The organism is Stappia stellulata (genome assembly GCF_020176715.1).
Lineage (GTDB): Bacteria > Pseudomonadota > Alphaproteobacteria > Rhizobiales > Stappiaceae > Stappia.
Genome location: NZ_JAIVMF010000007.1, coordinates 1 through 114782 on the forward strand (window position 1 = coordinate 1; position 114782 = coordinate 114782).

Here is a 114782-nt window from a genome sequence, read left to right on the forward strand (position 1 = left end):
ACTATAGACGGTAAGGCGGGCACCTTGGTGCGGGTTGTTCATCCTTCGGGATCCTCGGCTGGAGTTTGGCGATTGCAGCCTAACCCCGAACCGGGTGAACAACCTCCTGAGACTTCACATCTAGAGGCACGGGCGGGTGGTCTTGCGCTGGACGAGTTCACCGATGAATTTCACCTGCCGCGGGCGCGACGCACTCGCGTCGATGTTCTCGAGCAGAATGCGGACCGCTTCCGGAACCATGGCGTCGGGCGGCTGGGTGACCGTGGTCAGCGCATAGGACGGCCAGGCCGCCATGGGGGCGTCGTCATAGCCAACAACTGCGACATCCTGCGGCACGGACAGGCCAAGCTCGTGGCGTAGGACATCGAGCGCCGCGACGGCCATGTGGTCGTTTGCGCAAAAAAGCGCGTCGGGAAACGGTGGCGCGGCGAACAGGCGACGCGTCGCCGCACAGGCTTCCTCGCGGTTGTAGTGGCCGACATCGTCCCGGTAGAGCCCGCGGCCGTTTTCTGACAAAACCCGGGTAAACCCCAGCCGGCGGTCCCGGTCGGTGGAGCTGCCCGGCCAACCGGCGAGATAGGCGATGCGCTCGTGCCCGCACCGAAGCAGGAAGCGGGCGACTTTCTCGCCTCCGTCGACATTGTCGGAACTCACCGATGACAGCGTTTCGTCGTCGAGGGTCCGGTTGAACAGGATGATTGGAATGCCGCTCGCCGCGCAGCGCGCCGCAAGGTCCGACGACAGTCCGGCCGACACGATAATCAGCCCGTCGACCTGATACTCCAGCAACTCGCCAAGCACGATATCCATCTTGTCGGACGATTGATGGGTGAAGAACATCAGCGCGTGAAAGCCGTTCTCCTGCAGTTCCCGCGAGAGCTTTTCAAGGACATTTGGATAGTAGAGATTGTCGAGATAGGCGACGACGATCCCGACGATGCCCGAGCGCTGGGTGATCAGCGAGCGGGCGATCTTGTTCGGCCGGTAGCCGAGCGCATCCGCGGCTTCAAGCACCTTGGCCCGGGTTTCGGCCGAGACGCTGGCGCCGGGCGTGAAGGTGCGGCTGACCGCCGACTGGCTCACGCCGGCACGGCGGGCAACATCGAGAGAGGTCGTGCGCCGCATCGCCTAACCCGCAGTCCAGCCGCCGTCGATCATGACGGCGGACCCGGTGATCAGCGCGGCGGCGTCCGATGCCAGGAAGACAACCGCGCCGGTGATGTCGGTGACCTCCCCGATCCGGCCGAGATGGATCTTGGAACGGACCCGGTCCATGCGCTCCGGGTCCTGCATCGTGGCGGCCGTCAGCGCGGTGGCGACAAATGTCGGACAGACGGTGTTCACCCGAATGGCATGTTTGCCGAGCTCCATCGCCATCGCCTTGGTCAGGCCTTCCAGCGCGTGTTTCGAAGCGGCATAGATCGTGCGGTCGATCCCGCCGACATGGCCCATCTGGCTCGATGTCTGGATGATCGATCCGCCGCGCCCCTGTGCGATCATGCCGCGCGCGACAGCCTGCGCGATGAAATAGGCGGACCGCACATTCACCGTGAAAACGGCATCGAAATTCTCGGGCGTGGCGTCCAGAAACGGGCCGGGACGGTTGATGCCGGCGTTGTTGAACAGGATGTCGAAGGTGCCTGCCTGGTCGATCGCGGCAAGCGCCGCGGGAAGGTCGGCGACATCCAGCGGCAGGATTTCCGCCTTGCCACCCGCCTTGCGGATCGCCTCTGCGGCATCGGTCAGATCGTCGCGCGAGCGCGCGGCGAGCACCACATGCGCGCCCGCGTCGGCAAGTGCTGCCGCCGATGCCAGTCCGATCCCCCTGCTGGCGCCGGTGACAAGCGCCCGCTTGCCATCCAGGCGGAACGAGGGCGGATTTGGCAGGGAAACGCTCATGTCGTGGTGGTCCTTTCCATAAGGGGCGCGCAATCCCCGTGATTGAGGCAATGGCGGCGGACATCGACGCGGATGCCATTGAACCGGATACCGTCTATCCGGATCCCATTGGTCCGGGTGCCGGCGTGATTCCGGGCGCCGTCGCCGCCGTGCCGCTATCATCATACAAGTGCGATCAAACTACCCCCGGCACCGCCGATCGCCAAGCTCCCCGCGCCGGATCGGCGCGATTGCCGCTGACAATGCCGCGCGCGACCGCAATCGTCATTGACCGTATCCTCGGCGCGGCTTTAGGATCGCGCACAAATCCTGGTTGTCGATGCTTGAATGGATCCTTTGATGATTGAGTTCGCTTTACGCGCAGCGCGCCGGTTCGGCGCGGGCATCCCCATCGTTGCCGGCTTTGCCTTTGCGCTGGCGCTGGGAGCAGCAGAACCGGCGCTTGCACAAACGGCCGAGGGCGCGTCCTCCGGCGCACCGGCTCAAAACTGGGTGGTGCAATGCGGAGAGGAAACCCCGAAGCGGTGCCGCGTGGTTCAGAACATCGTGATGCAGAAGACCAACCAGCGCCTGCTGACGGTCGTGGTCGAGCCGCGCGAGGGCGCGCCGAACCACGCGCTCGTGCTGGCATTGCCGCATGGGGTGTTCCTGCCGGCAGGCGCGACCGTCAAGGTCGATGAGGGCAAGCCGGCGCCGATGGTGATCCAGACCAGCGATGCGAATGGCGCCTATGCGGGCATGGCGATCAGCGACGAATTGCTGGCGTCGCTCAAGAAGGGCACCCAGCTGACGGTCGCGTTCAAGACCGCGCAGCGCCAGGATATCGCCGTCCCGGTGACGCTGATCGGCTTTACCGCCGCCTACACCCGGCTTGGCAGCTGATCCGGCCGACCAAAGAGTGATCTCACAAAAAACGCCGCCCCATGACGGGCGGCGTTTTTGCGTTTGTGTCCAGTGATTTGTGACACCTTCCGGTCAATCGCCCTGTTCCAGACGCACCAGTTCGCCCCAGTTGCGCATCGACAGAAGGTGGCAATAGATCGCGATCAGCGCATCGGAGCGTCGCAGGTCGAGAAAGGCCTCGTCCGACAGCGCCGCGAACCGCTTTTCGTCCACAACAAGGAAGTCGTTGACCGTCAGGACCTCGCCGGACGCCAGGGTGAAGCGTCCCGAGTTGGGTACCAGCAGGTCATGCTCGACCAGTTTTGCCAGGATCGTTTCGCTCGCCAGCGCCTCGCGCTGGAAGGCACCGCAGAACTCCAGCGCCTTTTGCGTGATTTCCGCGGGCTTGCCGTCCTCGAACAGGGCTGTTCCCTCGCCCTGGCCGATCTTGTCGCTCGCGGCGTCGATGCACAGCACGAACTCGCTGTTGTCGTCGCTGCGCGCCAGCACGAACGGATAGCGCCGCACATAGGAGGGGATGTAGCAATTGGCTTGCCAGTTTCCCTTGTCGTCGACGAACAGGTTCTTGCCCGCGCGCAGGCCGAGCACCGCGACGGCTGCCGGCGGATTGGTGCCTGCCGCGAAGACGATGGGATAGTGGCGAGCGGCGGCGGCAAATTCCACCGCGTTCAATGGTGCGGCGTGGCTGCCGCTGGAAAAGGCGTAGTTCGGGGTGAGATCGACCCGGACGTCCGCGTGGCGTTCGGCCCGAATGGCTTCGGGGCGACCGTAGAACAGGGGCATGCCGGACGAGGCGCCGTCTGCCGCGCGTGGGAGGGGACTGTCGGCCTCGGTCTTTGTCATGCTGGGTCGTCCTTCGCCGGTTGGAGGAGTGAGATCATCTCGGGCAATTCGTTCGCTAATCCGATCGAGTTGCGTGTTTTGTACATTTCCTGTCGCAAGTTGCCTAGGCCCGGACCGCCGGTATATGCATACTGCCGGTTGCGAAGTCGGCGCCGGCTGTCGCGCTTTCGCGAAATCCGTCATCGCGGCGAAACCGGGAACACAGATGATGCCATCAGACGCCGGAGAAACCTGGGTCCGCGGGAGCCATCTTGGCGTGAGTTTCACGGGCGAGGACATCCTGCTCGACGGCGGCGTGTTCCGTGATTGTCGCTTCGAGGCCTGCCGCCTGCATTACGACGGCGGCGCGCTGCCCGTTTTGATGGGGTGCCACTTCGCCGATTGCGGATGGCTGTTCGGCGGGCCGGCTGCAAACACGCTGTCGATGCTGTCGGCGCTCAATCAGGGCGGTTTCGACCGGATCGTCGGGCACACACTGGAGGCCATTCGCAGCGGCGCGGTTGCGATGCCGGCTCCGACGGACACGGCAAGCGGCAGGCCGCGACGCAGGGTTATTGACCTCGGGTTCGGGAGGTTTCCGGTTCCGCGGGTGCTGCGACGGTCACCGGAGCGTCACGGGACGGCGCCGCAGAGTGGCGCACCAGAAACAGGGGAACGAAAATAATGAGCGGATCGATCGATCTTTCGACAGCCACCATGGCGGACTTCGAGGCGTTTCGGGACAAGCCGATCCGGCTCACAGTCAACGGCGAGAGCATGCCGCTCGCCATCACCGAGGTGACGCCGGTCAGCGGGCCGGACCGCGCGGGTGGCGCGTTCTCTGTCGTCTTCAGGGGTCCGGTGGAGCCGGTTGTCGAGCAGGCGACCCATCTGATCGAGATCGAAAGCGCCGGCGAGGCCGCACTTTTCATCGTGCCGCTCGGGCCCGACGGGGACGGCATGCTCTATGAGGCCGTTTTCAACTAGCCCGCTCCAGCCTGCCCGCTCCGGCCAGCTTGCCCGACCCGCGCGCCGGTTGGGTCCAGCGCGGCACATGCCGACCTGCGGTCGGCTCTGATCACACTGGCCCAGGCGGCTCCCACCGCAGGAGGTGATAGACGCCCTTGTCCTCGCGCTTTGCGAAGCCGAGGCGCCTGTAAAGGCTCATCGCCGGGTTGTTATGCTCGACGTGAATGCCCACCCCGAGGCCGTTTTCGGCCGCGAGCGCCTGCACATCCTCCAGTATCGCCCGGCCGAGGCCGTTTCCGCGCGTTTCCGGCATCAGGGCGATGTCGATGATGCGGATTTCCGACGGCCATGTCTCTAGGTAAAGCCGCCCGATGGCATTGCCGTCCTGTTCGACGATCAGCCAGTCGGCATCGGGGTAATGCTGCATGTAGTGGGCATGCTGCGCCTGGAACTGCATCTGGAGAAAGGCGGCCTTTTCGGCGGCGCTCCAGGGAAGCGGGGCGAGTTCCTCCTGGCGGGTCGAGGCATAGAGCGCCGCGAGGAAGGGCAGGTCGGTGTCCTCGATCCGTCGAAAGCAAAGCCCGCGCCGGGTGGCGCGGGCGAAATCCGGCAGGTTTCGGCCTGCCGCCTTCGGGATGGCGGCAGTCGGCTTGTCCGTCATGTCAATCCGTGCTGCCCGGCGGGGTGAGGTCGCGCACGACCTGGAAGGAGGCGATGCTGCTGCTGGCCAGCGAGGTCCACCCGGCACTCCACGAGGTGGAATCCGGCGTTGCCTGCGAGATAATGGCCAGCCCGTCCGATTTGCTGAGTCCCTGGAAACACGTCAAGCGGCCATCGGAATTGTAGTCCATAACGATCCTGCCGAAATCCGGGACGATCCCGATCTTCTGCCATCCGGACCATGTCTGATGCGGGGCGTCGATCTGGTAGTTGGCATGCAGGCCGCGGTTCTCGTCGATCGCGGCAAGCACGATGTGACCGTGACCGTCAAAGGCCGAGGCGACGTTGAACAAGACCTGGCCGGTCATGCCCGGCCGCACCCACTCGGCCCATGTCGCACTTCCCGGCGGGTCTTGCCGAAGCTGAACCACTTCCGAGGCGTCACCGATCATGAAGATGTTGACCGCTCCTTCCGGGTCCAGAACGGCCGACGGAGGGGTGGGCCCGAGCGACGTGCCGCTGGCCGGGGTGTCGATCCGTGTCCAGCCGCTCCATTGCGCCGGCGTCAGCGTGAGCGGATCCGTTTCCTGGTTGACATAGACGGCCGTGCTGGACGGATCCTGCCCGGTCCCGGCAACCAGAATGCGCCCGTCGGCGTTGTTGGTGACGGTGATACGCGCGATATGCGCCCCGCTCAGGGGGGACCAGGAACTCCAGGCCCGATCCGGCGGTTCGGCGACCCGGACATGAACGATGATCGGTTCCTTTTGTCCGGGAGGCACCACATGTTCGGTCTTGTCGACGATCTTGTCCGGGTTCTGGAAGATCCACCAGACCGTTCCGCTTTGTCCGTCGACGCCGAAGATCGCGATCCGCCCGTCCGCGTCGCGGGTCATGCCAAGCTGCGTGAGGTCTTCCACCTGGGGCGGAAGTCCCAGATCGACCGGCGGGTTCCAGTTCTGGATCGACCCGACATTGTCCGCCTGTTCGTCGATATAGTGCACGGCTTTCGGCGCGGTCCGCGTTTGCGCGGCAATGGCAACGCGTCCGTCGGTTGTCGAACCGGCGGCGAAAACGCCATAATCCGTGTCGCTCACCGGTGTCCAGTCGTCTCCCCAAGGGCCGTTCGGTTCGCTCTGTGCCTTCCACACGAGCTTGTCGCTGCTCATGTCGGCTGCAACGACCATCAGCCGCGACAATTCCGCGAAGGGTGTCATGCCCCGATCGGGTCCAGGGAGAAAGGCGCCTTCTTCAAGTTCGATTTCGGTTCTCGGTGCTTCGGTCATGGCCGCGCTCCTGTGAGAAAACATCTGAAATGACGTCGCAACCTCAGCTGCGCGACGGGTAAAGTCCCTGAAGTGCGATGATGAAATTCATCGTCAGGTAAGGCTGCATGTTGTTGTGCGCCTGCGAGCCGCCGGCCGATGGCAGCGCGGTCATGTTCACCAGGCTTGCCGATGAGTGATAGGCATTGGCGAAACGCGATCGTGCAAGGGATGTGGTGCTTGAGGGCGTCGATACCAGTGCCTGGTTCGGTGCTGCCATCGGTGTGTGCTTGTGGTTCGGCATCTGTGCCTCGGTAAGCGTCACCATCTCGACACCACCGCGCTGGCCAAGCCTCCGCGAGGTCAGCCCTGGGCCGCGACCCGGATGCATCGGCGCGCGTCCTTCCAGATTCGGCAAAGCGGTCGTGGACCGACCGTCGCCGCCATAGGTGGTCCCGATCAGCGAGAACAGTGCCGTGTTCTGCGAGACGGGAAGCAACTGGCCGTTGCAGAAGGCCCAACTGCGGGGTGCGAAGTTGCCGGCAAAAATCCGGATTTCGGCAATGAACGGTTCGGACATTGGGACGTCTCCTTCAGTGCCGGCTCGGGTAGATGCCGAAGAGCGCGATGATGAAATGCACGCACAAATAGGGCATCAGATTGGTGTGAGAACGGCTGCCACCGGTTCCGGTCACCGCACTTGATGACAGGTTCTCCGAAGGGAATGTTTCAAAATAAAGGTTGCCCACGGTCGACTGTGCGGGAATGTTCCCGGCCGGAGAGGCTTCCGTTCCGAAGTCGGTCGAGGCCTTCAGGGGATGCGTGTGGCTGGGCATCTGGTTGACGGTAAGCGTGACCTGTTCCGCGCCGCCTTTCGCGCCCAGGCGGCGTTCGGACAGTCCGGGCCCATGGCCGGCGTGGATCGGCAAGCGCCCCCGCATGTCGGGCAGACCGAAGGTCGTTCGACCGTCGCCGCCATAGATCGTGCCGAGCAAGGAAAACAGCGCGTCGTTCTGGCTGACCGCGAGCAACTGGCCGTCGCAGAAAGCCCATCCGCGCGGGGCAAAATTGCCCGCGAACATGCGGATCTCGCCGACAAAGGGTTCGGACATGCACTTGCCTCCCAAGGCGTTTCAAATGAACTCGGAGCGTGAGTGAAAAGCGCTAATTGCGAGATGGAAAGAGCCCTTGCAGGGCGATACAGAAGTTCACCGCGAGGTAGGGCTGCATGTTCTCATGCGCCTGGCTGCCACCGACATTCGTGATTGTTCCCGCCCGCAACTGGACTTCGTTCGCCCCCGGACTCCTGTAAAAATTGGCAGGGCTGTCCGCCAGGACATTGCCGACCGGTATGGGCGTATCACCTACTGCGGAGGAGCCTTCGAACTGGTGATCGTGTTGCGGCATTTCATTGGCGGAGAGCGTGTGCGTTTCTTCGCCGCTCTTTTGGCCTTCGGTATGAAACTGCCCGCCATTCGAGCGCCCGACATGGATCGGGGTGCGGCCGCGCAGGTCGGGAAGGGCGAAGCTCGTGCGACCGTCGCCTCCGTATGTGGTGCCGAGAAGCGAATACAGCGACTGGTTCTGGTTGATGGGAAGGATCTGTCCGTCACAAAAGCCCCAACCTCGCGGAGCAAAATTGAAGCCCATCATTCGAATTTCTGCAAGAAACGGCTCAGACATAAAGACCTCCCTTAAAACGGGTAAATTATCGGTCAATTGTAAAATTTGTCAACTGTAAGTGGTGACCTTTTCCCGGTTTGCTACCACACCTGATCCTTGGAAAGGCCGGGGTCCTGATTGAGTCCGGCAATTCTCCTCGGGCTGCAGGCACCGCCCGTCGTTGCGGTATCCGCGCGCCGCGGCGCAGTTGGCAACGGCGGCACGCCATCGGATGACGGCCGCCGTTTTTCTAAGGTCAGGGCAACGGGACGCTAGCGCCGCCCGTCAGGGTTCCCGTGATCGTGCTGCCGGAGAACACGAAGACATCCGCAGGTCCAGGATTGACGGTGTTGCCGGCGCCGCCGCCCGTGCTCAGGAATGTGGCGACGCTTGCCGTGTCATTGTCCGAGCCGCCATAGCCTTGAAGCTCGATCCGGGACGAGCCGAAGGAGAAGGCCTGGATACCCTTGGTGAACGCGCCGGCGGAGCCTGTGGCTGTAACGCCGGCTGCGAAATTCACGCGCATGATGCCGGCAGAACCCGCCCCTGTTCCCGCTTCGAATGACAGGCCGTAAAGCGGGAATGCGCCGGCGGGTGCCACGGTGAAGGTGTTTCCGCTCCCGAAGGTCGCGTTGATCACACCGGTATTGTCGTTCGAGATCAAGACGGCACTGTCCTGATTGATCGCCTGTACGGTGTTGTTGGTCAATCGCGTGGTATGGGTGCCGGCACCAAGCGCGGCGATACGCAATCCCACGCCCTGGTTCGAGCCGGACCCGGCAAGCGTATTGTTGCCGATCGTGTTATTTGTCAACTCGCCGCGCAAGTCGGTCGAAGCACTGGAGGCACCGCCGGTTATGATGTTGATCGCCGTGCTTTCGCCTGCGGCTGTGGCATCTGTGTTGACCTGGTTTCCGCTGATATTGTAGGTGACCGTCGCGTTTGACTGATGTGCGATATCGATCGGAACGAAGATATTGTCGTTGAACGTGTTGTTGGAAATCGTGATCGATCCGCCAGTCGTGCCGCTATTGCTGTAAAACGCCACGCCCCGGGACCGGTTGCGCAGGAAAGTGCTGTTTCGCACCGTCGCGTTGATCTGCGCCGAGGACGTCATATCGAACAAGAGCCCGATGTTGCCGCCGGCGCCGGCATTGGTATCGCGGATCTCCACGTTGTTCATGTCGATGGTCAGCGTCCCGCTGCTGTTCTCGACCGTGAAGATATTCTCGTAGGACGAGTGGAAGAGCGAATTGGTGACGGTCGATCCGGCGCCGGTCAGCTCGTCGAAATGGACATTGTGAATATCGGGAGCGGCGACGCCGGAATCCGTCGCATTGCTGAAGATCTCGCTATTGATGATCGTTATGTTGGCGACATTCGCGCCGTCGATACCGTGATTTCCGGAAAAACCGGTGATCCGGGAGTTGTCCAGCGTGAACCCGCTGGAGTTTGAGATATCAATTCCGTCATTGCCGCTGTTGACGGTGTTGGTGCTGTCCGTCAGCACCATGTTTCTCAGCGTGACATTGTTGGTGTTGGAGATAAGGACGGCAGCTCCGGTCGTGTTCTGGACGGTGCCGCCGGTGCCCTGGGCGGAGAAACTGCCGCCGCCCGCCTTGTTCGATGTGCGTCCGCGGGTGCCGACGTTCACCGTTGTATCGCTGCTGCCTTCGCCCGTAACCGCGAACCCGCCCGACCCTGCATTGCTTAGCACGATACCGTTGGTTGCGCCGTCGGCGGACACGCTCTCGAACGTCACCCCGGCGCCGCCGATCGTGGTGTTATGGATATCGACTGCCGTGCCGGTGGTGCTTGTCACATTTGCGGAGCCACCGATCACCACCGTTCCGCCGCCGCTGGCGAAAACGCCCTTTCCGGTCGTTGAGTTGATGGTGTTGGTGGTTGTCGAATTGAAATTGATGGTGCCACCGTTTGTCACGGTGACCGCATTGCCCGACGTTGTGTCGATATCCGTGTTCGCCCCCGAAAAAGTGACGGTCCCATTGGCGTTGTTCGTCAGGCTGATCGCCGTCAGGCCACCGGTGCTGATCGTCTTCGTGCCGCCGGAGAAGGTGAATGTCGCGCCGCTGGCGCTGTTTGAGACGGACAGGCCGGTTCCGGCCGATCCGGTGATCGTCATGTCGCCGGTCAGGTTGACCGTGCCGCCGACAGTGTTGAACACCATTCCGCTGCCGGTGCTGCTCGTCGAACGTGTGGCCGTCGCATTCAGGTTCACCGTGGTGTTGGTGATATCGAACACCGCACGATTGTCCGACGTAATGCTGCCGGCGGTTGTCGTGCCGATATTGAGCGTCCCGGTGTTGTTGGCAAGAATGCCGGAGGCGTTGTTCGCGGCAATCTTGGTTACCCCGGTGAAGCTGAAGGTGCCGGTGTTGCTCACCAGCCTGATGCCGCCGCCGCTTTCTCCCGCATCGTCATAATCGATATCGAGCGAGCCTATGGTGATCCCGCCGGCACCCGTCGTCGTGTTGGAGATATCGACCGCATAGACGTCGTTGCCAAGTGCGTTGTTGGTGCGAATGGTCCCGTTGCTGATTGTGAGAACGCCCGCGTCGTTCGCCACGATCGCCTGACCGGTTGGCGCCGAACTGCGCTGGTCGTCGTTGTAGACGAGATTGGCGAAATCGATTGTGGCCGTGCTGTTGCTTGTCAGCACAAAGCCGTCGCCGGCGGATGCGGTGGCGATCGTGTGGTTGCGAACCTCGATTTGCGCCTGGAAATCGGCGGCAAAGCCCGCACCCGAACTGGTGATCGAGACGCCGCTGGCGGTCGGGTTGTGAATGATCGAACCGCCGGTCAGCGTGAAGCTGCCCGTGTTGGCGTTCAACCGGATGCCGGTCGCGACATTGTCGGCCGTCGAATTCGATCCGATCGTCACCGCCGCGAAGGTGAAGGCTCCGGAGGAAGCCGAAATGTCGATGCCGTTCGTTGTGGCGCCGGCGATATTCATTGATCCGCCGGAGAAAGTGCCCGATCCGCCGACATTCGTCATGGTGACGGCGCTGCCGGAGATCTTTCCGGAAGACCCGAGACTGTCGAAACTGACACCGCTTGCGCCGATGGCAACCTGATTGAACGAGAGCAGGCCACCGGTGGCCGAGTTGATCGCCTGCGTGCCCGCGCTTGCGACATTCACGGTCAGCAGCGTGCCGGCGGTGCCATTGGCATCGAAACCGGTGCCGCTGTTGGTATCGATGTCGAGCGCCCCGGTGAAATTCACCGTGGCCGTATCTCCCGCGCCCAGGTCGAGATCGACGCCGCCACCCGTGGACCCGGCATTGTTGATGGTCGTGGCGCCAAAATTGAACGTGCCGGTCGAATTCGTGATCCGCACGCCTGCGCCGGTCGAGCCGGTCACGTTGAGCGTGCCGATGTTGAGTGCCTGGCTCGCCGCGCCGCCCGACGCGTCACCCGCATCGACGAGAACACCGGCGCCGGTCGCATTGGTCGAACTCACCGAGGAAAAGCTTAGCCCCATGGTCAGCGGATCAAGAAACAGCGCCGTGCCGCTCGTCGTGTCGATCGTGCCGGTGCCGCCACCCGTTAGCGCGAAGGTCGTTCCCGAGCCCTTGGTATTGACCTCAAGGCCGGTGCCGTTGGTGTTGTAGACGTTGAGCGTGACCAGTCCGAGTGAGCCGGTGGTGTCGATGAACGACACGCCGTCGCCCGAAACGCGGGAGCCTGTGCCCTGGCCAACGTTCAGCGTTCCGGCGGCAACCGTGCCGCCGCCATTGATGTTGAAGTCGACGCCGGTAAACAGGATGCCGCCGCCCGTGCCGTTGCCGATTACCGCGTTGTCGGAGAACGCGCGCACGTTGACGCTGCTCGTCGTGGAACTGACGTTTTGACCGGTGATCTCGACGCTGGGCACGCCGGCCGCGGCACTTTCGAAAGTCGTGTTTCTGATCGACAGCCGCAGATTGTCCGGCGTGCCCGCGCCGGTCTCGTCGGCGTCGAGCGCCTGACCGGTGGAGCGGATCGTGTTGGTTCCGTTCAGGGAGACCGTGAGTGCGCCGGTGCCGGATGAATCCACGTCGACGCCGATGCCGCCGACATCGCCGGTATCGCCGTTTCCGCTCGATCCCATGGTGATGTTTTCCAGGGCCAAGGAGCGGTCGCTTGCGTCGGAGTTCGCGATCTGGATACCGGCCCCGCCGATGGCGGAAGAGGCGCCAAAGGTGATGTTGCTGAAGGAGCCTGACGCGTTGGTGAGCTGCAGGCCGGCGCCGCTCGCCCCGTCGATGGTGTTGGTGCCGGTCATCGTGCCGCCGAGCGACCCGCCCGCCGATCCGTCGAGGCGAACACCGCTGGTCAGCGCCAGGTCGGAGAAGGCGTAGGTCGAGGCGCCGGAGGTCGTTGCCAGATCGATGGCGAAGCCGCCGGTGCCGCCGCCGATGCTGCTGGAGCGAACGGTCACGCTCTCGGCTGTCGAAAAACTCGCCGAAATGCCGTCGCCGGTGCCCGTGTTGGTGATGGCGACATTCTGGATGCCGGCGGACCCTGTCAGGTTGACCGTGTTCCCGCTGCTTGAGTTCAGCACCAGACGGTTGCTGTCGAGCGTGACCGTCGAGGTGATCGTCGAACTGCTGCCGAGGCCGGTCAGCAGCACGCTTGCGGGCGGGCCGCTCGCGGTGATGCCGAGCGTCGACACGTCGATGCTGGTGGTGCCGCTGTCGAGACCGATCAGGACCTGGCCGTTGTCCAGGGACAACGGGCCGGCCGTCGAAACCGTCTGCGTTCCGGTTCCGGTGTCGGTGTCGATCAGCACGATGACGTCGGCGGTCGCGGCGGCGGCCTCGGAAATCGAGCCCGGATCGCTGAAGGTACCGGCCCCGGAACTGTTGTTCTGGTCGACAACGAAGACGACGGGACCGGTCAGGTTCGAGACGTTGCTGGTTCCAAAGCCGATGTCTTCAAAGTCGTATTCGCCGGTCGCCGTGACGCCGGTCGTCACGATGGCGACATTGCCGGCAATGCCCGATGTATCGATAGAACTTGCGACCGGCGCCGAGCCGTCGCCGTACTGGAACCGCACGCCGTTGGCGATATTGGAGTTGGTGAGGTCAATACCGGTCTGAACGCCCTGGATGGTTCCCGACCCGGTGGTCACGACATCCTTGGTGTTGTCGTAGTCGGTAAGGTCGATGCCCTTGGAGCCGGTCTGGCTGGTGCCGGTGATATCGAGGGTGGCGAAGGTCACCTGTCCGTCGAAGGTGCCGCCGGACAGGTTGAGGCCCGTTCCCGTGCCGACATTGGTGATGTCGACATTGCCGAACGTCATGTTGCCGTTGGTTCCGGTCGCCCGGATGCCGTTGCCGCCGGTTCCCATGGCAATCGTCATGTCGCCGGTCGTCAGGGTGCCGGAGTTCCCGGCAAGCAGCAGGCCGTCGCCGCTGGTCAGCGTCAGGTTGACCGTGCCGAACTGCATGTTTGACGAGACGTTGGTTGCAGAGACGGCCGACCCGGTGGAACCGGAAATCGAGGTCGTTCCGCTGACGTTCAATGCGCCACTCGATACAGTGTTCAGGCCAACGCCTACCCCGCCGACGCCTGTTCCCGTGATTGACGAGAAGTTCACCCCGCCTGCACCGAAGGCGATGCTGCCGAAATTTATGATCTGGGCATTGTTGACCGCAAGTGAACCGGTTCCGACGGACAGCGTGCCACCGAGCTGCACGACCATGCCGAAACCGCCGTCTGTTTCGATGTCGATGTCGGCGAAGTTGACGGTGACGTTCTGCCCCGAGTTGTCAATGAAAACGCCGGACCCGCCAACTGCGGTGGTGGTGCCGACGTCCACGGTTCCGGTGAAGGAAATCGAATGCGCACCCGTCGATGTGACCGAGGTGATGCCGCTTGTCGATCCGCCGTTGGCGACCACCGAACCCGCATGGGTGAAGCTGCCGCCGCTGCGGTTCTGCATCAGGATCGACGCACCAGTGGTGGTGCTGATCGAGCTGTCCGCGTCGAAGGTGAAGACCGCGTCGCCGCCGTCGATCGAAAGCGTGTTGCCGCCCGCGATGTCGACATTCGTTGCCGTGACCGTGCCGGAGGCATTGTTGAACGCGATACCGTTCGCGGCGTTGCTGATGTCGATGTTCGAAAGCGTCGTGGTGCCGGTGGCGTTGGTGAGCGTGATCGCGGTTCCGGTGGCGCCGGTCGAGGTGATGTTCGTCAGCGTCGAGCCGGCGGCGTTCAGCAGGATGTCGCCGGCGTTTCCGGAGAAGTCGACATCGTTGATCGTTGTGTTGGTCGAGGGCGTGATCTCGATGCCGACAGTGGCGAAATTCGAGACGCTGGAGCGCTCGATCACCGTGCCGGTCGCGCCGCCGGCATCGTTGATCGCCCGGGCTGCGGTGCCGTTGCCCTCGAAGTCGATGCCGGACACGCGGATGCCGTCGCCGCCGAGCGTGACCACGTCGTTTCCGGTGAAGGTCGTCAGCGTCGCCGCGCCGCCTCCGGTCGGGTCCGCGATGGTCAGCCCTGCGGAAAACAACTGGATCGTCGGCGGGACGGTCAGGCTGACCTGGATCGCCTGACTGTTTCCAGCGCCGTCGCCAAAGGAGAGCAGCTGTTGGTTTGCGGCAAGGTTCAAAGTGTTGTTGGCGTTCGTGCCGACGGCGGTGATCGCCGATCCGTCGTCGATCAAGACAATAATGTCGCCGGCGCCGGCAGCGGCTTCAGCCGCGGCGAGTGTCATCGGGTTGGACGCGTCCGAACCGGATCCGTCGCCGCCCCCGGTCGCGTTTCCATCGGAATCGACGAAATAGATCGCACCGATGCCGAAACCCGCACCCGGACTACCCGCGAAATCCACGTCCTGGAAATTGTAGGTGCCGGCCACGGGCGCATTGGTGGCGTCGATGGCGGTTGTCGCGGAAATCGTCGAGCTCCGATCCGTCGCGCCCTCGCCATCGCCATAGACGAAGGTGGCGTTGCTTGTCGCATTGAGAAAGACGCCGGTCTCGACCCCGGCGATGGAGCTCGAGGCGCCGGCTGCTGCCGGATCGCCGAGCCGCACGGTCTGGCCGCCGGTCAGCCCGCGCAGGTCGACACCGATCGTGCCGCTCGCCGATGTGCTGGTCACGTCGAAATCATTCACCGTGACCGCACCGCCGAGCGTGGCGCCATTGAGGTCGAAGGCGACCGTGTTGGCGCCGGTCAACGCAATGTCGAGATCGGTGAAGCTGATCGTTCCGGTGTTCACGCCGCTGATGTCGACGCCGTTGCCGGTCGTCGAGGCGGTGACCGTGGTTGCGCCGAAGGCGACGTTGGCGGCGTTGCCCGATAGCGCGATGCCGGCGTTCGTGGCATTTGTCACCGTCGTTGTTCCGGTCACCGTGAAGGCGTCGCCCGTCACCCCGGTCAGCGCAACGCCCGAGGCGCCGCTTGCCGAGGAAGACAGGCTGTCGAATGTGATGCCACCGGTGGCAATGGTCACGCCGGCGAGGGACACCGCCTGGCCGGCGCTGGCCGCGACGCTTGTTGCGCCCGCATTGGCGATCCCGAGAGTTCCGCCGGTGCCGACCAGACCGGTTCCGCTGGTTGTCGTGATCGCCAGGCCGCCGTTGAAGCTGGCCGCTCCCGATCCGAGGGTGACACCCCTGCCGGTCGACCCCGTGCTGGTGGTGGTCACCTGGCCTGCAAATGTCACGGTCCCGCTGTTCGCGGCGGCAGTGCCGAGAAGGATATGATCGCCGTCGAAGCCGGAGTTGTTCTGAGTGGTGACCGCCCCGCCAAAGGCCACGCCGCCGTCTGAGCCTTGAACGGAGATATTCGCGGTCTGGGCGTTTTGCACCAGCGCGGGTCCGGTGATGCCCACGGTTCCGGCGTCGACAGTGTTCACCAGGAGGCCGGTCTGCGCCCGGTTCGTGGTCAGGGAGGCGAAATCGGCGGCGAAGCCGGTTGCCGCGCCGGTGACGTTGCCGATCACCACGCCGGCGGTCGTCACCGTGCCGGCGCCGATCTGGGTCGTGCCGAAGTCGATGTTGACGCCGGTGGCGGAGATTGTATCGATGACGATGCCGCTTGCGGCCGCCACCGACGCCGTCTGGTTGATCGTGGTTGTTCCGAAGGCGATCGTCTGTCCGGCATTCGAGAGCCCGGAAATCTCGATGCCGTTCACATCGTAGTTGTCGAGCGTCGTGGTGCCTGTGACGGTGATGCTCGACCCCGCGCCCAGATCGGTCAGGGAGATGCCGTCGTCGACGGTGCCGTCGCCGGAGCCGGTGATGCTGTCGAATGTGACGCCGCCCGCGCCGGTTCCGATGCCGGAGAACGACAGGGCCATGGCGCCCGCCGTGGTGATCGTTTCCGCCCCGCCGGTCGCGGCAACGGCGACGCTGCCGCCGCCTTGCGCGGAAAAGCCGGTCTGGCCCGTGGTCGCGATCTCAAGACCGCCGGTAAAGGCGATTGCCGACGCCTGGCCGTTGTTGTCGATGTCGACGCCCGCTCCGCCGCCAAGCGCGGTCGTGGTGCCGAGAGACACCTGGCCGCCGAAGGTGACATCGCTCGCCGCCGTTGCGCCGGCCACGGAAATGCCACCGGCCGCCGGGCCGTTCGAGGAGATGCCGCCGAAGTGGCTGAAACTGCCGCCGATCCGGTTGGTGATCGACACGGCCGTTCCGGAGGTGTTGGTCACCGAACTGGTGGCGTTGAAGGACACCGCCGCATCGCCGCCGGAAACGGAAAGCGCATTCGCGCCGGTAATGTCGACGTTGTTGCCGGTGACGGTGCCGCTCGCCCCGGTGAGCGACAGGCCTGTGCCGCTTGAATTGGTGATGTCGACATTGGTCAGCGTCACCGCGCCGGTCGTGTTGGTCAGCGCGATGCCGTTGACGGGCGTATCGGTGCCGGTGCCGATGGTCACGCCCTCGATGGTGAGGCCGGCGATGCCGGAGCCCGACAGGGCGGTCCCAAGCGTGCTGCCCAGCGTGATGTTGCGGATCGCATTGCCGTTCGCGATCGCGATGGTGCTGACCGCGCCGGACGAATTCGTCAATGTGGCCGCGCCGCTGCCCGGATCTGTGATCGTCACCGATCCTGTGGGCAGATTTGTGCCGGTGATGTTGGCGGCGATAATCAGCCCGGCGGAGGTGAAGGTCCGCCCGTCGCCGAAGGTGTCAATGGTCTGATTGTCGGCGAGTGCGAAGGTCGCGCCGGCGGTGTCGATGGCCGATCCGTCGTTGATCAGGATGAAATTGACGGTCCCCAAGCCCGCCGCTGCGCCGATCGCCGTGGCGATGGAGGCGCGGTTGGCTGTGGAGGAGCCATCGCCGGTGCCGGTGGCGCTGGCCGCGATGAAATAGTTCGGCGTGCCCGATGTCGTGAAATTGAAGGGGCCCGAGAAGCCCGTCGTGCCGAAGGCATAGGAGCCGTTTGCGGCGTTCACGCCGATGCCGTCGAGCGCGTAGGTGAGGCCGCCGATGTCGCCGCCGCCCCAGGTGAATACGGCATCGGGCGCGGCAAAGGCGCCGCCATTGGTGCCGAGCACCAGGCCGACATCCACATTGGTGATCGTGCCGCCATTGGTGATGGTGACCGTGCGACCGTTCTGCGTGCCCGACAGGTCGACACCCTTGCTGCCGGCCGTGCCCGCGCCCGTGATGTCGAGGCTCTGCATCGTCAGCGTCGCATCCGCGCCGGCCATGTTGAGGCCGGTGCCGCCGCCGAGCCCGGTCACATCCACGTCGCCGAAGGTCAGCGTGGCATTGTTGGTGTTGCTGAGGTCGATGCCGTCGCTGGTCGCGCCGGCGCCGAGGCCGCTCAGCGTCGTCGTGCCCGTGAAGCCGAATGTGCCGCCGCCGGTGACCGCGATGGCGTCGTCGCCGGTGTTCGTCGCGGTGAAACCGCTGACGTTGATGATGCCGGTATTGTTGGAGAACGACAGGGCATCTCCGGAGACGTTGCTGACGTTGATGTTCGAAAGCGTCGTCGTGCCGGTATTGTTCGCGATCGACAGGCCGTTGGTGCCGCCGTTGATCGTGATGTTGCTGATCGTCGCCGACTGGTTGTTCAAAAACAGCGACGTGCCGGTGATGCCGGAGAAGGAAATGTTGCTGACGTTGGCATTGACCGCGCCGGTGACGCTGATGCCGTCGGTGGCGTTCTGGATGTTGAGGTCCGTCAGCGTGAAGTTGGAGACCGCGTTGCCGCCGATCACCGTCGTTCCGCCCTGGATGGTCAGGTCGCGGATCGTCACGCCGCTGGCGAGCGTCACCGTCGTCACGCCGGGATCGCCGTCGATGGTGCCATTCGTGCCCGACAGCAGGAAGTTCGTCGTCGAGCCGTCGGCGAGCTGCACCTGGATGCTCTCGCCGCCGCCGATGAGCGTTTGCCCCGACTGGAGGGTGATGCCGGATGTCGTGATCGGTCCGCCACCGCCAAGGGCGATGACGATGCCGTCCGTTCCCGCGTTGGCGACAGCCGTGGCGAGCGAGGTCGGATCGGCGAAGCCGCCCGTGCCGCCGCCGGCCTGGTCGGCGTAATAGACACCGCCGAACGGATTCCCGGTGGCGGGATTGATGACGGGCACGCCGTTGACGGCCGTCGTGCTACTTTCCGTTCCGACGCGGATGCCCTTGTCGCGGCGCACGCCCTCGTCCATGCGCTGCTGGATCGCCGACAGCCGGCTTTCGCCGTTGGCATCGCGGCTCTGGGCGCCGGCGAACAGCGGAATGCGCAGCCGGGCGGAGGCGATGGCGTCGAACTCGTCGTCCTTGTCGTAGACGAGTTCCGCGCCAAGCGTGAAACGCGATCCGGCCAGGCTCAGAACGTCATTGATCTGGTATTCGAGCCCGAGCCGCCCGCCGGCCTGCGTGTCATAGCCGCCGCGGTCGTAGACATAGCCGCCCGCATAGGCGCGCAGACGCTGGTTGTCGGCGAAGGGCGAATCGAACATCGCGCCGATCTCGCCGGTCAGGCCGTAGAGCAGGCCTTCCTTGCGGTCCGTGCGGGTGCGGTTCTCGACCAGCTGGTTGTTGACGATGCTGACGCCGTCTCCCGTGACGATGGGGGAGAGCGTGGTGCCGCCGCCGATCGGGACATGCGCGTTGACGCGGAGGTCGAAGATCGAGGTGAAGGCCTCCAGACCGAGCGTCGCGCCGGCGAATGTATTGCCGTTTTCGGTGCGCACGGCGTCAACGAAGACATTCGCGCCCAGAATCAGGTCCGGGCCGACGATCTCGCGGATGCCGAGACCCAGCGACGTGGAGCCCCGGCTGTTCTCGCCATAGTCGAGGCGCATGTCCAGAAAGACGATACTGTCCGCATCCTGCCCGAGCGGCATGAAGCCTTCGAGAAAGGCGTTGGTTTCCGCCCCGGCCTGTGCGCCAAGCTCGCCCCAGGCACCCCATAGGCGTGGAGCGTCCTGCGCGGCCGCATGCCCGCCGGTTCCGGCAAGAAGCGCAGCAGCACAAGAGGAGGACAGCAACTCTCGGCCTTTGAGGCGAAAACGGCGCGCGGCGGGCGGATTGTAAGAAATGACACTCTCCCAAGTGTTCAAAAAATCGAAAATAAATAGGCTCCCAACTTCCGCAGGTTGCCCTTTGGAAGACATCGCAATTTCATCAACCATCCCGGGTATTTCAACCTATGTTTCGGCCTCCGGTCTTTTGCGGGTAACAATTTGGTAAGGGTGTTGCCGAGAAGATACAAATCGGCCCTGACGTCCGGCATGGCCGACGTCGCGACGGCAGTTTGCGCTTGCGTCCCCGTGGGAGGGAATCGCTGCGGTCTGCGACGGCAGCCGGCTCCCGCCCGCCCGCCCCGTTCCTGCGGCCGCACCGTTCTTAAGCCGCCCCGCCCCTATGGAGATTTCCGTGACGTTTCCCGCAAGCCTTCCGCCGCTCGTGCCCGTTCCGCTGACCGCGGAGGACTTTGCTCCCTTTGGCGACGTCATCGAGGCTGATCATGACCGCAGTCATCTGATCAACGAGGGGCGGACGCGGCGGTATCATGCGCTGGCGACAGCCGCGCCGGGCGAGGGCGGTGAGGCAATCCTCTCCATCTTCCGGGGAACGCCCTGGCCCGCTCCGGTCACGATCCGCATGCTGGAGCGGCATCCGCTCGGAACACAGGCCTTCGTTCCGATGGAGCGGCACCCGTGGCTGGTTGTGGTGGCGGAGGCTCCGCGCGCCGAGGCCTGCCGCTGTTTTCTCGCAAGGGGTGATCAGGGAATTCAGATCGCGCGCGGCGTCTGGCACCATCCATTGCTGGTGCTTCAGCCTTCCCAGGACTTCCTCGTGGTCGACCGCGCGGGCGCGGGCAACAACCTGGAAGAGGTCTGGTTTCCCGAAGGAGAGACCGTCACGCTCGCCCCGGTGTAATCGGCGGCAGCGTGACGGATAACGCGATTTGAAACCTGACTCTGGCGACTGTCGGCGAAGCTAGAAGACCAGCTTCGGCAGCAGCGTCGCGATCGAGGGCAACAGCCAGATCAGGGCGATACCGCCGATCTGCAGCGCGATGAAGGGCAGCACGCCCTGATAGATCTGTCCCGTCGTGATTTCCTTGGGGGCCGCGCCGCGCAGGTAGAACAGCGAGAACCCGAAAGGCGGCGTCAGGAAGGACGTCTGCAGGTTGATCGCGATCAGCACCGAGAGCCAGACCGGGTCGTGGCCCATGATGATCAGCACGGGCGCGACCAGCGGCAGCAGGATCACCGAGATCTCGACGAAGTCGAGGAAGAAGCCGAGCACGAAGATCAGCGCCATCACGAAGAACAGGGCGCCCTGCGGCCCGCCGGGCATGTTGGCGAGGAATTCCTCGACGCGCAGGTCGCCACCGAGGCCACGGAAGACCAGCGAGAACACGCTCGCTGTCAGGATGGTGGCGAAGATCATCGCGGTGACCGAGAGAGTCGAGGTCATCACCGGCTTGAGCACGCCGCCGCGGAAGGTGCGCACAAGCGCCTGAATGACCGCCGCTGCGGCGACAAGCACGAGAAGACTGGCCGCACCGCCGACGATCCAGTCGAACAGGGTCGCGTCCGTGCGCTGCAGGCGGACGGGATGAACCCCGGCAAGCACCGCAAGCAGGCCGAGGGCGACGGCGCCGCCGATTACCAGCTTGATCGATCCCGCACCAAGGCGCGCGCTGGCCATCAGCAGCGCGCCCATCGCGCCGACCGACGCGGCCTCGCCGGGTGTGGCGATGCCGCCGAGGATCGATCCGAGCACCGCGATGATCAGCAGCACCGGCGGCAGGATGGCGGTTGCGACCTCCATCCGGCTCGGCTTGGTCGCCAGCGACTTCATCGCCGGTGCGGCGTCGGGCGACAGCCAGGCCTTGATGAGCAGATAGACGATATAGATGCCGACAAGCGTCAGGCCGGGCAGCAGCGCTGCGGCGAAGACCTGTCCGACCGAAATCGTCTCGATGGTGAACTTGCCCTCGCGAAACTGCGCCTGCTGATAGGCGTTGGACATCACGTCGGAGAGGATGATCAGCAGCGTCGATGGCGGGATGATCTGTCCGAGCGTGCCGGAGGTGCAGACGATGCCGCTGGCGAGCTTCGGGTCGTAGCCGTTTCTCAGCATGGCGGGCAGGGCGATAAGGCCCATGGCCACCACGGTGGCGCCGACGATGCCGGTGGAGGCGGCGAGCAGCGCGCCGACCAGCACCACCGAGATGCCCAGTCCGCCGCGCAGGCTGCCGAACAGCCGGCCGGCCGTTTCCAAGAGGTCCTCGGCGATGCGGCTTTTTTCCAGAACCACGCCCATGAAGACGAAGAGCGGAATGGCGATCAGCACCTGGTTGGTCATCAGCCCGAACACGCGCTGCGCCAGCGCGCCGAGAAGGCCCATGTCGAACTGGCCGGTGAAATAGCCGAGGAAGGCGAACAGCGTGGCGATGCCGGCGAGCGTGAAGGACACCGGGTAGCCGATCAGGATCGCGCCGATCAGCGCGGCGAACATCAGGAGGTCGAGCGGCAGGCTCATGCGCGTGTCTCGTCTTCGTCGGCGGTGTCGGGAGCGGCCAGCCGCGCGAGGTCGCGCAACAGGCAGGCCAGCCCCTGCACGATCAGCAGGACGCAAAAGGCCGGAATGAGGGATTTCAGCAGGAAGGAGGCGGGAATGCCGCCGACCGAGATCGCGCCTTCCATCACTGACCAGGAATTGCGCACCGACGGCCAGGAGTACCAGGCGAGAACCGCCATGGAGGGCAGCAGCAGGATCAGCGCGCCCGCGGCATCGATCCCGGCGCGGCCGCGTCGCGTGGCCCTTGCATAGAAGATATCGACCCGCACATGGCCGTCGACCAGCAGGGTGAAGCCGGCGCCCAGCATGAACAGGAAGGCATGCAGGTAGAGGACCCCCTCGTTCAGCGACACGAAGCTGATGCCATAGACATAGCGCAGCACCACGATCGCGAATTGCAGAAGCACCATCGCAAGGGCAAACCATCGAACGCCAGACCCGACGAGGCGGTTGAGGCGGTCGAGCCGGTCGGCAAGACGTTCGAGCACGGGCTGATCCCTTTTCGGCAGGCGGACGGCGGGAGGGTGAATGGCGCTGCGGGCCATGGTCATGGCCCGCAGCAGGTCATTGGACGGTAGCGCGCGAAGGCGCAGTACCTCAGTACTTGTAGTCCATCGCGCGGGCGTTCATCTGCCCGTTGTCGGCATAGGGCATATAGCCCGCGATGCTCTTGCGATAGGTGAGGAAGCTCTCGGTGATGCGGCGAACGAGTTCGTCCTCGTCCTCGCGCAGGTCCGCGATCACTTCGCCGGCGGCATTGCCCATGGCGACGATCACGTCGTCGGGGAGCTTCTTGACCTGAACGCCCTGTTCCGCGACGAGCTTCTCGAGCGCCAGCGCGTGTTTGGTCGTGTACTCCGTCCACACCGGGTTGTAGAGCGACTCGCAGGCGAAGGCGACGGCCTGCTGCAGATCGGCCGGAAGGGCGTTATAGGCCTCCTGGTTCACCGCGCATTCCTCGGCGGAGGACGGCTCGCCGACACCCGGCCAGTAGTAGTTCTTGGCGACCTGGTAGAAGCCGAGCGCGCTGTCGGTCCACGGACCGATGAACTCGCCCGCGTCGAGCGCGCCGGACTGCAGCGCCTGGAACATGTCGCGCCCGCCCATGGCCTGCACGGCCATGCCGAGCTTGGCGCACATCTCCGAAGCGAGACCGGTCGTGCGGAAGCGCATGCCCTTGAGGTCTTCCGCCGAGGTGATCTCGTTGCGGAACCAGCCGGCCCACTGCGGACCGGAGTTGCCGCACAGGAACGGCTTCAGGCCGAAGCGGCCGTACATTTCGTCGTAGAGCGCCTGGCCGCCACCATGGGCGAGCCAGCCGAATTGCTCGTCCGCGCGCAGGCCGAAGGGCTGCGAGCCGAACAGCAGGATGCCCTTGGACTTGGACCCCCAATAGGCCGGAACCGCGTGATAGAGCTCGGCCGTGCCTTCGGACACGGCATCGAAGACGCCGCGGCCGGGAACGAGCTCGCCGGCGGCGAAGAGCTGGACTTCGAGCCGGCCGCCCGACAGCGCGGTGATGCGATCGGCAAGGTTCTGGGCGGCAACGCCGGGGCCAGGCAGGTTCTTCGGCCAGGCGGTGACCATCTTCCAGCGCAGCGTGCCCTGGGCGATGGCGGGAGCGGCGAGGGCGGTGCCGGCTGCTGTGGCCACGGCGCCGGTGGCGGCGGTTTTCAGGAAATCGCGTCTTTTCATGACAGGGTCTGTCCTCTGGTTGCGATGAAAACTCGTCTTCTTGTTATCGGGGCGGCACAGCCTCAGGCGATGCCGTCCCGCAACGGGTCTGCAACGGCTCTGGTCAGTTGCCCAGGATGCCGGGAAGCCGCAGACCGTTTTCTTTCGCGCAGTCCTGCGCGATCTCGTAGCCGGCATCGGCGTGACGCATCACGCCGGTGGCCGGGTCGTTCCACAAAACCCGCTCGATGCGACGGTCGGCATCCTCAGTGCCATCGCAGCAGATCACCATGCCGGAATGCTGCGAGAAGCCCATGCCGACGCCGCCGCCGTGATGCAGGCTGACCCAGGTCGCGCCGGAGGCGCAGTTCAGCAGCGCATTCAGGAGCGGCCAGTCGGACACCGCATCGGAGCCGTCCTTCATCGCCTCGGTCTCGCGGTTGGGCGAGGCGACCGAGCCGCTGTCGAGATGGTCGCGGCCGATGACGATCGGGGCCTTGAGCTCGCCCTTGCGGACCATTTCGTTGAAGGCGAGGCCGAGCCGGTGACGATCGCCGAGGCCGACCCAGCAGATGCGCGCCGGCAGGCCCTGGAAGGAAATCCGTTCGCGCGCCATGTCGAGCCAGCGGTGCAGGTGATGGTCGTCCGGCATCAGCTCGCGCACCTTCTCGTCGGTGCGGTAGATGTCTTCCGGATCGCCGGAGAGGGCCGCCCAGCGGAACGGGCCGACGCCGCGGCAAAACAGCGGACGGATATAGGCCGGCACGAAGCCCGGGAAGGCGAAGGCGTTTTCCAGGCCTTCCTCGAGCGCCACCTGACGGATGTTGTTGCCGTAGTCGAGGGTCGGCACACCGGCGTTCCAGAAGGCGACCATGGCTTCGACGTGGTCGCGCATCGAGGCGCGAGCGGCCTTTTCCACCGCCTTGGGATCGCTCTCGCGCTTGGCTTCCCATTCCGCCATCGTCCAGCCCTTCGGCAGGTAGCCGTTGATCGGATCGTGCGCCGAGGTCTGGTCGGTGACGATATCCGGATGGATCCCGCGCGCCACGAGTTCGGGGAAGATCTCGGCCGCGTTGCCCAGAAGGCCGACGGATTTGGCCTCGCCGGCCGCCGTCCAGCGGTTGATCATCTCCAGCGCCTCGTCGAGGGTCTCCGCCTTCTCGTCAAGATAACGGGTGCGCAGGCGGAAATCGATGGAGTCGGGGTTGCACTCCACTGCAAGACAGCAGGCGCCGGCCATCACGGCCGCCAGCGGCTGGGCGCCGCCCATGCCGCCCAGGCCACCGGTCAGGATCCATTTGCCCTTCAGGTTGCCGCCGAAGTGCTGGCGACCGGCCTCCACGAAGGTTTCGTAGGTGCCCTGAACGATGCCCTGCGAACCGATGTAGATCCAGGAGCCGGCCGTCATCTGGCCGTACATCATCAACCCGGCCTTATCGAGCTTGTTGAAGTGGTCCCAGTTGGCCCAATGCGGCACGATGTTGGAGTTGGCGATGAGAACGCGCGGCGCGTCCTTGTGGGTCTTGAACACGCCGACCGGCTTGCCCGACTGCACCATCAGCGTCTCGTCGGCTTCCAGGTCGCGCAGGGTGGCGACGATCTTGTCGAAATCGTCCCAGGTGCGCGCGGCGCGGCCGATGCCGCCATAGACGACGAGTTCGTTCGGCTTTTCGGCAACGTCCGGATCGAGGTTGTTCATCAGCATCCGCAAGGGCGCCTCGGTCAGCCAGGACTTGGCCGAAAGCTCGGTCCCCGTGGCCGCCCGGATGGTGCGGATGTTGTGGCGCGGATTGGTCATTGGGCATCTCCTTTGGGAAGTCGGCCATCGAGCGCCAGGCGCTCAAGACGGGTCAGAAGCGTTGCAAGATGCGGGCGCAGGCGCGCCGCCTTGGTCTCGTCATAGGCAAAGGGCGCGGTTTCCTGCGCCAGGTGGGTCGATTGCGCCAGTTCCATCTGGATGGCGTGGACGCCGGTCTCCGGCCGCCCGTAGTGGCGTGTCGTCCAGCCGCCCTTGAACCGGCCGTTCAGCACCGAGCTGTAGCCTTGTGCCGCGCTGCAGACCTCGACGGCCGTCGCCTCGATGGCGAGCGCGCAGGTGGTTCCGGAATTCGTGCCGATGTTGAAGTCCGGCAGCTTGCCTTCGAACAGGAACGGGATCAGCGAGCGGATGGAATGGCAGTCGTAGAGGATGGCGATGCCGTGGAGCGCCTTCACGCGCGCGATCTGTGCGGCTAGCGCCTCGTGATAGGGCGTATGAAAGTGCGCGCGCCGGTCGGCGATTTCCGCCGCGTCGGGTTCCTCGCCCTCGCGCCAGATCGGCGTTCCGTCGAAATCCGTCGTCGGAACCAGTCCGGTGGTGTTCTGCCCCGGATAGAGGCTTGCGTCGTCCGGGCCGCGGTTGGCGTCGATCACATAGCGGTGGAAGGTCGCGCGCACCGTGGTCGCATCGGCCAGAAGCCCGTCGTAGAGCGTGTGGATGTGCCAGTCGGTATCCGCCAGTTCCTGTCCGCGGACGTTGAGCCGGGCGTGGATCTCGGCCGGAACATGGGTGCCGGTGTGCGGCAGCCCGAGAATGACCGGTGAGGTGCCTTCGTGGATTTCAACGGGTGTCATATGGGGTGTTGTCTCCAGATGGATCTCAAAGGTGCGGAAGGACGGCGTCAGGCGTTGCGGCCTCGACCGCGCGGACCAGCCGGTCTTCGGCAACAAGCGTCTCCGCCAGAGCCAGGTCGCCGGCCATATAGCGGTCGTCTGTCAGGCGCGGCACGACGTTGCGGATTTCCTGGATGGCGCCGGCGAGCGCGGGACTGGTTGCAAGCGGGGCGCGGAACTCCACGCCCTGGGCCGTCGTCAGGGCCTCGATGCCGATGATCCGGGCGAGATTGTCGGTCATGTCGAGAAGCCGGCGCGCGCCGTGGCAGGCCATCGACACATGGTCTTCCTGGTTGGCGGAGGTCGGCGTGGAATCGACGCTTGCCGGCATTGCCCGCTGCTTGTTTTCCGACATGAGTGCGGCCGCAGTGACTTCCGCGATCATCAGCCCGGAGTTCAGCCCCGGCGTCGGCGTCAGGAAGGCCGGCAGGCCGAAGGAAAGCGCCGGGTCGACCAGAAGCGCGATGCGGCGCTGGGCGATCGCCCCGATCTCGCAAATGGCAATGGCGATCTGGTCGGCGGCGAAGGCGACCGGTTCGGCGTGGAAATTGCCGCCGGAAATCACGTCGCCGTCGGACAGGACCAGTGGATTGTCGGTCACCGCATTGGCTTCCCGGCGCAGGGTCTCGCCGGCCTGCCGCAGCAGGTCGAGACAGGCGCCGGCGACCTGCGGCTGGCAGCGGATGCAATAGGGATCCTGAACGCGCTCGTCGCCGTCGCGGTGGCTTTCGCGGATCTCCGAGCCGTCCATCAGCGCGCGCAGCGCGGTCGCCGCCTCGATCTGACCGGGCTGGCCGCGCAACTGGTGGATCTCGTCGCGAAACGGTGCGGCCGAGCCCATGGCCGCATCGGTGGAGAGGGCGCCGGTGACGAGGCTCGCCGTTGCCGCGCGCCAGGCCTTGAAGAGACCGGCAAGCGCCAGCGCGGTCGAGACCTGGGTGCCGTTGATCAGGCCGAGGCCTTCCTTGGGGCCGAGCACGACCGGTGCAAGGCCCGCCTTCGCCAGCGCGTCTCCGCCCGGCAGGCGTTCGCCACCGACGAAGGCCTCGCCCTCGCCGATCATCACGGCGGCGAGATGCGCAAGCGGCGCCAGATCGCCGGATGCGCCGACCGACCCCTGTCCGGGAATGACCGGAATGACGTCGTTCTGCAGCATGGTGTCGAGCAGCGACAGCGTTTCCCAGCGTACGCCCGAGGCGCCCGCGCCGAGCGACAAGAGCTTGGTCGCCATTACCAGACGCACGACATCGGGGGAGAGCTCCGCGCCGACGCCGCAGCAATGCGACAGGATCAGATTGCGCTGGAGGGTGGCGACATCGCCCGGCGCGATGCGCACGCTGGCGAGTTTGCCGAAACCGGTGTTGACGCCATAGACCGGCACGTCACCGGCCGCGACCTCGGCAATCCGGGCAGCACTTTTCTCAACGGCATCGCGAACGCTGGGGTCGAGCTTCGCCGGCGCGCCGCGATAGATCGCCTCGAGTTCGGCGAGCGTCGCCTTGCCGGGCGTGAGAACATGCGTCATGCGGCACCTGTCTGCCCCGTGGGGCGAATGCGGGAATGGAGGGGGTTGAAGCCGATCCGGTAGGTCAGCTCCGCCGGGGTTTCGACGTCCCAGACCGCGAGGTCTGCGATCTTGCCGGCTTCCAGCGTGCCGAGATCGTCGGCGATGCCAAGCGCGCGTGCCGCCTCGCGGGTCACGCCGGCAAGCGCTTCTTCCGGGGTGAGGCGAAAGAGCGTCGCGCCCATGTTGAGCGTCAGAAGCAAGGACGTGAGGGGCGAGGAGCCGGGGTTGCAGTCGGTGGCAAGCGCGATCGGAACGCCGGCTTCGCGCAGGGCGCCGACTGGGGGCATCTGCGTTTCGCGCAAGGTGTAGAACGCGCCCGGCAGCAGCACGGCGACCGTGCCGGACTTGGCCATGGCGTCGATACTCTCCTGCGAGAGATACTCCAGATGGTCTGCGGAGATCGCGCCGTAGTCGGCGGCGAGCCTCGCGCCGCCGAGGTCGGAAAGCTGTTCCGCGTGCAGCTTGACCGGCAGGCCGAGCGCCCTGGCGCGGTCGAAGACGCGGGCCATCTGCGCGGGCGAGAAGGCGATGCCCTCGCAAAAGCCGTCGACCGCGTCGACAAGACCTTCCGCGTGGGCGGCGTCGAGACCGGGAAGCACCACCTCGTCGATATAGGCGTCGGCGCGGTCCTTGTATTCCGCCGGTACGGCATGGGCGGCGAGATAGGAGGTGACGACGCGCACGTCGCGCTCCGCAGCCAGACGCCGTGCGGCGCGCAGCATCTTGATCTCGGCCGCGACCGAAAGGCCGTAGCCCGACTTCACTTCAATCGTGGTGACGCCTTCGGCAATCAGCGTGTCGAGGCGGCGCAAGGCGTCGGTGACGAGGGCGTCTTCGCTGGCCGCCCGCGTTGCCGTCACCGTGGAGACGATGCCGCCGCCGGCGCGCGCGATCTCCTCGTAGCTTGCGCCTTCGAGACGCAGCTCGAATTCGCGGGCGCGGTTGCCGCCGTGAACGATGTGGGTGTGGCAGTCGATCAGGCCCGGCGTCACAAGCCGTCCGTCGACGGAGCTCTGCGGCCAAGCGGAAAATGCGTCAGGGAGGTTTGTCCCCGGACCGGAATAGGCGATCCGCCCGTCCTCCGCGATCGCCAGCGCGCCGTCCTCGATCAGGCCATAGGGCGTGTCGCCCGCCACCATCGTTGCCAGACGTGCCTGCGTGAGAACTGTCCCGGACATGCGCCCTCCCTTGTGCGATCCGTTGGAATATGTATTAGATTAATTACGATATGTATGTACATAATTGTCAATCGCAAAAATGAGGCGGATCGGATGCGGATTTGGGCGGCGGCGGCTTTGCTGGAAAACGGATGGCAGCGCGATGTCTGCGTCGAGGTGTCGGCCGATGGCCGGATCGCGGATGTAAAAAGCGGGATTTCCCGACAGGATGCCTCCGCCGATCATGCGCTGCAGATCCTCCTGCCGGCCGTCGGAAACCTGCATTCGCATGCCTTCCAGCGCGCCATGGCCGGCCTCAGCGAGCGGCGCGGCGCGGGGGCTCACGACACCTTCTGGACCTGGCGGGACATCATGTACCGCTTCCTCTCCGGCTTCACGCCGGAGGAGGTCGAGGCGGTCGCCGCCTTCGTGCAGATGGAGATGCTGGAAGCCGGCTATGCCGCCTCGGCCGAGTTCCACTATGTGCACAATCAGGCGGACGGCACCCCCTACGATGACCCGGCCGAACTGTCGCGGCGGATCGCCAATGCCGCGGAGATTTCCGGCATCGGGCTGACGCTGCTTCCCGTCTATTACGCCGTGGGCGGTCTCGACGGACGCGACCTGGCCGGCGGTCAGCGCCGATTCCATTCCGATCTCGACAGTTTCGCGCGCATTCTCGAGGGTGCGGAGGAGGCTGTCGCGCGGATGCCGGCGGACGCGCGCACCGGCGTTGCGCCGCATTCGCTGCGCGCCGTCCCGCGCGATGCGCTTGCCCGGCTCGTGACGCTTCGTCCCGATGCGCCGCTGCACATGCATATCGCCGAGCAGACCGGCGAGATCGAGGAGGTCGAGGCGGCCTACGGTCGTCGTCCGGTCGACTGGCTTTTCGCCGAGCATTCCGTGGACGAGCGCTGGTGCCTGATCCATTGCACCCATCTGACGGAGGACGAGCGCCGCCAGATCGCCACCAGCGGCGCGGTGGCCGGCCTGTGCCCGATCACCGAATCGAGCCTCGGCGACGGCATCTTCGACGGCGCGCGTTTTATCGACGATGGCGGAACGCTCGGCATCGGTTCCGATTCCAACATCCGCATCGCGCTTTCCGAAGAGCTGCGCACGCTGGAATACTCCCAGCGCCTGCGCGACCGTCATCGCGCAATCCTCGCGACGCCGGAGGCCTCCTGCGGCCGGCGGTTGTTCGACGCCGCCCGCGCCGGCGGGGCCCGTGCGCTTGGTCGCGAGGCCGGGGCCATCAAGGCCGGAAACTGGGCGGATATGCTTGCGCTTGACGCTGCGTCGGTGCATCTGGAAGGCCTTGAGGGCGACACGCTTCTCGACGCCTGGATCTTTGCCGGCGACGACCGTCTCGTCACCGACGTCTGGGCGGCGGGCCGGCATGTTGTGAAGGCGGGCCGTCACGTGCGCCGCGACGAGATCGAGGCCCGCTATCGCCGGGCGATGACTGTCCTGAGGGAGTGCCTTTGACCGCAACCGCGCCCAGACCGCCCGAGGCCTCCGGTCCCCGCGCGCAAACCTCCTTCCGCACGATCAAGACCGAGATCCTGCGCCGGATCCGTGACCGGATCTGGCAGCCGGGCGAACTGATCCCGGGCGAGGAGGAGCTTGCGCGCGAGTTCGGCTGTGCGCGGGTCACGGTCAACCGGGCGCTGCGCGAACTGGCCCAGATCGGCATCGTGGAGCGCAAGCGGCGCGCCGGAACGCGGATTGCCGAGCATCCCTTGCGCGAGGCGCGGCTGGAAATCCCGGTCGTGCGCGTCGAGGTCGAGGCGCTGGGCGCGCAGTATCGCTTTGCGGTGTTGAGCCGCGAGACGCTGGCCGCGCCCGAGGCGATGCGCGCGCGGCTCGATCTTTCCGGCGACGTGCGCATGCTGCATCTGCGCTGCCTGCATTTCGCCGACAACCGGCCCTGGCAGTTCGAGGATCGCTGGATCAATCTCGCGGCTGTTCCCGATATCGAGCCGGAAACCTTCGAGACGATCAGTCCGAACGAGTGGCTGGTGAAGAACGCGCCGTTCTCGGAGATGGAAATCGCGCTCAGCGCCACGGCAGCAACGACGGAGGAGGCGGAACTTCTCGGGATCGCCAAGGGCGACCCGCTGTTCGTCTTCGAGCGCACCACCTGGCTGCTCGACCAGCCGCTCACCCACGTGCGCATGCTGCACCGGCCCGACTACCGCATGGTCTCGCGGTTCTGAGGCGCACGGTGACGCCGCGTGCATAGCGCTGCGGCGAAAGCCGCCCGGCGGCTTGATCCCGGCGCCGGCCGGCGGCATACTCGTTTACATCATAAACGATCAGCCCTCGGCTTGACCTTCCGGTCGGTTCGTGCGGCTGTAGCGACGCGAGCCGGGAATCGAACCCGGTCGAAACGCCTTCCGGGAGGATCCGCGCATGAATCGCTTGAAATCCGCAGCCCTTGCCGCCGTCGCCCTGTGCGTCGGCATTGCACCCGCGCTTGCCCAGGAGGTGACGCTGCGCGTCCACCACTTCCTGCCGGCGCCCGCGCCCGTGCCGAAGAACTTCATCACGCCTTGGGCGGAAAAGGTGATGAAGGAGTCCGACGGGCGCATCAAGGTCGAGGTCTATCCCTCGATGCAGCTTGGCGGCGGCCCACCGGCGCTGTTCGATCAGGCGCGCGACGGCGTGGTCGACATCGTCTGGACGCTTCCCGGCTACACGCCGGGCCGTTTCCCCGGAACCGAGACTTTCGAGCTTCCCTTCATGCCTGCCAAGGCGGAAGCCACCAGCCAGGCGTTTTGGGATTTCTACGAGAAGTATCTGACCGAGGAATTCAAGGACGTGCACCCGATCGCGCTGCATGTGCACGGGCCGGGCCTGCTGCACGTCAAGGGCGAGGGCGTCTCCAGCCTTGAGGACATGAAGGGCCTGAAGCTGCGCGGTCCCACGCGCCAGACCAATGCGCTGTTGAGCGCGCTGGGCGCGACGCCGGTCGGCATGCCGGTTCCGGCCATGCCCGAGGCGCTGTCCAAGGGCGTGATCGACGGCACCGTCGTGCCGTGGGAAGTCACCACCCCGCTCAAGGTCGCGGAGCTCGTTGGCAGCCACACCGACTTCGAGGGCCCGCGCGGGCTTTACACCGCGACCTTCGTCTTCGCCATGAACAAGGCGAAATACGACAGCCTTCCGGCGGATCTCAAGGCGGTGATCGACGCCAACAGCGGCCGCGAGATGTCCAAATGGGTCGGTCGTGTGATGGATGAGGGAGACGCGCCGGGAATCGTTGCGGCGGAAAAGGCCGGCAACGTCATCCGCAAGCTGCCCGAGGACGAGGTCGCGCGCTGGAAGGCAGCAGCCGAGCCGGTCGTCGAAGCCTGGGTCGCCGAAGTGACGGGCAAGGGCTACGACGGCGCGGCAATGGTCGAAGACGCCAAGTCGATGATCTCCAAATACGCCGACGCCAACTGAGGCGGACGGACCCGCGTCATGCCACACGGGCGGTCCATCCGCCCGTGTGCGCCACTGGCGGACCTTGAGACAAGAGTTTCACGACAATGACGGTTTTGATCGCAGGTGCCGGGGTCGCCGGCCTGACGCTCGCCCTGTCTCTCCATCAGGTCGGCATTCCCGTTCGCGTGTTCGAAAGCGTGCGCGAGATCCGCCCGCTCGGCGTCGGCATCAATCTCCAGCCGCATGCGGTGCGCGAGCTTGATGAGCTGGGTCTCCTCGACCGGCTCGACGCCATCGGCTTGCGCACCCGCGAGGTCGCTTACTTTTCCACCCACGGCCAGTCGGTCTGGTCGGAGCCGCGCGGAAAAACCGCCGGCTATGCCTGGCCGCAATTTTCCATCCATCGCGGCAAGCTGCAGATGATGCTGCTTGATGCGGTGCGCGAACGGCTCGGCCCGGATGCCGTGCGCTGCGGTGCGGCCGTGGCCGCCTGGCGCGATGCGGGCGAGGGGGTCGAGATCGATCTCGTCGACCGCACCAGCGGCGCGGGGCTTGGCAGCGTGCCAGGATCCGTGTTCATCGCGGCCGACGGCATTCATTCCTCCGCCCGCGCGACGCTTTATCCCGACGAGGGGCTGCCTGTATGGGGCGGCATCGTCATGTGGCGCGGCATCACCCGCGGCCCGAGGTTTCTCGGCGGGCGGACCATGGCGATGGCCGGCTGCAAGCCGCGCAAGTTCGTTTGCTATCCGATCGAGGACATCACGCTCGACGACGGCTCGGAAGGCTCGCTGATCAACTGGATCGCCGACCTGCGGCTGCCGGAGGACTACCTGTGGCGGCGCGAGGACTGGAACCGTCCGGGCGACAGGGCGGATTTCCTGCCGAAGTTCAAGAGCTGGCGTTTCGACTGGCTCGACGTGCCGGCGGTCATCCGCGACGCCTCCGAGATCTTCGAGTACCCGATGGTCGACCGCGATCCGCTGCCGCGCTGGACCCATGGCGCGATGACGCTGATGGGCGATGCCGCCCATCCGATGTATCCGATCGGGTCCAACGGTGCGAGCCAGGCGATCCTGGATGCCCGCGTCCTGACCCGCGAGCTGCTGGTCCATGGTACCGGTGCCGCCGCGCTCGCCGCCTATGAGGACGAGCGCCGGGAGGCCACGGCGAAGATCGTTCTCGCCAACCGCGCCGACGGACCGGACCGCATTCTCGATATCGTCGAGGAGCGCGCGCCCGACGGGTTCGCAAGCATCGACGATGTGCTGACCCGTGAGGAGCGGATCGAGGCCGCTGCCGGTTACAAGCAGCTTGCCGGCTTCAGCGTCGAGGCGCTCAACGCACGGCCCCCGATCGTCCCGGTCGCGGGATGAACCGGCCCGGGCTCGAGACCGGCACGGCGCCGGACGACGGCGGCGCCGCGTCGCTCGATCGCGGCTGTCTCGACGAACTCGTCGGCCATCTGCTGCGCCATGCCTTCCTGCGCGGACATCAGGTCTTCGCCGGCGTTTTCGACGGCGACGGGATCACGCCGCTGCAATTCATGGTGCTTGAACTGGTCGACAAGAACCCCGGCGTCACCCATCGCGAAGTTGCCGGGGCCATGTCCTGCGCCCCGTCGGTGCTGACCACGGCGCTCAAGCCGCTGGTCGCGTCGGGCGCGCTGTCGCGCGAGGCCGTTGCCGGCGACGGACGGCGCGCGGCCTATCGGCTGTCGGACGCGGGGCGGTCCTGGTTCCACGGCTTGCGGCCGAAGATCTCCCGTGCGGAACGCGAACTGCTCGCGGGCCTGGAAGATGCGGATCGTGCAAGCTTGCGGGTCATGCTCCGCCGTATCGCCGGCCGTAGCTGAAGCCGGCCCCGGTTAACGCTTGATTCAGCACAGGCCGGACGGATGTGCTGCGTTAACCTGTCGCACAGGTCGCTCTTCTACTGTCGGCGCAAGAATCCAAAACCAGACGCATGTTCGCTGCTTCATCGGCGAACATGACAGTTCGGATCACCTGTGCATGTCGTATGTCCTCTCTTGTATCGCGACCGAACACAATCCGTTCCTGGTCGCGCTCGCCGCGCTCATGTGCGTCGTTGGGGCCTGGATCAGTTTCAGCCTGTTTCGGCGGGCCCGGGATACGCGCGGCTCGACGCGGCTGGGGTGGCTGTTTCTCAACGGCATGGCGTCGGGGGCCGCCGTCTGGTGCACGCATTTCATTGCGATCCTTGCCTATGAAACGCCGCTCGGTCTGAAAATCGATCCTTTCCTGACGGTGCTCTCGCTCGTCCTGGCCATTGTCGGCACCGGCATCGGCTTCGGGATGGCAAGCAGTGGCTGGGGCCGGTTTGCCCCGGAAGCCGGCGGGGCGCTTGTCGGCGCGGCAATCGCGGGGATGCACTATCTCGGCATGGCCGCCCTGCATGTCGAAGGCTTTGTCGAGTGGAACCCCTCCATGGTCGCCGCGTCCGTTGCGCTTGCCGTCGGGCTTGGCGCGCTGTCGTTGAACCGGGCGATGCGTCCCCTGACCCGCTGGTGCCACCACGGTGCGGCGGGCGTGTTCTTTCTCGCCGTTGTATCGCTGCATTTCACCGGTGTCGCGGCGCTGACCATCACACCGCTTGCGCCGGCCAATCCGGGAAGCCAGCCCGCTCTCTGGGCGCTTGCCTTTGCGGTTGCCGGCGTTGGAACGCTGGTCATTGGCATGGGGGTGGTGACCGCGCTGATCGACCTGCGCACGCGTTCTCTCGCCGATGCCGACCGGGTCCGCCTTTCGACCAGCGATCCCCTTACCGGACTGGGCAACCGGGCCCAGTTCAACCGCGCGCTGGAAGACGGCTGCAGCTGGGCGGATGCATCCAACGGCCAGTTCTGCGTCGTGCTCGTCGATTTCGATGACTTCAAGTCGATCAACCAGTTGCGCGGCTACAGCGCGGGCGATGCGTTCCTGTCGGCAATCGGGTCGCGGGTCCTTGAGGGTCTGCAATTTGGCGAGGTCGCGATGCGGCTCGGCGGCGACGAGTTCGTCGTCGTCAAGCGTCTCAGCGATGGCAGCTCCCTTCAGGGCTTTCTGGAGCGGCTGCGCGGCCTCTTCACCGATCCTGTCCGTGCCTCGGGGACCGCGCTTTCCTGTCCGGCGTGCATGGGCGTGGCCATCTATCCCGATCATGGTCTGTCGTCCTCGGATCTTCTGGCCAACGTTGGCCTCGCTCTGGCGCGGGCCAAGCACGACAAGCTGTCACCGGTACAATTCTGTGACACGGTGATGGATGCTGCGGAAAAGACGCGGCGAATGCTTGGCGTGCTCCTGCGCGGTGTCGTGGAGCGGGGGGAACTGGTCGTTCAATTCCAACCGCAATTCGATCTTCGAACAGGCGCGATCTCGGGCGCTGAAGCCCTGCTTCGCTGGACCCATCCGGTCCTCGGACCGGTGTCTCCGGCCGACTTCATCCCGGTTGCGGAAGAAAGCGGCCAGATTGCCGCGATCGGCGAATGGGTGCTGCGCGAGGCGTGCCGACATGCCGCGGCATGGCCGCGGCCGCTCAAGGTTGCCGTCAATCTCTCCGCTGTCCAGTTGCGTCAGGCGGACCTTCCGGAGCGGGTGGCCGCGATCCTCACGGAGACCGGATTGCCGGCCGGACGCCTCGAGCTCGAGGTGACCGAAACCTCCCTGATGGCGGACCCAGAGCGCAGCGTCGCCGTTTTGCGGCGCCTTCGCGAAAAGGGCGTATCCATTGCCCTCGACGACTTTGGCACCGGCTATTCGGCCCTGGCCAGCCTCCAGGTGTTTTCCTTCGACCGCCTGAAGCTCGACAAGAGCTTCGCCGGGGATCTCGTACAGTCGAAAGAGGCCCGCGCGATCCTGAAGACGGTGCTGCTGCTGGGCCAGTCGCTGTCGATCCCTGTCCTCGCCGAAGGGGTTGAAACCGAACCGCAGGCCGCGTTCCTGCGTGCGGCCGGATGCCCCACCGTGCAAGGCTTCCTCTATTCGCGCCCGCTCTCCGACGAGGCGCTTTGCGCCATGATCGTGGAGCAGGACGAGGCCGGATTCCACGCTGCGGTCGGCCACGGCTGAGGGCCGGGCGTCCCCGCGATATCGATAAATCGTCGCGTCCTGACCCTTCATCTTGAAAACATGAAAGTATGGGTGAAGTTTAGAATAATTCTAAATCATTGATTTTGCTTGTTTTTAAACTTGACTCCGAATGTCATGTAATTGTATTTCCGGGATATGGCCAATGAGGGCCACCCTTTGATGACGGGACCTTGACCCCCGTTGATTGGAGGCCGGAATGACTGACATGAGCTTTCGTCCCGCAGGCCTTGCCTGCGCGGGCGGCGAAACGGAACGCCTCGTCGTCGAGGGTTTGCGCCGCTGGATCGCGGGCTATCAGACCGGCAGCATCGCCTGCTGGGAACTCGCCTGGAATCTCTACGCCGCAAAGCTTGGCGTGGCGCGTGCAAGGCCGGTGATGACCGGGCTTGGCTGCTATGCGCGCGCGCTCAACGGCTATGCCAAATGCGGCTTTTGCCTGCTCCCCTACGATTGCGGGCGCCGCTGCCCGCATGAGGCTTTGGCCGTCGGTGTCGTGGCCGCCTGGCAATGCGGCGACCGCGACGCGGCCAGCGGCCTCGTCGAGGAACTCGTGGTGTCGCCCGGCCTGCCCGCCACCCTCGAGGCGGCGGCGCATTTCGCCGACACTCTGCGCCGGGTCGATCTGACCCTGCCCAACGCTCTGCTGCGCCCCTCTGTCTCGACGCTTCCGGCGCGAACCCATTCGCCGGCGGAAACCCGTCATTGATCGCTTCCCTTCGCCCGGCCGGTGCTGTCGGGTGTCCAACCAAAGGACTTCTTTCATGAAGACGACTGTTTTGATGGCGGCACTTGCCGGCTTTGCGCTGGCAGGTTCTGCCCGCGCGCAGGCGCCGGAGCCGGTGCTTGAGACCTATGCCGACATTGCCGCCGCCGCCTATGCGGATGCGCTGGCGACCGCCAGGACCCTTTCCGGCAAGATCGACGCGCTTGTCGCCGCGCCGTCCGAGGAAACCCTTGCGGAGGCGCGCGCGGCCTGGATTGCGGCGCGCCGGCCCTATCAGCAGACCGAGGTCTACCGGTTTGGCAATGCGCTGGTCGACGAATGGGAAGGCAAGGTCAATGCCTGGCCGCTGGACGAGGGGCTGATCGATTATGTCGATGCCGGCTATGGCAATGACTCACCGGAAAACGCCTTCTATACCGCCAATGTAATCGCCAATCCCACGCTTGAGCTCGGCGGGCGCACCATCGACGCCACGCAGATCACGCCGGCGCTCCTTGCAGAGGAACTGCAGGAGGCCGGTGGCATCGAGGCCAATGTCGCCACCGGCTATCACGCCATCGAGTTTCTGCTGTGGGGTCAGGACGTCAACGGAACCGGCCCCGGCGCCGGCGACCGCCCGGCGACCGATTTTGATCCGGACAATTGCACTGGCGGCAATTGCGAACGTCGCGCCGCCTATCTCAAGGCCGCGACCGATCTGCTGATTTCCGATCTCGCCGAGATGGCCGAGGCTTGGACGGCGGGAGGGGCAGCGCGTGCCGATCTTGCCGCCAAGGGGCCCGAAGGCGGGCTTGCCACCATCCTCACCGGCATGGGCTCGCTCAGCTACGGCGAACTCGCCGGCGAGCGCATCAAGCTCGGGCTGATGCTGCATGATCCGGAGGAGGAGCACGATTGCTTCTCCGACAACACGCATATGTCCCATCTCGACGATGTCATCGGCATGCGCAATGTCTGGCTCGGCACCTACGAGGGCTTTGCCACCGGGTCTGTCGAGGGCACGTCGCTTCGTGACTATGTCGCCGCAAGCGATCCTGCGCTTGCCGACGAGATGACGGCGAAGCTCGACGCAACGCTTGCCGCCTTCGAGGCGATGCGTGCCCGGGCCGAGACCGTCGAGGCTTATGACCAGATGATCGGCGAGGGCAATGACGAGGGCAATGCCGTCGTTCAGGCCGGCGTTGATGCGCTGGTCGCCCAGACCCGCACCATCGAAAAGGTCGTGACGGCCCTCGATCTCGGCGCCGTCGCCTTCGAGGGCTCCGACAGCCTCGATAATCCGGGCGCGGTCTTCCAGTAAATCTCACCCCGTGCCGCGGGCGCTGGACGGAGCGCCCGCGGCACGCCTGTCCCGGTCGCGCGCTCGGGGAGGGGGCGGCCTCAAGGTGTCTTGATGATGATCCGATCTAGAGTTCGGGCTGCGACCGGTGTGATGCTGGTTGCCGCCCTGCCGGCGTTTGCGGGCGATGCAGACCCTCTGCCGCATCGCGACGATCTGTCGATGAAGGACCGCGCCCGCGTGGCCCGTGTGCTTGCGCCGCCCGCCGACCCGGGCGCGCTGGAACCCTATGAGGAAATGCCGGGCGGAGCGGCGACCTCGCGGAAGCGATTGAACGCCAACGCCTTCTCCTTCCCTTCCGCCAATCTCTCGTTCTCCGGCGAGCGCGACTTCGCGCTGGGAAACGGGCTGTTTGAAAAATTCTGGGTGTCGTCACCGGCCTCCACCCGGGCCTCCGACGGTCTGGGACCGCTCTACAACGCGCGCTCCTGTCAGGGTTGCCATCTGAAGGACGGGCGCGGATTTCCGCCGGACGCGGGCGAGGACGCGGTCGCGTTGTTCTTGCGCTTGTCCGTTCCGCCGGCAACGGAAGCGGACCGCGCAAGGCTGGAGAGCGGGGCAGATCTCGTCCTGCCGGAGCCGACCTATGGCACCCAATTTCAAACCTTCGCCGTGCCCGGCCTTTCGGCGGAAGGGCGGCTTTCGGTCCGATACACGCCGAAGCCGGTGCGTCTCGATGACGGCACCGAGGTCGTGCTCCGCGAGCCGGCCTATGAGATGACGGATTTGGCCTATGGGCCGATGCACTCCGAGGTGATGATCTCGCCGCGCGTTGCCCCGCCGATGATCGGGCTCGGTCTGCTGGAGGCGATCCACCCCGGAGACATTCTGGCACTGGCCGATCCGCACGACAGGGACGGCGACGGCATTTCGGGCCGCCCGAGCTGGCTCGGCGAGACCGGCACGGGCACGGCAGTGCTCGGCCGCTTCGGCTGGAAGGCATCGGCGCCGAGCGTGCGCGCGCAATCCGCCGGTGCCTTCGCCGGAGACATCGGCATTTCGACCCCCGATGTGCCGCATCCCTATGGAGACTGCACGGCGCGCCAGACGGCCTGTCTCGACATGCCGACCGGCGAGCAGGCGGACCTTGGCGAAAGCGAGGCGCCCGACCCGGTGCTGGAACTGGTCGATTTCTACGCCAGAAATCTCGCCGTGCCGGCAAGGCGGCAGGCCCGCGATCCCGAGGTTCTCGCCGGAAAGGCGCTGTTCTCGTCGCTGGGCTGTAACGCATGTCATAATCCGAAATTCGTTACTTCCCGACAGGCCGCGCAGCCGGAACACAGGTTCCAGCTGATCTGGCCCTATTCGGACCTCTTGCTGCACGACATGGGTGAGGGGCTGGCCGACAACCGCCCCGCCGGAACCGCCACGGGACGCGAGTGGCGCACGCCGCCGCTCTGGGGGATCGGCCTCACCCGGCTTGTCGGCGGTCGCGAGGCCTATCTTCACGACGGACGCGCCCGCACGCTCGAAGAGGCGATCCTCTGGCACGGCGGCGAGGGGCAGGCGGCCCGCGATAGCTATGCGGCTCTGGTCAAGGAAGACAGGGAGCGGCTGTTGCGCTTCCTGGGATCGCTGTAAGCGTGCGGCCGGGGTCCGCCCCGCCGTCTGGACGAACAGGAAAGGGTCCGATCATGAGATCCCTGCGAAAGATTGGCCTTGCCGGCTTGATCGCCTTCGTCGCGATGGGGGCGGCGATCCGCGGCACGGTTGCCGAGGGGGCGCAAGACGGTGCGGGCGCTGCGGACTATTCCGCGCTGGTGCCGAGGCTTGTCGGCGACTACGCCGTGCCGGCCGCGCGCGATCTGGAGGCGCGGCTTGGTGTCTTGCGCGACCGCATTGCCGATCTGTGCAAGGAGGCGGGCACCGGCACGGCCGCCGACGCTGCGGCGCGCGCGTTCGATGCGGCCTTCGCCGAAACGGTTGCCGCCCATGGCCGGCTCTTCGTGCTGCGTTTTGGGGCGCTCGCGGAGGACACCCGGCTGGAACGGCTGGCCTTCGTGCCCGACCGGCGCGGCGTCGTCCGTCGTCAAGTGACCCGGCTTCTTGCCGATCCCGATTCTGTCGCCACCGATGCCGCGTCGCTTCGGGACAAGAGCGTCGCACTCCAGGGCCTCTCCGCGCTGGAATGGATCGCCTATGACGCCGATGGCTCCGTTGTGCTTGGAGTCAACGACGCGGGACGGGCGTTTCGCTGCGCCTATGCCGGTGCCATCGCCGCGCGGATGGTCATACTCGCGGGCGAAGTCGCCGAGGCCTATCGCGCGCCGGCAGGACAGACCGCGATGTTGCTGGCGCCGGGACCCGGCAACGCGCTGGCGCAGGATCCGCATGCGGCGGCCGGGTTTGTGTTCCAGCAGATCGTGACCAGCATCTCCTTGTTGTCCGATCAGGTCCTCGCACCCGTTCTGGAGGAGGGGCCGCCAGCCGCACGCGCGGCGAGGGCGCCGTTTGCGCGTTCGCATCATGCGCTCCTGCATCTGCGCGCCTCTCTTCGCGGGATCGGGACGGCCTTGCGCACGGCGGGCTTTGCAAAGATGGACGCGGATGCAGCCTGGATCGGCGACACGCTGGCCTTCGAGACGAACAATGCGGTCGCCGCGCTTGAGGTCCTTCCGTCCGATCTGGCGAGCGTGCTTGCCGACCCCGAGCAGCGGGCGAGCCTCGCCTATGTCGCGCTCGTTCTGGACGGACTGGAACGAACGGTTGGCGGCGAACTGGCCGGCCACCTCGGATTTCAGGGAGGCTTCAATGCGCTTGACGGAGATTGACCGCCGGCATCTGCTTCGCCACCTGTTGTCCGGGATCGGCGCCGCGGGTCTTGCCGGCACGGTGTTCGGCGCAGCCGACGCGGCCGGGCAGTACGACGACGATCCGCTCTATGTCGCCGCAAGGCGCGAGGCGGACGGGTCGCATGCCGTGGCCGTCGTCGGGCTCGACGGGCTGGACCGGCTGGTCATTCCCCTGCCCGGACGGGGCCACGATGTGACCGTCTGCCGGACAACCGGCCGCTGCCTCGCCTTCGCGCGGCGGCCTGGAACCTTCGCGGTCATCTTCGACCCCCTGGGCAAAAACCCGCCGTCCGCCTTTGCCGCCGTGCCCGGCCGGCACTTCTACGGTCACGGCGCCTTTTCCGCCGACGGACGGCTCGCCTATGCCACCGAAAACGACTATGCGGCACGACGCGGCGTCATCGGCGTCTACGACGTGTCGGGCGACAGGCCGCGCCGGATCGGCGAATTCGACAGCGGCGGCATCGGGCCGCACGACATTCTGCCGATGCCGGACGGACGCACGCTGGTGGTGGCCAACGGCGGCATCGCCACCCATCCGGACACCGGGCGCAAGAAGCTCAATCTCGACGACATGCATCCGAACATCGCGCTGATCGACAGTGCGACCGGGGATCTTCTGGGACGGGTGGACGGAGAGGCCGGCCTGAGCCGGCTCTCGTTGCGTCATATGGATGTCGGGGCGGATTCGCGCGTCTGGATCGGCGGTCAATATCAGGGTTCAACGAGCGAGCACCCGCCGCTGATGGCCTCGCTCGATCCGGGCGAGGGACGCCTGCGACTGCATGACGTGCCAGACCAACTGAAGCCGGAGCTTGCAAACTACATCGGTTCGGTGACGCTCAACCGCGACGGCAGCGTGGTTGCCGCCTCCTGTCCGCGCGGCGGTCGTGTGCTTTACTTCTCCGCGCGCGACGGCGCGTTTCTGGCAAGCCAGGTTCGCAGGGACGCCTGCGGTCTTGCTCCGCTCGACGCCCGTTCGTTTCTGGTCTCCGATGGCGAGGGCGCGCTTCTGGAAAGCGCCAGCCCGAACGGGGCGCCGCTGCTTGTGGCCGCGCGGGCCGGCCTTGCTTGGGACAATCATCTGGTCGCCGTGCCGGCGACACGCTGACCGGCTCAGCCGATATCGGTGAAGTCGATCTCCGCCATGAGGTCGCCGGCGAGATCCTCCAGCGCCTGCGACAGCGCGCCGGTCTCAAGGTCGACGGGAAGCACCACGTCGACCTCGGCGCGGAACATCCGCTCGCCGCTCATTGATCCGGCATAGACCTCGGTCGACAGGTTGGTAATGCTGACCGAGTGGTCGGCGAGCGCCGCCGACAGGGCCTGGACGATGCCGGAATGGTCCTGGCACATCACGCTGATGCGGGCGGCCTGTCCGTGCGATTCGTGATCCGTCTCGCCACGCTTCACGGTGATGGTCAGGCCGTCTCCGGCAAGCGCTGCCAGTCCGCTTTCGAGAGCGGCGATCCGGGTGTCGGGCGCTTCCACCCGCACGATGCCGGCAAATTCGCCCGCCAGGCGCGCCATGGAACTCTCGATCCAGTTTCCGTCATGGCTGGCGACAACGTCGGCGATCCGGCGCACGAGGCCGGGCCTGTCGTCGGCGATCACGGTCAGGACGAGTGAAACTGTCGACATGGTGCGTCTCCCCTTGTGTTTTGCGGGCAGACTAGAACATCGGGCGCAAAAGTGGGACCGGTTTTCGGGTCCGAGGGCGGTGCAGCACCGAGAGGGGCGTGCGGTGTTACGAAGCCTTGCGCCGGGCCGGGACGTTCCGCGTTCCGAAGGCAACGGTGTAAAGTTGCTCGGCGATCGAGGACAGCTTGTTCAAGACCTTGAGCGGCAAGCGGGCATAGGTCGGCACCACCGTATGGCAGAAGGCGACCTTTCGGACATAGCTCGGCACATGCCATTCGAACCATGTGAAGGCCGGAAAATAGGCCGTATCGCCTGCGGTCAGTTCGCGGACCTCGCCGTCGGGACCCGTCACGGTGACGCCGCCCTCCAGAATGAACACCGCTTCCTCGCAGCCGAAATACCAGTTGAACCGGCCGGCCGTGCAGTCCCACACGGCCATGGTCGCGCCTGCGTCAGACCCTTCCGCGATCTGCGCGACCCGGGCCTCGGGCGCGCCTTCCAGGATCCAGTCGGGATCGATCGGGGCGGGGGCAAGCTCCAGCCCGTCGAGGCGCGCGTGGGTGAGACCGGCCGCGGTGCGTGCGGAGCTTGGCAGGAGTGACGATTGTCCTTTGCCGGTGAGCATATGCGGCGCATTCCCTGTTCGATGGATCAGCCCATGCACGCTAGACGGGAAATGGTGAAGATCCGGTTTCGCGCTTTGCGACAATTGTTCCTTTTCGACGGGCGGTGCCAGGGGGCGTCGCGATTCGGGCTTGATGGCCGCGCGCCCCTCAACTAGCGTGCGCGGCCTGGGAACACTTCCCTTCGACGGCGTCCCGAAAGGGGCTGAAAACGAGTCCGGTGGCGACCGACCCAATTCGGGGGTCCAGTCCGGAGCTGTCCGACCGGTGACCTGGCTTGCGCGCAAGACGCGGGGTCGGGATGTGCGGCCGGTCGACCGGTTTCCAGTCTCCCGGATCAGCATCGTTGCAGGGGCATGCCACAGTTCACCCGTGCGTTTCGCAAGGGTCGATGAGGGAGCCTATTGAGATGAAACGCATATTTGCCTCGTCTGCCGGTCTGGCGCAGCTTGCTGCGAGTGCGACCGCCGCGCAGGCTCATGGCGGGCATGTCGGCGAACTGGCCGGTCACGCGCATTGGGTCGGCATCGCCGCCGTCGCCGCAGCAGCCGCGCTCGCCGCCGGTGTGGCGCTGGCAGGACGCGCCCGGCGCGGCGCATCGCAAGACGACAACACGGATACGGCGGACGCGAAGCCGGAAGAGAGTGCAGCATGATGGCGGATGCATTGATGGACCCGGCGCAAAACGGTGAAAAACTCGGCCTGATGATCTGCGGCCACGGCAGCCGCAATCGCGGCGCGGTGCAGGAGTTCGCACAGCTCGCCGAAGGCCTGCGCAGCCGCTTTCCCGGCTGGCCGGTGGAATACGGCTACCTCGAGTTTGCCAATCCGGTGATCAAGGACGGTCTGGACAAGCTGCGCGATCAGGGCTGCACGCGCATCCTCGCGGTGCCGGGCATGCTGTTTGCCGCCGGTCACGCCAAGAACGACATCCCGTCCGTTCTCAACACCTATCAGGCCCAGCACCCGGGCGTGACCATCGACTACGGCCGCGAACTGGCCGTCGACCCGCGGATGATCCGCGCCGCCGGCGCGCGTATCCAGGAAGCGCTCGACGCCAGCGACAGCGACGTTCCGCTGCATGAGACGCTGCTGATGGTGGTGGGTCGCGGCGCCTCCGACCCGGATGCGAATTCCAACGTCGCCAAGATCACCCGCATGCTGTGGGAGGGCTTCGGCTTCGGCTGGGCGGAGACCTGCTATTCCGGCGTCACCTTCCCGCTGGTGGAGCCGGGGCTGGAACATGCCGCCAAGCTCGGCTATCGCCGGATCGTCGTCTTTCCGTATTTCCTGTTTTCCGGCGTGCTGGTGTCGCGCATCTACAACCGCACCGACGACGTCGCGGCACGTCATCCGGAGATCGAGTTTCTCAAGGCGGGCTATCTGAACGACCATCCGCAGGTGATCGACACGATGGCGGACCGGGTGCGCGAGATCCTTCAGGGCTCGAACCTGATGAACTGCCAGATGTGCAAATACCGCGAGCAGGTGCTCGGCTTCGAAGAGGACATCGGCCGGGCGCAGGAAAGCCACCACCATCACGTCGAGGGACTTGGTGCGGAAGCCGAATGCCAGCTCTGCGACGTGACCTGCACCGGCGCCTGCGAGGCCCAGCCGCGGGAGCATCATCATCACCACCATGGCGATGGCCATGACCATCACCACCACGATCATGGCGACGGTCATCACCACCATCATGACCATCACCATCCGGTCTATCCGCATGCGGATCATCCCCTGGGGCCGAAGTCGATGAGGCGCGACGGGTGAGCATGACGCCTGCCGGCAGCTACGACTACGAACGCGATCCGGCGGCGATCTATCGCCAGTCCTTTGCCATCGTGCGCGCCGAAGCCGATCTCGAGGCCGTGCCGTCGGAGCTTCATCCGGCGGCGATCCGCATCATCCACGCCTGCGGCATGCCCGATGTGGTCGCCGATCTCGCGTGGAGCGCGGGCGTCGCGCAGGCGGTTGCGGGCGCGCTGGCAAAGGGCGCGCCGGTTCTTGCCGATGTGCGCATGGTGACGGAAGGCATCATCGCGAGCCGCCTGCCCGCCGCCAACGAGGTGATCTGCACGCTGAACGACGCGCGCGTGCCGGACTTTGCCAAATCGCTTGCGACGACCCGGTCCGCTGCCGCGGTCGAGCTCTGGCGCGAGCGGCTCGACGGCGCGGTCGTCGTCATCGGCAACGCGCCGACGGCGCTGTTTCACCTGCTGGAACGGCTCGCCGACTGGGACGTCCGCCCGGCGGCGGTCCTTGGCTTTCCGGTCGGGTTCGTCGGCGCGGCGGAATCGAAGGACGCGCTCGCCGACAATCCCTTCGGCCTTCCCTATCTGGTGCTGCGCGGCCGGCGCGGCGGATCGGCGATTGCTGCAGCCGCGCTCAACGCGCTCGCCGGTGGCGTACCGGAGGAGGCCGCACCGTGAGCGAGGAGGCTTCGACTGACGCGGGCGCGATGTCAGCCCCCTGGCTGACGCTGATCGGTCTCGGCGAGGACGGCTGGGACGGCCTGTCGCAAGTCGCACGCGCCACCCTGCGCGATGCGACGAGGGTTTACGGCGGGGCGCGTCACGCGAAACTCCTCGTCGTCAACGGCATCGACGTCACGCCCTGGCCCTCGCCCTTTCACGAAGGCCTGGAGACGCTGCTTTCGGCGCGCGGCACGCCGACGGTGGTGCTTGCCAGCGGCGATCCCATGTGGTTCGGCGTCGGGGCAACGCTTGCCCGCCGTCTGTCGCCCTCCGAGATGATCATCCTGCCGGGGCAGTCCTCACTGTCGCTTGCCGCGTCCCGTCTTGGCTGGCCGCTGCAGGACGTCGAGATCGTGTCGCTGCATGGCCGGGCCATCGACAGTTTGCGCGCGCATCTCTGTCCCGGCGCCCGTTTGCTGTGCCTGACCTCCAACGGCGCGGCTGTCGATGCGATTGCCGACCTTCTGGCCGACGAGGGCTATGGCGCAAGCCGGCTGACGGTTCTGGAACATCTGGGCGGCCCGCGCGAGCGCATCGTCACCGGCACGGCGGAAAGCTGGGACGATGCGGTTGCCGATCTCAACGTGCTGGCGATCGAGGCAAGGGCCGTGCGCGACACGCCGTTGCGCGCCCGCGTGCCGGGACTTCCGGACAACGCCTTTCGCCACGACGGCAAGATCACCAAGCGCGAGGTGCGCGCCGTCACGCTTGCTCGCCTCGCGCCGGTTCCCGGAGCGCGTCTGTGGGACATCGGCGCCGGCTCGGGCGCGGTCTCCATCGAATGGCTGCGCGCCGCGCGCGGCACCTCGGCCATCGCGCTGGAACCCAACGACGAGCGTCGGGCCGTGGCACTTGCCAATGCGGCCGCCCTCGGCACGCCGCAGCTTGACCTGCGCAGCGCTGCGGCGCCGGAGGGGCTGGATGGGCTCGAGCCGCCGGACGCGGTGTTTCTGGGCGGTGGCCTCACGGCACCGGGCATCGTCGATGCCGTCTACGGGGCGCTTGTTTCCGGCGGCCGGCTGGTTGCCAATGCGGTCACGCTGGAAAGCGAGGCGGTGCTTTTGGCGGCCCACGCGCGGCTTGGCGGGGACCTCACCCGCATTGCCATTTCCCGGGCAAGCCCCGTCGGCGGCCTCACCGGCTGGCGGCCCCTGATGCCCGTCAGCCAATGGAGCCTGGTGAAACCGTGAGCGATGCTTCCAAATCCGCGGTGCAGCCTGCCGCCGGCACGCTCTATGGTGTCGGTCTCGGTCCGGGCGACCCGGAGCTGATGACGCTGAAGGCGCATCGGCTGATTTCCAACGCGCGCATCATTGCCTATCCCGCGCCCGACGATGGCGAGAGCTTCGCCCGCTCCATTGCGGCGGACGCAATCCGTGCCGATGCGCGCGAGATCCCCATTGTCGTGCCGATGCGCGTCGAGCGCTTTCCCGCGCAGGCCGTCTACGACAAGGCGGCCGAGGAGATCGGCGCGGCACTCGCCGCCGGCCACGATGTGGTGACCCTGTGTGAGGGCGACCCGTTCTTCTACGGCTCCTTCATGTATCTGTTCGAGCGCCTGTCGCCGCGTTTTGCCTGCGAGATCGTGCCGGGTGTCACCTCGCTGACCGCCTGTGCCGCGCGGCTCCAGCGCCCGCTGACCGCCCGCAACGACGTCCTCACCGTGATCCCGGGCCCGCTTTCGGATGACGAAATCCGGCCGCGGATCGAGGCGGCCGGCGCCGTGGCGATCATGAAGGTCGGCCGCCATCTGGACCGCCTCGCCCGGCTGCTCGACGACATGGGACTTCTTGCCCATGCCGGCTATGTGGAGCGGGCGACACTGGCGAGCGAGAAAGTGATGCCGCTTGCCGACATTCGCTCCGACGCCGCACCGTATTTTTCCATGATCCTGATCTACAAGGGAGATGAAGCGTGGATGCTTCCGCCGCAATCCTCGTCCTGACGCCGGCTGCCGAGGCGACCGCTCGCCGGGTGGCGGCCGCGTTGCCTGGCGCGACGCTGCACGGCCTTGCCCATCGGGTGCCGGGCCTCGATGCGTCCTTTGCCGAAACGCTCAATCATATCCGCACGCTCTATCAGGCGGGCACGCCGATCATCGGCATCTGCGCCTCCGGGATCCTTATTCGCGCGCTGGCCGCAGTGATCTCCGACAAGCGGCTCGAGCCGCCGGTGCTTGCGGTCTCGGAGGACGGTGCAAGCGTGATCCCGCTGCTTGGCGGGCACCGCGGCGCCAATTCGCTGGCGCGACAGGTCGCAGAGGCGCTGGACGGTCACGCGGCGATCACCACCGCCGGCGACACGGCACTCGGGATCGCGCTGGATTCCCCGCCGGCCGGCTGGTGGCTCGCCAATCCCGAGCACGCCAAGGGCTTCATGGCGGAGCTTCTGGCAGGCAGCGCGGTCAGGATCGAGGGCAATGCGGACTGGATCGCGCGCTCGCGGCTCGCGATCTCCGACAAGGCCGATCTGACGATTTGCCTGACCGAAAAACGCCGCGTGCCCGATGACAGGACGCTCGTCTATCACCCGCGCCGTCTGGTGGTCGGGGTCGGCTGCGCGCGCGGCTGCGACGCGGAAGAACTTGTCACGCTCGTGCGCGAGACGCTGCTCGACGCAGGCCTGGCGGAAGGCGCCGTGGCGCTTGTCGCAACGCTCGATCTGAAGGCCGACGAGCCGGCGATGAACGCGCTGGCTGACGCGCTCAAGGTGCCGCTGCGGGTGTTCGACGCCGCGACGCTGGAGGCCGAGACGCCCCGACTGCAAACGCCGTCGGAGGTCGTTTTCGCCGAGGTCGGCTGCCACGGGGTGAGCGAGGGGGCGGCCCTTGCCGCCGTCGGCGCGCAAGGGCGCTTGCGCGTTGCCAAGCGCAAGACGGCGAATGCCACCGTCGCCGTGGCCGAGGCGCCGGCGCCGCTGAAACCCGCCGAGATCGGCCGCGCGCGCGGCCGGCTGTCGGTGATCGGCATCGGTCCGGGGCGCGACGACTGGCGCACGCCGCAATCCTCCCGCCTTCTGGCGGAAGCCGATGAGATCGTCGGCTATTCGCTTTATCTCGATCTCGTCGCGCCGCTCATTCAGGGCAAGCCGCGTCACGCCTTTCCGCTTGGCGCGGAGGAGGAGCGCGTGCGCTTCGCGCTGGAGCGCGCCGGCGAGGGGCGGTCGGTCGCGCTGGTCTCGTCGGGAGATGCCGGCATCTACGCCATGGGCGCGCTGGTCTTCGAACTGCTCGACAGGCCGGTGACCGACGGTGGCGTCTCGGATGCGGCGCGGCGGATCGAGGTGATCAACGCGCCCGGCATTTCCGCGCTTCAGGCGGTCTCCGCGCTGATCGGCGCGCCGCTCGGCCATGACTTCTGCACGATCTCGCTTTCCGATCTTCTGACCCCCTGGGAGGCCATCGAGCAGCGCCTCAAGGCGGCCGCCGAAGGCGATTTCGTCATCGCCTTCTACAATCCCGTCTCCAAGCGCCGCCGCACCCAGCTTGCCGCCGCCCGCGAGATCTTGCTGGCGCACAGGCCTGCCGATACGCCCGTGGTGCTCGGCGTCAACCTGGGCCGCGAGGGCGAGACGGTCCGCGTCACTACGCTGGAAGCGCTCACCGTCGACGAGGTCGACATGCTGACCACCGTGCTTGTCGGCTCATCGGCGTCGAGGGCGGTGATGACAGGCAGCGGCAAACCCTTCGTCTACACGCCGCGCGGCTACGCCAAGCGCATCGAGGAAAAGCTATGACCGTTCATTTCATCGGCGCGGGGCCGGGCGATCCGGATCTCATCACCGTGCGCGGGTTGAAGCTCATCCAGAGCTGCCCGGTCTGTCTCTATGCCGGCTCGCTGGTGCCTGAAGCGATTGTCGAGGCGGCCCCTGAGGGCGCACGCGTGATCGACACGGCGCCGATGACGCTCGACGAGATCATGGCCGAGATCGAGGCGGCGCATGCGCGCGGCGAGGATGTCGCCCGCGTTCATTCCGGCGACCCCTCGCTCTACGGCGCGATCGCCGAACAGATCCGCCGCCTCAAGGCCAAGGACATCCCCTTCGACGTCACGCCGGGCGTGCCGGCCTTCGCGGCCGCCGCCGCCGCATTGGGCCAGGAACTCACCGTTCCCGAAATTGCCCAGACCGTGATCCTGACCCGCACGGCGATGAAATCCTCCGCCATGCCCGAGGGCGAGGATCTGGTAACGCTCGGCCGGTCGGGCGCGACGCTTGCGATCCATCTGTCGATCCGCAATCTGCGCGAGATCGAGCGCCAGCTCAGCCCCCTCTACGGGGCCGATTGCCCGGTGGTGGTCGCCTATCGCGTCGGCTGGCCGGACCAGGCCTTCATCCACGGCACGCTCACCGACATTCGCGACAAGGTGCGCGAGGCCAAGCTCACCCGCACCGCGCTGATCTTCGTCGGCCGTGCGCTGGAGCCTGCAGCCGACTTCCGCGACAGCGCGCTCTATCACGCCGACCATGTCCATGTGCTGCGCCCCAAGCGCAAGGCAAAGAGCTGATTTTCCAGCCGAATTTGCACAAGCCACCAGTCTTCCCCTAGGATCGGCCAAGTCGAACAGGGGAGGACTGCCATGTCGCCGGAAAATCCGTTGCTTGTGCGCGCCATCTCGCTCGGGGGCGACAAGCGGAAGATCACCGAGTTTTACGACGAGTGGGCGAAGGCCTACGATCACGACATGATCGACACCATCGGCTATGTCGGCCACGTGGTCACGGTCGAGGCGTTGGCGCCGCTCGTCTCCGGCGACGCGGAAATTCTCGATGCCGGCTGCGGCACCGGTCTCGTTGCCATCGAGCTGAAGAAGCGCAACCCGGACCTGCGGATCGACGGCATCGATCTGACGCAGGGCATGCTCGACGAGGCCGCGAAAACGGGCGCCTACCGCCGGCTGGTGCCCGGCGATCTGACGAAGACGCTTCCCTTTCCCGACAACAGCTATGACGGCATCATCAGCGCCGGCGTCTATACCAACGGCCATGTCGGGCCGGAGGGGATCGAGGAACTCGTGCGCGTCGCGAAGCCCGGTGCGCCCATCGTGCTGACCGTGCGCGATACGGCCTGGGAGGCGGACGGCTTTGACGTTCATATCGCCGATCTGGAAAAGGCCGGACGCATTCGGGTGCGCGAGATCACGCACAGCCCCTATCACGCCAACGAGGGGATCTTCTGCCATTTGTGCACGCTGGAAGCGGTGTGACGGCGGGGCGCATCCGCTCGCCGATTTGTAATTTCGTTCAATATTTCCTAGGCTTGTCGAATATCAGCCAAAGGAGAGACACGCCATGGAGCCGGACAATCCGCTCTTGAAACGCGCCTATGCCCTTAATGGCAACGCCCGCGAGATCCGCGCGCTCTACCGCGACTGGGCCGAGAGCTACGATGCCGACACGGTCGAGGGCATGGGCTATGTGGCGCCGGACGAGGCTGCCGCAGTCCTTGCCGGCGAACTCGACGGGACCGCGCTGGTGCTCGATGCCGGCTGCGGGACGGGCCTGGTCGGCGAGGCGCTGAGCCGGCAGGAGGTCTCCGGTCTGCTGATCGACGGCATCGACCTCAGCGCGGGCATGCTGGAACAGGCGGCGGAAAAGAATGTCTACCGCAAGCTGTCGGAAGCCGATCTCACCAAGCCGCTCGACATGCCCGCAAACAGTTACGACGGTGTCGTCAGCGTCGGCGTCTTCACCAGTGGCCATGTCGGGCCGCAGGCGATGGAGGAGCTTGCGCGCGTTGCGCGACCCGGCGCGCCGGTGGTCGTCACCGTTCACGAAAAGGTCTGGGAGCCGGACCGCTATGCCGACCATCTGAAGGCGATGGAGAAAAGGGGGCTGGTGCGCGTGCGCGCCATTCGCGATGCCGCCTATCATGAAAAGGAAGGCTATTCCTGCAAGCTATGCGTTCTGGAAGCTGCGTGAGGCGCGCTTAGCGCCCGCAAATGACATGGGCGAAGGAGCCCATGACGGTTCCCACCCGCAACCCCATGTCGGCAAGCGCTGCGCCGGTGGCGTCTTGGGCCGAAAACAGCCGCTCCGCCGCGCCCTCCTGCGTGGTCGAGGCATAGTGGAACTCATGCGCCGCGAGCGGGCCGGCAAAGGGTGTGGGCCCGAGCGGTGTCAAAACCCGGTAGCCGAGGTGCAGCTTGCGCTTGGCGAAGCTCGTCTCCAGCGGCAGGAGCCCGGCCATGGCGTGGCGGGTTCCCTCCGCGTCGGTCAGGCCTTGCCCCAGCGTCATGTAGCCGCCGCACTCGCCATAGACCAGCGCGCCGCGCGCTGCAGCGGCCCGCAGGCCCTCCAGAAAGCTCGTGGCGGCGGCAAGCTTGCCGGTGTGCAGCTCCGGATAGCCGCCCGGCAGATAGACGGCATCGGCGGTCGCATCCGGGGCCTCGTCGGCAAGCGGAGAGAACACCGTCAGTTCCGCGCCCGCCGCGCGCCAGCCCTCAAGCAGATGCGGATAGCAAAAGGCGAAGGCGATGTCGCTGGCAATGGCGATCCGTTGGCCGGGCGGCGGCAGCAGCGAGGGGGCCGGTGCCGCCGCAACAGGGGCTGAGAGCGCGCGCAGCGCGTAGAGGTCGATATGTTGCGTGCAGATCGCGGAGGCTGTCTCCAGGAACGCCCCGAGATCGGCGTGTTCCTCCGCCTGCACCAGACCCAGATGCCGTTCCGGGAGCGAAAGGGCGCCATCGCGCGGCAGCGCGCCCAGAACCGGAATCCCGAGCGGGGCGAGGGCTGTGCGCAGCATCGCCTCGTGGCGCGGACTGCCGATGCGGTTCAGGATCAGCCCGGCGATGGTGATATCCGCGCGGTGGTCGCGAAAGCCGCGCACGAGGGCTGCGACCGATTGCGCCTGTTTCGCGCAGTCGATGACGAGCACGACCGGAAGGCTCAGGATCGCCGCAAGATCCGCCGCCGATCCGCTCCCGTCCGCCGCCCCGTCGAACAGCCCCATCGCGCCCTCGACGAGCAGGAACTCCGCGTCCTGGCCGAAGCGCGACGCCAGTCCCCGGATCGCGCCGGGCTGCATGGCCCAGGCATCGAGGTTGACGCAAGGGCGTCCGCTGGCGGCTTCATGAAATCTCGGGTCGATGTAGTCCGGGCCGGATTTGGCGGAGGCGACACGCACCCCGGCGCTCTTCAGCGCGCGCAGCAACGCAAGCGTCAGCGTCGTTTTGCCCGCGCCGGAGCCCGGTGCCGCGATCAGCAGGCCGCCCGGCGCGCTCATCCGGTTTCTGAAGCTTGCCTGAGATCGAGCGGGTCGGGATCGAGACTGCGCCCGGCAATGGCGCCCAGCCAGTCGAGTCCGGCGCGCAGGCGCACGACCTCGCCGACGCAGACGATGGCCGGCGGTTCCAGCGTGGCCGCGGCGGCGTCCTCGGCGGCCCGCGAAAGCGTGGTCTCCAGCACCTGCTGATTGGCGAGCGTGCCGTTGCAGACGATGGCCACCGGCTCGTCGGCGCCGCGTCCGGCGTCGAGCAGGTTCTGCGTGATCTGCGCCAGATGCTTCATCGCCATATACATGACGATCACCGGAGAGCCCTTGGCGATGGCCTCCCAGTTGATCGCCGAGGGGGCGAGGCCCGTCTGGTCATGGCCGGTCAGGAAGGTGACCGCCTGGTTGGTGTCGCGGTGGGTCGCCGGGATGCCGGCATAGGCAAGCCCGCCGATCCCGGCGGTCACGCCTGGAATGATGCGAAACGGCACGCCGGCGCCAACCAGCGTCAGCGCTTCCTCGCCGCCGCGTCCGAAGACGAAGGGGTCGCCCCCCTTCAGCCGCAGCACCCGGTGGCCGGCGCGGGCGTAGTCGATCAGCTTGAGGGAGATGTCGCGCTGCTTGGGGCTCGGCTTGCCGCCGCGTTTGCCGGCGTAATCGATGATCGCGCCGGGTTTGGCGAGGTCGAGAATGCTGGTGTCGACCAGCGCGTCATAGACGATGACGTCGGCGTGGCGCAGGCCGTTGAGGACATGCAGCGTCAACAGGCCGGGATCCCCGGGACCCGCGCCGGCCAGCCACACCCAGCCCGCCTCGAAATCGGGGAGGCGCAGCCGGGACGGGTCGAGGCCGTCTGTGAGATCGTTGGGCGTCGTTGTCATGTCTCTCCGGTTTTACGACGCACAGGCGCCCGCGCCAAGGTCAACTTGCGTCGCCTGTTATTGAAATCGCGACCTTGGTGCCCTTTGCCGTGACGCTCGTCGCGGCCCGCCCTATAGTCCCGCGCATGAACGCGAAGGCCACCACAGAGCTGCGCCGGGGATGGACGACGGGCGCCTGCGCCACGGCGGCGGCCAAGGCCGCCTATCAGGCGTTGCTGACCGGCGCCTTTCCCGATCCGGTCGAGATCGTCCTGCCCAAAGGCGAGCGTCCGGCCTTTGCGCTTGCCCGCGAGGAACTCGCGGAAGACGCGGCGCTGGCGGCCATCGTGAAGGACGCGGGCGACGACCCCGATGTCACCCATGGCGCGCTGGTGATCGCGCGGGTGCGCCTTGCCCCGGCCGGCAGCGGCGTGGTGTTTCGCGCCGGCGAGGGGGTGGGAACGGTCACCCGCGAGGGCCTGCCGATCCCGCCCGGCGAGCCGGCGATCAATCCGGTGCCCCGCCAGATGATATCGGCGGCCATCGCGGAGATAGCCGAAGCCTTTGGCGGCAGCGGCGATGTCGAGGTGGAGATCTCCATTCCCGGCGGCGAGGCGCTGGCACAAAAGACGATGAACCCGCGGCTCGGGATCGTCGGCGGATTGTCGATCCTAGGCACCACCGGCATCGTGCGGCCGTTTTCCTGCGCCGCCTGGATCGCCTCCATTCATCGCGGCGTCGACGTGGCGCGGGCCGCCGGGATCACCCATGTCATCGGCGCCACGGGGGCGACCTCGGAGACGGCCGCGCAGGCGCGCCATCCCGAGCTTCCCGAGATGGCCCTGATGGACATGGGCGACTTCGCCGGCGGCCTGCTCAAGTATCTGCGTGCACACCCCGTGCCGCGCCTCACGCTGGCCGGCGGCTTCGCCAAGCTGGTGAAGCTCGCCCAGGGCGCGCTGGATCTCCACTCCGCGCGCAGCCAGGTCGATTTCGAGGCCCTGGCCGAGGTGTTGCGCGGCGCGGGCGCCCGGCCCGAACTGGTCGAGGCGGCGCGCACGGCCAACACCGCCAAGGAAGTGCTCGACCGCGCCGAACGCGACGGCGTGGATGTCGCCGGCGCGGTGGCGCGCGCGGCGCACGCCTCGGTGCGCAAGGTGCTGCGCGACGCGCCGGTCGATCTGGAGGTCCTGGTGGTCGACCGCGCCGGCCGCATCGTCGCCGAAGTGCCCTTCGAATCCGCGCCGCCGGCATCGGAGGACGCGGGATGCGCCTGCTGATTCTCGGCGGAACCGGGGACGCGCGCGCGCTTGCAGCCCGGCTTGGCGAGGAGGAACGGCACTCGGTCATCGTCTCGCTCGCCGGTGCCGTGGCGCGTCCCGAGGTCTATGGCGCGCACACCAGAATCGGCGGCTTCGGCGGCGTCGAGGGCCTTGTGGCTTACCTGCGCGAAAATTCAATCGACGCGGTCGTCGACGCCACACATCCTTTCGCACGGACCATGTCCGCCAATGCGGTCGCGGCCTGCGACCGCGCGGGCGTTGCACTTTTGCGGCTCGACCGGCCCGAGTGGCGACCTGAGGCCGGCGACGACTGGAGGGAGGTCACCGATCTGGGCGAGGCGGTGGCGGCGCTTCCCCATGGCGCGCGTCCCTTCCTTGCCATCGGTCGCAAGGAAATCGGCGTCTTCGCGCCGCGCGGCGATCTTTTCTGCCTGATTCGGATGATCGACCCGCCGGCGCCCGACCAGCCGTTGCCGGCGGGACGGCTGGTGCTTGGCCGTCCGCCAGAGGACGCGCACGTCGAGGTCGCGGCGTTTCGCGATCACGGCGTGACCCATGTGGTCACCAAGAACAGCGGCGGCCCCTGGGGCTACGCCAAGATCGAGGCGGCGCGCCGCCTCGGGCTTCCGGTGGTCATGGTGCGGCGTCCGCCCTGTGCCGGCGCGCAGGCGGTTGCCGACACGCAGGCGGTTCTGGCGTGGATTGCACGCCTGTCGGAGCGATGCTGAGGGTCTTCAGGGTCAGGGTCAGGGTCAGGGACTAGCTGCGGGCGAAGCGGGACGAAATCCACAGGCCGCCGATCTTCCACAGATAGCGCACGACGCCCAGCGTGTATCGTCCTCCGAGGCGTTTTGGCTCCTGCAGGAAACGGAAGACCCATTCCAGCCCGTATTTGCGCATGGCGCTGGGCGCGCGCGCGACCTCGCCGGCGGTGAAGTCGAACAATGCGCCGACACCCAGCATGAGCGGGACGTCGAGGGAGGGGGCCAGCGCCTCGATGAGATGTTCCTGTTTCGGGTTTCCCATGGCGACCAGCAGGATGTCGGGGGCGGCCGAATTGATTCCGGCGACAATTTCCGCGTGGGAGTCGGGACCGAAATAGCCGTCGCGATGGCCGCAGATTACAATTCCGGGGTATGCGGCAGCGAATTCTTCGGCCGCGCGCGCGACGATTTCCGGCTTTGCGCCAAGCAGATAGACGCGCGTTCCCGACGGGGCCGCGGCGAGCAGGGCGGGCACGAAGTCGGTGCCGTTGAGATTGTCTGGAAAGCCTTCGCCGGTGAGGAGCCTGGCGCCGATTTCCGCGCCGATCCCGTCGTTGAGAACGAGAAAGCCGTCGAGCGTTTGCGCGAATTTCGGGTCGTCCATCGCCAGCAGCAGACCATGCGCATTGGCGAAGGCGACGCGCAGCGCCGGACCGTCCGGCACATGCGCCAAGAGCTCTTGAATGGCTTGCGCCTGTGTCAGTCTGGCCACGGCAACCGGGCCGATGCGAACCTGCGCCAGCGGCCTGGGTGCGTGTTCGGTTTGACGCTCGTTGCTCATGACCCTCGCTCTCGTGATGCGCGTCGCAGCATAGGCACCAAGTGCGAACCAGATGCTAATCTGCAGAACAATCGTGCTACAGTGTGAAAGGTTGGTTGGCGTTCAGACGCTTGCGCGGACTTGCGAATTGTTAACCATGTTCGGGCATTGCTGGGGGCATGTTACTTTTCGTCCGGGGCTGACCGAGTGGTGGCCCGCGGGATTGTCCAGGCGGCGCGCGACCATGATCGACATCTACCAGATTCCCGGCATCTTGCGGAAACGGATCGGATGGCTGTTTGTCCTGCCGGCCGTGATGACGACGCTGGCGCTCGGATTTCTCGCGCTCAAGACGCCGCAGTACAGCGCCAGCGCGGAGCTGTTGATCGAGCCGCGCGGTCTGCAGATCGTCGGCAACGACATTCTCGCCCGCGACAATGGCGATGCCCTGCAGCGTCTCGCCGTCGACAGTCAGACCTATGTGATTCTCTCCCAGGCGGTTCTGGAGGACGTCGTCGAGCGCCTCGACCTGACGGACGACCCCGCAATCACCAAGCTGCCCGGCGGCGGATTGCTGTCGCGGTTGCTTGGCCGGGGCGCGCCGACGCCGACCGAAGAAGACATTCGCGCCGCCGCGATCGCCGGCCTGAAGGACCGCCTGCAGGCGGTCCGCGTGGAGAAGGCTTTCGTCATCAACATCATCATGCGTCACCCCGATCGCTTCGCGGCGGCCGCGATCGCCAATGAGGCGGCGCGCGCCTATCTCGACGAGGCGCGGCGGTCGCGGGCGGATGCCACCTTGCGCGCCAGCGTCGCGCTGCAGGAACAGGCGGCCGACCTGAAGACTCGCGTCGAGGCGGCCGAGGCGGCCGTCGAGACGTTTCGGGCCGAGAACGGGCTGATCAGCACCGGCCAGCGCGGTCTCGTGGTCGATCAGCAGCTTCAGGACATCAACACCCAACTGACCCAGGCGCGGGTGGATCTGGAGCGGGCGAAATCGAACGCGGATCTGCTCAAGACACTGACCGTGACGGACATTGAGGCCGGCGGTCTGCCCGCCAATCTCCAGACCACGACCCTTGGATCCTTGCGGGTGCAGTTTGCCCGGATCGCCGAGCGCGAGGCGCAGGCGGCAACCACGCTTGGCGCCAACCATCCGCAACTGCGCGAATTGCGCTCGCAGCTCGACAACACCCGCCGCCTGATTGCCGATGAAATGTCGCGGGTGCGCCGGTCGGTCGACAGTGACCTGCAGCGCGCGCTGGCGAATGTCACGGCGCTGAAAGGCGAGGCGGACCGGCTCGCCTCGACCAACGTCGACCAGAGCCGCTCGCAGATCCGCCTCCGCCAGCTTGAGAACGAGGCCTCGTCGCTCGGAGCGGTGTATAATTCGTTCCTGAGCAGGGCCAATGAACTTCAGGAACAGCAGGAAATCGACACCAGCAATTCGCGGATTATCTCGCGTGCGGTGGCGCCGCTGAAGTCGAACGGACCGTCGGGCCTGATCGTCCTGGCCGCCGCCGCCGTCTTCGGCTTCGCGCTCGCCGCTGCGGGCAGCGTTGGCTGGGAGATGATCAACGGCAAGCTCGGGTCGGACCGGGAACTGGTGGAACGCACCGGCGTTCCGCTGATCGCCAGGCTGAGTGCGCCCGGAAGCGGCAAGGGGACCGCGCGCCTGGCGCGCTTCATGCCGGGCGAGAGCTCCGCGACCCGCACGTCCGAGCGCCAGCTTGCCGTTGCGCGCGTTGCCTATGCCTTGCGCCATGCCTTCGCGGAGGAACGTCCGGCCAATATCCTTGTGGTCTCCGCCGGCGAGGAGGCGGCGCTGTCGCCGCTGGTGCGGGCAATCGCCAGCGGTCTTTACGACATGGGCGAAGAGGTGTTGCTTGCGCGCACCGATGCGAATGCGGCCTTGAGTGCGCCGCGGCGCGAGATGCTGACCACGCGGGAGCCGAAGCGCACACGCCTGTCCAGCCGGCGGCGGGCCGGGCCCGCGCTTCAGGAGGATGGCTTCGCGCCGGCGGCACTGCGTGCGGGCGCGGCAGCGTCGCCCTTCACGGTGGAGCGTCTGGATGGACATGCCCATGTTCCCGGAGACGACCAGATCGGCGCCGGCGAGGATGAGTTCCTATTGATCGACGGCGGTTCCGCCTTGTCCAATCCCTATCTGCCGGTCCTGCTCGGGCAGAGTGACGCGATCCTGCTCGTCACCCACCTCGGGCAGACCTCGCGTCAGGATCTCGACAGGACATTGACGCTGCTGCAGCCGTGGCAGGACAGGATGATCGGCAATGTGGCGCTCGCAGCCTGATCACCCGCCGGCGTCCGCGCCTGTGTCGCGCGCGGCGTCGCTTCCGCCAGGCTTCTCGCCCTTCGTCGTGCGTGCGGACACCTATGACCTGTGGCTGCGGTCGGTCTTTGCCATCGTGATCGCGGCGCTGGTGTTCAACTGCTTCCTGGCGTTCGTCAACACGCGGGTGACCGGGATCTCGGCAAGCCATGTGATGCTCGTGGAAGTGCTCTTGATCGGCGTCGGCTTCCTGCTGGCGCTCGACCGGCGGGTCGATCTCTACGTCGTGCTGACGATCTATCTGACCTATATGGCGCTGATCCTGGCGATGCGGCCGGAGCTCGACCTGAAGGGGATCCGCGACGGGCTGATTCCGATCTGCTTCTATTTTCTCGGCCGCGGGGTGCGTGACATCCGCTCGGTCGACAAGCTGGTGCTTGCCTGCGCGGGGATTGTCATCGCCGTCGGCCTGTTCGAGTATTTCCTGCTCGACATCTTCCTCGCCAACATCAACATCAACGACTATTACATCGCCCGCGGCACCATCAACGCCGGCGACAATTTCACCGAAGGCTCGGACCTCTTCATCAGCGGAATTCGCCCCGAAGGACGAAACTTCTTCCCCTTCCTCGGCATCCACCGCGTGTCGTCGGTGTTCCTGGAGCCGGTGTCGATGGGCAACTTCGGCGCGTTTCTGGGCATGTGGGCGCTGTTTCGCAAGGACATGGCCCGTCGCAAGCTGCTGTTTGCCGCCTCCGCCACGGTGATCATCCTGGGCGACGCCCGCTTCGGCCTCTTCGTGTGCATTGCCTTTTTCGCGGCCTTCCTGGTCTATCGCTTCGTGCCGCGCGTCGTCTGGTGGCTGGTTCCGGCGATGTTCGCGCTGCTGCTGGTGCTCTACGGTCTGTCGACCACCCAGGTTAGCTGGCAGGACAACCTCGGCGGACGCTGGTTCCATTCCGCGCGTCTCTTTCTCAAGCTCGATCTCGCCGGCCTGTTCGGCATTTCCGGGGTGGAGACGTTTCTCGACGACAGCGGCTATGCCTATACGCTGCACCAGTTCGGCCTGATCGGCGTGGTCGCCATGTGGACCGCCTTCGTCTTCGTGCCGGTGCGCTCAAGCGATGCCTGGCGCTTTCGCGCGCTGGTGGTGACCTACATCAGCCTGCTGATGGTGGTGTCGAACTCGCTCTATTCGATCAAGACGGCGGCTCTGCTGTGGCTGTGCGTCGGCGCGACCGATGTCTGGAGGGGGTTTGCGGCGGACACGTCGGCCGCCTCACCGGAGCCGAAGGCGCCTTCACGGCCGCTTCAGCGCCCCAGAACCTCCCGGTACAGCGCCTCGTAGCGCAGGGCCGTTGCAGCCCAGGAATAGGCTTGCGCCTGCGCGATGGCGGTGTCGCGCGCTGCTTGCGGATCGGTTTCGATGACCGCGAAAGCGGCACGGATCGCCTCCGCCGTGCTGTCCGGATCGCCGTAATCGCAGAGCGTGATGCCGCTGTGCTTCTGTGCGAAGGCGGCGAAGGCGTCATTGCCCTCCACCACGCTCGACAGGCCCGCGCTCATCGCCTCGATCAGCGCGATGCCGAAGCCTTCATGGCGCGAGGCGCTGACGAACAGGCTGGCCTTGCCGAGCAGGTCGCGCATTTCCGCATCGCTCGGACCGACGTGCAGATCGACGTTGCCGGCAAGGCCGCGGTCCGCGACCATCGCCGCGATGTCGTCCCGGCTCCAGTCGAACGGCGTGCCGACGATGGACAGTCGCCAGTCCGGGTCGCTGGCGACGAGCCGCGCCATCGTGTCGAGCAGCAGGTCGACGCGCTTGTTGTGGGCCAGGCGGCCGATGGTGATCAGCGACTTCGCCGGTGCCGGCGACCCGGCGCCGGCGAACTTCTCGATGTCGACGCCGTTTTCGATCAGCCGCACCTTGTCGGGCGCAATGCGGGCGAAGCGCGCGTAGTCGCTTTCGCTGCAGCAGGCGAGCGCACCGTAGCGTCGGGCCGCCGCCTTGGTGATCGAGCGGAACCAGATCCGCTTGAGCAGCCGATAGTCGGGGCTGTGGAAGAAACCGCCATGGGTCGTTGCGACCAGCGGTTTGCGGTGCAGCCGGCGGGTGAAGGCCAGCGCATCGAAGAAGAAGTCGATGGCATGCACATGCACCAGATCGGCATCCGCAAGCTCCGACAGGACGCCCGTGCAAATGGGGTAACGCGTCGAGCCGATGTACGGCAGCCGCACCACTTCCGCGCCGTCGATGATTTCGCGTTTGGCAAGCTTGCTGCCGTCGCCGCGAAACAGCCGGTCGCAGGTGATGATGCGGATGCGCCGGAACCGGCCGCGCTGGCGCGCCACGAGACTTGCGACGAAATCCTCCAGGCCGCCGACGCTCGGCTTGTATTGCCGCACCACATGAACGAGCACCGCGTCGCGAAACGGCGACGCGTCGGCGGCGCGGGTCGGGTCGGCATCCGTCGGGGCAGGAGGAGCGATGTCCGCCGGTTTCATCCGCGTGCTCCCGTCGCCGCGAAGCGGCAGGCCCCGGGGCCGACCGCGACCGGGTCTCCGCCCCGCGTCGCGATGGCGCGGAAAAGCCCGTTCACGCCGCAGGCGGTATAGGCCGCACTGTCGTCGGTATATTCGCCGTTTTGCCGGGGCAGGAGGAAGCGCTCGTCGAGGTGGGAGGGAAACAGGCAGCCGGCCGTCGTCGTCACGGCACTGCGGAAACCGGCGGTCCGCACGATCTCCGCTTCGCGCCGGCCGCTGATCGACGGCGCGCCATAGGGATAGGCGAAATGGCCCACGTCCCGGCCCAGGCGGTCTTCCAGATAGGTCTTGTTGTCGAGGATGTCGCGGCGCACGCTCTCTCCATCGAGCAGCGCGAGCGCGCGGTGGGTGGTGGTGTGGGCGCCGATCTCGATAAGCGGGTGACGGTCGATCTCCACCATCTCGGCTTCGTCGAAGGCACGTGCCTCGACAATGTCCGGCAGCGACACGCCATGTTTTGCAAAGGTCGGTGCGAGCACGTCCGCTCTGTGAAAATCCTCCCAGACCCAGGCGGTTGCGCGGCGCAACGCGGCGGTCTTGGTCGCGCGGTCGGGGCAGGAAAACCGGACGCCCATCGGCTCGATCTCGACGCGGTCGTTGTCGAGGAACAAATGTTTCAGGCCCAGCCACCAGGCGTTGATCGTGCGCGTCACCATTTCCGTCGGCACGAAGATCGTCGCCGGCGCGTGGTGGCGTTCAAGCATCGGCAGCGCGATGTCGATGTTGGAGCGATAGCCGTCGTCGAAGGTCAGAACGGCAAAGGGGCGCGTTTGCGGGTCGTCCAGCCGCTTAAGCGCCTCGTCCATCGTGACGATGTCGCGGCCGCTGCCGCGCAGGTCCTTGAGAATCCGCTCGAAGTCGGCGCTCTTGCAGCCCTGGTCGAGATCGGCCTTCGGGTCCTGCGTGAAATCGTGGAACATCAGGATCACGCCGCGCCCGCCGTAGATGCGCCCGACCACTCCCGGCAGTCCGCTGGCCCGCAACAGGCGCAGGCCGGCCGTCTTGATGCCGCGCCTTGCGCGTTCGGCAAGGCTCAGATGGGGAGTGACAGTCGCAAGCGGGGCCATGAGGTTCGGCTTTCGTCCTTCGATTTGAACCGGTATCGCCACACGTCCAGCGTCTTTGAGGCACGGTCGGGTTCGATCCTAGGTCCGCCGGCATGAACATCCGGTTGAAATGCCTATGGTCCGTTCGGATCCTGCGCGTATGGTAAACCAAGTTTCAACGCGTGAATGCGCCAATTGGTGCGGAGCGGCGACGCTCGGGTGCGTTTGCCTGCGGTTCACGCGTTAACCGTCCGTTTAGACCGATCTCGCAATGCGGCGCGCCGGGTGGCGGTGTCGACGGTCTGGAACACGGCAGGTTAAGGAATGCCCGATACGGTTCAGGGCGGTCGTACCCGAATGGCCCAAATCCACAAGAAAGCTCCATAGTCACATGCGCGTCCTGATGGCCTGTGCCGCATTCCCGCCCTTCGTCGATGGCGGCGGCCCGATTTCCGCTCTGCTGCTGGCAAAGATGCTGCAGGAAGAGGGACATGATCTGCGCGTGATCAACACGGCCGATGCCGCGGAGCATGATACGCTCGAGGGCATCGAGGTGCACCGGATCCGACCGACGAATGTCTACTGGAATTATCGGCGTCCGCGCCCGGCCTGGAAGAAACTCGCCTGGCATGCGCTGGAAAACGGCAATCCGCGCGCCTATGCCGCCATGCGTCGCGAGATCCGCGCATTCGCCCCGGACATCCTGCTGACCGACAGCATCGAAAACATCAATGTTGCCTCCTGGGCCGCTGCCCGCTCGCTCGGCGTCCCGGTCGCCCATACGCTCAGAAGCGCCTTTCTGATGTGCTGGCGCGGCGTGATGCAGAAGAACGGGCGCAATTGCGACGGCCAGTGCACGACCTGCTGGATGGCGTCTCTCGGCAAGAAGTATTTCACCCGCTATGTCGACGGTGTCTGCGGCGAGACCCGCGACGTGATCTCACGGCACGTCGAGCGCGGCTATTTTCCCAATGCCTTGTCCCGGTGCATTCCCGGAGCGATCGAGGAGACCGCCGCGACGGCGCCGCGCACGGCGCCTTCGAAGCGGGCAATGCGGGTTGGCTTCCTGGGGGTCCACACGCGGTTCAAGGGGCTCGATGTTCTTGGCCGCGCGGCGGAGCGGCTCGGCGATTGCGCGCTGGAGTTTCATGTGGCCGGCACCGGCACTGCGGACGACGAAAAGGCGCTCCGGGCGCAGTTTCCAAGGGACAGGACCCGCTTTTGGGGTTGGGCCGATCCGCAAGCCTTCTTTCCCGAGGTCGACGTGCTGGTCTTCCCCTCGATCGGCCGCGAGGCGTTCGGGCGGGTGGCGGTCGAGGCCTTCGCGCATGCGGTTCCCGTCATCGGCTCCGACCTTGGCGGGATCGCCGAAACGGTCGAGCCCGGGCACAACGGCCTGCTGTTTGCGCCGGGCGATGCGGATGCGCTCGCCGACAGTCTGAGACGGCTTTCCGCCGCTCCCGATCTTTATGAGCATTTGTCCTTGGGGGCGCTTGAAAGCGCGCAGACCTATCTGCGTCCGCGTATCGCCGCTCTCTATACGGCGTTTCTCGAAGACACCTTGCGCCGGCACGCCAGACAGGCGCCCGCGCCGCATCGCGAGGTGGCGCTGTGAAGCGGATCCGCACGCTGATTGCCGGCAAGGGCTTCAAGCGGCTGTTCTGGTCGCTGTTCAGCCGCTTCGGCAGCACGATCTTGAGCTTTGCTGTCCTGTTCGCCGCCAGTCATTCGCTGGAAACGGCGGAATACGGTCTTTACATCTTCCTGTTTTCCGTCGGCACGTCGCTCGGCCTGATCTTCACCTTCGGTCAGCCCGTGCTCCTGGTGAAACATTTCCGGCTGAAGGCGCATGTCCCCGGCGACAGCAATCAGGCCATCTTCTTCGTCAACGCGATCTGGCTGGCTTTCGGCACCGGCGTTCAGCTCCTGGCCGCGGTGGTGGTCTGGATCTTCTCCGACCGGTTGGCGGAACCCTACAATTCGCTCCCGATCGCGCTCCTGTTCGGTGCGGTCTTCACCTTGAGCGAATACCTCCAGAACTACTTCCGCATCCATGGGCAGATCGTGATGGCGCTGGTTCCGCGCGAGAACCTGTGGCGGCTATTGTCGGCGGTCACCCTGCCGGCGCTCGCTTATGCGGGGCTGCTCGCGAGCGGTGCGGCCGCGACCGAGATCGTCACGGGCCTGCTGTTCCTGATGGTCGGCTATCAGGCGGTCGTCTTCGTTCGCCAGGAGGGGCTCGGCTTTCTGTCCCGCTCGGCGCCGACGCGGGAAAGCGTGCCCTGGCGGCGCTGGAACGCGGAGACGCTCAACTTCAGCGCAAACGGCTTTTTCAACGCCGCGTCCTCCTATCTGGAAACGATCCTGATCGGCATCACCATCGGGCTGGAGGTCGCCGCCTTCTATTTCGTGGCCTATCGCATCGCGATGCTGCTGACCCTGCCGGTGCTGGCCATTGACACGGTCGGCATTCCGTTGATTTCGGCGAAATTCCAGGAAGACGACCGCCCGGGGGCCCAGAAACTCGTGGCGATGCTCTCTGCCGGCAGCTTCGCGCTGGCGGCAATCGGCGGCGTGATGCTCTATTTCCTGGGCCCCTACATCCTCTACATGTTCGATCCCGCCTTCGTTCCGCATTTCGACGTGCTGGTGCTCTTGTCGCTGGCGGCGATCAGCCACGCCTTTTTCGGTCCCGGCACCTGGCTGACGATGATCGGCGGTGGCGAATCCTATCTGCTGCGCATGCGCAGCCTCGTCTTCATCCTTTATGCCGGCCTGCTGTATGTTCTCGGGCGTCAGTTCGGTCTCGACGGCGTCGCCATCGCCGGCTGGGCGCAGCTGGTGATCGTGCATCTGCTGTCGCGTCGCTGGGTCATGCGGCACTGGCAGGTCGACAACATGGCGACCGCGATCTTCGGGGTCTGGCGCAATCGCGGCGGTGACGGCGGCGGTGCCGCGTCCGCCGCTGGCCTTGGCCAGGACAAGGGAAGCTCCCATGCGCGCTCCTGATGGAAGGTCCTCCGCTCGCAGGCGGGCCGCCCTTGCGGCGGTCCTGCCGCTCGTCCTTGCCCTGTCGGTGGGCCCGGCGGGCGCGGAGTGCCTGCGCGGGGCGAATGTGGCTGGCGCCGAATTCGGTGACCTGCCGGGCGTTCACGCCAAGACCTACATCTACCCGTCCCGGGAGACGCTTGCCTATCTGCGCGCCAAGGGCATGAACGCGGTGCGCCTGCCGTTTCGCTGGGAGCGCCTGCAGCCGCGGCTGAACGCGCCGCTTGCCGACAGCGAACTGGCCCTGATCGACGAGACGGTCGCCACGGCGACGGGCATGGGGCTGACCGTCATTCTCGATCCCCACAATTACGCGAAATACCGCGGTACCCATATCGGCGAGGGCGCGGTCCCGACCTCCGCCTTCGCCGATTTCTGGGGGCGGCTGGCGGCGCGCTACAAGGGCCGCGAGGATGTCGTCTTCCTGCTGATGAACGAACCGTCGAATATCTCCGCGCGCGACTGGCTGCCCTCGGTCAATGCGGCGATCGCGGCGATCCGGGAGGCGGGCGCCGACAATCTGGTGATGGTGCCGGGCACGATCTGGACCGGCGCGTCGCATTGGTTCGACGACCAGCCGGGCGGCTCCAACGCCGAGGTGCTCAAAGGCGTGGTCGATCCCGTCGACCGCTACATCTTCGACGTTCACCAGTATATGGACGACGATTTTTCCGGAACGAAGACCGCCTGCAGCCGCGTCGACGATGCGATGACCGCCATCGAGCGATTGACGGGGTGGCTGGAGGAAACCGGCACTGCCGCCTTCCTCGGCGAGTTCGGGGGGCATGCCCGGCCCGATTGCTACGAGGGGCTTGTGCGCATGGTCGGCTATCTCAACGACCGGCCGGACGTCTGGGCCGGCTGGGCAATCTGGGCGGCGGGCGACTGGTGGGGCGAGTATCCCCTGTCGGTGCAGCCGGAAGACGGTCTCGACCGCCCGCAGATGGTGGCGATTTCGCGCCTGATCGCGCGGCGCACGCCGGCCGAAAAGGCCTGTCCGGCGCTTGCCCGGCCGTGAGGACAAGAGCATGACGTCGAACGCAGCGAATCCGCGGCTTGAGGGGAAAGGGGAGGACGCTCTCCGTCCGCTCGTCGTGTCCGGCACGTTTGCCGTCCTGCACCCGGCGCAAGGGGCGGTCGGCGTCGTGATCGCCGGCGCCTGGGGCTATGAGGACCTGTGCGCCCGCCGGTCGATGCGCCTCCTGGCCGACCAGCTCGCGGCCGCCGGCTATCCGGCGCTGCGGTTCGACTGGCCCGGCACGGGCGATGCAGCCGGCTCTGCTGCCGATGTCGAGGGTCTTGCCCGCTATGAGGCGGCGCTGGATGCGGCCTGTACCGCATTGCGGCAGCTTCCCGGCGTGGAGGAGATCGTCCTGCTCGGCCTCGGTCTCGGTGCCACGCTTGCGCTCAAGGCGGTGGCGGACGGACGCCAGGCCCCGGTGGCGCTCGCCCTTCTCGCTCCCGTGGTGAAGGGGCGCACCTATCTGCGCGAGCTTCAGGCGCGTGCGGCGATGATCGGCGAGATCACCGGTGCCGCGCCCGCCTGCGCGTCCGGGGAAATGCTCTCCATCGGCGGGCTCGGCCTTGGCGAGCGGCTGGCGGAGGAAATCCGCGCGCTCGATGTCTCCGGCCTTGCCGGGCTTGCGGATCTGCCGCCGGCCTTCGTCCTGCATCGTTCGGGCAAGGCGACGGAAGAGGCCTTCGGCAAGGCGGCGTCCGCCGGGCACACCGGCGAGAGGCATGTCTTTGCCGGCTATGACGAGCTGATGAGCGACCCGACCGCCTCGGTCTGTCCACAGGCGGATTTCGACCGGCTGGTCGGATGGCTGGTGCGCATCCTCCCGCCGCGCACGGTCGGCGTGTCGCCCGCGTCGGTGGGGGGCTCCGCCCTTCGGCTTGCAGGCGGCGCGCAGGAGATGCCGCTTGCCTTTGGGCCGCAGGGCAATCTGGTCGGCATCTGGTGCGAGCCGGTCGAGCGTCTGCCCGGCGCACGTCCGGTGATCTTTCTCAATTCCGGCGCGACGCCGCGGGCCGGCTGGGCGCGCGGCGCGGCCGAGGCGGCGCGGGCGCTCGCGGGACGTGGCATCGCCTCGCTGCGCATCGACCTCGCCGACATTGGCGACAGCCGCCCCCAGGCCGGCGGACCGCCGATCGTGCATTATCACCCGTGCCAGCTTGCGGATCTCGCCGCCGCCCTCGACGTGGTGGAGGCCCATGGGTTCGGCGCCGGCGCCGTTGTCACCGGCACCTGCAGCGGCGCCTATCTGGCGCTCAACGGTGCGGTCGCCGACGCGCGCGTGCGCAAGGTGATTGCGGTCAACCTCCAGCGCTTCCTCTGGGATCCGCGCGACGATGTCGCCGAGGTGCTGCGCTTCGGTCATACCTCGGCGGTCGACTACGGTCGCAAGATGCTGAGCGCGGAAAAATGGAAGCGGGTCCTGAGCGGCCAGACCAATGCCGTCGCGCTGGCGCGCTCGCTCGTGCGGCGCGGGTTTCGCCGCGCGGAACGCGATTTCGCGCCCTGGCTTTTCGGGTTGGCGCCGTTTTCCAGGCTCTATGCCAGCGTGCATGCCAATCTGGCGACGCTGCGCGACCGGGGCACGGATGTGACGCTTGTCTACAGCGACGGCGATCCGGGGCTGGCGCAGCTTCCGGTCTTCTTCGGCAAGGATCTGCGCCGGCGCGTTTCCTATCCCAATCTGGCGTTGGTCGAACTGTCCGATGCCGATCACAATCTGACCCAGCGCGCGGCGCGCGCGGAACTCGTCGAACTGCTGGCCGTGGCGGCTCAGCCGGCGGAATAGGCAACCGCGTCGCTGTTCAGCGCGCGCAACAGGCCGGAGGGGCGGGCGGCTGGATCGCTTTCGGGCCGCCGGACCAGCCTGATCCGTTTCGCCTGTCCCGGGGCAAGGTGAAACCAGTTGTCCTGCGGCTCGAAGGCGTCGTCGTCGATCAGGACCGATTGCGCGACACGATCGCTTTCCAGCACCAGCACGTCGGTTCCGTCGTCGTCGCGATCCATCGTCACCGACAGGATTGCGCCCTTGCCGGAAGCGCTTCGTCCAAGCGCGAAATGAAACGCCTCGTCGAGCGTGGTGCCGTCGCCATCGGCCAGCCGCACATGGGTGCAATCATGCGAGGGCGGGCCGAAGCGGAAGGCATATGTCACATCGAAGAAGGCGCCGATCAGGTCGGTGGCGGCAAGCGTGCGCGCCTCGCGCGGGGCGAGCACCAGGTCCTTTGTGCCGGTGGCAACCGCCAGCCGGCCGTCGCGCAGGCAGGTGAGGTCGAGGCGCAGCGCCTGCTCCCCGGCCGTATCGTTCACCACATGGATCGCAAGGCCGTTGGTGCCCTCGTCGGTCAGCGAGACGGCCAGCGGACGAAACGCGCGCTTCAGCGCATGCCAGGCGGACTTCGGCCGCCCGTCGTGCGCAACCACGCCCCATCCGGCCCCCGGCGCCAGATCCTGGAAGGTCCACACCAGCGCTCCGGCGCAGGACGATCCCGGCCGGCGCCATTCCGCGAAGGTCGCTTCCATCACCTCGGCGACGGCTGCCCGGCCGAGGTCGAGCCAGCGCTGCGGGTCGCCGTGACGCAGCCTCGCGGGCGGGACCTCGTAGAGCGCCTCGACATAGTGATCGCGCGCGTCCTCGAAATCCCAGCCGACGCCCCGGTCGCGCGGAACGCCCTTTTTCCATGCCGGGTCGTGGCCCGGCGCGTTCCCGCCGGGCAGGGTCTGCGGATCGCCATCGGGGATATTTGCAAAGGCGAGACACTCGGCGGCGAAGCGCATATTGGCGCGGCGCGCGTCCTCAAGCGGACGCAGATAGGCGCCGACGCCGTAGTAGTGGGCAATCCCGGCATCGGGAGAAAACGGCATCGCCCCGCCACACGGCGAATTCGGCACATAGGCGACGTCGGGGCGGATCTCGCGCACGACCTCGGGCAGGATCTCTTCGGTAAGCGGCCCGCGCCAGCGGCTTTCGGGAAGCCCGAGCATCGCGGCCTGCTGATACATCTCGCTGCCGCCGCAGACGACGGCAAGGCTCGGCGAGGCCTGGGTTGCGCGCAGATGGCCGCGCGTTTCGTCGCGCACGGCGGCGACGAAACTCTCGTCCTTCGCCGGATAATCGAAATTCGCGAACGGAAGGTCCTGCCAGACGAGAATGCCGAACTCGTCGCAAAGCTGATGGAAGGCCGGCGCCTCGGGCGCCATCGTGCCGCCGATCCTGAGCATGTTCATATGCGCGTCGCGGGCGCGTTCCAGCCACGGGCGGTAGCTTTCGCGGGTCGACGGCAGCCTGAGGATGTCGGCATTGGTCCAGACCGCGCCGCGGCAGAAGATCCGCTCGCCGTTGACCTTGAGCGCGAAGCCGTCGCCATCCGCGCCCCGGTCGACCTCGATGCGGCGGAATCCGGTGCGTCCCAGCGCGATGTCACCGGTCGTCGTGTGCAAGGTCAGGTCATGAAGATGCGGCGTGCCATGGGTGTGCGGCCACCAGGCCTCGATGCCGGGCAGCAGCATGTCCGCCGACCACCGGCCGTCGTCGCCCGTGTCGAGCGGCGCCTCCCAGCCGGCGCAGTGCAGGACCGGCGGCGTGTCTCCGGGGTCGCCCGGCAGCCGCAAGGCGACCCTGAGCCGACCCGTGCCGTCCTCGCCGAGCGTGGCCTCGATCGCGAGATCCTCGACCCGCACGGACCCTTCCGCAACGAGATGCAGACCGCGCCAGGGGCCGACGGCATGAACGTCCGGGCACCAGCCGGGCATGTGACCCAGCAGCGTCGTGCGCATCAGCCTGAGGCCCGCGTGGTTTGCAAGCTGCGTGCGCCAGCGCGCGCGGGGACCTTTTCGCTCCAGATGCGGCGCGAGGGCGCGGAAGCACAGCATGAGATCGCCCGGACCGTCGAGATCGAGCCGGATCTCGTGGCGGGCGTACATGCTGTCGGAAATCAGCACCGGCTCACCGTCGAACCAGGCCTCGCACACGGTCGCAAGACCCGGAGCGATCAGCCTGTAGGCGCCAGGTTCTTGAACCTCGACATGGGCGAGATACCACACGTCGCGATCGTGCAAGGGCGTCGGTGCGTCGAGGGAAAACAGCCCGGCGTCGGCGAGCGCGCCGGCGGCCGTGCCGGGCACGGGGGCCGGGTGCCAATCGGCGTCGGCGGTGCAATCGGCCGGCGTCGCCCAGGCGCTTGCCTCGGTCACGGTCATGTCCCAGTCGATCCCGGCGAGCAGGTCGTCCGACGGGTCGAGAAGGCAGGGATTGATCATGGGAACTCTCACGTCACGCCAGAGGCTCAGGCGGCGCGGATGCCTGCTTGCGCCTGCGGATGATCCGCCGATGAACGGGCAAGGGCAGGGCCCAGATCGCTCATCAGCCGGTCCCAGGCGGCGGCCGCCGGCTGAAGCCCTTCGCCAAGCTTGTCGAACTTCTTGCGGGCGAGCGCACGGGCGAGCTGGAACTGCAGGCTCTTGCAGGTCGCGGCGATCTCGCGTGCGGCGTCCGCCGGTGCGGCGAATCCGCCGTCCGGCGCCAGCCAGTCGAGATGGGTGCCGGCCAGTTCGAAATTCGCGCCCGCCTGCCGCAGCGTGTTGAAGGCGTATTTGTGAAACACATCGAACGGCCGTTCGCTCAACGCCTCGATGTCGGCGGCGAAGGTCTCGGCATAGGCGGTGAAGGGATTGGCCGTCGGACGGCGCCCGTAGTGGACCCGCAACAGCCTCAGCGCCTCGGCCCGCCGCGCTTGCGGTGCGGGCGCTTTCGCCGGGAACTTGGCGAACTCCGTATAGGGCAGGAAGGGCAGGGCCTGCGCGTGGTCGCCGCGCTGGAACACGCCGTCGAAATCCTCGCCTTCCAGCGCGAAGAAGCCGCCGTTGTGGAAGTAGCGCATCGTGCGGGCTCTGGCGTCGAGCGCGGTGATCGCCACCGTGGTCTTGCCGTGTTCAAGCCGATAGCTGACGCCCGGCGTATCTGGCAGGAAGTAGCTGTCGACCTCGACGAGGCATAGCCGGCCGCGCGCGATCTGGGTCGCGACGTGGGCTTCGGTCGGCTCGTAGATCGCCAGTTCCTGGGCGCGGATGCCATAAAGCCTCTCGAGGTCTTCCAGCGGCACCTTGAAGAAGGTGAACTGGTCGCCCTCGAAATCCTGGGTCAGCGTGAAGCCGAGCATGGCCTCGGGCTCAAGACCCAGCGCATGCAATGTCTCGATCCACAGGTCGATGTAGCAGTTGGTTTCCGGCCAGATCCGTTCCGCGTCATGCAGGGGATGCGGCGCATAGTTCTGCGGATCGAGGGCGGCGAGAGTTTCAAACATGTCGCAACGCCCCATCAGCTCCAGAGTGCGGCGCGCACGTCCGCCGGCCAGTCCGCCGTGTCCAGTCCGTGCTTGGCGAAGAGCGCGAGCGCGATGCGCTCCAGCCCGAAGCCGACGCAGGCGGTATGGGCAACCTCGCCGTCGGCCGTTTCCAGCCCCCAGGTGGCGCCGAAATGGTCCTGGTGATAGTTGAAGCTCAGGCAGGCGGTCTTGTTGGCGGCCGAAGTGACCGGGATCAGCAGCTCGAACTTCAGCTTCTGTTCGCGCTGGCTGTTGCCCATCATCTTGCCGGCGCGGCCGAAGAAGGGATCGTTGGCGGTGTCGAGTTCGACGTCCAGGCCGACCGCCTCGATCAGCTTCGCGCCGCGTTCCATCCAGTCCTCGCGGAAGGCCATCACCTCGTCCGGCGTCCCGATGCGCACGAACTCGCGCATGCGGAAGAGCTGCATGCGCGCCGGGTCCTTCGACGGCTCGTGACGGAAGCAGTAGGACTGCAGGTCGAAAAGACCGCCGCCCTCGGGCAACGGGCCGCGCTTGGCGATCGTGGGATAGAGCGGATAGCAGGCCGCCGGCGTCAGCACGATGTCGGTCGCCTTTTGACCTTCCGTCCAGTCGCCGCCTTCAGCAATGCACTGCAGCAGGTTCATATGGTCGAGCTCGCAGCCGCAGAAGCTGTGCACCGTGCCGGCGAGCTGCGGGAAGCTCTTCATGTAGCCCGAACCCTCGAAGTGGGCGCGGTTCATGCCCGGCGGAAAGCGGATCACTTCCGGCGTCGCATCCGGTGCGTGCCTGCCGATCAGCGCCTCGAAGCGGGCGATCACATCCTCGAAGGCGCCGCCGCGACCATAAAGCCCGTCGACGCCGGTGTCGATCAGCAGCCCGGCGGAAAACAGCCGGTCGAGCAGGGACGTTTGCATGTCCATGGTCCCGTTCCTCTCCTCAGCCCAGCAGGCTGGTGTCCTGTTTGTGGATCAAGAGCATGTTCGACGTGTTGCCGAGAATGCGGTCGTTGGAGATCATCAGCTGCGCCGAATGCGCGTCGCGCAGATGCCGCCCGAGGCTGAACGGCGTGCCGTTCTTGTAGGCCAGGATGCCGCAGATCAGCATGCAGTGATTGATGATCGTCAGGATCGTCTGCGAACTCGCGATCTTGAGGTTGTTCATCGCGACCGAGAAACTCATCGACGACAATTTGTCCTCGTTCTCGCGCGCGGCCTCATACATCTCGAGAGCGGCCACGATGCTGGCCTTGACGCCCTGGAGCAGGCTGGAGGCTTCCGCGACGCGCAGCGCGCCGGGGGGCGTCATGTCGGGCGACTTGCGCGCCGCCGCCCGCACGAAGGCCTGGGCCTTGGCAAAGGCATCGGCCGCGATCCCGTACCACACCGCGCTCCAAAGGATATGGGCGTGTGCGAGCATGGACTGCGCGGCGATCTCGGCAAAGGGGCGCGGCAGGATCTGCACCGCAGGCGCCTCGCCCTTGAACACATAGCCGTCGGAACAGGTGCCGCGCATGCCGAGCGCGTCCCAGACGTGGGTCTTTTCCAGCGTGTACTGGTCCTTGAGGAAGACAGTCAGCACCTGGTCGCTTGCCGCCGCATCGGCGTGGCTGCGTGAGGTGATCAGGATGGCGTCGGCCTGGTCGCCGTAGGAAATCACGGTGGCGTTCTTCTCAAGCCGGCAGGTGTCGCCGTCGACCTCGATGGCGCAAATGGAATTGCGCATGTTGCCGCCGATGCCGCCTTCCGTGGTGGCCGATCCAAGCAGCAGCTGCTCGCCGGCGACCCGCGCCATGAAGCCCTGGTGCCAGGCATCGTCGCCGCCGTGGGTGACGAGGCTCGACACCTTGATCTGATGCATCGCGAAAACCATCGCGGAGGAGGAACACGCCTGGCCGAGGATCGAGCAGATTTCGGCGATCTCGGCCGTGGAGGCACCCTCGCCGCCGAAGGCGGTCGGGATCTGCACGCCCATCAGCCGTTCCGTGCGCATCGCCTCGACGGCTTCCGCCGGGAAGCGTCCGTCGCGGTCGACGCTGTCGGCATGACTTGTGGCGACCGCCGCCACGCGGCGCGCGCGCGCCGTCAGCTCGAGGTTCGGGGTGTGGGCGTGGATGTTCATCATGCGGCCTGCTGATCTTCGCTCAGCTCCGTGACGACCTCGGCGATCGCCTTGATGCTGGAAAACGTCTTGCGGTTCAGCCGGTCTTCCGGGAACTCGATATCGAAATGCTCCTCGATGGCGAGCATCAGCTGCACCGAGGCAAAGGACGACAGACCGGCGGCGTAGAGATCCGCGTCGTCCTGCAATGTTGCGACATCCACCGGCAGCTTGCCGTGTTTGGCGACAATTGAGCGAATGGCTTCAACAGCGGACATGACACTTCTCCTGTTACTCGCGATCGACTTCTTGGTTTTCTTGTTCCATTTCTGATGGAGCACGTATCTCACAAGTGTATTGACAATATCTGAAGTCGTTGAACAAAAGGCATTATGTTATTGGTAAGGTTAACTGAAAGCTTTTGGGAATGCATGGAAAATCGCAAGCCGGCGCGTCGCACCGCAGGGGGGGCATGCGCGAATTCGTTGACCGTCCGGTCGATCAATTATTATATGGGGGAGGTCAGGCGTTGACGCGGCGGTTTGTGTCGCCGAAAACGCTTTAGGTTTAAAATTTGCCCGCGGGAGGGGCTTCGCAATGCGCCATGCCTATATCGTCGACTACATCCGCACGCCCATCGGCCGGTTCGGCGGAGCGTTGAGCGCGGTGCGCGCCGATGACCTGGGGGCCGTGCCGATCCGCGCGCTGATGGCGCGCAATGCCGGTGTCGACTGGGCGCGGGTCGATGATGTGATCTACGGCTGCGCCAACCAGGCGGGCGAGGACAACCGGAACGTGGCGCGCATGGCAGCCCTCCTGGCGGGTCTTCCGGTCGAGGTGCCGGGCACCACTGTCAACCGCCTGTGCGGCTCGGGAATGGACGCGGTGATCATGGCCGCGCGGGCCGTGCGCACCGGCGAGGCGGATCTGATGATCGCCGGCGGCGTCGAGAGCATGTCGCGCGCGCCCTTCGTCATGCCGAAAGCGGACACGGCGTTCTCGCGCAAGGCGGAAATCCACGACACGACCATCGGATGGCGCTTCGTCAATCCGGTGATGAAAAAGCAGTATGGCATCGATTCCATGCCCGAGACGGCGGAAAACGTCGCCGCCGACTATGCGGTCGCGCGCGCCGACCAGGATGCCTTCGCCGTGCGCTCGCAGGAGCGCGCCGTCGCGGCTCAGGCAAACGGTCGCCTGGCGCAGGAAATCACTCCGGTGACGATCCCGCAGCGCAAGGGCGATCCGGTGATTGTCGAGCAGGACGAGCATCCGCGCCCCGGCACCACGGTGGAGAAGCTCGCCAAGCTCGCGACCCCGTTCCGCGACGGCGGCTCGGTGACGGCCGGCAATGCGTCGGGTGTGAATGACGGTGCGGCGGCGCTTCTGATCGCCTCGGAAGAGGCGGTGAAGGCCTATGGGCTGACGCCGATCGCGCGGGTCGTCGGCGGTGCGGCGGCGGGCGTGCCGCCGCGCGTCATGGGCATTGGTCCGGTTCCCGCGTCGCGCAAGCTGATGGCGCGGCTTGGCCTGTCGATTTCCGATTTCGACGTTGTCGAGCTGAACGAAGCCTTCGCCGCGCAAGGGCTTGCGGTGCTGCGCGAGCTGGGGCTTGGCGACGATTGCGCGCATGTGAATCCCAACGGCGGCGCGATTGCGCTCGGCCATCCGCTCGGCATGTCGGGCGCGCGCATTGTCGGCACGGCGGCGCTGGAATTGTCGCTGCGCGGCGGAACCCGGGCGCTGTCGACCATGTGCATCGGTGTCGGTCAGGGCATTGCCTGCGCCATCGAGACGGCCTGACCCCGACCGGTTAAACCGGCAGGGCGGCGAGATCGCGATGCCCGACCCGGGTGACGAGCGCCCGCGCGGCGATTTCTCCGCGCCGGCGCGCGTGCCAGCGTGACAGCGCGTCGGCATCGATTGCCATATCGGCCGCCATGTCGCGGGCTGCGTCGACCCAGCCATCGACAAGCATCGACTGGAACGCCTGCTCGTCCGGCTCCGCCTCCCAGTCAGAGCGACCTTCGACCACCCGGAAGCCGGCCTCCTGGAAGACCTCGCGGGTGAGATCGGCTGCCTGCGGTCCAAGGGCTGCGCCAAACCCCTTGTCGCCACGCTGATGCGCGTTCATCGCCTCGCGGATGCTTGCGTCGAGGGGGGCGGCCGGGTCGAGCGACAGGCGCCCGTCGTAGGTCAGCATCGCCAGGAACGGCAGCCGGTGTGCCGCGAGCTGACGGGCGAAGGCGGAGACCCATCCCGCCGACACCAGATCGAGAAACGCCGAGGTGGTGACCCCGTCGACGCCCTCAAGCAGCGCCTCGGGCACGCCCGCCGCGAGATCCGCCTCGACGATCTCGATGTGCGTCTGCTCCTCGCCGATCAGCGCGCGGGCGCGGGCGATCAGCGCGGGGTCGTGTTCGGCGAGCCGCCAGGCCTGAAGTGCCGCGAGATGGGGCGCGAGCGCGCGAAGCGTCGCGCCGGTGCCCGCACCGAGATCGAGCAACACCAGCGGACGCGTCGGGTCGCAACCCTTGCGCACGGCAAGGTAAGTGAGAAAGGCGTCGCGGACGGTTGCATTGCGGGCCCGCAGGTCGACCGGTTCGCGCGCCGACAGCCAGTCGCCGGAAAATCCGCTCATTGCTCTATGCCTTTCAAGATGTCCAGGAACCGAATGGCTTGCGCGTCCCAGCCGGGCAGGCCCGCGACATGCGCCCGCGCGCCGAGCGACAGAGCATGGCGATCAGCGGCGCTGTCGGCAAGCCGGGCAAGGGCATCGGCCACCGCCGCGACGGCGCCGGCAGGCAGAATGATACCGGCCGTTTCCGGGACCGTGTCGCGCACCGCGCCGGCGCCGGTGGCAACAACCGGCAGCCCGTGGGCCATCGCCTCGACGAACGCCATGCCGTAGCCCTCGTAGCGGGTCGTCAGCACGAAGAGATCCGCCGCCCGGTAAAGCGCGTCGAGGGCCGCGCGCGGCAGCGCGCCGTGCAGGGTCACTTGGTCGTCGAGCCCAAGCCGGCTAACCAGCGCGCTCAGTTCCGCCGCATGGGCGGGATCGAGATCCGCGCTGCCGGCGATGTCGAGCCGCACGTTTCGCGGCGCGAGCCGGCTGAACGCCTCGAGCAGCGTCGCATGGTCCTTGCGCGGGATCAGCGATCCGACGCTGAGCAGTCTGAGCGGACCGCCGGCGTCCTCCGGACGTTTCGCGTCGATGCGCTCTGCGGTCTCGATGCCCGGTTCGACGACGCTGACGGCCTCGGCGGCGATGCCGAAGGTCTCGCGTACCGCGCGTGCGGTCGCCGCACTCGTGGTCACCACATGGCGGACATGGGAAAGGGCAGCGCGTTCCGCCGCGATCAGCGCGTGGGCGGCCGCCTCGTCCAGTCCGCTTTCGTGGCCCAGCGGATGATGCAGCAGCGAAACGAGCCGCAAGCGTCCGGCATGGGGGGCGACCTCCTCGGCCATGACGCCGCAGGCCAGCCCGTCGATTATCGTGAGCCGTCCGTCGGGAATCTCAGCCAGCGTCCGGGCGGCCGCAGCGCGCACCTCCGGCGAGGGGGCCGGATAGCCGGGGCCGAGCGAGCGTGTCTCGACCATCACTCCCGCGCGCTGAAGCGCTGCGATCAGCGCGCGGTCGTAGAGATAGCCGCCGGTCGGCGTCGACAACGCGCCGGGATAGAGAAACGTCAGCGCGGAGGCGGCGGCGCTCATCAGATGTCCGCTTCGTACCAAGCCCGCGCGACATGGGATTCGTGCAGCGTGACGCGGATCGCATGCAGTTCGCTGCCCGCACGGCCCAGCCGGTCGGCGCGGGCGGCAGCGGCGAGCTTGTCGAAGATGTAGCGGGTCAGGAATTCGGTCGTGGTGTTCTTGCCCTTGAACTCCGGCACCTCGTCGAGGTTCTGGAAGTTCAGCGGCGCCAGCGTTTCCTTCAGCACCTCGTGGGCGCGGCCGATGTCGATGACGATGCCGTTCTCGTCGAGATCGCGGGCAAGAAAGGCCGCGTCGACCACGAAGGTGGCGCCATGCATCTTCTGCGCCGGCCCGAAAACCTCGCCCTTGAAGGAATGGGCGATCATGATGTGGTCGCGAACTTCAACACTGTGCATTGGGATACTCCAGAAACGTCGGGGAAACGGGGTCGTCAGGCGATGTCGGCGGGGGTGTCGTAGGAGATCAGCGGCATCAGCCCGCCGCCCTCGGGACCAAGCAGCGCGGGGATGCGCTCCGGCGCCTCTGTCAGCGGGACCGGCGGCGAAATCAGGGCATCGAGCGCCGGTTCACGCAAAAGTGAAAGCGCCGTCGACAGTCTGCGGCTGTAGCTCCAGCGCGCCTGCCGCTCGGCCGGTACGCGCCCCACCTGGCTAGAGCGCAGCGTCAGCCGGCGGCTGTGGAACGCCCCGCCGAGCGTTGCCGTGACCGGCGTCGTTCCGTACCAGCTCATTTCCACCACGCGGGCCTCTATTCCGGCCAGCGAAAGCGCGGTGTCGAGCCCGTCCGGTTGGCCGCTGGCGTGAAAGACGAGGTCCTGGTCTTCCGGTGCCGCATCGGGGGTCGCGAAGTCGGCTCCGAGCGCGCGTGCGCGTGCTTCGCGCGCCGGATCGACGTCCACGACGGTGACCTTCGTGCCGGGAATGCGCGCGGCCAGATGGGCGACGAGCAGGCCGATGATGCCGCCGCCGACCACGGCAATGTGATCCCCCGGTGAGGCGCCGCCGTCCCATAACCCATTGAGCGCGGTTTCCATATTGGCCGCGAGGATGCCGCGCGCGGCCGGAACGCCTTTGGGCAGCGGCAGCGCGGCCTCGGCCGGAACGCAATAGAGGGACTGATGGGGATGGAGCACGAAGACGGTCTCGCCCAGCCGGTCGGGGGCACCGGCGACGATCTCGCCAACGCCGGCATAGCCGTATTTGACGGGAAAGGGAAAGTCGCCCTCCTGGAACGGGGCGCGCATGCGGCTCCATTCGCTTTCCGGCACCTTGCCCGAAAGCACCAGCCGTTCGGTCCCCGGGCTGACGCCGCTGAAGAGTGCGCGGACGCAGACCTCGCCGGGACCCGGCGCGGGCACGGTTGCACTGCGAAGCGCCATGCGGCCAGGGCTCACCGACCACAAGGCCCGCGTTTCGCACGGAAATATTTTTGCGATTGTGCGGTGCGTCACAAATCCTCCTCAGTCGCGCGCAACGTATAGCCCAACGGATCGGCCGCCGCATCGGGGGCCGTCGTACTTATATGTGCAAAGGTCGTTGTATGTATCAAAAGCACCGTCCGAATTTTCTGACGCCGGACCCGTCCGGGCTTGGCGCCGCGTCCCAGGCCCCCGCTTCGGGTGCGTCGCACACGCCGGTTGATGCGCGCCGCCTGGCCGTTCGCCGCGCGGTCTTCGCGACCCTCGTCCTTGGCACGATCGCCGCGCTCACCGCGCTTCTTGTCGTCAGCTTTTCCGGCGACGGCGTGAGCTGGGCGGAAGGGCTGATGATCGGCTGTTTCCTGCTGACCCTGCCGTGGACCGCGATCGGCTTCTGGAACGCGGTCATCGGGCTGACGCTGATGCGCACCCGGCGCGACCCGGTCGCCCATGTCTGCCCGATCGCCGAGGGCGACACCTCCGTGTCGAGCCGCTCGTCCACCGCCATTTTGTCCTGCATCCGCAACGAGGACGTCGACCAGGTCGCCGTCCATCTCGACGCCATGCTTGGCGATCTGTCGCGCACGCCGCATGCCGCCGGCTTCACGCTCTATGTTCTGAGCGACACCGACCGGCCCGAGATCGCCGCCAAGGAAGACGCCGTTTTCGCCGCCTTGGCCGACCGCTGGGCCCATGTCCTGCCGGTGGTCTACCGCCGCCGCGACGACAATCCGGGCTTCAAGGCCGGCAACATCCGCGATTTCTGCGTCCGCTGGGGCGCCAACCACGATTATGCGCTGGTGCTCGACGCCGACAGCTTCATGTCGGGCGCGGCGATTGTCGACCTCGTCGCGAAAATGGACGCCAATCCGCGTCTCGGCATCCTGCAGACGCTGGTGGTCGGCATGCCGACCAGCAGCGCCTTTGCCCGCATCTTCCAGTTCGGCATGCGTCTCGGCATGCGCTCCTACACGCTCGGCAGCGCCTGGTGGCAGGGCGATTGCGGTCCCTACTGGGGGCACAACGCGATACTGAGGGTGAACCCCTTCACCGAGGCGTGCCACCTGCCGGTGCTTCCGGGCAAGGGCCCGCTGTCGGGCTGGATCCTGAGCCACGACCAAGTCGAGGCGGTGCTGATGCGCCGCGCCGGCTACGAGGTCCGGGTGATCCCGCGCGAGACGGAGAGTTTCGAGGAAAACCCGCCGAACGCGCTGGAGTTCATCCGCCGCGAATTGCGCTGGTGCCAGGGCAACCTCCAGTATCTCAAGCTGCTCGGGCTGCCGGGGCTGCTGCCCACCAGCCGGGTGCAGATGGTGCTGGCGATCCTGATGTTCGTCTCCGCGCCGGCCTGGCTGTTGTTCATGGCAACGGGTGCCGCGATCGTCGCCTTCGGCGGGCATGAGCTCGTGCGCTTCGAACAGGTCTCCGGCTTCACGCTTTTCGTCGTGATCCTGACGATGATCTTCGCCCCCAAGATTGCGACGGTGATCGACATCCTCGCCGACAGGCGGCTGCGCACGGCCTTCGGCGGACCGGCGCGGATCGTTGCGAGCGCACTGACGGAAATCGTCTTCGCCGCGCTGATGGCCCCGGTCGTCGCCGTCGCCGTATCGCTCTTCGTCGCCGGACTGCCCTTCGGCAAGGCGATGGGCTGGGGCGCGCAGGTGCGCGACACCCGTGCCCTGCCGCTCGGCCTGTGCGTCTCGCGGCTGTGGCCGCAGATGCTCTTCGGCTTTGCCGGCTTCGCATGGGCTGCCGTCTTCGCGCCGTCGCTCGTCTGGCCGCTCCTGCCGGTGATCCTCGGACCGGCGATTGCCGTTCCGCTGGCGCTCGGCACGTCGGGCGAATGGGTCGGACGGCTGGCGCTGGCAACGCGCCTCTGGCGCCTGCCGGAGGAGACCGTGCCGCCGGAATGCCTGCTGCCGCTTCGCCTCTCCGCTCATGCGGCGCTGGGCGTCGCCTTCGTGCCGCCGCGCGCCTTCTTCGAGCCGGATCTGGAAAAGGCCGAAGCCTGACCCCGGATGAGACCCAGGGGCGGGTCACGCGGGCGTGAGCGGGATTGCAGGGCGCGTCTCGCTTGGTTGATTTGAACGGAGCGGGCGTTGCTCTCACAGTGGGATCGTCGGGACCGGATTGTTCACCGGGTCCCGGCGCCCGCAACGCCGCCGGGTCCGGCGGATCGCCCTCAGGAGCCAAGATGCCCATGTCCGCCTCCCTCTCGTCCGTCGCCCGGCCGCGGCACGGCCTGTTTCCGCCCCTGACGCTGGCAACGCTCGGCACGGCAATCCTCGCCGGGCTTCTCGCCGATGGCGCCTGGGAGATCTGGGCGCGCTTCGTCACGCCCTACTGGGTCGGCGGCCCGTTGCAGCCGGCAGCACTTGTGCAGTCCGTCTTCGGCTTCAGCAATTTCGCGTTGGCCGAGGCGGTACACCTCGTCGTCGGCATCGTTTTCTATCCGCTCGGCTATCTCTTCATCGCAAGGCCGATTGCCGATCGCTTCTTTCCGTTTCTGCCCTGGCCGGTGGTCGCGCTCGGGTTCGGGGCGGGCCTCTGGGTCTTCGCGCTCTATGTCATGGCGCATCTGATCGCCGGCCTGCCGCCGTTTCTCGGGTTCATCCAGTTGACCTGGGCCTCGCTGGTCGGGCATCTGATCTTCGGTCTCGTCTGCGGTGCCGTCGTGCGCTGGCGGAGCGGGGCCACAGGCTGATTTCCCCTCCCTTGAAAGGATTTGCGCGCTGGTGACGACCTCTTCCGGGACTGTAGCTTCGTCCGATCCGCTGTCTAAGAACACGCCTCGAGGCCCGCTTGCGGGCCTCGTCGTGCTCGACCTGTCGCGCATTCTTGCCGGCCCCACCGCCACGCAATTGCTGGGCGATCTCGGCGCCACCGTCTGGAAGATCGAACGTTCGGGAACGGGCGACGACACCCGTGGCTGGGGCCCGCCGTTTCTCAAGGACAAGCAGGGAAACGAGACGCGCGAGAGCGCCTATTATCTGTCCGCCAACCGCAACAAACGCTCGCTCGCTGTCGATATCGCCCAGCCTGCGGGCCAGGACCTCTTGCGCCGTCTCGCCTGCAAGGCCGACGTGCTGATCGAGAACTTCAAGGTCGGCGATCTCGCCCGGCGCGGGCTCGGCTACGCGGATCTCAAGGCCCTCAATCCGGGGCTGATCTATTGCTCGATCTCCGGCTTCGGCCAGACCGGTCCCTATGCGGCGCGCGCCGGCTACGATTTCCTGATCCAGGGCATGGGCGGGTTGATGTCCCTGACCGGGCGGCCCGACGCGGAGGGCGGCGAGCCGACCAAGGCGGGTGTGGGGATCGCCGACGTCATGTGCGGCATGTATGCCTCCAACGCGATCCTGGCGGCCCTTCATCATCGAACGGCAACCGGCGAGGGGCAGCACATCGACGTCGCCCTGCTCGATACCCAGGTCGCCTGGCTGATCAACCAGGGCGTGGCCTATCTCACCGACGGCGCGGTGCCGCCCCGGCGCGGCAATGCCCATCCCACCATCGTGCCCTATAACGCCTATCCGGCGCGCGACGGCGCCTTCATCCTGGCGGTCGGCAACGACGCGCAGTTCCGCCGCTTCTGCGAGGTGGCGGGCGCGCCGGCGCTTGCCGACGATCCGCGGTTTTCCGCCAATGCAGAACGCGTGCGCAACCGCGCGGCGCTCGAGCCGGAAATCGAGCGGCTGACCCGCACGCGCGACGCGGCCGAGTGGATCGCCGTGCTGGAGGCCGCCGGCGTTCCCTGCGGGCCGATCAACGATGTCGGCGAGGTCTTCGCCGATCCGCAGGTGCGTCATCGCGGCATGCGCATTTCCATGCCGCATGAGGCGAGCGCGACCGGGACGGTCGATCTCATCGGCAATCCGCTGAACCTGTCGAAGACCCCGGTAACCTATCGTCACGCGCCGCCGGAACTTGGCGCGGACACGCAGGCCGTGCTGAAACAGGCACTGGGCCTTGAGGATGACGATCTGGCACGCCTGAGGGCGGACGGCGCGTTCGGCGCGCAGAAAGACGAGACGCAATGACAACGAAAGCGGGGACAACCGCAGCAGGGAAAACGGGTGCGGGACTGATCGCCGCCAAGCTCCATCAGGCCGGCTGCCGCCATGCCTTCGGCATTCCGGGCGGCGAGGTGCTGGCGCTGATGGATGCGCTGGACAGCGCCGGCATCGCCTTCCATCTCGTCAAGCACGAGAACGCCGGCGGCTTCATGGCCGAGGGCGTGTGGCACGCCGAGGCGCGTGAGACGGGATCCGCCGCGCCGGGCGTATTGCTCGCAACACTCGGGCCGGGCGTTGCCAATGCGGTCAATGTCGTCGCCAATGCCTGGCAGGACCGGGTGCCGCTGATTTTCCTCACCGGCTGCGTCGATGCGGCAGAAGCCGAAACCTACACCCATCAGGTGTTCGACCATCAGCAGCTCCTGCGGCCCATCGTCAAGGCGAGCTTTCGCGCAAGCCCCGGCGCGCTCGGCGCAATGATGGACAAGGCGATCCGTATCGCACTCGACGGCCAGCCCGGACCGGTGCATGTCGACGTACCGATCTCGGTCGCCGAAGGCGCAACCGGGGAGGCGCTGCGGCCCCTGCCGGTCGGAGTCTCACCGGCGGATTTGCGCCCTGCCGGGGCAACGCTGGAGGCTGCGCGCGTGCTCTTTGCCGCTTCAAAGCGCCCCATCGCCATCGCCGGCGTCGATGCGGTGAACGAGGGTGCGGGCGAGGCCATCGCCGCCTTCTGCCGGACGCATTCCGTGCCGCTTGTCACCACCTACAAGGGCAAGGGGCTGATCGACGAGGCCGACCCTTTGGCGCTTGGCGGGGCGGGCCTGTCGCCGCGTGCCGACGCGCATCTCCTGCCGCTCTTCAAGGCCTCCGACTGCATCCTGCTTTTGGGCTACGATCCCATCGAGATGCGCATCAACTGGCGCGATCCCTGGCCCCACGACGCCCCTGTGATCGAGATCGCGGCGACACCGCGCACTCATGGCATGCACGGCGCGCGCCATACTCTCGCCTCCGGCGTTGCGCCCGCGCTTCGCGCGCTCGGCGAGGGGCGAAAGGCAACTGCGTCCTGGGAGGGCGGCGAGATCGCTGCCGCGAGGGCTGCTCTTGCCGCCCAATTCGCGCCGGAGCCGGAGGGCTGGGGCCCGGCTTGCGTGTTCCACGCCTTGCGCGAAGTTCTCCCGCCAGAGACGGTCGCCACCGCCGACAGCGGCGCGCATCGCATTCTGGTCTCGCAGATCTGGCAGACGGCGGTGCCGCGCGGCATGCTGCAATCCTCCGCGCTCTGCACCATGGCCTGCGCCCTGCCGCTCGGCATGGGGCAGAAGCTGGCCGATCCGGCGCGACCCGTTGTGGTCTTCGTCGGCGATGCCGGGCTGGAAATGGGGCTTGGCGAACTGGCGACCCTGCGCGACATGCGCCTGCCGGTCATCGTCTGCGTGCTGGTCGATGAAAGCCTGGCGCTGATTGAACTGAAGCAGCGCGCCGGCCAGCGGCCCAATGTCGGCGTGGATTTCTCAGGAACGGATTTTCCGGCACTTGCCCGGGCGATGGGCGGGCACGGCGTGTGGGTGGACGACGTCGAAACGCTCAGCCGCGAGGCAACCGCCGCACTTGCCCGCGACAGCTACGCGCTGCTTGCCTGCCGCATCGGCCGCCGCGCCTATGACGGGAAGTTCTGACGGACGGACTCAGTTGGTCGCGTCCTCGGCAATTGCCTTGAACACCGCGTCGAGCTCGCCCGCCAGCGCCTGCAGCGCGTCGCCGCCCTCCGCCAGATAGGGGGCGAAGACGAAGCTCGGGTGCTTGTAGGAAAGCGTCGCCCCGCCGTCGGGGGTCTCGGTGACATAGAAGCGGATCGGCGCCTCGATGCCGGCGGCAACGCTCGCCGCCAGCATCCGCCTCGCATAGTCGTTGCGATAGACCCCGATCACCCGGTTTCCGGGGATGGTGATGCCCTGCATCTTCGCACCGTCCGAGGCGCTTGCCTGGGTGACAAGGCCCATCCCGGCCGTCTTGATCGCGGCCGTCAGACTGTCCACGAGGTCGGGAAAGGTCTTGTCGGTGGCGATCACCGTCCAGCCGTCGCGGGGTGCGAGTTCGCCCTGCGCGGCGGCGGGACCGGCAACATGGGAAAAGGCCGCCAGCATCAAGGCGACGGCAAGGGACGTGAGACGGGTCATGTCGGGTCGGCTCCCTTCAGGAAATGAAACGGAAGCCGACCCTAGTCGAGATTGTTGCCCGCACCGCACACGCGGCAATCACGGATGATCACGATGTGGCGCGGGCCTCAGCCCATCCCGAGCTTCAGGCGGGCGCGCGTGCCGGCGAGGCTGCCGATGAAGCCGAAGACGAGCCACAGCCAGCCGTGCAGCGAACCGGAGACGATCCCGCCGAGATAGGCGCCGATGTTGCAGCCGTAGGCGAGCCGCGCGCCATAGCCCATCAGCAGGCCGCCGATGATCGCGGTCAGGAGATCGCGGGTCGAAAGCTTCCACACGGGCGCGTATTTGCCGGCAAGGGCGGCCGCCGTCATGGCGCCGATCAGGATGCCGAAGTTCATCACCGAGGTCGCGTCGGCGAAGACGGAAGCCTCGAGCGCGCCTTTCTGCCACTGCCAGTAGGGCCAGTCGGTGACGGTCACGCCGAAGCCCTGCCAGATCTTCGCGCCCCACAGCGCAAAGCCGGAGGTGATGCCCCAGGGCCGGCCGAGCACGACGAAGGTGGCGATGCCGACGACGGCGATCATCACCGCGCCGAAGCGCAGCGACCAGGGACCGGCGAGAAAGCTCTCGGTCGCGCGCGGCTCGGCGAGGCTGCCGTGCGCCTTGCGCTCGACCCTGATGCTCCACAGCGCGATCAGCCCGAGCACGGCAGCCGTTGCGGCAAAGGCGCCAATGGGGCCGAATTCGGTGATCAGGGAAACGGCCGGCAGCTTCGGCAGCGTCCCCCAGAGATGCATGTGCGGGGTGGCGGCGACCGAGCCCATCACGAAGGCTGTCAGCGTCACCATCATGCGCGTCGACCCGCCGCCGGCGGTGAACAGCGTGCCGGAGGCGCAACCGCCGCCGAGCTGCATGCCGAAACCGAACATGGTCGCGCCGATGGCGGCGGCGATGCCGAAGGGAAAGACGAAGCCGCCGGTCGGCATGCCGAAGGAGGCGCCCCAGCCGATCAGCGGAAAGGAGACCGCCGCCGTCAGCAGGATCAGCAGGAACTGCGCCCGCAGGCCCCCGCCGCGCTTCTCCGTGACGATGCGGCGCCAGGCGGCGGTGAAGCCGAAGCTCGAATGATAAAGCGCAACGCCGGCAAGGCCGCCGATCAGCACGGCATAGCCGAGTGTCGGGCCGCCGGTGTTGCTGGCGATCAGGGCGACCGCCGCAAGAGCGGCGAGCGACAGGGCGAGAACCGCGCGGTTCGCGCCGGCAAACGTCTGGGCGAGGGATTGGGCAAGAGCTGTCATGGCTTCTAGGTACTCCCTTGCGCGGGCGGGCGGAAGGTATGGCGTTTTGCAGGAGCGCCTGCCCGCGCAATCGCATTGCCCGGATCTGGCCGCTATTGGAAGATACATGCGATCCCTGTCCGCCGTCGCACACGTCGGCCACAAGTTTTTGTGTGTTGCACGTCATCCGCGCCACGGAAAAACTGACAGGGCGAAAGAAAGCAGGCGGGCGTCCGTCCTTGCAAGATCCGTGGTCGGCTCCTCCCGGTCGAACGACGGGCCTTGCCGACCCGAAGCCCTTTGCCTCCCCCGCGCTGCGGCCCGTGCGCCGCCGCAGGAAACCGCGCGGCCGAAGCGCCGCTGGCAGGAAGAAAGCCGAATGACCCTTACCGATCGCTACGGCTACCCTCTCACGATGTCGGACAGCGCCGCCCTGGAGGCCTGGCAGCGCGCGCTCGATGCGTTTCTGGCCCATGGCACGGCAACGCCGGACCATCTCGCCCGGGCGCTCTCGCTGGAGCCGCAGTTCGCGCTCGGGCACGCGACGCACGGCCTGTTCTGCCTGCTGCTCGGCCGGCGCGAAATGGTGGATGTGGCGCAGGACGACTGGACGCGGGCGGACGGCGCGCGCGCAGCGCTTGGCGCGACCCCGCGCGAGGCGGCGGTGATCGATGCCCTGCGCGACTGGCTCGACGGCCATCCGCGCGCGGCGGCCGACCGCCTCGACGCAACCCTTGCCGCCCATCCCGCCGACCCGCTCCTGATGAAACTGGTGCATGCGGTGCGCTTCGTGCTCGGCGATGCCGGCGGCATGCGACGTTCGGTGGAAGGCGTGCTTGAGGCCTATGACCAGAGCCACTCCGCCTATGGCTATCTGCTGGGTTGTCATGCCTTCGCGCTGGAGGAAACCGGCGACTACGAGCGGGCCGAGCGCACGGGACGCCGCGCCGTCGAGATCGCGCCCGACGATGCCTGGGGGTTGCATGCCGTTGCCCATGTCCACGACATGACGGGCCGCTTCGACGAGGGGCGGCGCTGGCTGGAGGCGAACACCCAGGCCTTTTCCCACTGCAACAACTTCCGCTTCCACGTCTGGTGGCATCTGGCGCTGATGTATCTCGACCGGGGCGATATCGCGGCCGTTCTGGCGCTCTACGATGCGGAAATCCGCGCGGAACACACCGACGACTATCGCGACATCTCCAATGCGGCCTCGCTGCTCGTGCGGCTGGAAATCGAGGGTGTCAACGTCGGCGGACGCTGGGACGAACTGGCGCGGCTCTCCGAAACCCGGATCGACGATCGCTGCAATCTCTTCGCCGACCTGCACTACATGATCTCGCTCGGCGGCGGACGGCGGCGGCAGGCCGCCGACGAGATGCTTGCCTCCGTCGCCCTGCATGCCGAGGAGCCGTCCGATCTGGGGCGGATCGCGTCACGGACCGGGCTGTCGGCCGCACGCGGTCTCGACGCCTATTTCCGGGGCAATTTCTATTCCGCCTTCCATCACCTCGATCGGGCCCGCCCGACGTTGCGCGACATTGGCGGCAGCCATGCCCAGCGCGATGTGTTCGAGCGTCTGGCGATCGACGCGGCCCTGCGTGCGGGGCTGGCCGGTGAAGCGGAGCGGCTGCTGCGCGAGCGTCTGTCGTTGCGCGGCGCGCTCGACCGCTTCGCCTCCGAGCGGCTGGAACGGGTGGACAGCATGAAGCGGGCGGCAAAGATCATGCAAAACGAAGCCTTGCGCGCCGTGCCGGCGTAAATTCGCCTTGGTTTTGACGCGGCCGCGTGTCAGAGCCGTTCCGCTTCCGCGCCAGACCGCGGTTGCATACGTTCCAACGTTTCAAGGACCTGCGTTTCGTGAACATGCATTCCACGTCCGCGCCACCAGCCCCGCGCCCGCGCGATCCGCGCCTCGATTTCTTTCGCGGCATCGGCATGTTCATCATCTTCATCGCCCACCTTCCGGCCAACAGCTGGACGCTGTGGATCCCGGCGCGGTTCGGCTTTTCCGACGCGACGGAGATGTTCGTCTTCTGCTCGGGGATGGCCTCGGCCATCGCCTTCGGCAAGGTGTTCGACCAGAGCGGCTGGCTGATGGGGGCGGCCCGTGTCAGCCACCGGGTCTGGCAGGTCTATTGGGCCCATGTCTGCCAGTTTCTGATCATTGCCGCAGGGCTTGTCGCGGTGCAGACCAGCGGTGTGCTGAACCGCTGCTGCGGCCTGACTCAGGACTATGTTGCCTCGCTCAATCTCTGGCATTTTTTCGAGAAGGCCGGCGAGACGCTGCCGGGTCTCCTGACGCTGACCTATGTGCCGAATTATTTCGACATCCTGCCGATGTATATCGTCATCCTGGTGCTTCTGCCGGTGATCATGGCGCTGTCGCAGCTGGGGCGCTGGCCGGTGTTTGCCTTCATGGGCGCGCTCTGGCTTGGCGCCAACCTCAAGCTTCTCGGCCTGCCGGCGGAACCCTGGTCGGATCGGGTGTGGTTCTTCAATCCGTTTGCCTGGCAGCTCCTGTTCTTCACCGGCTTTGCCTATATGCGCGGCTGGATCCCGGCCCCGCCCGTGCGCCACGGTCTGATCCTCGCAGCCCTTGCCGTCGTCCTCTTGACCGTTCCCTTTGCCTGGTTTCGCGCCTATGGCGCCTTTCCGGTGCTGCTTGAGGTGCGCAACGCCATCGAGCCGCTGTGGACCAAGACGGAGTTTGGCGTCCTGCGCTATGTCCACTTCCTGGCGCTGGCCTATCTCGCCTGGGTCGCGGTCGGCGCCGGCGGGCGTTATCTCGTCGTCGACAACGCCTGGGGTGCGGTGGTCCGCGTGATCCAGAAGGTCGGCCAGCAGTCGCTTGCGGTGTTCCTGGCAAGCCTGGTCGTCGCCCAGGCTGTCGGCATCCTGCGCGACATGGTCTGGGGGCGCGGCGACATGCTGATCGAGTTCCTCGCCAACGCAGGCGGCTTTGCCGCTCTCATTGCGGTTGCCTATGTCGTCTCCTGGTACAAGAAGGAGCCCTGGCGCCGGAAAGGCCCGCCGCACGGGCCGGCCGGCGCGGCCTCCGCCGACCGTCGCGGCACGGCACAGCCGGCGCGCGAAACCGTTCGCTGATCCGCGTCGGCGCTGGTCCTCGGAGCTATTCCGGCCAGCCCAGATGATCGCCGAGCGCGCGCCAGGCCCGCTCCACCCATTCGGCGCGCACGCTGTGTCCGCCGGAATGCAGGCAGACTTCCAGCAGCGATGCGGCCGGACCGGATCGGGTCGGCGCTTGCTGGCGCTGGCAGGTGAGGCCGCTGTCGGGCGCTGCGGCCGGAAAGACCTGCGGCAGACCGGCCTGCGCCTGCCAGACGGCGAGACTGTCGGCGACATCGGACTGGCGCCAGCGCTCGCCGATGGGACGTCCCTCCAGCGGCACCGTCCGGTCCGCGGTGCCATGCACGTGGAACAGCACTGGCGCCGGCGAGGGGCAGTCCTTCGGGATCGGATCCCAGAACGCCCCGGCGATCGGGGCGAAGCCGGCGAAAAGCCTGCCGCGATAGCAGGCAAGGTTCCACACCATCGATCCGCCCATGGAAAAGCCCGTGGCCATCATCCGGTCGGCGCGCAAGGGAAAGCGGCTGGTGAGATCCTTGATCAACGCATCGAAAAACGCGAAGTCATCGCGCAAGGTGCGCGGCGCGCCGGGATAGGACCAGGTCTTGCCCGCGCCTTGCGGGGCGACGAAGGCGACATTGAGCCGGTCGGCCAGCCGGGCCCAGGCCGCGTTGCGCATTTCGCCCGCCGCCGTTCCGCGCCAGCCATGCAGGAAGACGATGGCCCCGAGCGGGGTCTTGCCGTCCCAGTCTGCCGGAAAGCGGATGCGGTATTCGCCGGTCTCGATCCGGCAGGGGGTCTCGATGCCGCATTCGGCCTCCGCTCCGGCGTTGGCGCCGGGCGGCGCGGCAAACACCGCCAGCGACAGCGCAAGATAGACCCGGAGGGCGGATGCGACAGGCGGCATTGCGGGCGATCCCTTGTGTGACGGTCTCCGCAACAGGATGCGCGCCCGCCGGCAAAGGACAAGGGCTGTGGACAGGAATGTCCCTCACGGATCGGTGATCGTCGGTTGCAGCCGGTCTACAGGATCGCCCAGCGGATCACGCTGGCGACGACGAACAGCGTGCCGACGCCGACAAGCCACAGTCCGGCGAACCAGGCAAGCCGGCGCCACGCCGGCTGCGCGTCCGCCGTGTGCCGCGTGTCGTGCGCCTCCCCGTTGCCGGACCCTTGTGCGGCCATCAGTGATAGCCCTCGCCCGGCCGCACCTTGCCGCGGAAGATCCAGTAGGCATAAGCGGAATAGGCCAGGATCATCGGGATCAGCACGGCGGCGCCGGCCAGCAGGAACGCTAGCGAACTGTCGGGCGCAGCCGCCTCCCAGATGGTGACCGTCGGCGGCACGATGTTGGGGTAGAGGCTGATGCCAAGACCCGCGAAGGTGACGAGGAACAGCGCCAGGCTTGCCAGGAAGGGCAGGGCGTCGCGGGTGCCGTTGAGGCTCCTGAACAGCACGACGGCAAGGCCCAGCACCATCAGCGGCACAGGGGCGGTGTAGAGGATCTGCGGCATCTCGAACCAGCGCGCGGCAATCGCCGGGTCGAGCGCCGGGGTCCACAGGCTGACGATGCCGATCATGGCGAGCATCGCGAACATCAGCGTCAGCGCCAGGCCCCGGAAGTGATCCTGCATCGGGCCTTCGCATTTCCACACCAGCCAGGTGGCACCGAGAAGCGCATAGCCGATGACGACGGCAACGCCGGTCATCAGAGAAAACGGCGTGAGCCAGTCGAGCCAGCCGCCGGCATAGGCGCGGCCCTCCACGGCGATGCCCTGGACGATGGCGCCCAGGATAATTCCCTGCGCGAGCGCCGCCGTCAGCGATCCGAGGAAGAAGGCGATGTCCCAGATCCAGCGCCGCTGCTCGCTCGACTTGAAGCGGAACTCGAACACCACGCCCCGAAACACCAGCCCGAACAGCATGGCGAAGATCGGGGCATAGAGCGCGGGCATCAGGATCGCGTAGGCCAGCGGAAACACCGCGTAGAGCCCGCCGCCGCCGAGCACCAGCCAGGTTTCGTTGCCGTCCCACACGGGGGCGACGGAATTCATCATCACGTCGCGCTCGGTGGCCGAGCGGGCGGTGGGAAACAGGATGCCGAGGCCGAGGTCGAAGCCGTCGAGCACGACATAGAGAAACACCGCCGCTGCGATCAGCAGCGCCCAGATGAGGGGAAGGTCGAGGTCCATGACGTCACTCCGCGGGGTTGGGGGTGGTCTTGTCGCGATAGGCGAAGGCCGGGGTCACACCCGCGGCGCGGGTCGGCTCGCCGGCATGCGGGCCGTCGCCGGCATCGGGCGGGGCCGCCATCGAGCGCAGCAGGTAGAAGGTGCCGATGCCGAAGACGATGAAATAGACCACGATGAACACCAGCAGCGAGGTGGCGACCGCAGGCGCATCGACCGGCGAGATGCTGTCGGCGGTCCGCAGCAGCCCGTAGACGGTGAAGGGCTGGCGTCCGACCTCGGTGGTGATCCAGCCGGCAAGCACCGCGATGAAACCGGTCGGACCCATGGCCAGCGCCAGCTTGTGGAACAGCGGCGTGTCGTAGAGCCGCCCCCTGGCCCGCAGGTAGAGGCTCAGGAGCCCGATGCCGAGCATCGCGAAGCCGATGCCCACCATCACGCGGAAGGAGAAGAACACGATGGTCGCGTTCGGCCGGTCCTCGGGCGGAAAGTCGTTGAGACCGGGCACCCGTCCGTCGAGCGAATGGGTCAGGATCAGGCTGCCGAGCTTGGGGATCGCGACCTGGTAGCGGGTCTCGCCTGCTGCCATGTCGGGCACGCCGAAGAGGATCAGCGGCGCGCCTTCCTCGCCCTCGAAATGGCCTTCCATCGCCGCGATCTTCGCCGGCTGGTGCTCCAGCGTGTTGAGGCCGTGCATGTCGCCGGCGACGATCTGCAGCGGGGTCACGAGGGCCGCCATCCACATCGCCATGGAAAACATCACCCTTGCCGCGTCACTGCTGCGGTCCTTCAAAAGGTGCCAGGCGCCGACCGCGCCGACCACGAAGGCGGTGGTCAGATAGGCCGCCAGCATCATGTGAACGAAACGGTAGGGGAAGGACGGGTTGAAGACGATCTCGAACCAGTTTTCCGGCACGAACTGTCCGACCTCGTTGATCGAGAAGCCCGCCGGCGTCTGCATCCAGCTGTTGACCGACAGGATCCAGAAGCCCGACAGCGCCGTGCCGAAGGCGACCATGCAGGTCGCGGCGAAATGCAGGCGCGGGCCGACCCGGGTCAGGCCGAACAGCATGATGCCCAGGAAGCCGGCTTCCAGGAAGAAGGCCGACAGCACCTCATAGCCCATCAGCGGGCCGAGCACCGGGCCGGTCTTGTCGGAGAAGACCGACCAGTTGGTGCCGAACTGATAGGTCATGACGATGCCGGAGACGACGCCCATGCCGAAGGCGACGGCGAAGATCTTCATCCAGTATTTGAACAGGCGCAGATAGACGTCGCGCCCGCTCGTCAGCCACAGGCCTTCGAGCACCATCAGGAAGCTCGCCAGCCCGATGGTGAAGGAGGGAAAGATGATGTGGAACGAGACGGTGAACGCGAACTGGAAACGGGCCAGATCGACTGCGGAAAACTCCATCATGGTCTCTCCAACGTGGGATGGCGGCGCGGTCCGGCGGTGGGGGCGCCGGGCTGTGCGGTAAATTTCAAACTCGCGAACATAAGTGTCGCGCAGTCGCCCAAAGGCTATGTGACAGAGTGAAGCGTGTCGCGGCCCCAGCGCAAGGGTGGCTTGCGCAAAGCGCAGATCACGCCCATTCGCCTTCGGTCGGAATATTGATCGTGCGGCCGCAATGCTTGCAGTGCACCGCGTCCGGGTCGTGGCGCGACAGGCCGCAGTCGGGGCAGTTGTAGGCGACTTTCTGCGGCCGGAAGATCGTCTGGATCAGGCGCAGGAACAGCCCGACCCCGAAGATCATGATCAGCACGGTCAAGAGCCGCCCGAAGCTGTCGGTCATGGTGATGTCGCCGAACCCGGTGGTGGTCAGCGTGGTCACGGTGAAATACAGCGCGTCCAGATAGTTGTTGATCGCCGGATTCTGGTGGCCCTCGGTCACGAAGACGATTGCCGTGACCACGAAGACGAAGACGATCAGGTTGATCGCCGACTGGATGATCTCCTCGTTGCGACGGAAGAAATGCGAGGCCGAGCGCAGCTCGCGCAGCAGATGGTAGGAGCGCAGCAGGCGCAGCATCCGCACCACCCTGAGGAACGCGAGATTGTCGATGAAGGCGCTGGCCAGCAGCGACAGGATCACGATCAGGTCGGCGATATTGGTGAACTCGAACACCATCCGCCACGGCCGGTGGGCGGCATACATGCGCAGGCCGTAATCGACGATCAGCACCACCGCGATGACATAGTCGATCAGATGGTGCGCGATGGCGGTTTCCATCATCGAGGACACGACGAAATAGGCGATCGTCACGAGATCGAACACGAGAAGCGCCAGCCGCCAGCGTCGCGCGCCCGGTGTCATGCCGTAATAGAGCCGGCGCACCCTGGCGCGCAGTCCCGATGACGGGGAGGCGCGGGTGTCTTCGTCTTCTGTCTGCGTCGGTTCGGACGTGTCGCTGGTCATGGGAGGACAAGACCCCAGCCGATGGTCGGCGTCAATGCCGGACGCGGAAACCCCGCGGGACGCAGGCTGCGCATTGGCTTTGGACTCTTTTGCGAATCGTCGCAAACTTTTTGTTAACCAATTCAGCCTTGGGCGACTTCGGGGTGGGACCGATGACTTCTGACATGAGCTTCCTGGACTGGGCGCGGGGCACGGAGGCGGGCGTGACGGCCACTTCGCACCGCGCGTCGACCGCCATGCCGACTCTGGACGATTCCCTGCGCTTCGCCGAACAGCATGTCGGCGACATCCTGCACACGCCGAAATCGCGCGACGGCGCGGCCTATCGCTTCATCGTTCGCGGCACCGGGCGATTTGGCGACGGCGCGCGCTCGGGCAGCCCGAGCGAGGTGCTCGCCGCCACGCGCCGCGAGGCGGAGCTGAGGCGTCTTCATGCGGTCGCGACCAGTATCGCCAGTTATCTCGAAGAACGCATCGAGGCGGAAAGCCCGGTCGCGCCGGGCTGAGGTCTGCGCCTGTCTATGCCCAGGTGCGTTCCAGCACCGAGAGCCAGTTGCGCCAGGCGATCTTCTCGATCAGGTCCTCGCCGTATCCGGCGGCGCGAAACGCCTCGATCAGCTTCGGCAGTCCGGTGACGTCGCCGATGGCGCGCGGCACGAAACAGCCGTCGAAATCCGACCCGAGCGCCACCCCGTCCTCGCCGAGCCTGGACAGCATGTGATCGGTGTGGCGCACCATCAGCTCCAGCGGCGTGTCGCCCTTGTGGGCGCCGTCCGGCCTGAGGAAGGCGACGTGGAAGTTGAGGCCGGCCAGCCCCTTGCTCTCGGCGATGGCGTCGAGCTGGCGGTCGGTGAGATTGCGCGCCGACGGGCAGACCGCATGGGCATTGGAGTGGGAGGCGACCAGCGGGCGGTCGCTGAGCTCGGCCACATCCCAGAACCCCTTTTCGGTTAGATGCGACAGGTCGATCATGATCTTGAGCGCGTTGCAGGCCCTGACCAGCGCCTTGCCGGCGTCGCTCAACCCCGGTCCCGTGTCCGGTGAGGACGGGCAGGTCATCGGCGCGCCGTCGCCGAAGATGTTCGGCCGGCTCCACACCGGACCGAGCGAGCGCAGGCCCGCCGCATGCAAGACCTCGAGCGCGCAGAAATCCGCGTCGATCGCCTCCGCGCCCTCGATGTGCAGCACCATGGCAAGTGCGCCGTCGGCCATCGCCTGCCGGATGCCCGGCGCATCGGTGCAGATCCTGACCGCGCCGGCGGCTTCGCGTTCCAGCCGCCGGGCGCGCGCGGCCATGCGCAGCGTGAACCCCAGCGCGACCTCCTGCGCGACCGGCGCGAAATTCGCCGGATCGTTCGGATTGTAGCGAACCGTGAGATCGAGCCCCGTGCGCGAGGGCACATACATTGCAAACAGCCCGCCGGCAAAGCCGCCTTCGCGGGCGCGCGGCAGGTCGATGTGATCGCGCTCGGCGCGGGCGAGGAACGAGCGTTCGCGCGGGGTTCCGGCGCCCAACTCCAGTTTCAGCAAGGTGTCGTTGTGTCCGTCGAAGACGGGCACGAGGTCGCGGCGCATGCGGATCTCCAGAAGGGGACTGCGGAAGCGGTACACTCGCCACACAAACGGTCCGTTGCAAGAAGGAACTGCGATCGGGACGCTTGCCAAGTCGCGGCCCGCTTTTCCGTATGGTTTCGTCTGCCTATGTCCTGCCAGGCGACGTTGCGGAATATAAGCAAGATTTAGAAAATTTTTTCAGAGTGCAAGATTCAGGATACGAATTTGACGCTGGGTCACAAATGAGTTGCGTGCATAGACTGTTTGTGATCGTATAACGAGTATAAGTAAATTATACAATTTAATAGAGATTTTCGGTGGTGGCATGATGTGTGACCGTGTGACCGGCCCCCTGGATGGCCCTGCGGCCCAGCGGCTGCATCGTGCCCGGCTTGCCCTCATGGGTGTGGGGGAGGACGGGGCGCGCATCGGGCCGGGCATGTTCGATGCGGATGTCGTGTCGTTCGCTCATGGCGAAGGCGTGCGTCGGCCGTTTCCCGGTGCCATACGCAAGGCGGTCGAGGCGTTGCATGACGCGCAAGGCGCGCCGATCGAGAACTACATGTTCCTGCGGCGCTTCCCCGATCTCGAGGTGGAAATTTCCAAAAACTTCTGCCGCAACGGCGTTCCGCCCGAGTTTGCGGGCAATGTCGTGCTCGACGCCGGGTCGACGCGCCTGATGGTGGCCGCTCTTGGCCTGATGAGCCGCGGCGGGGCGGAGGTCGTCACCTCGCCGGGCTTCTATCATCCGCTTGCCGGCTGGTGCGGCTACCTTGATCGGCCGTTGCATGTGCTGCCGACCTCCAGGGCGTGCGCCTACAAGCTCTGCGCGCAGGACCTCAGGGACTGGCTCGTCCGGACACGGCCCGCAACGCCCCCGCTTCTCGTTCTCTTCAATCCGACGATGACCGGCGCCGTCTACAGCCAGGACGAGCTGGATGATCTCGGCGAGGTTCTGGTCGGGGCGGACATGCTGGCCATCGAGGATGCGCTGTTTGCCGGTTCCGAACACGACCCCGACAAGACCGGTGGCCGTCTGGCCGCTTCGCCGGCGGGCGAGCGCTGCCTCACGGTCGCCGGTGCCAGCAAGCTGCATTGCCTGGCCAATCTCAGGATCGGCTGGGGGTGCGGCCCGCAATGGCTGATCGGCGCGCTCCAGGACTATGTGACCAGCAGCGCGGCCAGCATTCCCCATGTCGCCAAGGCGGCCGCCCTTGGCGCCCTGCGCGCGCCGGCGCTTTTCTCCCGGCGCAATGTCGAGGAGTGCCGGCGGCGGATCGCGCTCGTCTGCGATCTGGTGCGCGGTCTGGACGCGCGGCTGCGCACGGCGACGCGGCTGAACGCTCCCATGGTGACGGTCGGACACGAGGTGGAGGCCGGACACTCGGTGCTGCTCGAGTTTCCCTGTCTTGCCGGTCACGATCTCTCGGACGGTGGCGCGCCGCGCGATGGCGCGGATCTGACGCGGCTGTTCCTCAACGAGGCGAAGGTCGCCTTCGCGCCGGCCCTGTCGCACGGGTTCGACGGTCCGCGCGTGCGCGCGAATGTGGCCTCCATCGGCACGCAATTCACCTATGACGCCTCAAGGGTCTGGGAGGCGCGGGAGGACGATAGCTGGGGCGAGGAGCAGGAACGCGCCTTCGACGGCGGCTTTGCCCGGGCGCGGGACCTGATCTCCTCCACCTTCGCCGAACGCATCGAGCCTGCGGTATTCCGGCTGCTGGGCCAGGCGCCCGAGGTGGCGCGATCGCGGCGGCAACGGTCCGCTGCGGCTGCGTTCGCGACCGGACAGGGGGTGGCGCTGTGAGCCGGCGTGACGGCGCGGGCGTCGCCGAAACCGCCACCGCGATCCAGCCGGCGCTCCGGCCACGCAGCGTGCGGAGCGCGGTCGGGGCTTCCGTTGCCCCGGCACTGCGTCCCGCCATGGCGGAGGCGCCGGCGGAACCGGTTGAGGCCATGGCGCTTTCCGGGCTGGGCGCGCTGTTCGATCCGGCGTCCGGCGCCGGAAATCCGCCGCTAGCCGCGCTGGTCGACGTCTGGGGCGTTCTCACCGACGGCGCGCGGGCGTTTGTGCCCGCCATCGAGGCCTTGAAAGTGCTCAGGGCACGGGGCGTGCCGGTAGCGCTTGTCTCCAACACCTCCAGGCGCGGCGGCGAGCTGGCCCGCCTGCTCGAGGGGCAGGGGCTCGCATCGGACCTTCATGACGCGGTGATCACCGGCGGCGGTCTGGCGTTCGGGCATCTGTCGGCAGAGGTGGCGCGCCGGCGTGCCGGCGGCGGCGATGACTTGCGGTGCCTGATCGTCGGGACCCAGCCGGGCGGCGACTGGGCGCGCGACGCCGGGCTTCGATGCGTGGCAAGCGTCGACGAGGCGGATCTGTTGCTCGGCTTCGGCGTTCTGGGCGAGGGCGACCCGCGCCCCGGTGCGCCGCCGCCGGCGCCGGATATCGCGGTCCGCCGGCTGTTGCGAACCGCCGCCCGCTCGGGCCTGCCGCTCATCCTGACCAATGCCGACACCAGCGTGCGCATCGCGGGCGCGCTTCATCTCGGCATCGGGGCGCTTGCGCCGCTCTACCAGTCGCTCGGCGGCACGGTGCGCATCTACGGAAAGCCGGGCGCGGACATGTTCGCGGCCGCTCTCGACGCCGTCGGGGTCGCCGACCCGGGCCGTGTCGTGATGATCGGCGACACTTTGGCGACCGATATCGCCGGCGCCCGCGCCGCCGGCATCGTTACCGTCCTGGTGACCGGCGCCGGCTCGCATGCCGACGAGCTTCATGTCGGGGCCGGCGGAACCTTCTGCGCCGAGGCGCTTGCCCGGCTTGCCAGGCGCGCGCGGGTCATGCCGCACCATGTGATGGAGGCGATGCAATGGTAGAAAAGGCGAGACGGACCCGTGTCCTGATCTTCGGAGCCGGTGTGATCGGCGGTCATGTCTGCGATCTGCTGTCGCGCATGGACGACCGCTTCGATCTTACCGTTTCGGCGCGGCGCGCGGACGCGCTGTCCCAGCGCGTGAACCTGTCGATCACCTCCGCGCTGTGTCTCGGGTTCGACCCGCGCATCGAGGCGGTGGCCTGCGATGTGTTCCAGACCGATGCCTGCGCCGCGCTGATCGACCGGGTCCGCCCGGACATCATCGTCAATGCCACCAGCCTGCAGACCTTCTGGGAAATCGGCCTCCTGCCGGCGGAGGCCTACAGGCATCTGGAACGCGCGCGCATCGGCCCGTGGCTGCCCAATCACCTCGCCACCGCGCGGGCGCTGATGCGCGCCGTGCGCTCCGCCGGCAGCACCGCGCTGGTGGTCAATGCCGCCTTCCCCGATGCGGTCAACTCCGCGCTTGCAACGGTCGGTCTCGCCCCGGATGTCGGCGGCGGCAACATCGCCAACATCGTGCCGACGCTGACCCGTGCCGCAGCGCGCCAGCTCGGCGTCGAGCGCGCGGAGCTGACCGTTCACTTCGTCGCCCATCATGTCGCCTGCAACGCGATTTCCTCCTACGGCACGCCGGGCGAGGCGCCCTACCGGCTGAGCATCCTGCTCGACGGCGCGGAGGTTGCCGACACCCTCGATCACACGGCGCTGTTTGCCAGCGTCATCGGCGAGTTCAAGCGCGTGCGCGGGGTCACCGGCCAGATCGTTGCCGCGTCCGGTGTCGCCGCGGTGACCGCTGCCTTGAGTGCGCCCGACACGCAAAAACCCATGCATGTGCCGGGTCCCAACGCGCTTCCCGGCGGCTATCCGGCTCTTGTCGGCAAGGGCGAGGTGCGCCTCGCCCTGCCCAATGGCCTGCCGCAGGACGAGGCGATCCGCGTCAATCTCGACGGCCAGACGGTGGAAGGGATCTCCGAGATCCGCGCCGATGGCACGATCGTCTATGCTCCGGCGGAAATGGCCGTGCTGCGCGAGGCCTTTGGCTATGATTGCGCGCAGATGCATGTCGACGAGGTCGACGACTGGGCGGGCGAGTTGCAGGCGCGCTACCGCGCCTATGCCGAGAGGCTAAGCGCATGAGCGAGGCGGGCGCGATGGCGAAAGACGGACACAGCGGCGATTCGCAGGCGGTGAGCCTGGTGACGGCAAACCGGCGTGGACGCACGACGACGCGGCTGAACGAGATCAACCGGCGCTTCGCGGAGCTGGCCGGCAGGGCGTCCCGTCCCGTGCTCGACCTCGGCTGTGCCTTCGGCGTCGCCACCCACGCAGCTCTGGAGGCCGGCGCCACCGTTCATGCCAATGACATCGATCCGGCGCATCTGGAGGCGACCGCGCGCGATGCGCCGGCGGGAACCGCGCAGCGGCTGCATCTCGTGCCCGGCGGCTTTCCCGCCGATCTCGAGTTCGCGCCCGGCAGCCTGTCGCTGGTGCATGCCTCCAACCTGCTGAATTTTCTTTCCGGCGCCGAAATCGAGACGGGCTTTGCGAAAATCGCCGCCTGGCTGGAGCCGGGCGGCCGGTTCCTGTCGATTTCCGGGTCGCCCTATGCCGCCAACATTCGCGCGTTCGGGGCGATCTACGAGGCCAATCGCGCTGCAGGAGTGCCGTGGCCGGGCGAATGCCATGACCTTCCGGCGATCTCCGACGATCCGACGATCAGCGAGCTGCCGAGGTTTCTGCACCTGCTCGATCCCGACGTGCTCTCCCGCGCCGCGCGGGCGGCCGGTCTGGAGGTCGAGGAGGCGCAGTTCTTTCACCGCGCGGGAACGCCCGACTACATCGCGCTCGACGGGCGCGAGAACGTCGTCTTCGTCGCGCGAAAACCGACCCCTGAGGACGAAAAGGGGCAAATGCATCCGTAGCTTAACCGGTAAAATGCTGCAGCGGAACGCCTGGAAGGCCTGGCGACTGGGGAATGATTTCACCAGGGCATCGTCATTCCACCCCGACCCGGATCCCGGAACGGCGGACTTTACGCGGCTTAAGAGCACCAGCTTTGGGAGTTGGTAGGTGCGGGTTCGAGTCCCGTCGGATGCGCCATTTTTCCGCGCGCTGCCAGTGTCGGCACGCCGCGCGACATGTGACACGGCCTCCCGGAGCGCGCTCCGGTGGAGGCCGGACCAGTTTCCTGCATGGGAAGGAAAGGAGGTGAAAAATCATGGACAAAGTGATGGCTATCCGGGAGATCAAGGCCGCGCTCGCGTTGACGAGTGCGCGTCTCTCCGAGACCGCTGCGCCAATGGCGAACCGGTCTGTACCAGCGTCTGGTGTTCCAGCCGCTATGCCAAAGCTGGCAGCAGCTCCACCCGCCGTTCCAGCGGGCAAGGGCGTGCCAGCGGGCGCGATGCCACCCGCTGTTCCAGCCAAGGATCTCGACGATCTGGCTGTTCCAGCGGCGCATCCACTGGCGCGTGATGCGGCGCCAATCGCCAGCTCGGCTCCAATTGCCGCTGGCGCGCTCGCCAAGTTCGATGCCGTTCCAGCCCGCTAAGGCCTGACCGGCCGGCGGGCGACCGTCGTCCGATAGCCGCAGCACCGGAACGCGCGCGATCTTGCGCTTTCGCAAACTGTGATGCCCTGGAAATGATGCCCTGGAAACGATGCCCTGTAGAAACCCGCGCCGCGGGAAGGCCGGCCGGCTTGGTCCGGTTTTTCCGCGGCTGCATCGGCACGAAGCGCGCCGGACGCTGCCCGCCGGTGACCCTGTCCGGGCGGACTTGCAACTTTTGCAAGTTTTGCACCGGATTTTGCGAAGATTGCCTTTTGAATTGCGAATATTGATCGACTTGCGTGTGACCGCGCGCTTGACGCGCAGCACGGCAGGGCGGGGAGAAGTCGCCGGTCGTGCGCCGGTCGGGATGTCTCGCGGGCCCGTCTTGAAACCTCAGGCCTCAACGCCCGGCAGCAGGCCGCAGGCGATCATCGCCGCCCTTACCTGCGGCTGCAGCACCGCATTCGCTTCCGGTCCGATCTCCCCGTCGCGGCGGGCCTGCGCGAGGCGTGCCAGGAAGCGCGCCGGCGCCACCGGATCGTCGCGCTCGCAGGCCTGGATCAGCACCCGCCGGAGCCGCTCGCCCTGAAGCAGCGCGAAGCGTCCGGCATCTCCAAGAAACGCTGCTCCAAGAGGCGCTGCCGGTTCTGCCGATGGGGCAAGCGCGAGTGCCGCGAGATCGAAGCCCGGATTGCGCGCCGGATCGGTGAGGGTCGCGAGGTCGATCTCCAGCGCAACGCCCGCCTCCGCGATCAGGAACGGCGTCAGCGCCACGGCCGCAACGGCCGCGTCCCGCGCCGCATCGGGCAGGGCGGCGAGCGCTGCCGGCAGGTTGCGGGCGAGCCTGTCGATCAGGTCGTCGATCAGGAGCGTGTTGCCGGTGCTCGATTTCATCGTCGATCCGTCGAGCCGCACCAATTGATGCGGCAGCATCCGGTAGCGCTCGAAAAACGGTCCGGCGCCGAGCGCCTTCAAGGCATCGATGCGGATCTCGGTGCTGGTCAGCCATTCCTCGCCCATAACATGCAGGATGCGGTCGGCCGGCGATGCGCTCTGTGCCGCCTCGAGCCAGAGAACCAGCGCGCGCAGGTGTTCGGTGGCAAAGCCGTCGCTGCGGGTCAGCGGGCAGCGCGGGTAGTCGTCGCGCCCGGTTTCCAGAATCACCACGCCGTCGTCCTCGCGCCGTGCCAGACCGACGTCGATCAGCCGGTCCGCCAGCGCCAGCGCGGGTCCGACCGCGTCCGATTCGCGCAGGAAGATGTCGTGGCGCTGGCCGAGGCGGGCGAGCGTCGCCGCCTGGTCGCGCAGGACGAGATCGATCATGTCCCGCCACAGGGCGAGTGTTGCCGGATCGCCCGCCCGCCAGGCGGCGAGCGTCGCATCGGCGGCATCGCCATGCAGCGTCAGTTCGCGCGCGATCGGCGCGTCGGCATCCGCGCCGCCCTCTTCAGTCACGACGGCGCCTGCGATGTCACCGTAAAGCCTGCCGACAATCCGGTCGACGGGGCCGCTGCCCTTAAGCGCAGACAGTCCGCCCGCAGCCGAAACGCCGGCCAGTGCCTCGGCGATGTTGCGGCCGATGTCGCAGACGACGCTCTGGCAGGCGACCTCGGCGCCGCGTGCCCGCCACAGCGCGGCAAGCGCGCCGCCGAGCGCGATGTTGCGCAGGTGGCCGACATGGAGCGCCTTGTTGGCGTTGGGATCGAGATAGTCGACGACAATCCGCCTGCCCGAGGCGGTGCCGCCGAGCCGCAAGGGATCGCGCCGATGCAAGGCGAGACCGTCGGCGACGCGCTCCAGCGTCGCGTCGGTGAAGCGCAGCGTCAGCCGGTTCTTGGAAAGCCGCGCGCTTGCAACCGCCGGCCAGGCCTCGAAGACAGCTCCAAGCGCCGTGCGGGCCGCGCCGTCGACGCGGCCCTTGAGGATGACGGAGACGTCGGCGGCACCTTGCGGGGAGCGGCGAAAGTCGGTCTGCCGGTCGAGCGCGCCGACGGCAGCCTCAAGCCCGGCCTCGACGAGCGCCGACAGGGCGCCCGCGCCGAGCGGGCCGCCCGGATCCGCGATGCCGCCGCTCTCCTGTGCCGTTTTCGGGTCCTGGGTCATCGATCCGTTCCGAAAGACGCGAAAAGACGCGTGTCCGGATCAGTCTTGCAACCTTCGGTCGATTAGGCAAGCCGTGCCGCGCTATGCCACCGCGCGCTCCGGGAAGAGGCCGGCGAGGCCTTCGGCGCTGGCCGCGCAGATGCCGCGCTCGGTGATCAGGCCGGTGACCAGACGCGCCGGGGTCACGTCGAAGGCGGGATTGGCGGCGGGCGTGTCCGGCGGCGAGATCAGCACCTTGTCGAGCGTGCCGTCGGCGCGCCGGCCCTGGATCCAGGTGACTTCCTCGCCGCTGCGCTCCTCGATCGGGATCTCGCGCACGCCGTCGCGCACGGTCCAGTCGATGGTGGAGGAGGGCAGCGCGACATAGAAGGGAATGCCGTTGTCCTTCGCCGCCAGCGCCTTCAGATAGGTGCCGATCTTGTTGCAGACGTCGCCCTGCGCGGTGGTGCGGTCGGTGCCGGTGATGACGATGTCGACCTGGCCGTGCTGCATCAGGTGGCCGCCGGCATTGTCGACGATCAGCGTGTGCGGCACGCCGTGCTTGCCCAGTTCCCAGGCCGTCAGGCTGGCGCCCTGGTTGCGCGGCCGGGTCTCGTCGACGAAGACATGCACGTCGATGCCTTCATCATGCGCCTGATAGATCGGCGAAGTGGCGGTGCCCCAGTCGACGGTGGCGATCCAGCCGGCATTGCAATGGGTCAACACGTTGACCCGTTCGCCGGGCTTCTTTTTCGCGGCGATCTCGCGGATCAGCGCGAGGCCGTTCGCGCCGATCGCGTGGTTGACGGCGACGTCCTCGTCGCAGAGCTCGGCGGCGAAGCGCCAAGCGGCCTCCGCGCGCTCCGCCTGGCCGAGCGGCGCCAGACGGGCACGGGCGGCATCGAGCGCCCATTTCAGGTTGATTGCGGTCGGCCGCGTTGCGATCAGCGTGTCATAGGCGGCGGCAAGCGCGGCGTCGCCCGCGTCGCGCTGCATCGCCAGCGCCATGCCGTAGGCGGCGGTGGCGCCGATCAGCGGCGCGCCGCGCACCCACATGTCGCGAATGGCGGTGGCCGCCTCGTCGACGCTGCGCAGATCCACGGTGACGAATTCATGCGGCAGCCGGGTCTGGTCGATGATGCAGGCGCTGACGCCGTCTTCACCCGGCCAGATCGCGCGATAGGGGGTTCCGTCGATCTTCATGAATTTCCCGTTCCGGTTGCAGGATCTCAAGGAGAGCTTACCACGCCCGTGGCCTGCGCAAAACCGCTGCCCGCCCGGTTTTCCCGCTCTACCGTCCTTCGGCGAGCACCACGTGGAAGCCCTCGAAATCGGGCGGGCCGAGGTAGAGCGGCTTGTTGTCGCCGGCGTTCTTGTGGGCGTCGCGGAAGGCCTGGCTCTTGGTCCAGGCACGGAAGGCGTCCTCGCTCTCCCAGATGGTGTGGGAGGCAAACAGCGTGTGGTCATCGCCGGTCGCGCCGCGCAAGAGGTGAAACTCTTTGAAGCCCGGCACGTCGGAAAGCTTGCGCTCGCGGTTGCGCCAGACGGTTTCGAAGTCGTCCTCGTGGCCGGGTTTGACGCGAAAGCGGTTCATGGCGATGAACATGTCGGGGTGTCCTCCTGTAGCGGGTCGTGACCCGATACTTGGCCATGATCGTCGCCTTCGACAAGGCTGCGCAGCGCCTTTGCAAAGGCGCTCTGGCCGGCACTGCGCAAGGGTACGAAAGGCATGTTGAGTTTCTGGCACGCCCGCTTGGCGCGCAGGCAGGCGTCGTGGCTGACGCAACTGACGGGGCAAAAGACGCAGTCGACCGACGGCAGCAGCTGGTCGAGCCGTTGCGGTGCGTCCTCCACGCCGCCGTCATGGTGCAGAAAGGCGGCGTTGAACTCCGCGGCAATGCCGCGCAACCGGTCGCGGTGGCCGTGCAGCCCGCCGACATAAAGCACGGTGCGTGGTTTTCCGGCTGACGCTGGCTGCCGAGCGATCCCCGCCGCAACCGGGGAAGCGGATACCGCAGGGGCTGCGGCGGGCGAGGCGCCACGCGCGGCCCGGTGGTCTGGTCCCGCCTTTTCGATGTCACGCAGACGCGCCTCCGCCTGGCGTGCCCGTACCCTTGCGCCTTGAAGCGCACGCTGAGCCTTGTCGAACCGGCGCTGCAGCGCGTCGGCTTGCGACCGGCCTGTCGGCTTTGTGGCGGCGTCGGCGCCGCGGGCAGCGCTTGCCTGCAGGTCGGTGAGGCGTGCGCGCAGCAGGGCGATTTCCCGATCGCGCTCCGCCAGGGCTGCGTGAAGCCCGGCCTCGGTGCGCCGGGCGCGCTCCTGCGTCTCGCGGATCTGGTCGCGCAGCGCCGCCGCCTCCACCGTCTTGCGTCGGAAGGAGGCGCCGGCCAGATGCGACCACATGTGCACCTCGCCGAAGACGCGGACCCGAAGGTCGTTCGGCACGTGACCGTGGCTCATGAAGGCCCAATAGGCGGGGGCAACCTGGCCGCGGTCGCACATGTCGTCCCAAAGCGCAGCCAGATCCGCCGCGCTTCGGGTGCGCGCGATCCGCCGCAAGGCGCCCTCGTAGCGGGTGTCGAGGAGTTTCTGGAACGCGCGAGAAAAGGTGTTGTCAGTGGTCGACAGGCGGACGAAGTGGCCGTGCAGGTCGTAGTCGGGGGTCTCGGGGGCAACCTCCATGCCGATCCGCCGCGCGATCCGGCGCAGGTCGCCGACACTGGCGCAGGTTCCGACGATCGAGCAATGCACGTTGTCGCTCTGCTCCCAAAGGGCGATCCGGCGGCGCGGCTCCGTCTCTCCGGTGTCGGATGCGGCGCCGGACGTCTCGGCCTTGATCGCGGCGGCAATGGCCACGCCGATGCGGTCATCGCCCGCGCACATGACGGACCTCCGGCCGGCGGGGCGAGGCGGCGCGCAAGCCGCGCGCGGAAAGACGGCAATGGGAGACTGGCGACAGCATGGATCCTCGCGGGGTGCGCGGCACGACGCGGCACCTGCGGATGGTGCCGCTCGCATCTTTGCAGGACGAAGGCATGGCTGGCTGAACCGGCGAGGGAGATGCCGGCCTGGCTTGCTGGCGCTTGGACATGTCCGGCGGCGCCCTGGACACGGGTGGGGCCGGCGAACGCCTTGAGATCTATAAAACATGATAATTGGAGTCAAGTTAAAAGCCTGTCGCCCCTGCAAGGTATGACCGCATGGACGAAGCCGCCCGGCCTGCGGTGTTTTTCAACAGGCGCATGGTGAGGATTGCGCCCGCGATAAAACATGAGTAATTGAGTCATGAATTAGTCGGGCGCGGCGGCTTCGCCCGCAGTCGTTCAAGCGCCAGTTGTTCAAGGAGATTGTCATGCCTCAAGACACGTCCGTCCGCCGGTCGCTGCTTCGCCGGCCGGGTGCGCGCCGGCCCTTCGGCGGTGGACCCAAGCCCGATCTTGCGCCGCTCGAGCTTGACAGTTCCGCGCTTTTTCAGGGCGCGCGCGAGGTGCACATCAGGCACAAGGACATGACCTACCGCCTGTCGATCACGCGCTTCGAGAAGCTGCTTTTGACCAAGTAGCGGCCCGCTTGCGCCGATGCATGTGGACCGGCGATGCGGCTGCGGCTGGAAACCCGCAAAAAGTCTGCTAAAAGACCGGAAACCTTCTCACCATGCCGCGTGCGCGGGCTTGTCCGTGCGCCGCAAATCCCGACGGTGCCATGTCCGAACTCGAAACCCTGGAATCCGAGATCCTCGCGGCCATTGCCGCCGCGTCGAACGAAGCCGAGCTGGAAGAGGTCCGGGTCGCGGCCCTTGGCAAGAAGGGCTCGGTCTCCGAGCAGCTCAAGACGCTCGGCAAGCTTTCGCCGGAGGAGCGCCGGGAAATGGGTCCGGCGATCAACGGCCTGAAAGCCCGCGTCGGCGAGGCGCTGGGCGCGCGCCGCGAGGTGCTGCAGGAGGCGGCTCTCAACGCCAGGCTCGAGGCGGAGCGGGTCGACGTCACCCTGCCGCTGCGCGCCGCGCCTTCCGAAACCGGCCGCATTCATCCCGTCAGCCAGGTGATCGACGAACTCACCGCGATCTTCGCCGACATGGGCTTTTCCATCGCCGAAGGCCCGGACGTGGAGACCGATCACCTCAACTTCACGGCGCTGAATTTCCCGGAAGACCATCCGGCGCGTGACATGCACGACACGTTCTTCCTGCATCCCAAGGAAGACGGCGAGCGCATGTTGCTCAGGACCCACACCTCGCCGGTGCAGATCCGCACGATGATGTCGCAAAAGCCGCCGATCCGCGTGATCACGCCGGGCCGCACCTATCGCTGCGACAGCGACCAGACGCATACGCCGATGTTCCATCAGGTCGAGGGTCTGGTCATCGACAAGGGCAGCCACATCGGTCACCTGAAGTGGATCCTGGAGGAATTCTGCAAGGCGTTCTTCGAGGTCGACGAGATCAAGATGCGCTTCCGCCCGTCGTTCTTTCCCTTCACCGAGCCGTCGATGGAGGTCGATATCGGCTGCGATCGCTCGGGCAACGAGGTGAAGATCGGCGAGGGCGACGACTGGCTGGAGATCCTCGGTTGCGGCATGGTCCATCCCAATGTCATCCGCAACTGCGGGCTGGACCCGGACGAGTATCAGGGCTTCGCCTGGGGCATGGGCATCGACCGCATCGCCATGCTGAAATACGGCATGCCGGACCTGCGCGCCTTCTTCGACGCCGACGTGCGCTGGATCGACCACTATGGCTTCCGCCCGCTCGACCTTCCGACGCTGTTCGGGGGGCTGTCGCGATGAGGCATCTCGCAGCCCTGTGGCTGGTGCTGCTGGCGGTGCTTGTCGCCCTGCCGGCGCAGGTTCAGGCTCAAGTCCCGACGGCTGGGGCAGGCGCGCCCTCCTTCCTGGAGGTCTGCGCCGAAAAGACCGAGGAGCGCGGCCGGCTGCGCTATTGCGACGACTATTTCCGCCAGGGTCTGGGCGCCGGCGCGGATCCGGTGCTTTACCTGCGCGACCGCATCACCCGGCTGCGGGCAAGCCATGAGGCCAGCGCGGCTGACAAGTACCAGAGCTTCCTGACGGCGGTCTACATCACCGCCTTCCTGACCATCGCCACCATCGTGCTGGTGACGAGCGAACGGCGCATCGCCGGGATCTCGAAATGGTCGACGGCAACCTCCGCTCTGGCGCTGCTGGTGCTCATCGGCGCGATGACCTACGGCTGGCTCGACAAGAGCCAGGCCGAGGATGCGGCCATGCTGGAACTCGGCCTCCTGCGCGACCAGATCGAGATCGAGGCCTCGCAGGCGATCGCCGGCGGCGACGGGATCACCGACCGGCAGGTGGAGCGCTGGAACGACCGGCTGCACGAGATCGGCCTGCGTTTCGCGCAGTCCTATGCCGGGGCCTCCGTGATGCCCGATCTGGACCGTTTCACCCCGACCGATTGACGGTCGCGTCGAATGGCGCCGCCCGTTTCGGCGCCCTCCGCGACATGAAGACAAGAGACCGACGCCATGAAATTCACCCTGTCCTGGCTCAAGGATCACCTGGAGACCGACGCCGGCCTCGACGAGATCGTCGAGACGCTGACCCGCATCGGCCTGGAGGTCGAGGATGTCGTCAATCCGGCCGACAAGCTGAAGAGCTTCACCATCGCCCGCGTGGTGGAGGCGAAGCAGCACCCGAACGCCGACCGGCTCAAGGTGCTCAGCGTCGACGCCGGCGATGGCGGCGAGCTGTTGCAGATCGTCTGCGGCGCGCCCAATGCCCGCACCGGTCTCGTCGGCGTGCTGGCGCGTCCCGGCGACTATGTTCCGGGCATCGACGTGACGCTTTCGGTTGGCAAGATCCGCGACGTGGAAAGCTTCGGCATGATGTGCTCGGAGCGCGAGCTTGAGCTGTCTGACGAGCACAGCGGCATCATCGACCTCGGCGAGAACGCGCCGGTGGGCGCCTCCTTCGCCGCCTATGCCGGCATCGACGATCCGGTGATCGAGATCGGCCTGACGCCGAACCGTCCCGATTGCGCCGGCGTTGCCGGCATCGCCCGCGACCTTGCCGCAGCCGGTCTCGGCAAGTTCAAGGAAAACCGGCCGCAGCCGATCGCGGGCGAGGGCGACTGCCCGGTCAAGGTCAATCTGGACTTCGGCGACACGCCGTCGCTCTGCCCCGCCTTCGGCTTGCGCCTCGTGCGCGGCATCAAGAACGGCCCCTCGCCGGAGTGGATGCAGAAGCGGTTGATCGCCATTGGCCTGCGCCCGATCAACGCGCTGGTCGACATCACCAACTACATCACCTTCGACCGCGGCCGTCCGCTGCATGTCTTCGATGCGGCCAAGGTCAAGGGCGACCTCACCGTGCGGCGCGGCCGCGCGGGCGAGGAGCTGCTGGCGCTCGACGGCAAGACCTACCGCTTCGACGACACCATGTGCGTGATCGCCGACGAGAACGGTCTGGAATCCATCGGCGGCATCATGGGCGGCGAGGTCTCCGGCTGCACCGCCGAGACCACCGACGTTTTGATCGAATCGGCGCTGTGGGACGAGACCAACATCGCCCGCACCGGTCGTGCGCTCGGCATCAACACCGACGCGCGCTACCGCTTCGAGCGCGGCGTCGATCCGCAGTTCTGCCTCCCGGGTCTGGAGCTTGCCACGCAGATGGTGATGGACCTGTGCGGCGGCACGCCGAGCAAGACGACCTTCTCCGGCGCCATTCCCGACACCGACCGCGTCATCGATTTCCCCTTCGCCGAGGTCAAGCGGCTGTCGGGCCTCTCGCTGTCGGATGCGGAGATCAAGGGCGTGCTCGGCCGGCTCGGCTTCTGGGTCGCCGGCAGCGGCGACACGGTCAAGGTCTCGCCGCCGTCCTGGCGTCCGGACGTGCACGGCAAGGCGGATCTCGTCGAGGAGGTCGTGCGCATCGTCGGCCTCGACAAGGTGGTCTCCACCCCGCTGCCGCGCCAGTCGACGGTCTCCGACCGGGTGCTGACCATCGCCCAGACGCGCCGCTCGCAGGCACGGCGCACGCTCGCCGTGCGCGGCATGAAGGAAGCGGTTACCTGGTCGTTCATCTCGCGCCAGCAGGCGGAAGCCTTCGGCGGCGGCGGGCGCGATCTTGAACTTGCCAACCCGATTTCCGCCGACATGTCGGACATGCGCCCGAGCCTCGTGCCGGGGCTTGCAGCCGCCGCCCAGCGCAATGCCGACCGCGGCTATCCGGATGTCGCTCTCTTCGAGGTCGGCCAGGTCTTCGCCAACGACACGCCGAAGGGCCAGTCGATGGTCGCCGCCGGCGTGCGCCGGGGGACCGCCGCCTTCACCGGCTCCGACCGTCACTGGGCGGGCAATGCCGCCCCCGTCGGTGTCTTCGACGCCAAGGCCGACGCCGAGGCAGCGCTTGCCGCGGCCGGCGCGCCGGTCGACAAGCTGATGGTCTTCGCCGAGGCGCCGGACTGGCTGCATCCCGGGCGTTCGGGCGAATTGCGCCTCGGCCCCAAGACGGTGCTCGCGCGCTTCGGCGAATTGCATCCGCGCGTCATGCGTGACCTCGACATCGACGGACCGGTCGCGGTCTTCGAGGTGTTCCTTGACGCGATCCCCGTGCCCAAGGGCAAGGGCGGCCGCTCCAAGGGCGCCTTCAACGCCAGCGACCTGATGCCGGTGCGTCGCGACTTTGCTTTCGTCGTCGACGAGGCGGTGACCGCCGACAAGCTGATCAAGGCCGCGCGCGGCGCCGACAAGGCGCTGATCGTCGACGTGACCCTGTTCGACGTCTATCGCGGCAAGGGCATCGAGGAGGGGCGCAAGTCGCTCGCCATCGACGTCACGCTGCAGCCGCGCGACAAGACGCTGACCGACGAGGACATCGATGCGGTCGCGGCCAAGATCCGCGCGGCGGTGGAAAAGGCGACCGGCGGAACGCTTCGCGGCTGACGCGGGCTCTTGGCGCCAGCCGGACCCTTCGGCTGGCGGCTTGTGCCGGGACACCGTGTCCCATACCCTTTGCGAGGTGCTTCGGCGCGTCCGGCGAGAGCCGGGCGCTTGGGCGCCTGCGGGGCAGGGTTCTTGATCTGGAGACTTTCGTGGCCGCACAGACATCGCCTCGAAACCCGGTACCGTCGAGCGGCCTTGCCCTCGACCGCACGACGCTGGGCGATCCCGCGTGCGCGAGCGAGGACGACCGCCGCCGGGTGCTGGAGCTTCTCCTGCGCACCGATCTGCCGCTGATGCGGGTGCTGCGCGGTGCCAGACGGCTTGCGCTGCCGGACTGGCGCCTGGCCAGCGGCGCGATCTACCAGACGGTGTGGAACGCGCTCACCGGCCGCGCGCCGGGCCACGGCATCAAGGATTACGACCTTCTGTATTTCGACGGCACGGACACCGGCTATGAGGCGGAGGACCGGGAAATCGCACGCGGCGCGGCGCTCTTCGCCGATGCACCGGTTCCCGTCGAGATCCGCAATCAGGCGCGGGTGCACCTTTGGTTTCAGGCCCGCTTCGGCCGGGCTTATCCGAAGCTGCGCTGCACCGACGAGGCGCTGTTGAACTACGCGTCCAAGACCCATGCCGTGGCCGTGCGGCTGGAGAACGACGACCGCTTGTCGATTGTCGCGCCGTTCGGCCTTGCCGATGTCTTCGCCATGCGGCTGGTGCCCAATCCCGTGCTCGACAACGCCGAGACCTACGCGAAAAAGGCCGCGCGCATGAGTGCCGCCTGGCCCGAGGTCGAGGTCGTGCCCTGGCCGGCCGATGCGGCGGACCAGGAGGTGGATCCGGGTCCGTCGGCCGCGATGGATGAACCCCGGCCGCAGGCGCAAACGGCCTTTGATCCCGGCTATGCGCCGTCGGCCGCCGGCCGGGACTGGATGTCGCTTGCGACCAGCCCGCGTACCGAATTGCCGAAATAGACCTTTTCGGCCCGCAGCACATCGTCGAGCGTCAACTCCGCCTCGAAGGCCCGTCCGCTGTCCAGCAGGGCTTCGCGCAGCGTGCCCGGCAACAGGCCGTGGGCAAGCGGCGGCGTCAGCAGCCGGCCCGCCCGGGCGACGAAGAGATTGGTGTAGCTTCCTTCCGTCGCGAAGCCGTCCCGGTTGACGAACAGAACCTCGTCGCATCCCCGGGTCGTGACCATCCGCTTCAGGGTCTCGTCGTAGAGCGCGCGGCGCGTCGTCTTGTGGGCAAGCAGCGGATTGTCGGCATCGACCGGCGTGTCCGACAGCGCGATGCGCCAGCGCGGCGGCGTCGGCGCGAGCGCTTCGTCGGCAAGGCGAAACCGCCCGTCGGCGGAGACTTCCAGCCGGACCCGGCGCGGCGCGTCGAACCCCTTCGCACGTTCCGCAAGCGCCGCCGCGATCCTGTCCGGCGCACAGGCGAACCCGAGCCGGGCCGCGCTCGTCCGAAGCCGGCGCATGTGGCGCGCAAGCAGCAGATAGCCCTCGCCCGGATGCCAGGCCATGGTCTCGATCAGGGCGAAATCCGGCAACGGACGCTCAAGGAAGGCGAGCTTCAGCCAGCTTTCGGCATATTCGGGACCGGCCCCGGAATCGAAAACGACACCCGATCCCGTCCCGATCTCGAAGGGGCCTTCGCTGGCACCCTCGGGCGTGCGCGCCACCAGGGTGCGGATCGCGACGTTGAAGCGAAAGTCGCCGCCGGGCGCAAGGTGGCCGATGGCGCCGGTGTAGATCCCGCGCGGGCCGGTTTCCAGCTCGTGCAGGATCTCCATCGCCCTCAGTTTCGGCGCGCCGGTGATCGAGCCGCAGGGAAAGAGCCGTGCCATGCAGGCGGCAAACCCGTGGCCGGGCTCCAGCTCCGCTTCCACCGTCGAGGTCATCTGGTGCAGCGTGGCATAGGGCTCGACCTCGAAGAGGCGCGGCACCTTCACGCTGCCCGGCACGGCGATGCGCGACAGGTCGTTGCGCATCAGGTCGACGATCATGACGTTTTCGGCCTGCGACTTGGGATCGCGGGCAAGCTCTGCGGCGATTTCCGCATCGACGTTCTGGTTCGCGCCGCGCGGCGCCGTCCCCTTCATCGGCCGGCAGGTGAGGCGCATGCCGCGCCGCTCCAGAAAAAGCTCCGGCGACAGCGACAGAACCTGGTGCGTGCCGAGATCGAGCCAGGCGGCATGGCCGACGGGCTGTGTTGTGACCAGCCGTGCGAAGAGGGCGCGCAGGTCGCCGGACCAGCGCCCGCGGGCCCGCATGGTCAGATTGGCCTGATAGATGTCGCCGCGCGCAAGATGGTCGCGCACGGCCGTGAAGGCGGCCTGATAGTCCTCTTCGCTCATGTCGAGGCCGTCGACGGTTGCCGTGGGCGGCGCCGCATGGGCGGCCGCCCGGGCGTCCGCGTCGACAAGCTGTGTCAGCGCCGCCGCGCGGTCGAGCCGCTCGGGCGCGTCGTAGACGCCGAACCAGACCAGCGGGAGGTCCGGGTCGCGCGGGGCAAGCGTACGCAGCTTGTCCTCGAAGGCATAGCCGGCTTCATAGGAGAGAAAGCCGGCAAGATGCGCGCCCTCGGCCGCGGCACGCTCGGCGTCTTGCAGGCAGGCGGCGACGTCTTCCACGCGCGTGCAGGCAAGAATGCGCCGAGGCGCGGTGAAGCGAAGCGCGGTGCCCGCCTGCGCGTCGAGCAGCAGCACGCTTTCAGCCGTGTCGCTTGTGCCTTTGCTCATGACGCGCTCGCTCGCCGTCGGTCGGGCGTGGGGATCAGGTCTTCGCCTGCGTGGGCGTCCGCACGGGCGCGGTCCTGTTCAGCCTGGCAAACGCGCGGTCGAGGATCTTCGGCGCGCTGCCGTGGCTCGCGGCCAGGAGATATTCCCTCGGGTAGCGGTGGAGCTTGCCCAGCAACCGGCCGATCCCCTTCTTG

General features: G+C 66.9%; 97 protein-coding genes and 1 tRNA gene (1 of these 98 running past the window's edge). 52 read left to right on the forward strand and 46 right to left on the reverse strand.

The window, feature by feature from the left end:
- Nucleotides 1–120: 120 nt before the first annotated feature.
- Together LC092_RS10200 and LC092_RS10205 are read right to left on the reverse strand one after the other, a co-directional pair.
- Complete coding sequence (locus LC092_RS10200; RefSeq protein ID WP_224806422.1) at nt 121–1125, reverse strand: LacI family DNA-binding transcriptional regulator; 1005 nt, start codon at nt 1123–1125, stop codon at nt 121–123.
- A 3-nt stretch (nt 1126–1128) separates the two neighbouring features.
- Nucleotides 1129–1899 carry an SDR family NAD(P)-dependent oxidoreductase gene (locus tag LC092_RS10205; protein WP_224806423.1) on the reverse strand — a complete coding sequence of 257 codons (771 nt, stop codon included), beginning with the start codon at nt 1897–1899 and terminating at the stop codon, nt 1129–1131.
- A gap of 50 nt (nt 1900–1949) precedes the next feature.
- Between LC092_RS10205 and LC092_RS10210 the strand changes: the two genes are divergently transcribed.
- Together LC092_RS10210 and LC092_RS10215 are read left to right on the forward strand one after the other, a co-directional pair.
- Nucleotides 1950–2246, forward strand: a complete 297-nt coding sequence (locus LC092_RS10210; RefSeq protein WP_224806424.1) for a hypothetical protein — start codon at nt 1950–1952, stop codon at nt 2244–2246.
- The gene (locus LC092_RS10215) at nt 2239–2781 is read left to right on the forward strand and encodes an invasion associated locus B family protein (RefSeq protein ID WP_224806425.1); all 543 of its coding nucleotides are present in this window, start codon (nt 2239–2241) and stop codon (nt 2779–2781) included. The genes LC092_RS10210 and LC092_RS10215 overlap by 8 nt, the downstream gene beginning before the upstream one ends.
- A 93-nt stretch (nt 2782–2874) precedes the next feature.
- Here LC092_RS10215 and LC092_RS10220 read toward each other — a convergent pair whose 3' ends face one another.
- Nucleotides 2875–3645, reverse strand: a complete 771-nt coding sequence (locus LC092_RS10220) for a SapC family protein (RefSeq protein WP_224806426.1) — start codon at nt 3643–3645, stop codon at nt 2875–2877.
- 205 nt (nt 3646–3850) lie between these two features.
- On the opposite strand from LC092_RS10220, the gene LC092_RS10225 reads away from it, so the two are divergent.
- Entirely contained in the window at nt 3851–4309 is a 459-nt protein-coding gene (locus tag LC092_RS10225; protein WP_224806427.1) for a hypothetical protein, read from the forward strand.
- Nucleotides 4309–4611, forward strand: a complete 303-nt coding sequence (locus LC092_RS10230; protein ID WP_224806428.1) for a DUF6916 family protein — start codon at nt 4309–4311, stop codon at nt 4609–4611. Before LC092_RS10225 ends, LC092_RS10230 begins: the two co-directional genes overlap by 1 nt.
- Nucleotides 4612–4702: 91 nt before the next feature.
- Here the strand turns inward: LC092_RS10230 and LC092_RS10235 are convergent, their stop codons facing one another.
- The 6 genes from LC092_RS10235 to LC092_RS10260 all read right to left on the reverse strand — a co-directional run bounded on the left by LC092_RS10235 (nt 4703) and on the right by LC092_RS10260 (nt 19635).
- Nucleotides 4703–5254, reverse strand: coding sequence for a GNAT family N-acetyltransferase (locus tag LC092_RS10235; RefSeq protein ID WP_224806429.1), 552 nt, complete (start codon nt 5252–5254; stop codon nt 4703–4705).
- A 1-nt stretch (nt 5255) separates the two neighbouring features.
- On the reverse strand, nt 5256–6470 hold the full coding sequence (locus LC092_RS10240) for a hypothetical protein (protein ID WP_224806430.1): 1215 nt from the start codon (nt 6468–6470) through the stop codon (nt 5256–5258).
- Nucleotides 6471–6582: 112 nt separating this feature from the next.
- The gene (locus tag LC092_RS10245) at nt 6583–7098 is read right to left on the reverse strand and encodes a phage tail protein (protein ID WP_224806431.1); all 516 of its coding nucleotides are present in this window, start codon (nt 7096–7098) and stop codon (nt 6583–6585) included.
- Between the two features lie 13 nt (nt 7099–7111).
- Nucleotides 7112–7630: a phage tail protein gene (locus LC092_RS10250; protein ID WP_224806432.1), complete on the reverse strand. Its 519-nt coding sequence runs from the start codon at nt 7628–7630 to the stop codon at nt 7112–7114.
- Nucleotides 7631–7682: 52 nt separating this feature from the next.
- Nucleotides 7683–8201, reverse strand: a complete 519-nt coding sequence (locus LC092_RS10255) for a phage tail protein (RefSeq protein ID WP_224806433.1) — start codon at nt 8199–8201, stop codon at nt 7683–7685.
- A gap of 235 nt (nt 8202–8436) precedes the next feature.
- A complete protein-coding gene (locus LC092_RS10260) occupies nt 8437–19635 on the reverse strand; it encodes a beta strand repeat-containing protein (protein ID WP_224806434.1) in 11199 nt (3732 codons plus the stop codon).
- 388 nt (nt 19636–20023) lie between these two features.
- On the opposite strand from LC092_RS10260, the gene LC092_RS10265 reads away from it, so the two are divergent.
- The gene (locus tag LC092_RS10265) at nt 20024–20530 is read left to right on the forward strand and encodes an ureidoglycolate lyase (RefSeq protein ID WP_224806435.1); all 507 of its coding nucleotides are present in this window, start codon (nt 20024–20026) and stop codon (nt 20528–20530) included.
- 60 nt (nt 20531–20590) lie between these two features.
- Here the strand turns inward: LC092_RS10265 and LC092_RS10270 are convergent, their stop codons facing one another.
- The 7 genes from LC092_RS10270 to hutI form a co-directional block, all read right to left on the reverse strand.
- A complete protein-coding gene (locus LC092_RS10270) occupies nt 20591–22144 on the reverse strand; it encodes a TRAP transporter large permease (protein WP_224806436.1) in 1554 nt (517 codons plus the stop codon).
- The gene (locus LC092_RS10275; protein WP_412103570.1) at nt 22141–22728 is read right to left on the reverse strand and encodes a TRAP transporter small permease subunit; all 588 of its coding nucleotides are present in this window, start codon (nt 22726–22728) and stop codon (nt 22141–22143) included. Before LC092_RS10275 ends, LC092_RS10270 begins: the two co-directional genes overlap by 4 nt.
- Before the next feature lie 52 nt (nt 22729–22780).
- Nucleotides 22781–23878, reverse strand: coding sequence for a TRAP transporter substrate-binding protein (locus LC092_RS10280; protein WP_224806438.1), 1098 nt, complete (start codon nt 23876–23878; stop codon nt 22781–22783).
- Nucleotides 23879–23981: 103 nt separating this feature from the next.
- Complete coding sequence (hutU, locus tag LC092_RS10285; RefSeq protein WP_224806439.1) at nt 23982–25655, reverse strand: urocanate hydratase; 1674 nt, start codon at nt 25653–25655, stop codon at nt 23982–23984.
- The gene (hutG, locus tag LC092_RS10290; RefSeq protein WP_224806440.1) at nt 25652–26470 is read right to left on the reverse strand and encodes an N-formylglutamate deformylase; all 819 of its coding nucleotides are present in this window, start codon (nt 26468–26470) and stop codon (nt 25652–25654) included. The genes hutU and hutG overlap by 4 nt, the downstream gene beginning before the upstream one ends.
- Nucleotides 26471–26495: 25 nt before the next feature.
- The gene (gene hutH, locus LC092_RS10295; protein ID WP_224806441.1) at nt 26496–28034 is read right to left on the reverse strand and encodes a histidine ammonia-lyase; all 1539 of its coding nucleotides are present in this window, start codon (nt 28032–28034) and stop codon (nt 26496–26498) included.
- Nucleotides 28031–29254 (reverse strand): imidazolonepropionase, encoded by a 1224-nt coding sequence (gene hutI, locus LC092_RS10300; protein WP_224806442.1) that lies wholly within the window; start codon nt 29252–29254, stop codon nt 28031–28033. Before hutI ends, hutH begins: the two co-directional genes overlap by 4 nt.
- 93 nt (nt 29255–29347) lie before the next feature.
- On the opposite strand from hutI, the gene LC092_RS10305 reads away from it, so the two are divergent.
- The 11 genes from LC092_RS10305 (at nt 29348) to LC092_RS10355 (ending at nt 42719) form a co-directional block, all read left to right on the forward strand.
- Nucleotides 29348–30721: a formimidoylglutamate deiminase gene (locus tag LC092_RS10305; RefSeq protein WP_224806443.1), complete on the forward strand. Its 1374-nt coding sequence runs from the start codon at nt 29348–29350 to the stop codon at nt 30719–30721.
- Nucleotides 30718–31452 (forward strand): UTRA domain-containing protein, encoded by a 735-nt coding sequence (locus tag LC092_RS10310; protein ID WP_224806444.1) that lies wholly within the window; start codon nt 30718–30720, stop codon nt 31450–31452. The genes LC092_RS10305 and LC092_RS10310 overlap by 4 nt, the downstream gene beginning before the upstream one ends.
- Nucleotides 31453–31648: 196 nt before the next feature.
- Complete coding sequence (locus LC092_RS10315) at nt 31649–32683, forward strand: TRAP transporter substrate-binding protein (protein WP_224806445.1); 1035 nt, start codon at nt 31649–31651, stop codon at nt 32681–32683.
- Nucleotides 32684–32769: 86 nt separating this feature from the next.
- A complete protein-coding gene (locus LC092_RS10320) occupies nt 32770–34041 on the forward strand; it encodes a flavin-dependent oxidoreductase (protein ID WP_224806446.1) in 1272 nt (423 codons plus the stop codon).
- Nucleotides 34038–34520 (forward strand): MarR family winged helix-turn-helix transcriptional regulator, encoded by a 483-nt coding sequence (locus LC092_RS10325; RefSeq protein WP_224806447.1) that lies wholly within the window; start codon nt 34038–34040, stop codon nt 34518–34520. The genes LC092_RS10320 and LC092_RS10325 overlap by 4 nt, the downstream gene beginning before the upstream one ends.
- 157 nt (nt 34521–34677) lie before the next feature.
- Nucleotides 34678–36732 carry a putative bifunctional diguanylate cyclase/phosphodiesterase gene (locus LC092_RS10330; RefSeq protein ID WP_224806448.1) on the forward strand — a complete coding sequence of 685 codons (2055 nt, stop codon included), beginning with the start codon at nt 34678–34680 and terminating at the stop codon, nt 36730–36732.
- 217 nt (nt 36733–36949) lie between these two features.
- Nucleotides 36950–37459: a hypothetical protein gene (locus LC092_RS10335; RefSeq protein WP_224806449.1), complete on the forward strand. Its 510-nt coding sequence runs from the start codon at nt 36950–36952 to the stop codon at nt 37457–37459.
- A 55-nt stretch (nt 37460–37514) separates the two neighbouring features.
- Entirely contained in the window at nt 37515–38777 is a 1263-nt protein-coding gene (locus LC092_RS10340; RefSeq protein ID WP_412103566.1) for an imelysin family protein, read from the forward strand.
- Between the two features lie 132 nt (nt 38778–38909).
- A complete protein-coding gene (locus LC092_RS10345) occupies nt 38910–40397 on the forward strand; it encodes a di-heme oxidoredictase family protein (protein WP_224806450.1) in 1488 nt (495 codons plus the stop codon).
- Nucleotides 40398–40450: 53 nt separating this feature from the next.
- Nucleotides 40451–41587 carry an imelysin family protein gene (locus tag LC092_RS10350; RefSeq protein WP_224806451.1) on the forward strand — a complete coding sequence of 379 codons (1137 nt, stop codon included), beginning with the start codon at nt 40451–40453 and terminating at the stop codon, nt 41585–41587.
- Nucleotides 41574–42719 (forward strand): DUF1513 domain-containing protein, encoded by a 1146-nt coding sequence (locus LC092_RS10355; RefSeq protein ID WP_224806452.1) that lies wholly within the window; start codon nt 41574–41576, stop codon nt 42717–42719. The genes LC092_RS10350 and LC092_RS10355 overlap by 14 nt, the downstream gene beginning before the upstream one ends.
- Before the next feature lie 5 nt (nt 42720–42724).
- On the opposite strand, the gene LC092_RS10360 is transcribed toward LC092_RS10355, so the two are convergent.
- Both LC092_RS10360 and LC092_RS10365 read right to left on the reverse strand, forming a co-directional pair.
- Complete coding sequence (locus LC092_RS10360; RefSeq protein ID WP_224806453.1) at nt 42725–43249, reverse strand: glycine cleavage system protein R; 525 nt, start codon at nt 43247–43249, stop codon at nt 42725–42727.
- A gap of 106 nt (nt 43250–43355) precedes the next feature.
- Complete coding sequence (locus LC092_RS10365) at nt 43356–43874, reverse strand: cupin domain-containing protein (protein WP_224806454.1); 519 nt, start codon at nt 43872–43874, stop codon at nt 43356–43358.
- A gap of 407 nt (nt 43875–44281) precedes the next feature.
- Here LC092_RS10365 and LC092_RS10370 point away from each other — a divergent pair, with 407 nt between their 5' ends.
- The 9 genes from LC092_RS10370 (at nt 44282) to LC092_RS10410 (ending at nt 52265) form a co-directional block, all read left to right on the forward strand.
- Entirely contained in the window at nt 44282–44527 is a 246-nt protein-coding gene (locus LC092_RS10370) for a DUF6732 family protein (protein ID WP_224806455.1), read from the forward strand.
- Nucleotides 44524–45642, forward strand: a complete 1119-nt coding sequence (locus tag LC092_RS10375) for a sirohydrochlorin chelatase (protein WP_224806456.1) — start codon at nt 44524–44526, stop codon at nt 45640–45642. Before LC092_RS10370 ends, LC092_RS10375 begins: the two co-directional genes overlap by 4 nt.
- Before the next feature lie 2 nt (nt 45643–45644).
- Nucleotides 45645–46301: a precorrin-8X methylmutase gene (locus LC092_RS10380; protein ID WP_224806596.1), complete on the forward strand. Its 657-nt coding sequence runs from the start codon at nt 45645–45647 to the stop codon at nt 46299–46301.
- A 29-nt stretch (nt 46302–46330) separates the two neighbouring features.
- Nucleotides 46331–47536, forward strand: a complete 1206-nt coding sequence (gene cbiE, locus LC092_RS10385) for a precorrin-6y C5,15-methyltransferase (decarboxylating) subunit CbiE (protein ID WP_224806597.1) — start codon at nt 46331–46333, stop codon at nt 47534–47536.
- The gene (cobI, locus tag LC092_RS10390; RefSeq protein WP_224806457.1) at nt 47533–48291 is read left to right on the forward strand and encodes a precorrin-2 C(20)-methyltransferase; all 759 of its coding nucleotides are present in this window, start codon (nt 47533–47535) and stop codon (nt 48289–48291) included. The genes cbiE and cobI overlap by 4 nt, the downstream gene beginning before the upstream one ends.
- Nucleotides 48261–50081: a precorrin-3B C(17)-methyltransferase gene (gene cobJ / locus LC092_RS10395; RefSeq protein WP_224806458.1), complete on the forward strand. Its 1821-nt coding sequence runs from the start codon at nt 48261–48263 to the stop codon at nt 50079–50081. Before cobI ends, cobJ begins: the two co-directional genes overlap by 31 nt.
- Nucleotides 50078–50851 (forward strand): precorrin-4 C(11)-methyltransferase, encoded by a 774-nt coding sequence (cobM, locus tag LC092_RS10400; RefSeq protein WP_224806459.1) that lies wholly within the window; start codon nt 50078–50080, stop codon nt 50849–50851. The genes cobJ and cobM overlap by 4 nt, the downstream gene beginning before the upstream one ends.
- A gap of 72 nt (nt 50852–50923) precedes the next feature.
- The gene (locus tag LC092_RS10405) at nt 50924–51550 is read left to right on the forward strand and encodes a class I SAM-dependent DNA methyltransferase (RefSeq protein ID WP_224806460.1); all 627 of its coding nucleotides are present in this window, start codon (nt 50924–50926) and stop codon (nt 51548–51550) included.
- A gap of 85 nt (nt 51551–51635) precedes the next feature.
- A complete protein-coding gene (locus tag LC092_RS10410; RefSeq protein ID WP_224806461.1) occupies nt 51636–52265 on the forward strand; it encodes a class I SAM-dependent DNA methyltransferase in 630 nt (209 codons plus the stop codon).
- 7 nt (nt 52266–52272) lie between these two features.
- Here the strand turns inward: LC092_RS10410 and LC092_RS10415 are convergent, their stop codons facing one another.
- The gene (locus tag LC092_RS10415) at nt 52273–53568 is read right to left on the reverse strand and encodes a cobyrinate a,c-diamide synthase (protein ID WP_224806462.1); all 1296 of its coding nucleotides are present in this window, start codon (nt 53566–53568) and stop codon (nt 52273–52275) included.
- Complete coding sequence (cobA, locus tag LC092_RS10420; RefSeq protein WP_224806463.1) at nt 53565–54437, reverse strand: uroporphyrinogen-III C-methyltransferase; 873 nt, start codon at nt 54435–54437, stop codon at nt 53565–53567. The genes LC092_RS10415 and cobA overlap by 4 nt, the downstream gene beginning before the upstream one ends.
- A 125-nt stretch (nt 54438–54562) precedes the next feature.
- On the opposite strand from cobA, the gene LC092_RS10425 reads away from it, so the two are divergent.
- On the forward strand, nt 54563–55696 hold the full coding sequence (locus LC092_RS10425; RefSeq protein ID WP_224806464.1) for a cobalt-precorrin-5B (C(1))-methyltransferase: 1134 nt from the start codon (nt 54563–54565) through the stop codon (nt 55694–55696).
- A complete protein-coding gene (locus LC092_RS10430) occupies nt 55684–56427 on the forward strand; it encodes a cobalt-precorrin-6A reductase (RefSeq protein WP_224806465.1) in 744 nt (247 codons plus the stop codon). Before LC092_RS10425 ends, LC092_RS10430 begins: the two co-directional genes overlap by 13 nt.
- 31 nt (nt 56428–56458) lie before the next feature.
- Here LC092_RS10430 and LC092_RS10435 read toward each other — a convergent pair whose 3' ends face one another.
- Nucleotides 56459–57244 (reverse strand): WecB/TagA/CpsF family glycosyltransferase, encoded by a 786-nt coding sequence (locus LC092_RS10435; RefSeq protein WP_224806466.1) that lies wholly within the window; start codon nt 57242–57244, stop codon nt 56459–56461.
- Nucleotides 57245–57467: 223 nt separating this feature from the next.
- Here LC092_RS10435 and LC092_RS10440 point away from each other — a divergent pair, with 223 nt between their 5' ends.
- Nucleotides 57468–59534 carry a GumC family protein gene (locus LC092_RS10440; protein WP_224806467.1) on the forward strand — a complete coding sequence of 689 codons (2067 nt, stop codon included), beginning with the start codon at nt 57468–57470 and terminating at the stop codon, nt 59532–59534.
- Nucleotides 59515–60861 (forward strand): UDP-phosphate alpha N-acetylglucosaminyltransferase, encoded by a 1347-nt coding sequence (locus LC092_RS10445; protein WP_224806468.1) that lies wholly within the window; start codon nt 59515–59517, stop codon nt 60859–60861. Before LC092_RS10440 ends, LC092_RS10445 begins: the two co-directional genes overlap by 20 nt.
- Here LC092_RS10445 and LC092_RS10450 read toward each other — a convergent pair.
- The gene (locus tag LC092_RS10450; RefSeq protein WP_224806469.1) at nt 60825–62018 is read right to left on the reverse strand and encodes a glycosyltransferase family 4 protein; all 1194 of its coding nucleotides are present in this window, start codon (nt 62016–62018) and stop codon (nt 60825–60827) included. The two genes, LC092_RS10445 and LC092_RS10450, sit on opposite strands and share 37 nt — an antisense overlap.
- On the reverse strand, nt 62015–63124 hold the full coding sequence (locus LC092_RS10455) for a polysaccharide deacetylase family protein (RefSeq protein WP_224806470.1): 1110 nt from the start codon (nt 63122–63124) through the stop codon (nt 62015–62017). The genes LC092_RS10450 and LC092_RS10455 overlap by 4 nt, the downstream gene beginning before the upstream one ends.
- Nucleotides 63125–63494: 370 nt before the next feature.
- On the opposite strand from LC092_RS10455, the gene LC092_RS10460 reads away from it, so the two are divergent.
- The 4 genes from LC092_RS10460 to LC092_RS10475 are packed head-to-tail and all read left to right on the forward strand — an operon-like array spanning nt 63495 to nt 68955.
- Entirely contained in the window at nt 63495–64718 is a 1224-nt protein-coding gene (locus LC092_RS10460; protein WP_224806471.1) for a glycosyltransferase family 4 protein, read from the forward strand.
- Nucleotides 64715–66112, forward strand: a complete 1398-nt coding sequence (locus tag LC092_RS10465; RefSeq protein ID WP_224806472.1) for a lipopolysaccharide biosynthesis protein — start codon at nt 64715–64717, stop codon at nt 66110–66112. Before LC092_RS10460 ends, LC092_RS10465 begins: the two co-directional genes overlap by 4 nt.
- Nucleotides 66099–67169 carry a glycoside hydrolase family 5 protein gene (locus LC092_RS10470; RefSeq protein ID WP_224806473.1) on the forward strand — a complete coding sequence of 357 codons (1071 nt, stop codon included), beginning with the start codon at nt 66099–66101 and terminating at the stop codon, nt 67167–67169. The genes LC092_RS10465 and LC092_RS10470 overlap by 14 nt, the downstream gene beginning before the upstream one ends.
- A gap of 10 nt (nt 67170–67179) precedes the next feature.
- Nucleotides 67180–68955: an alpha/beta fold hydrolase gene (locus LC092_RS10475; protein ID WP_224806474.1), complete on the forward strand. Its 1776-nt coding sequence runs from the start codon at nt 67180–67182 to the stop codon at nt 68953–68955.
- On the opposite strand, the gene LC092_RS10480 is transcribed toward LC092_RS10475, so the two are convergent.
- The 5 genes from LC092_RS10480 to LC092_RS10500 are packed head-to-tail and all read right to left on the reverse strand — an operon-like array spanning nt 68940 to nt 74847.
- Nucleotides 68940–71426 carry a glycoside hydrolase family 2 protein gene (locus LC092_RS10480; RefSeq protein WP_224806475.1) on the reverse strand — a complete coding sequence of 829 codons (2487 nt, stop codon included), beginning with the start codon at nt 71424–71426 and terminating at the stop codon, nt 68940–68942. The genes LC092_RS10475 and LC092_RS10480 overlap by 16 nt on opposite strands.
- A 26-nt stretch (nt 71427–71452) precedes the next feature.
- The gene (locus LC092_RS10485) at nt 71453–72469 is read right to left on the reverse strand and encodes a DUF1839 family protein (RefSeq protein WP_224806476.1); all 1017 of its coding nucleotides are present in this window, start codon (nt 72467–72469) and stop codon (nt 71453–71455) included.
- Nucleotides 72470–72483: 14 nt separating this feature from the next.
- Nucleotides 72484–73392 (reverse strand): amino acid--[acyl-carrier-protein] ligase, encoded by a 909-nt coding sequence (locus tag LC092_RS10490; protein WP_224806477.1) that lies wholly within the window; start codon nt 73390–73392, stop codon nt 72484–72486.
- Nucleotides 73393–73408: 16 nt separating this feature from the next.
- Entirely contained in the window at nt 73409–74590 is a 1182-nt protein-coding gene (locus LC092_RS10495) for an acyl-CoA dehydrogenase family protein (protein WP_224806598.1), read from the reverse strand.
- Entirely contained in the window at nt 74590–74847 is a 258-nt protein-coding gene (locus tag LC092_RS10500) for an acyl carrier protein (RefSeq protein WP_224806478.1), read from the reverse strand. Before LC092_RS10500 ends, LC092_RS10495 begins: the two co-directional genes overlap by 1 nt.
- A 319-nt stretch (nt 74848–75166) precedes the next feature.
- Between LC092_RS10500 and pcaF the strand changes: the two genes are divergently transcribed.
- Nucleotides 75167–76372: a 3-oxoadipyl-CoA thiolase gene (gene pcaF / locus LC092_RS10505; RefSeq protein WP_224806479.1), complete on the forward strand. Its 1206-nt coding sequence runs from the start codon at nt 75167–75169 to the stop codon at nt 76370–76372.
- Nucleotides 76373–76382: 10 nt separating this feature from the next.
- Here the strand turns inward: pcaF and LC092_RS10510 are convergent, their stop codons facing one another.
- From LC092_RS10510 to LC092_RS10525, 4 genes are read right to left on the reverse strand one after another with little or no spacing between them, the layout of a single operon-like run.
- On the reverse strand, nt 76383–77210 hold the full coding sequence (locus tag LC092_RS10510) for a class I SAM-dependent methyltransferase (RefSeq protein ID WP_224806480.1): 828 nt from the start codon (nt 77208–77210) through the stop codon (nt 76383–76385).
- Nucleotides 77207–78283, reverse strand: a complete 1077-nt coding sequence (locus LC092_RS10515) for a glycosyltransferase family 4 protein (protein WP_224806481.1) — start codon at nt 78281–78283, stop codon at nt 77207–77209. The genes LC092_RS10510 and LC092_RS10515 overlap by 4 nt, the downstream gene beginning before the upstream one ends.
- Entirely contained in the window at nt 78283–78681 is a 399-nt protein-coding gene (locus LC092_RS10520; RefSeq protein WP_224806482.1) for a 6-pyruvoyl trahydropterin synthase family protein, read from the reverse strand. The genes LC092_RS10515 and LC092_RS10520 overlap by 1 nt, the downstream gene beginning before the upstream one ends.
- Nucleotides 78682–78716: 35 nt before the next feature.
- Nucleotides 78717–79664 (reverse strand): zinc-dependent alcohol dehydrogenase, encoded by a 948-nt coding sequence (locus LC092_RS10525; protein ID WP_224806483.1) that lies wholly within the window; start codon nt 79662–79664, stop codon nt 78717–78719.
- A 161-nt stretch (nt 79665–79825) separates the two neighbouring features.
- Here LC092_RS10525 and mdoH point away from each other — a divergent pair, with 161 nt between their 5' ends.
- The 4 genes from mdoH to LC092_RS10545 all read left to right on the forward strand — a co-directional run bounded on the left by mdoH (nt 79826) and on the right by LC092_RS10545 (nt 85404).
- Nucleotides 79826–81718: a glucans biosynthesis glucosyltransferase MdoH gene (mdoH, locus tag LC092_RS10530; RefSeq protein ID WP_224806484.1), complete on the forward strand. Its 1893-nt coding sequence runs from the start codon at nt 79826–79828 to the stop codon at nt 81716–81718.
- Between the two features lie 188 nt (nt 81719–81906).
- Nucleotides 81907–82410 carry a hypothetical protein gene (locus tag LC092_RS10535; protein ID WP_224806485.1) on the forward strand — a complete coding sequence of 168 codons (504 nt, stop codon included), beginning with the start codon at nt 81907–81909 and terminating at the stop codon, nt 82408–82410.
- A gap of 31 nt (nt 82411–82441) precedes the next feature.
- Nucleotides 82442–83746 (forward strand): CaiB/BaiF CoA transferase family protein, encoded by a 1305-nt coding sequence (locus tag LC092_RS10540; RefSeq protein ID WP_224806486.1) that lies wholly within the window; start codon nt 82442–82444, stop codon nt 83744–83746.
- Entirely contained in the window at nt 83743–85404 is a 1662-nt protein-coding gene (locus tag LC092_RS10545) for a thiamine pyrophosphate-binding protein (RefSeq protein WP_224806487.1), read from the forward strand. The genes LC092_RS10540 and LC092_RS10545 overlap by 4 nt, the downstream gene beginning before the upstream one ends.
- 9 nt (nt 85405–85413) lie before the next feature.
- Here the strand turns inward: LC092_RS10545 and LC092_RS10550 are convergent, their stop codons facing one another.
- Nucleotides 85414–85905: a DUF302 domain-containing protein gene (locus LC092_RS10550; RefSeq protein ID WP_224806488.1), complete on the reverse strand. Its 492-nt coding sequence runs from the start codon at nt 85903–85905 to the stop codon at nt 85414–85416.
- A gap of 107 nt (nt 85906–86012) precedes the next feature.
- Nucleotides 86013–87185, reverse strand: a complete 1173-nt coding sequence (locus LC092_RS10555; protein WP_224806489.1) for a YeeE/YedE family protein — start codon at nt 87183–87185, stop codon at nt 86013–86015.
- 358 nt (nt 87186–87543) lie between these two features.
- Between LC092_RS10555 and LC092_RS10560 the strand changes: the two genes are divergently transcribed.
- Nucleotides 87544–88926, forward strand: coding sequence for a tetratricopeptide repeat protein (locus LC092_RS10560; RefSeq protein WP_224806490.1), 1383 nt, complete (start codon nt 87544–87546; stop codon nt 88924–88926).
- A gap of 104 nt (nt 88927–89030) precedes the next feature.
- Nucleotides 89031–90272: an OpgC family protein gene (locus LC092_RS10565; RefSeq protein ID WP_224806599.1), complete on the forward strand. Its 1242-nt coding sequence runs from the start codon at nt 89031–89033 to the stop codon at nt 90270–90272.
- Between the two features lie 25 nt (nt 90273–90297).
- Here the strand turns inward: LC092_RS10565 and LC092_RS10570 are convergent, their stop codons facing one another.
- The 5 genes from LC092_RS10570 to LC092_RS10590 all read right to left on the reverse strand — a co-directional run bounded on the left by LC092_RS10570 (nt 90298) and on the right by LC092_RS10590 (nt 94860).
- Nucleotides 90298–91161 (reverse strand): alpha/beta hydrolase family esterase, encoded by an 864-nt coding sequence (locus tag LC092_RS10570; RefSeq protein WP_224806491.1) that lies wholly within the window; start codon nt 91159–91161, stop codon nt 90298–90300.
- 116 nt (nt 91162–91277) lie between these two features.
- Nucleotides 91278–91439: a DUF2474 domain-containing protein gene (locus LC092_RS10575; protein WP_224806492.1), complete on the reverse strand. Its 162-nt coding sequence runs from the start codon at nt 91437–91439 to the stop codon at nt 91278–91280.
- A complete protein-coding gene (cydB, locus tag LC092_RS10580; RefSeq protein ID WP_224806493.1) occupies nt 91439–92446 on the reverse strand; it encodes a cytochrome d ubiquinol oxidase subunit II in 1008 nt (335 codons plus the stop codon). Before cydB ends, LC092_RS10575 begins: the two co-directional genes overlap by 1 nt.
- Nucleotides 92447–92450: 4 nt before the next feature.
- Nucleotides 92451–93860, reverse strand: a complete 1410-nt coding sequence (locus LC092_RS10585) for a cytochrome ubiquinol oxidase subunit I (RefSeq protein WP_224806494.1) — start codon at nt 93858–93860, stop codon at nt 92451–92453.
- A gap of 166 nt (nt 93861–94026) precedes the next feature.
- Nucleotides 94027–94860 carry an ion transporter gene (locus LC092_RS10590; protein WP_412103567.1) on the reverse strand — a complete coding sequence of 278 codons (834 nt, stop codon included), beginning with the start codon at nt 94858–94860 and terminating at the stop codon, nt 94027–94029.
- 152 nt (nt 94861–95012) lie between these two features.
- On the opposite strand from LC092_RS10590, the gene LC092_RS10595 reads away from it, so the two are divergent.
- Nucleotides 95013–95366, forward strand: a complete 354-nt coding sequence (locus LC092_RS10595) for a hypothetical protein (RefSeq protein ID WP_224806495.1) — start codon at nt 95013–95015, stop codon at nt 95364–95366.
- A gap of 13 nt (nt 95367–95379) precedes the next feature.
- On the opposite strand, the gene LC092_RS10600 is transcribed toward LC092_RS10595, so the two are convergent.
- Complete coding sequence (locus LC092_RS10600; RefSeq protein ID WP_224806496.1) at nt 95380–96435, reverse strand: dipeptidase; 1056 nt, start codon at nt 96433–96435, stop codon at nt 95380–95382.
- A gap of 319 nt (nt 96436–96754) precedes the next feature.
- Between LC092_RS10600 and LC092_RS10605 the strand changes: the two genes are divergently transcribed.
- The 6 genes from LC092_RS10605 (at nt 96755) to LC092_RS10630 (ending at nt 101844) form a co-directional block, all read left to right on the forward strand.
- Complete coding sequence (locus LC092_RS10605; RefSeq protein WP_224806497.1) at nt 96755–98221, forward strand: aminotransferase class I/II-fold pyridoxal phosphate-dependent enzyme; 1467 nt, start codon at nt 96755–96757, stop codon at nt 98219–98221.
- A complete protein-coding gene (locus LC092_RS10610) occupies nt 98218–99291 on the forward strand; it encodes a TIGR01459 family HAD-type hydrolase (protein ID WP_224806498.1) in 1074 nt (357 codons plus the stop codon). The genes LC092_RS10605 and LC092_RS10610 overlap by 4 nt, the downstream gene beginning before the upstream one ends.
- The gene (locus LC092_RS10615) at nt 99285–100430 is read left to right on the forward strand and encodes a hypothetical protein (protein WP_224806499.1); all 1146 of its coding nucleotides are present in this window, start codon (nt 99285–99287) and stop codon (nt 100428–100430) included. The genes LC092_RS10610 and LC092_RS10615 overlap by 7 nt, the downstream gene beginning before the upstream one ends.
- Complete coding sequence (locus LC092_RS10620) at nt 100427–101215, forward strand: class I SAM-dependent methyltransferase (RefSeq protein WP_224806500.1); 789 nt, start codon at nt 100427–100429, stop codon at nt 101213–101215. Before LC092_RS10615 ends, LC092_RS10620 begins: the two co-directional genes overlap by 4 nt.
- Nucleotides 101206–101393: transfer RNA gene (locus tag LC092_RS10625), tRNA-Pro, on the forward strand. The genes LC092_RS10620 and LC092_RS10625 overlap by 10 nt, the downstream gene beginning before the upstream one ends.
- A gap of 118 nt (nt 101394–101511) precedes the next feature.
- Nucleotides 101512–101844 (forward strand): hypothetical protein, encoded by a 333-nt coding sequence (locus LC092_RS10630; RefSeq protein ID WP_224806501.1) that lies wholly within the window; start codon nt 101512–101514, stop codon nt 101842–101844.
- Between the two features lie 393 nt (nt 101845–102237).
- Here LC092_RS10630 and argS read toward each other — a convergent pair whose 3' ends face one another.
- The 4 genes from argS to LC092_RS10650 all read right to left on the reverse strand — a co-directional run bounded on the left by argS (nt 102238) and on the right by LC092_RS10650 (nt 106809).
- Nucleotides 102238–103947 (reverse strand): arginine--tRNA ligase, encoded by a 1710-nt coding sequence (argS, locus tag LC092_RS10635; RefSeq protein ID WP_224806502.1) that lies wholly within the window; start codon nt 103945–103947, stop codon nt 102238–102240.
- 81 nt (nt 103948–104028) lie between these two features.
- Entirely contained in the window at nt 104029–105129 is a 1101-nt protein-coding gene (mtnA, locus tag LC092_RS10640) for an S-methyl-5-thioribose-1-phosphate isomerase (RefSeq protein ID WP_224806503.1), read from the reverse strand.
- A gap of 88 nt (nt 105130–105217) precedes the next feature.
- Nucleotides 105218–105532, reverse strand: a complete 315-nt coding sequence (locus LC092_RS10645; protein WP_224806504.1) for an antibiotic biosynthesis monooxygenase family protein — start codon at nt 105530–105532, stop codon at nt 105218–105220.
- The gene (locus LC092_RS10650) at nt 105517–106809 is read right to left on the reverse strand and encodes a DUF2325 domain-containing protein (RefSeq protein WP_224806505.1); all 1293 of its coding nucleotides are present in this window, start codon (nt 106807–106809) and stop codon (nt 105517–105519) included. The genes LC092_RS10645 and LC092_RS10650 overlap by 16 nt, the downstream gene beginning before the upstream one ends.
- 469 nt (nt 106810–107278) lie before the next feature.
- Between LC092_RS10650 and hemP the strand changes: the two genes are divergently transcribed.
- From hemP to LC092_RS10675, 5 genes are all read left to right on the forward strand, one after another.
- Nucleotides 107279–107488: a hemin uptake protein HemP gene (gene hemP / locus LC092_RS10655; RefSeq protein ID WP_224806506.1), complete on the forward strand. Its 210-nt coding sequence runs from the start codon at nt 107279–107281 to the stop codon at nt 107486–107488.
- 140 nt (nt 107489–107628) lie between these two features.
- A complete protein-coding gene (pheS, locus tag LC092_RS10660) occupies nt 107629–108711 on the forward strand; it encodes a phenylalanine--tRNA ligase subunit alpha (protein ID WP_224806507.1) in 1083 nt (360 codons plus the stop codon).
- Nucleotides 108708–109361 (forward strand): phenylalanyl-tRNA synthetase subunit alpha, encoded by a 654-nt coding sequence (locus LC092_RS10665; protein ID WP_224806508.1) that lies wholly within the window; start codon nt 108708–108710, stop codon nt 109359–109361. Before pheS ends, LC092_RS10665 begins: the two co-directional genes overlap by 4 nt.
- 66 nt (nt 109362–109427) lie before the next feature.
- Nucleotides 109428–111848, forward strand: a complete 2421-nt coding sequence (pheT, locus tag LC092_RS10670; RefSeq protein WP_224806509.1) for a phenylalanine--tRNA ligase subunit beta — start codon at nt 109428–109430, stop codon at nt 111846–111848.
- A gap of 149 nt (nt 111849–111997) precedes the next feature.
- Nucleotides 111998–112822, forward strand: a complete 825-nt coding sequence (locus LC092_RS10675) for a nucleotidyltransferase family protein (protein ID WP_224806510.1) — start codon at nt 111998–112000, stop codon at nt 112820–112822.
- Here the strand turns inward: LC092_RS10675 and pabB are convergent.
- The gene (gene pabB / locus LC092_RS10680) at nt 112750–114588 is read right to left on the reverse strand and encodes an aminodeoxychorismate synthase component I (RefSeq protein ID WP_224806511.1); all 1839 of its coding nucleotides are present in this window, start codon (nt 114586–114588) and stop codon (nt 112750–112752) included. The genes LC092_RS10675 and pabB overlap by 73 nt on opposite strands.
- Before the next feature lie 34 nt (nt 114589–114622).
- A protein-coding gene (locus LC092_RS10685; protein ID WP_224806512.1) for a class I SAM-dependent methyltransferase crosses the window boundary here: on the reverse strand, nt 114623–114782 show its end. Its footprint extends 857 nt past the window's final position; only the last 160 of its 1017 coding nucleotides appear in the window; the start codon falls outside the window, past its right edge; the stop codon is at nt 114623–114625.

Bases quoted from the DNA above. Each gene is read 5' to 3' on its own strand.
- cobA (WP_224806463.1), bottom strand. From the start codon at position 54,437: ATGACAACGACGCCCAACGATCTCACAGACGGCCTCGACCCGTCCCGG.
- LC092_RS10230 (WP_224806428.1), top strand. From the start codon at position 4,309: ATGAGCGGATCGATCGATCTTTCGACAGCCACCATGGCGGACTTCGAG.
- hutI (WP_224806442.1), bottom strand. From the start codon at position 29,254: ATGTCCGGGACAGTTCTCACGCAGGCACGTCTGGCAACGATGGTGGCG.
- LC092_RS10215 (WP_224806425.1), top strand. From the start codon at position 2,239: ATGATTGAGTTCGCTTTACGCGCAGCGCGCCGGTTCGGCGCGGGCATC.
- LC092_RS10330 (WP_224806448.1), top strand. From the start codon at position 34,678: ATGTCGTATGTCCTCTCTTGTATCGCGACCGAACACAATCCGTTCCTG.
- LC092_RS10645 (WP_224806504.1), bottom strand. From the start codon at position 105,532: ATGTTCATCGCCATGAACCGCTTTCGCGTCAAACCCGGCCACGAGGAC.
- LC092_RS10305 (WP_224806443.1), top strand. From the start codon at position 29,348: ATGCGGATTTGGGCGGCGGCGGCTTTGCTGGAAAACGGATGGCAGCGC.
- LC092_RS10225 (WP_224806427.1), top strand. From the start codon at position 3,851: ATGATGCCATCAGACGCCGGAGAAACCTGGGTCCGCGGGAGCCATCTT.
- LC092_RS10200 (WP_224806422.1), bottom strand. From the start codon at position 1,125: ATGCGGCGCACGACCTCTCTCGATGTTGCCCGCCGTGCCGGCGTGAGC.
- LC092_RS10510 (WP_224806480.1), bottom strand. From the start codon at position 77,210: ATGAGCGGATTTTCCGGCGACTGGCTGTCGGCGCGCGAACCGGTCGAC.
- LC092_RS10435 (WP_224806466.1), bottom strand. From the start codon at position 57,244: ATGAGCAACGAGCGTCAAACCGAACACGCACCCAGGCCGCTGGCGCAG.
- mtnA (WP_224806503.1), bottom strand. From the start codon at position 105,129: ATGAAGATCGACGGAACCCCCTATCGCGCGATCTGGCCGGGTGAAGAC.
- hemP (WP_224806506.1), top strand. From the start codon at position 107,279: ATGCCTCAAGACACGTCCGTCCGCCGGTCGCTGCTTCGCCGGCCGGGT.
- LC092_RS10350 (WP_224806451.1), top strand. From the start codon at position 40,451: ATGAGATCCCTGCGAAAGATTGGCCTTGCCGGCTTGATCGCCTTCGTC.
- LC092_RS10280 (WP_224806438.1), bottom strand. From the start codon at position 23,878: ATGAAAAGACGCGATTTCCTGAAAACCGCCGCCACCGGCGCCGTGGCC.
- LC092_RS10380 (WP_224806596.1), top strand. From the start codon at position 45,645: ATGACGCCTGCCGGCAGCTACGACTACGAACGCGATCCGGCGGCGATC.
- LC092_RS10595 (WP_224806495.1), top strand. From the start codon at position 95,013: ATGACTTCTGACATGAGCTTCCTGGACTGGGCGCGGGGCACGGAGGCG.
- LC092_RS10550 (WP_224806488.1), bottom strand. From the start codon at position 85,905: ATGACCCGTCTCACGTCCCTTGCCGTCGCCTTGATGCTGGCGGCCTTT.
- LC092_RS10325 (WP_224806447.1), top strand. From the start codon at position 34,038: ATGAACCGGCCCGGGCTCGAGACCGGCACGGCGCCGGACGACGGCGGC.
- LC092_RS10255 (WP_224806433.1), bottom strand. From the start codon at position 8,201: ATGTCTGAGCCGTTTCTTGCAGAAATTCGAATGATGGGCTTCAATTTT.
- LC092_RS10585 (WP_224806494.1), bottom strand. From the start codon at position 93,860: ATGATGGAGTTTTCCGCAGTCGATCTGGCCCGTTTCCAGTTCGCGTTC.
- LC092_RS10425 (WP_224806464.1), top strand. From the start codon at position 54,563: ATGAACGCGAAGGCCACCACAGAGCTGCGCCGGGGATGGACGACGGGC.
- LC092_RS10340 (WP_412103566.1), top strand. From the start codon at position 37,515: ATGAAGACGACTGTTTTGATGGCGGCACTTGCCGGCTTTGCGCTGGCA.
- LC092_RS10485 (WP_224806476.1), bottom strand. From the start codon at position 72,469: ATGTTTGAAACTCTCGCCGCCCTCGATCCGCAGAACTATGCGCCGCAT.
- LC092_RS10630 (WP_224806501.1), top strand. From the start codon at position 101,512: ATGGACAAAGTGATGGCTATCCGGGAGATCAAGGCCGCGCTCGCGTTG.
- LC092_RS10275 (WP_412103570.1), bottom strand. From the start codon at position 22,728: ATGGCCCGCAGCGCCATTCACCCTCCCGCCGTCCGCCTGCCGAAAAGG.
- LC092_RS10360 (WP_224806453.1), bottom strand. From the start codon at position 43,249: ATGTCGACAGTTTCACTCGTCCTGACCGTGATCGCCGACGACAGGCCC.
- LC092_RS10470 (WP_224806473.1), top strand. From the start codon at position 66,099: ATGCGCGCTCCTGATGGAAGGTCCTCCGCTCGCAGGCGGGCCGCCCTT.
- mdoH (WP_224806484.1), top strand. From the start codon at position 79,826: ATGTATCAAAAGCACCGTCCGAATTTTCTGACGCCGGACCCGTCCGGG.
- LC092_RS10520 (WP_224806482.1), bottom strand. From the start codon at position 78,681: ATGCACAGTGTTGAAGTTCGCGACCACATCATGATCGCCCATTCCTTC.
- LC092_RS10650 (WP_224806505.1), bottom strand. From the start codon at position 106,809: ATGTGCGCGGGCGATGACCGCATCGGCGTGGCCATTGCCGCCGCGATC.
- LC092_RS10490 (WP_224806477.1), bottom strand. From the start codon at position 73,392: ATGGACATGCAAACGTCCCTGCTCGACCGGCTGTTTTCCGCCGGGCTG.
- LC092_RS10240 (WP_224806430.1), bottom strand. From the start codon at position 6,470: ATGACACCCTTCGCGGAATTGTCGCGGCTGATGGTCGTTGCAGCCGAC.
- LC092_RS10440 (WP_224806467.1), top strand. From the start codon at position 57,468: ATGATCGACATCTACCAGATTCCCGGCATCTTGCGGAAACGGATCGGA.
- LC092_RS10600 (WP_224806496.1), bottom strand. From the start codon at position 96,435: ATGCGCCGCGACCTCGTGCCCGTCTTCGACGGACACAACGACACCTTG.
- LC092_RS10220 (WP_224806426.1), bottom strand. From the start codon at position 3,645: ATGACAAAGACCGAGGCCGACAGTCCCCTCCCACGCGCGGCAGACGGC.
- LC092_RS10535 (WP_224806485.1), top strand. From the start codon at position 81,907: ATGTCCGCCTCCCTCTCGTCCGTCGCCCGGCCGCGGCACGGCCTGTTT.
- LC092_RS10525 (WP_224806483.1), bottom strand. From the start codon at position 79,664: ATGGCGCTTCGCAGTGCAACCGTGCCCGCGCCGGGTCCCGGCGAGGTC.
- LC092_RS10430 (WP_224806465.1), top strand. From the start codon at position 55,684: ATGCGCCTGCTGATTCTCGGCGGAACCGGGGACGCGCGCGCGCTTGCA.
- LC092_RS10210 (WP_224806424.1), top strand. From the start codon at position 1,950: ATGGCGGCGGACATCGACGCGGATGCCATTGAACCGGATACCGTCTAT.
- LC092_RS10415 (WP_224806462.1), bottom strand. From the start codon at position 53,568: ATGAGCGCGCCGGGCGGCCTGCTGATCGCGGCACCGGGCTCCGGCGCG.
- LC092_RS10495 (WP_224806598.1), bottom strand. From the start codon at position 74,590: ATGAACATCCACGCCCACACCCCGAACCTCGAGCTGACGGCGCGCGCG.
- LC092_RS10250 (WP_224806432.1), bottom strand. From the start codon at position 7,630: ATGTCCGAACCCTTTGTCGGCGAGATCCGCATGTTCGCGGGCAATTTT.
- LC092_RS10615 (WP_224806499.1), top strand. From the start codon at position 99,285: ATGGTAGAAAAGGCGAGACGGACCCGTGTCCTGATCTTCGGAGCCGGT.
- LC092_RS10370 (WP_224806455.1), top strand. From the start codon at position 44,282: ATGAAACGCATATTTGCCTCGTCTGCCGGTCTGGCGCAGCTTGCTGCG.
- LC092_RS10455 (WP_224806470.1), bottom strand. From the start codon at position 63,124: ATGGCCCCGCTTGCGACTGTCACTCCCCATCTGAGCCTTGCCGAACGC.
- pcaF (WP_224806479.1), top strand. From the start codon at position 75,167: ATGCGCCATGCCTATATCGTCGACTACATCCGCACGCCCATCGGCCGG.
- hutH (WP_224806441.1), bottom strand. From the start codon at position 28,034: ATGACGCATGTTCTCACGCCCGGCAAGGCGACGCTCGCCGAACTCGAG.
- LC092_RS10555 (WP_224806489.1), bottom strand. From the start codon at position 87,185: ATGACAGCTCTTGCCCAATCCCTCGCCCAGACGTTTGCCGGCGCGAAC.
- LC092_RS10560 (WP_224806490.1), top strand. From the start codon at position 87,544: ATGACCCTTACCGATCGCTACGGCTACCCTCTCACGATGTCGGACAGC.
- LC092_RS10475 (WP_224806474.1), top strand. From the start codon at position 67,180: ATGACGTCGAACGCAGCGAATCCGCGGCTTGAGGGGAAAGGGGAGGAC.
- LC092_RS10315 (WP_224806445.1), top strand. From the start codon at position 31,649: ATGAATCGCTTGAAATCCGCAGCCCTTGCCGCCGTCGCCCTGTGCGTC.
- LC092_RS10270 (WP_224806436.1), bottom strand. From the start codon at position 22,144: ATGAGCCTGCCGCTCGACCTCCTGATGTTCGCCGCGCTGATCGGCGCG.
- LC092_RS10665 (WP_224806508.1), top strand. From the start codon at position 108,708: ATGAGGCATCTCGCAGCCCTGTGGCTGGTGCTGCTGGCGGTGCTTGTC.
- LC092_RS10445 (WP_224806468.1), top strand. From the start codon at position 59,515: ATGTGGCGCTCGCAGCCTGATCACCCGCCGGCGTCCGCGCCTGTGTCG.
- LC092_RS10515 (WP_224806481.1), bottom strand. From the start codon at position 78,283: ATGAGCGCCGCCGCCTCCGCGCTGACGTTTCTCTATCCCGGCGCGTTG.
- LC092_RS10565 (WP_224806599.1), top strand. From the start codon at position 89,031: ATGCATTCCACGTCCGCGCCACCAGCCCCGCGCCCGCGCGATCCGCGC.
- LC092_RS10570 (WP_224806491.1), bottom strand. From the start codon at position 91,161: ATGCCGCCTGTCGCATCCGCCCTCCGGGTCTATCTTGCGCTGTCGCTG.
- argS (WP_224806502.1), bottom strand. From the start codon at position 103,947: ATGACCCAGGACCCGAAAACGGCACAGGAGAGCGGCGGCATCGCGGAT.
- LC092_RS10365 (WP_224806454.1), bottom strand. From the start codon at position 43,874: ATGCTCACCGGCAAAGGACAATCGTCACTCCTGCCAAGCTCCGCACGC.
- LC092_RS10545 (WP_224806487.1), top strand. From the start codon at position 83,743: ATGACAACGAAAGCGGGGACAACCGCAGCAGGGAAAACGGGTGCGGGA.
- LC092_RS10500 (WP_224806478.1), bottom strand. From the start codon at position 74,847: ATGTCCGCTGTTGAAGCCATTCGCTCAATTGTCGCCAAACACGGCAAG.
- pabB (WP_224806511.1), bottom strand. From the start codon at position 114,588: ATGAGCAAAGGCACAAGCGACACGGCTGAAAGCGTGCTGCTGCTCGAC.
- LC092_RS10335 (WP_224806449.1), top strand. From the start codon at position 36,950: ATGACTGACATGAGCTTTCGTCCCGCAGGCCTTGCCTGCGCGGGCGGC.
- cydB (WP_224806493.1), bottom strand. From the start codon at position 92,446: ATGGACCTCGACCTTCCCCTCATCTGGGCGCTGCTGATCGCAGCGGCG.
- LC092_RS10235 (WP_224806429.1), bottom strand. From the start codon at position 5,254: ATGACGGACAAGCCGACTGCCGCCATCCCGAAGGCGGCAGGCCGAAAC.
- LC092_RS10480 (WP_224806475.1), bottom strand. From the start codon at position 71,426: ATGATCAATCCCTGCCTTCTCGACCCGTCGGACGACCTGCTCGCCGGG.
- pheS (WP_224806507.1), top strand. From the start codon at position 107,629: ATGTCCGAACTCGAAACCCTGGAATCCGAGATCCTCGCGGCCATTGCC.
- cobM (WP_224806459.1), top strand. From the start codon at position 50,078: ATGACCGTTCATTTCATCGGCGCGGGGCCGGGCGATCCGGATCTCATC.
- LC092_RS10205 (WP_224806423.1), bottom strand. From the start codon at position 1,899: ATGAGCGTTTCCCTGCCAAATCCGCCCTCGTTCCGCCTGGATGGCAAG.
- hutU (WP_224806439.1), bottom strand. From the start codon at position 25,655: ATGACCAATCCGCGCCACAACATCCGCACCATCCGGGCGGCCACGGGG.
- cbiE (WP_224806597.1), top strand. From the start codon at position 46,331: ATGTCAGCCCCCTGGCTGACGCTGATCGGTCTCGGCGAGGACGGCTGG.
- LC092_RS10620 (WP_224806500.1), top strand. From the start codon at position 100,427: ATGAGCGAGGCGGGCGCGATGGCGAAAGACGGACACAGCGGCGATTCG.
- LC092_RS10410 (WP_224806461.1), top strand. From the start codon at position 51,636: ATGGAGCCGGACAATCCGCTCTTGAAACGCGCCTATGCCCTTAATGGC.
- hutG (WP_224806440.1), bottom strand. From the start codon at position 26,470: ATGACACCCGTTGAAATCCACGAAGGCACCTCACCGGTCATTCTCGGG.
- LC092_RS10450 (WP_224806469.1), bottom strand. From the start codon at position 62,018: ATGAAACCGGCGGACATCGCTCCTCCTGCCCCGACGGATGCCGACCCG.
- LC092_RS10405 (WP_224806460.1), top strand. From the start codon at position 50,924: ATGTCGCCGGAAAATCCGTTGCTTGTGCGCGCCATCTCGCTCGGGGGC.
- LC092_RS10245 (WP_224806431.1), bottom strand. From the start codon at position 7,098: ATGTCCGAACCGTTCATTGCCGAAATCCGGATTTTTGCCGGCAACTTC.
- LC092_RS10460 (WP_224806471.1), top strand. From the start codon at position 63,495: ATGCGCGTCCTGATGGCCTGTGCCGCATTCCCGCCCTTCGTCGATGGC.
- LC092_RS10575 (WP_224806492.1), bottom strand. From the start codon at position 91,439: ATGGCCGCACAAGGGTCCGGCAACGGGGAGGCGCACGACACGCGGCAC.
- LC092_RS10345 (WP_224806450.1), top strand. From the start codon at position 38,910: ATGCTGGTTGCCGCCCTGCCGGCGTTTGCGGGCGATGCAGACCCTCTG.
- pheT (WP_224806509.1), top strand. From the start codon at position 109,428: ATGAAATTCACCCTGTCCTGGCTCAAGGATCACCTGGAGACCGACGCC.
- LC092_RS10320 (WP_224806446.1), top strand. From the start codon at position 32,770: ATGACGGTTTTGATCGCAGGTGCCGGGGTCGCCGGCCTGACGCTCGCC.
- LC092_RS10375 (WP_224806456.1), top strand. From the start codon at position 44,524: ATGATGGCGGATGCATTGATGGACCCGGCGCAAAACGGTGAAAAACTC.
- LC092_RS10590 (WP_412103567.1), bottom strand. From the start codon at position 94,860: ATGACCAGCGACACGTCCGAACCGACGCAGACAGAAGACGAAGACACC.